We start from the raw sequence: 112611 nt of genomic DNA, 5'->3' as shown, positions 1-112611 counted from the left end.
TCGATGCCTGGCCGCCGGCCACGCTGCCCTGGCTGAACAAACCCGCGGCCGGCAGCACCCTGACCTGGACCATCGAGTTCGTCCAGCCGGTGGCGAGCCTGAGCACCCTGGACTGGTGCAAGTACTGCGCGGTAATCGAGCATTCCCGCGACGGCTACGGACACACCGCCGCCTGCACCTGGAACGCGGCGGGCGAGTTGCTGGCGATCAGTCGCCAGACGGTGACGGTGTTCGCCTGATCCTCAGTGCCGGTGGCGTTCGCACCAGGCGCGCCACCAGGCCCCAGTGAACAGGAACCGCGGGAAGGTGATGAACTGCTCGGTGAGCAGGCGCTTCACCGCGTCCTGGCGGTTGCTGAACGGTTCCGGTTGTTCGGCTTCCAGGCGATGGCCATGCCGTTGCAGGCCGAGCCCGGCCACCAGGCTGATGAGGCCGACGATGATCTGGCCGAGGTCCAGGCTGAACACCCCCGATAACACCAGCAGCGCGCCGACGATGAACAGCGGCACGGCGATCAGGTGCAGCACCAGGTTGGTGGGGTTGCGGTGATTGTGGTGATAGCCGCGCCATTGCCAGGCGGGCAGGTTGGGCAGGCGTTTGCTCATGGGGGACGTCCTCGGACATTTCGATGGTGCGTGCCTGAAGACTAGTGCGGGCCTGCAGCAGAGGCCAATTGAGGGGATTGATCGGGGGCATTGAGGCGATACGCTTGCCCGGCTGCTGCGGTGCCGACTCTGCCTGCGGACGACCACGGCACGCTGGCTGGCCGTGGTTTGTCATGGGGCTGAGCCCGCACCGGGGCTGCGCGTGCGTTCGTTATTCGAGGCGTGCCAGGCGTTCCTCGAGGGCCGCAATCCGCGCCTCCAGGGCCTCGATCCGCTCGGCGGACACAGCGCTCGCGCCACGCTCGGCCGGCCCCTGCTGACGTGCGGCCAGGATCGCTTCGATATCATCCGGATCGCCCAATGCGTGGGTGTAGCGGTCTTCCCGCTGGCCGGCCTGTTTCGGCAGGTGCAGCGCAAAGCCCCGGGCGATCAATCGCTCCAGTTGGTGTTGCACCTGTTCGGTGTCGTCGAAATCATGCATGCGCTGGCTGCGGGTCAGCAGTTCGTTGAGGGTCTGCGGGCCGCGCAGGAACATCAGGCCCATCAGGATCAGTTGCGCCGGCACCAGTTCCAGCGCCTTGTCCACGCGCTGTTCCCAGCGGTCGGCACGGCTGCCCATCTGCAGGCGGGTCAGGCCCTGGCCTTCGAGGGCGCGCAGGCTCTGGCCGACCTGACCCTGGGTCAGGTTCATCACGGGCTCGCGGCTGGTCTTCTGGTTGCAGGCCAGCATCAGGGCATTGAGGGTCAGCGGGTAGGTTTCCGGATTGCTCGCCTGTTTTTCGATCAGCGAGCCGAGGATGCGGATTTCGGTGGCGTTGAAGCGGGCAGTGGCGGGCGTTTCGTGCTCTTCGGACATGACCCTGTCTCTGTGCATGGAAAAGCCCCTAGCCTAGGGCGGCGACCGGGTTAACACAAGCGACCGGTGGCAGGCTGCCACCGGTCGGCAGGCGTCAGGCGCGGCGTTGCTCCGCCAGGCATGCGGCGGCGGTGAACAGCACGTCGGTGGAGGAGTTCAGCGCGGTTTCCGCCGAGTCCTGCAGCACGCCGATGATGAAGCCGACCGCCACCACCTGCATGGCGATCTCGCTAGGGATGCCGAACAGGCTGCAGGCCAGCGGAATCAGCAGCAGGGAGCCGCCGGCCACGCCCGAGGCGCCGCAGGCGCAGACCGCCGCGACCACGCTGAGCAGCACGGCGGTCGGCAGGTCCACCGCGATACCAAGTGTGTGCACGGCGGCCAGGGTCAGGACGGTGATGGTGATCGCCGCGCCGGCCATGTTGATGGTGGCGCCCAGCGGGATGGACACCGAATAGGTGTCCTCGTGCAGGCCGAGCTTTTCGCTCAGGGCCAGGTTGACCGGGATATTCGCCGCCGAACTGCGGGTGAAGAACGCGGTGATACCGCTTTCGCGCAGGCACATCAGGGTCAGCGGGAAGGGATTGCGGCGGATCTTCCACCAGACGATCAGCGGGTTCATCACCAGGGCCACGAACAGCATGCAGCCGATCAGCACCGCCAGCAGGTGCAGGTAGCCGAGCAGGGCGCCGAGACCCGACTGCGCCAGGGTGGCGGCCACCAGGCCGAAGATGCCCAGCGGAGCGAAGCGGATCACCACGCGCACGATCAGGGTCACGCCGTTGGACAGGTCGTCCAGCACGGTGCGGGTGGTCGGGCCGGCATTTCGTACGGCGATGCCCAGGCCGATGGCCCAGGCCAGAATGCCGATGAAGTTGCCGGTGACCAGGGCGTTGACCGGGTTGTCCACGGCACTGAGCAGCAGGCCCTGGAGCACCTCGGCGATGCCGCCGGGGGCGCTCATCTGCGCGCCGTCAGTGCTCAGCACGAGGCTGGAGGGGAACGCCATGCTGGCGACCACCGCAACCACCGCTGCCGCGAAAGTGCCGAGCAGGTACAGCACCAGGATCGGCCGGATGTGGGTCTGCTGACCGTGCTTGTGGTTGGCGATCGAGGCCATCACCAGGATGAATACCAGGATCGGGGCCACGGCTTTCAGGGCGCTGACGAACACTTTGCCGACGAACGACAGGTTGCGCGCGACCTCGGGGGCGAGCAGCGCCAGGGCGATACCGGCCACCAGGCCGATGAGGATCTGCACCACGAGGCTGGTGCGGTTGAGCAGTTTCAGGGCAGCAAGCATGGAACGTCACTCGGTCTTGTTCAGGGCCCGGGGATCGGCCCGGGTTCGAAAGGCATCGACGCGGCGGATGGCGCTGGTCGAAAAAAGGGCGGCACTCTAGCACAGAGTGCGCGGTGCCATCCGGGCCGCCGGCCCGGCGGTGTTACCATGCGCGGCCGTTTCGAGCCGTCGCGCTCATTGTTGGAGTCTGGATGTTCCTGCCCATTCTGTTGCTGGCTGCGGCCGGCTTCACCGTGTTGACCACCGAATTCCTGATCGTCGGCCTGCTGCCGGGGATCGCCCGTGATCTGCAGGTCAGCGTACCTCAGGCCGGGTTGCTGGTGACGCTGTTCGCTTTCACCGTAGCGGCCTTCGGGCCGTTTCTCACCGCCTGGTGCGCGCGCCTGGAGCGCAAGCGGTTGTTCGTCGGCGTGCTGCTGCTGTTCGCCGCCTCCAACGGGCTGGCGGCGCTGGCCACCGACTATTACGTGATGGCCGTGGCGCGCCTGGCACCGGCCCTCGGCTTGCCGGTGTTCTGGGCGCTGGCCAGCGAGACGGCGGTAGATATCGTCGGTCCGGCCTATGCGGGGCGGGCCATCAGCAAGATCAGCTTCGGTGTGGTCTGTGCCACGGTGTTCGGCATTCCCCTCGGCACCTTGCTGGGCGATGCGCTGGGCTGGCGGGTGGCCTTCGCCGTGCTGGCGCTGTTGTCCCTGGCCAAGGCGCTGTTGCTGTGGCGTTACTTGCCGCATACCCCGCGCAAAACCGGAATCACCTCGCTGCGCGGCCAGTTCCGGGTGCTGCGCAGCCCGCTGCTGCAAGGTCACGTGCTGCTGTCGGTCCTGGTGTTCAGCGGCATGTTCACCGCCTACACCTACCTGGCCGATCTGCTGGAGCGCCTGGCCGGCTTCGACGGCGAGCGGGTCGGCTGGTACCTGATGGGCTTTGGCGCGGTCGGGTTGATCGGCAACAGCCTTGGCGGCCGGGCGGTGGATCGCCATTCGCTGTTGGCTTCGGCGGGGTTCTGCGCCTTGCTGATCGTGGGGCTGGTGGCTGTGGTGCCAGCGATCCACTCGCCGGCTGGGCTGGTGATTGCCCTGGGGATCTGGGGACTGGCCCAGGCGGCCTTGTTCCTCGTCAGCCATGTCCGGGTGATCAAGGCCGCTCCCCAGGCGCCGGCCTTCGGAGCGTCGCTGAACATCGCCGGTGGCAACCTCGGTATCGGCCTGGGCGCGATGAGCGGTGGCTGGGTCATCGACCACCTCGGGTTGCCCAGCGTCGGGTATGTCGCCGCGCTGCTGATCGGCTTGGCCGTGCTGCTGGCTCTGTGGCTGGCTCGCTTCAGGCCAGCGGCCAGTTGAACAGCTCGCGGCGGGCGCCTTCGGTGATGGCGACGATGCCAGGATGCTTGACCTTGCGCTCCACCGAGATGGCATAGAACGACTCGGTGACCGCATCGGTCTGGCCGATCAGTTCGACGTCGTACTGGCGGCAGACTTCTTCGGCAATCACGCTCGGGGCGATGAAGATGCCGCTGCCGGATTTGCCGAAGGCCTGCATCAGTGCGCTGTCGTCGAATTCGCCGACGATCCGTGGCTGCAACTGCTGTTCGGCGAACCAGCGCAGCAAGCGGTTGCGCACCATGGTTTCCTGGCCGGGGATCAACAGCGGCGCATGCTGAAGGCAGGCGGGGAAGGGCAGCGGCTGGCGTGCTGCGAGTTCCGGGGTGGCGAGGAAACTGATGCCGCACTCGCCGAGCTTCTGGCTGTAGCCCTTGATGTCCAGATGGCCGGGCATGGGGCTGTCGGAAATCACCAGATCCAGGCGCTGGATCGCCAGGTCTGCCAGCAGCCGCTCCAGTTTGTCTTCGCGGCAACTGATGCGCAGCGGCTCGGCCAGCTCCATGGTCGGTGCGATCAGCCGGTAGACGATGGACTTGGGCACTACATCCGCCACGCCGACCCGAAACAGCACCTGCTGTTCGTTGGGCTGCGCCCGCAGCATGGCCTCCAGCTCGCCGCCGATCTGGAACATCTGCTCGGCGTAGGACAGCGCCTGGCGCCCGGTTTCGGTCAGTTCCAGCTGGCGGCCGACCCGCTGGAACAGCTCGATGCCGTAGGTCTGCTCCAGCAGGGTGATCTGCCCGCTGATGGTTTGTGGCGTGAGGTTCAGTTGCTCCCCTGCACGCGCCACGCTGCCGGTCTTGGCCACGGCCCAGAAGTAGTGGAGTTGGCGGTAATTGAGCATGGCAATCCCCGATTCGAAAAAACCGAAGTATAACCGCTGAAAATACGAATTTTTCTGATGTATTCAGGTCTTTAGAATCCCCTGCCATTGCGGTGCCATCTGTCGTGGCAGCGAAAACAGTTTGGAGACGACCCCATGCTTCATCTCAAATCCATCGGTACCCCTCTGGTTCTGGCCCTCGCCCTGTTCGCCATGAGCGGCTGCGACCAGGCCGAGAAGTCCGCCCAGCAGATGCTCAACCAGGCCGCCGAGTCGGCCAAGCAGGCCATCGACGACACCAACAAGGCCGCCCAGCAGGCACTGAGCGAAGCCACCGGTTCGCCGTCGGCGAAGAAAGACGACGACGGCAAAGACACCGACGGTCAGGAAATCTGATCTAACTTTTCCCATAACCCCCGATTCAGGATCTGATCCATGGAATACCTGCTGGAACTCGCTGCAAGCCCGACCGCCTGGGTCGCCCTGGCCACGTTGGTGGCCATGGAGATCGTCCTTGGCATCGACAACCTGATCTTCATCTCGATCCTGACCAACAAACTGCCCATGGAGTACCGCTCCAAGGCCCGTCGCATCGGTATCAGCATGGCGCTGGTGATGCGCCTGGCGTTGCTCAGCACTGTCGCCTGGATTGTCCAGTTGACGGAGCCGGTGATCGACATCCTCGGCAAGAGCTTCTCGTGGAAGGACATGATCCTGATCGCCGGTGGTCTGTTCCTGCTCTGGAAAGCCACCAAGGAAATTCATGAAAGCGTGGATCCACGGGCACAGGAAGAATCCAAGGCGTCGTCTACCATTACCCTGGGCTTCGCGGCGGCCATTGGCCAGATCCTGATGCTGGACATCGTGTTCTCCATCGACAGCATCATCACCGCCGTGGGCATGACCGAACACTTGCCGATCATGATCATTGCCGTGATCAGTGCCGTGATCGTGATGCTGGTGGCGGCTGATCCGCTGGCCAAGTTCATCAACGACAACCCGACTGTGGTGATGCTGGCCCTGGGCTTCCTCATCATGATCGGCATGACCCTGATCGCCGAAGGCTTCGGCGCCCACGTACCGAAAGGCTACGTGTACGCGGCGATGGCGTTCTCCACCGCGATCGAGGTGCTGAACATCATGTCGCGCAAGGCTCGCCAGCGCCGTGATGCCAGCGAGGGCTGATTTTTCCGGAATCTGTTGCGTGCTGTAGTTGGGGGCTCCTTGATGGGGCCCCTTTTTTTTAGCTGCAAGTTGCAAGCTATAAGCGGCAAGAGAAAGCGTTGGTGTTGCTGGCCGCTCTTTCTTGCAGCTCGAAACTTGCCGCTTGCAGCTGCTTCAGGCGTTGGCGTGACGACGAGGTGCGCGTGTGCGGTGAGGTGCGGGCGCGGTTGGTTGCACGTGCGGCCGGGGATCCTGATGGTGCACGTGGTGACGGCGGGCGATGCGCAGCACGCCCCACAGCATGGCAGCGGCCACACTCAGCCAGGCTGCGATCATCATGAAGATTGCCATGGTCAGGCTCATGAGTGCCTCCTTCTTCAGTACAGGCGGGACCTGTAACTCAGACACCCTCTAAGTCTAGACGCTCACTTATTTCAGGCTATTGACCGATGGTCCAATCCCTTGGGCCGCTTTGTTCTAAGCCGCGGGCGGGCTATACCGATGCTGTCCGTCGGCCTATGATCGCCGCTCAGGACCGGGCGTTGTCTGCCTGGCAACAGTTCAAGCGAGGACCCATGCCGCTCCTTTCCGTGCCCCCCCGCCGCCTGCTGGCGGCGTGTCTGCTGGCCGCCACCCTCGGCGGATGCGCCAGCCAGCCGTCATCCGAACTCAAGCAATTGCCGCAGCGGGTCGAGCTCAGCGCGGTGCCGTTCTTCCGCGGCAATGCCGACCAGAGCGCGCCGATGGCGCTGGCTGCCGCCCTTTCGCAACAGGGTGTGCGCATCACGCCTGGTTTGCTCGGTTTGCCGAAAGCGCCGGAAAAGCTGCAGAGCGGGGTGCAGACCACGGCGCAGCAGTACGGGATGGTGGTGTATCCGCTCGAGGCCAGCCTGCCGGCCTTGCTGATGCAGGTCGCGGCGGGCTATCCGGTGCTGTTGCGCTATCAGGAAGGCTCGGCGTTCTGGAGCGAGCCGCGCTACGCCCTGCTGGTGGGCTACGACCGTTACAAGCAGCGGGTCCTGCTGCGCGCGGGCAACAGCCGGCGGATGCCGATGGACTTCGACACCTTCGAGTCGGCCTGGAAAAAAGAAGGGAGTTGGGCGGTGCTGGTGCAGCAACCGGGGCAGTTGCCGGCCCAGGTGGACCGGCAGCGCTGGCTCAAGGCGGCCAATGACCTGGCCCAGGCGGGCCAGGAGCAGGCGGCGCGACAGGCCGTCAGTGCGCTTGGGCGCTGACGGCAACGGGCATTACACGCCCAGGCGGTCGCGCAGGGTGTAGTACCAGGCGCCGATGGCGCTGAACGGTACGCGGAACAGGTGACCGCCCGGGAACGGGTAGTGCGGCAGTTCGGCGAAGGCGTCGAAACGCTCGGCCTGGCCGCGCAGGGCTTCGGCCAGCACCTTGCCGGCGAGGTGGGTGTAGGTCACGCCGTGGCCGCTGCAGCCCTGGGAGTAGTAGATGTTGTCGCCGATGCGGCCCACTTGCGGCAGGCGCGACAGGGTCAGCAGGAAGTTGCCGGTCCAGGCGAAGTCGATCTTCACGTCTTTGAGCTGCGGGAAGGCCTTGAGCATCTTCGGACGGATGATCGCCTCGATGTTCGCCGGGTCGCGGGCACCGTAGACCACGCCGCCGCCGAAGATCAGGCGCTTGTCGCTGGTCAGGCGGTAGTAGTCGAGCAGGTAGTTGCAGTCTTCGACGCAGTAGTCCTGCGGCAGCAGGGTACGGGCGAGCTCGTCGCTCAGGGGCTCGGTGGTGATCACCTGGGTCCCGCAAGGCATCGACTTGGCGGCCAGCTCCGGCACCAGGCCGCCGAGGTAGGCGTTGCCGGCGACGATGACGAACTTGGCGCGTACGCGGCCGTTCGGGGTGTGGATTACCGGATTGGCACCGCGGTCGATGCGCACGGCGGGGGACTGTTCATAAATCTTTCCACCCAGGGATTCCACGGCAGCGGCTTCGCCCAGCGCCAGGTTCAGGGGATGGATGTGGCCGCCGCTCATGTCCAGCATGCCGCCGACGTAGTTGTCGCAGGCGACCACTTCGCGGATGCGGTTCTTGTCCATCAGTTCCAGCTGGGTGTGGCCGAAGCGTTCCCACAGGCGTTTCTGCGATTCCAGGTGGCCCATCTGCTTGGTGGTCAGGGCGGCGAACACGCCACCGTCCTTCAAGTCGCACTGGATGTTGTACTTGGCCACGCGCTCGCGAATGATGCGACCGCCTTCGAAGGCCATCTGGCCCAGCAACTGCGCCTGGCGCGGGCCGACGGTGCGTTCGATGACGTCGATGTCGCGGCTGTAGCTGTTGACGATCTGGCCGCCGTTACGACCCGAGGCGCCGAAGCCGACCTTGGCCGCTTCCAGCACGGTGACCTTGAAGCCGTTTTCCAGCAGGAACAGAGCGCTGGAAAGACCGGTGTAGCCGGCGCCGATCACGCAGACGTCGGTTTCGATTTCTTCCTGCAGGGCAGGGCGCTGTGGCACTGGGTTGGCCGACGCGGCGTAATACGATTGTGGGTAAGGAGTGGCGGCCATTGGGGCGGTACCTCTAATGTGGGACTTTGTAGTTGTGTGTTTTGTATTTTTTACGAATGTGCAGATCCTATCAATAATAATAAACACCCGCCAGCCGGGCGGTCGAAAACAGCAAAAACCGGGCAATCACGCAAAAAATTTTATTATTCAGTGGTTTAGCTTGAAAAAGCGGTTGACACCCTTCGTCGGAAGCGTAGAATGCCGCCCCACAGCAGGCACATAGCTCAGTTGGTTAGAGCACCACCTTGACATGGTGGGGGTCGTTGGTTCGAGTCCAATTGTGCCTACCAGATAAAAGCCCCGGTTTCCGGGCACTTGAAGGGCGATCCGAGAGGGTCGCCCTTTTTGTTTTTGCAAAACTTTTGCAAAACTTTTGCAAAGCCACCCACCGCTATCTGGTCTTTGCTGGCGCTCACCGTTCGTCAGATGGCCAGGTCAGCCTTCACTTCGACGTACTGGATTTCTTTCGGTGCGTGCCCGTCTTGATACCGCTCTGTCATCTCGGCAGTGGCGTGCCCCATCAGCAGCTGGACGTAATCCTTCGAGAACTTCTGCTGCTCATACAGCCATGCGCCCAGGGCGCGGATCTCGTGAAATGTCGGTCGCTCTTCAAAGTCCATATGGTCGTACGCGTTGGCCGCGTCCCGGGCCTTCCGGAAGCTTTTCGATAGGTAGTCGGGTGTCACCGCCGTCCAGTGCTCTTTGGCCTCGATCTGGGCCTTCCGCCGCGCCTTCGGGCGGTAGTGGATCAGGAAGGGCGACACCACGGGCGACCGGATGCACTCGTTCACTGTCTCGCGCAAGGCCTTGCCCATCGTGATCTGCAGGTGGATCGGTGTGTCGTAGTTGTCGGTCTTGCCTGGAGAGACCTTGATCGTGTTTGTAACTAGGTCTCTGCCGACTTCTTCTAGGTCACGATGTCTTCTCGGCGCTTCAGTCAGCCCCCCAAGCATCTTGGTTCGGTGCTTCAGCGTCGGAGGGGGCGGCCCAGGCAGTCGAGGGCGATGCGTCATGCTCAGGGTATCCGCTCTTCTTGCCGCGAGCATGGGTGAAGCCTTGGCAGCATGGAGAAGCGACGTCGATGTCCGAGCGTGGCACCTTTGTCCTGTTCGCTTGCTGCAGGTCCTGACAAGCGTGGTTGGTGTCCTGGTGGATCGCAGAATGCTACTTAACGGCTTTAGGCCAATGATTTGGCGCCCAGAGAGCCTGGGCGCCTGCGGCGCGCGAACCGGTGTTCCATTCGTCGAGGCCGGCGAACAGGCCGATTGCTGTGGTCATAGATTCAGCCGCGAGCCCTTGAGGGCTCGGGGCCAAGGTCGGTTGAGTTAGATCGCGTCGAAGTAGAACAGGCCGACCATCAGGAGCGTTGCTCCGAAGGTTACACCGCTCCAGAAGAAGCTGCTGAGTTGGTTGAGAATGTTTCTCTTGCAGTGATTGCAACGCATTGGGGAAGTCTCGCTAGATAGTCACAGGCGGAATGCCTGTTATCTAAATAGTGGGTCGGTACAGCCCCTTTTTTGGGAGGTGAAGGGCAAAAAGTTGAAAATAATTTTTAGTCTCCGCAGAAGCAGTCGATGTCTTCAGCCAAGTAGTCGAAATCAAAATCCGTCTGCCTGGCCGCTGATCCGCCGACCAAGCCGATGCTTTATAGTTGGGCCGGTCTTGGCGGAACACCTGGCTGAACCGCTCTTCGGTTCCAGACCACCAGATCACCCGGGAAGGCTCTTCCTAAATGGTCCTGATCAGCTTGCCTCGTTCTTCTTCCAGCACAGGTCGCAGTTACCGTAATCCGAGTACATGCCCAGGTCGAATGGCTGCTCTGCCCAGGAGACCGCCACATCCTCCTTGATGATGCCTGCGGCGTAGGGTGGGCAAGCGCTGTCCTAGCGCGCATTGCGATCGGGCGCGTTCACGTTCTGGGACATCTCAACCGTGATCGTGGCGGCGGAGAACTTCAAGTCGGCCTTCAGGCCTACCTTGCTGCACAGGCGCTGGTTACGGCTGAAGCATCTCCGCGATGCCGTACTGGTCGCGCTTGTCACGTTCATCCGGTCCGGGCATAGCGCAACTCTAGCCCAGGCGATTGGGTGTTTGCACGATGCGCTTCAGTACCTGGTTGCGGTACTCGCGCTTCCAGGCTTTCTTCTGGGCCCACGGCTGGCAGCTCGGGTGAGGTTCGCGGATGATGATACTAGCGCCGTCGAAGACGATGCTGGCGCTGCGGTTGATCGGGGGCATTGGGCTTCTCCGTTCACGCAGCATCCTCACCGAAGTAGCGTGATCAGGTGAGGTGGGTTATTTGTTTCTCGTGGGTATGAGGCCCAGAGGATCGAGAGGTGACAGAAGACGAATTCGTGGAGCGGGTATTTGCCATCGCTGCAACAATGGCAATAGAGCCCGGATGGAGGTGTCACATCTCTGGAGTCGATGAGTGCTTTGTCCGTTTCAAGAACGGCAAGAACGTCAATCGAACTCGTCTTAGGCAGATGTACCCGCTTTTGATTCAGGTTGAGCTGGTCGCCAAATCCGCCAATCATGTCAGCCACCAAGGGGCAGACATGCGTCAACGTTCCTATGCGTGAGATTACTCGACGGATGCGCGATGAATTGGCGTGAACGATAAAGCTGGGCTATTCGTTTCTGACCGGCATGGAGCCGAGCCAGGAGTAGCCAATGATTGATTTGAATGCAATTCAAGCCTACCACCAAGCATACAAGAAGGCGCTGGAGCTCCATCGCCTATGGGAAGACTTGGACGAGACTGAGTTATTGGCCCGATATGAAAAATTTCGCCCGCTTGCAGATGCTGTTCTTGTGACTGCTGGTGACAATTGGAGTCGTCGCGCCGACCTGAGGCGCCACCTCGGGTACATCGATACCAATTTGAAAGCAGGGCGAAAAGGCAATTCGACCTCAGATATAAACGACTTAATCTACGCAGACTTCCCGGCGATGTTTGATCATCTGCTGAAGAATTGCTCGGTGCTTCGAGCAGAAAGTGCCCCTTCTGGATAGTCCGCTTGCGGCGCTCTTAAGCTGACCTATTAAATGCGTCGGAGGGTTCTGTCAGGCCGGCGTTCTCTGCATCGAATTCCACCCGCGTGCCCAGCAGGTGTGCTTCGCAACTGATCGACGCCTCCTCAGCCTGTCCGGTATAGCGCCGGTATTGGCTGAGGGGGGCTTGTCCGGAGCAAAGGTGTCGGAGACTCCGTAGTCGTCGCCCCGAATAAAATCCGAAAAAGTCTTGAGGCGGTCCTCGCCCAGTAGGTTCGACAGCTCGTCCAGTTTGATCGGTTCGCCCGCCTTGCCTTGCGCCTGGGCCCACTAAGTCGCGGCTCTTCTCGCTGGAAGTGTCGTCGGGCAAATCTTCCGCCTTCACAAAATCGCTGAAGGCCTTGAGCAGCATGCGCGTCTCGCCCGGTGAGCTACGCCTTCGGCAGCGCCAAGAACAACACCGCCAGCGGTAATCTCGTCCCAATCTGCATTGGCAGGCGCCGCTGGGGAGGAGCGGTTATTTCAGCGTCGGTTTACGCCGAGGACAAGGTCTAAAGCTTTCATAGACCAGAAAGACAGCTGCCGCGAGCAACCCTGCACAATCTCCGCTTCAGCCGGGAATAATTGAAAACCCGATCGTTGAAACGTCCTGGGGCCCTGAGTCTGCCCCTGTTTGATTAAGGAGCGGAATGCCGTTGGATATCAGCAAGATTGTTCGAGAGGTGAGAAAGATTGTGACGAGACTACCGGCCTGGCGGTTCCTCTTAGTGATGTTCACGTCCTTGGTATTTGCTTTCGGATATCTGTCAGAGCGGCTCCCTTGGGACAAGCTCCTGTAACCGTCCAATGACGACACCGCAAACCGCTTCCGTACGGTTTTCAATGTCAGGAGAAAGCATGGGCGTAGCACTTTCCATTGATGTCGCCGGCTCCAAAGGCGGCGAGAGCAGGCCGAAGTTAGCTGCCGCTGAGTGATCGCTAGTTGCAGACCAGTTCAGCGGTCTGTCAGAACCCGCTGATTTTTTTGCAGATTTTCCACGGTGAGGGTGTTGACACCAACAGCCAAGTGCGTAGAATGCCGCCCCACAGCAGGCACATAGCTCAGTTGGTTAGAGCACCACCTTGACATGGTGGGGGTCGTTGGTTCGAGTCCAATTGTGCCTACCAAACATTACCGCTCCTGTTGGCGGTACAGCAAAAAGGGCGATCCGCAAGGGTCGCCCTTTTTGCTTTTGCGAGTTTCTGGCCGGAAACGACGCAAGCTGTCGTCGGCCGCTTCGACAATGGCTTCTCGACTATCGCAGAAGGCTGTGCAGAATGACTCCAGATTCCACCCTGGTTCCGTTTCCGGGAGATCGCCTCCATGTCCGTTGAGCACTGGATGTTTCTCGTGCTCCAGGCGGTGATCCTGGTGCTGCTCACGGCCCAGTACCTGCAAAGTGCCAGGCTCTGGCGATCCCTGGATCACTGGCAGTCCACGCTGCGCGAGCGCCAGCGCCGCGCCTACTGGCACACCGAGGAGAACCGCGAGCTGCGTTCGGCCTTGCTGGCGGAGAAAGCCGAGGTTCAGCAGCTGCGCAGCAAGCTCGAACTCATGCAGGCCACGGCCTCGGCAGACTGAATCAGTGACACAGGAGCAGACGATGAGCGAATTCCAGGGCCGCTGGCTGCGTGACGCCCGGCATGTGGTGGTGTTCACCGGGGCGGGTGTCTCCGCCGAAAGCGGCATTCCGACCTTTCGTGATGCCCTGACCGGTCTCTGGAGTCGTTTCGATCCCGCGGCCCTGGCGACCGCCGACGCCTTCCGCCGCGATCCCGCGCTGGTCTGGGGCTGGTACGAGTGGCGGCGCAGCAAAGTGCTCGCCGCGGTGCCGAACCCCGCGCACCTGGCCATCGCCGAGCTCGCTCGTCGAGTGCCCCGGCTGACCGTCATTACCCAGAACGTCGATGACCTCCACGAACGTGCCGGCAGTCAGGACGTGATTCACCTGCACGGCAGCCTGCATGCGCCGCGCTGCTTTGCCTGCACGCGGCCCTATGGCGAACTCGACGCGGCCATCGATGAGCCCGAGGAGGGTCGCTCGGTCGAGCCGCCGCGTTGCCGACGTTGCAACGGCAAGGTCCGGCCCGGGGTGGTGTGGTTCGGGGAATCGCTGCCGGCGCAGCCGTGGCGCGAGGCACTGGCGGCCGCCGAGGATTGCGATCTGCTGTTGTCGATCGGCACCTCGGGACTGGTCCAGCCAGCAGCGGAGATTCCGCGTATCGCTCGGCGTCGTGGCGCCGTGGTCGTGCACGTCAATCTGCAGCCGGAGCCGGTGGAGGGCGAAGGACAATTCAGTCTGGTCGGTAAGGCGGCAGAAGTCCTGCCGCGCTTGCTGGAGCAGATGGATCAGGCCGGCGCGTAGGCCGCTGCCGCACGCCGCAGGGTGTCGCCGATCTGCTCGCGCAGAATCGGTGGTTCCTGCACCACGAAGGCATCCCCCAGCGACAGGATCCACCAGCGCAGTTGCCAGCTGTCGGTCACCGTCGCTTCAAGGCTGAAGCCGTCATCCACGGGTGCCAGCACCATGTCTGCACTCAACGGCGTCTCGCGGATCAGCCGCGCCTGATGCTCGCTGACCCAGGCCTGCAGGCGGATTTTCTCCGGCTTGCCGAACTGCAGGGCGTCGCTGTCGAGATAGGCCTGCAATTCGAAGGTCTCCAGCCCCTCGCATGGCGTCTTCAGCACCGATGTGGCGCGGAAGCGATGTACCGCGAACTGGCGGATATCGGTATAGGGCGCCGCAGTGGCGATCAGGTAGGTGATTAGCCCGCGCTGAACGATGGCCAGCGGGTTGAGGGTCAGGTCGCGGACTTTGTCGTGGTGCGCCGAGTAGTACTGGCACTGGATCTGTCGCTCGCTGATCAGCGCGTGTTGCAAGGCTTCCAGGGTGTCGGCCTGAATCTCCGGCGCTTGCAGGTTGAAGTCCGGCCGCACGCTGGCGACTTTGTCGGGCCAGCGCGCGGCGGGGTTGCCGTCGCCGAGCCCCTTGAGTTTCTGCCGGGCGTGTTCGAAGCGGGCATCCAGCACGCTGAGCATACTGCCGGGCAGCAGCGGGCGAACGGCGTCTTCGACCAGGGCGAGGCTGACCGCTTCGGTCAGGGTGACGCCCTGCAATTCGACGCTGACGCCCGGCTTCCAGTACCAGCCGAACGGCGTGCCGTTGTCGTTGCACTGCAACGGGAACACCAGGGACAGGTCGCGCAGGTCGCGCTCGATGCTGCGACGACTGATGGTGTAACCGGAGCCTTTGAGGCGGTTCAGCAGCTCGGTCACGGTGATGCCGGGCGCGCGTTTTGGCAGCTGTTGCAACAGCTCCCATTGGCGATTGAGCGCGCTATGGGTCTTGGCGGATGGCAAGAGAGTCTTCCTTGTGTAGTAGCTGGCCTATGGCCATGAACCGCGGGAGTGTCGGTCTTTCGGTGACCCTCCCGCAAGATTTAATGTGTCCACTGCCCGAAACCGATGGGTCGCGTCGGTCCGTTGGGTTTCAGGCGGCATTCGGCGAGCAGCGCAGTGGCCAGGTCGTTGGCGTTGGCGAAGGGGCGGAAGCGTCCGCGCCGGGCCACCGCGGCGAAGTCGCCCGGGGTCAGGCTGGCTTCGCCGCGCAGGCGGATGGCGGCGCCGTTCTGCGGGTCCTTGAGCGACAGCGCCTTGAGGTGCGCGCTGAACAGCGCCTGCACCTGTGCCGGAGCCAGGTAGCCGAAATGCACCTTGAGGTCGAAGCGGCGCAGCGAGGCTTCGTCCAGGTCAAGGATCAGGTTGGTCGAGGCGATGAACAGCCCGCGGTAGCTTTCCATCTGCGTCAGCATCTCGTTGACCGCCGTCACCTCCCAGCTTTGCCGCGCCTTGCGGCGGTCCTGGAGGAAACTGTCCACTTCGTCGAGCAGCAGTACCGCGTCTTCCTGCTGGGCTCGCTCGAAGGCATCCGCCAGGTTCTTCTCGGTACTGCCCACGTACGGCGAGACCAGATCGGACACCCGCTTGACCATCAGTGGCTTGCCCAGCTCCCGCGCCAGCCAGTGGCCGAATGCGGTCTTGCCGGTGCCCGGCGGGCCGTAGAAGCACAGCCGCGCCTGAGGATGCGCACGCAAGCCGTCCACCAGGCCGGCCAGCGGCAGGTCGGCGTTGATCCATTCCGGCGAGTAGAACTTCGGCAGGGCGCTGTCGTTGGGTTGCAGCTTGTCGAAACCCTGGGCCTTCAAGGTGGCGTCGACGATGCAGCGCACGGTGTTGTCGAGTACCTTGCTGGCGCGCTGCGAGACGCTGCGGCCCACCCGCACGGCGCGTTCCAGTACCGCTGGCGTCATCTGCTCATGGGCGCAGAGATGCTCCACCAGTTCCTCGCCCAGCTTGCCGCCGCCACAGTCGCGCAGGATCTGCTTGCGCTGGGCCAGGGGCGGGTTGGGCACCTCGATCACCAGGTCGAAGCGGCGCACATGAGCGGCGTCGATGGCCTCGATGCTGTTGCTCAGCCAGAAGCAGGGCAGGGCGTTCTCTTCCAGCATGCGGTTGATCCAGCCTTTCTGCGAACGGTTGCCGCTCTCGTGGCTGGCGGACTGGAAAATATCCTCGATCTCGTCGAGCACCAGCAGCGCCCGCTGCGACTGCAGTACGCTGTTGGCTGCGCGCAGGGAGCACAGGCGCTGCTTGGCCGACACGGGATCGCCGTGTTTATCGGTGCAGGCCACCTCATACAGCGCATGGTCCAGGTTTCTGGCGAGCAGCCGGCTCAATTGCGTCTTGCCGGTGCCCGGCGGGCCATAAAGCAGGATGTTCACGCCCTTGCGGCCTTCGGCGAGGGACTTGCCCAGGTAGCGTTCGGCGATCGTCAGCGTCTGGCGTACATGGTTGTAGTGCTCGGCGTTCAAGGTGCCGGGCGGGCTGGGGCGGAAAGCGTAGGCGAACAGATCCAGCGGCGTGCCTTTGCTGAAGCGCAGCAGGCCCGGCAGATCAGTGTTGCTCACCGACAGCAGCGTGCTCAGGGCCATGGCGGCGCGGTGGCTGTTGCACAGCTCCAGCATGCCGCTGCGCATCAGCGGGCTGTTGCGGCCGAGGCAGTTTTCCACGGTCGGCAGCGGCAGGCCCAGCACCACCGACAGTACTTTCATGGCCCGGTTCAGGCCCAGCATGCCCAACTGGTCGGTGGCGTCGCTGAGGGTCGGATCGCAGTGCATCAAGGTGCAGAAACCGAGAATACGCAACTCCGCCTCGGTCAGGCCGAGCAGTTCGCCCAGCGCTTCGAGGTTGCTGGCCAGGTTGTCGGGGTAGCCGGCGTCGGGGAAGTCACTGTCGAAAGTGCGGGCGCTCTTGCGCAGTGCGGCCAGCGCCAGGGGAGCGGTGTAGTCGTCGCTGTCCACCCATTTGCCCAGGCCGAGTTCCTGGGCCAGGTCATCATCGTTGAAGCCGTGGCGGCAGATAAAGTTGCGGTGTCCCCCCAGTTCCAGCAGCAACTGGTAGCTCCACTTCAGAGAAAGCGGACAAGTGTCCACGGCGCGGCGGCTGTCGTGGCCGAAAGGGGTAAGGCGGTGCCCCATACAGTGTCTCCTGATGCTGTGTTGGCGACAGGATGAGGGCAGGGGTGGTCATTTTGTGTCGTGGTGGTGGCAACAGTTGGCAGTATTCAGGTTCGACACAATCTGACGTCCCTGCACGCTACTGTTGCCTCACCAACCGCAATCAAGAGGAATCGGTGATGGTGAAGAATGTGCTGGCCGCTGTCGGCCTGGTGGTGGTGATCCAGAAAGGCTACGCGCTGTACCAGAAGTACCGGGAGATGGAGCAGGAGAACGAAGACCTGCGCAAGGCGGCTGCGGACACTGAACCTTCGTGATCTGGTGTGTGGGATGAGGATGTTGAGGGGCGGCGACTGGGCTCGCGCCCCCTTGTTCGTGCTCTTTCGATCGGTCAGGCCTCGGGTTGTGTCGGGCGTTCAGCCTTTTCTCGAGCCTGTCGTGAAAGGACTTCACGCAGTTGTTCGATAGCGGTGGACATTGTTGCCCAGTCAAGAAAGCCGCGTTTCTCGTAATAAAGCGGGCCTTGATGTGGGCGTTGCGCCAGGCGCTTTCTGTTTACCGGCTGCAGGGGTTGTGTGCCGGAAAACAGATAGTGTCCGCCCACGAAGGGCAGCAGACCCACCCAACTGCGCCATTGCGAGGGATAGCCAAGGCAGAGCTTCAGGTAGCGCAGCCGGTTCGGCCAGGCAATCGGCTGTCGTGCGACCGGGCCGTTTTCCGCGAGTGGCGACATGGTACGGAACAGCGGGCCCGGGCAGTGCAGGCCATTGTAAAGTGGGAATTGCCAGATTTTGCCCGGGATGGCGAGTGCCGCTGCCAGTTCGATGACCATGGCATGGATAAGGTCGTGATCCGGATGGCCGCCTTCCCATGCAGGTACGAAGCAGGCGTGAATGTCGGGGTGGGCGGTGAAGAAGGCGTCGAGCCAGTCTACGAAAGCGCTGACATGCTGGTGCATCTGGCCATCTTTGATTGCCAGTTGTCGACCGATGAACAGCATGTCTTCATCGGCCACGCCCAGTTGCTGGAGGACTGCTCGCGACTCCCGATCCCGGCAGTTCGGGTCGGCTGTCGCGGAGCCATCGGTCACGAACACGCAGCGGACCCAGCGCCCGGCCTTCAGTTCATGTTCGATCTGGTGGAACACGCCAAACTCATCGTCTTGATGAGGCATGAAAAACAGGGAAATCGGTCGCACTTGGCTGTTTATCCGTGAATCAGGGAATGTCGATGGTGTCGAGATCAAGCAGCTTGATCTTTTTTAGGAAGTTGCTGTCCTTGCGGTCTTCGCTCAGGTAGCGGTAGCCGAACGTGCGGGGTTCGAACAAGAAGCCCGGGACCCGGATGAAAAAGGCGCCTGGACGATAAGCCGACAGCGTGATTACGCTGCCCGGGGTCGATGAATGCAGTCCGTCGCGGCCCAGCAGGTTGACAAGGAGCGGTTTTGATCGGGTGTACCAGCCGCCTTCAGGGCGTGCGGCTTTCCACAGGCCGGGTTCGGTGATTTTCTTCCTGAAGAGTCGCCAGAGAAGAGGGATGCCTACGTAGAGGTGCAAGTTGCCTTGCAGGGTCCAGCCCAAGCCTTTCTCGCGAATTCTTCGGATGTTGTTGTTGGGGTAGCCGCAGACAATCGAGACATTCTCTTCGGCGAGAGATTTGTACAGGCGCTTGCCGAGGGTGATCGATGAGCCTTTCTGGGTGCCGTCGGACATGGTGTCGGTGGACAGAAAGATAGTGTTGTTATCCTGGCTAAGTTTCAAGCCGCAATAGGCAGCGACCATAGTGCCATCTTTTATTGAATAACAGATTCTCGAGTCGTTCAGTTGGTACTTCTGGAATACACGTCTTGCATTCTCTGGTGATCCACCGAAGCATCGTTGGAATAGACCGATCCATTGGGTGACGAAGTTTTCGCTGAAGTCGCTACGCTTGATTATATGAACGCCGTCATCCATTAAGTTGCTCACGAACAAGATTGCTCCTTTGGGAACTTCGGTTTTTATCGGGCCTGGCTGGTCAGGCTGTAGGCTGCCATTAAATGGTCGGCGCCCTGATTAAGCGGCGAGGCGCAGGCCGGAAGAGGCGCAGGCCGGAAATTGTAGAGGGTTTGCCTGGGGCCTTCAATTAGTTTGATCAGACAGGTTGAGGCAATTGCACGTCGATTATTCGAGTTGCCAGGTGCGCTATTGCAGGTCATGGGCGGTGCGCTCATCGGGTTTTATGTGCATCTCGCATTGTCGCTCACCGAGGTGGCGTGGGCGCTGGCAATACACCTGTAGAGCCGTCGCCATGCGTCCCGGCAGATTATTTCCAGCGTGGCGCGGACTTGAAAATGCATTGAGGGCCGGCGAGGCATCGGCCCAGCGCGTTGGCAGTACGCTAAACGGGATGTTTCATCGTGAAGCGGGCCCATTTCGGGCAAGACTGAGGCGCTTGGCCGCCGCTCGGCGGCTATGTGCCAAGGATCCCGATGAAGACTCTGGGTATCTGGGGCGGGAGCGAAATGGCATGCTGGAGGGTGACGTCCTACCCTGTTGCAGTTTAGTATCCCACAGATTTTTTCACTAATTCCTACAGAGCATTACAGATCAGGGACTATCAGCGTGCCAGATACAGCTATGCAGACTGTCAGTTTGCAGAAAATCGCGGTCGTAATTCCAACTTACAAGGCGCGCAATCACATTTTGGCGGTGATCGAAGCAATCGGACCCGAAGTTGCTCGCATTTACGTCGTTGACGATTGCTGCCCCGATGGCTCGGGCGATTTTGTTTCTGCCCATTGTGAAGATGGCCGTGTCCGCGTGATCAAACATGCCGAGAACCAGGGCGTGGGTGGTGCCGTCATGACCGGGTACAAGGCTGCAATCGCGGATGACATGGGCATTCTGGTCAAGATTGACAGCGACGGGCAAATGGACCCGGCCTTGATCATGGACTTCGTGGCTCCGATCATCAGTGGCGAGGCGGACTACACCAAGGGCAACCGTTTCTTCGACCTCGAAAAAGTTCGCTCGATGCCGAAGATCCGGCTGTTCGGCAATGCCATGTTGTCGCTGATGTGCAAATTGTCATCGGGCTACTGGAACCTGTTCGACCCAACCAACGGGTTCACGGCCATCCATGCTGACGTGGCCAGTCACTTGCCGTTTGGCAAGATTAGTCGCCGGTATTTCTTCGAAACGGATATCCTGTTCAGGCTCAATACGCTGCGTGCCGTAGTCGTCGATGTGCCCATGTATGCGTCTTATGGGGATGAAGTCAGCAACTTGAAGATTTCTAAAATTGTCGGGGAGTTCTTCGCGAAGCACGTGCGGAACTTCGCCAAGCGGGTCTTTTACAACTACTACCTTCGCGACATGTCGCTGGCGTCGATCGAGTTGCCGATCGGGTTGGCGTTGCTTGGCTTTGGCACTGCCTATGGCGGCTACCACTGGATGGAGTCCGCGCAGAGTGGTGTTTCCACTGCAGCGGGTACCGTCATGCTTTCTGCCATGCCGGTGCTGATTGGCTTGCAGTTGATCCTGGCATTTTTGTCCTATGACATATCGTCACTTCCGCGCCGGCCGCTGCATGGGCGTGGCATTGCCAGTCAGCGGGATTACTGAAAGTCATGCGTCAATTCGCTATCTACGTTGTGATTGGTGTGGTCAGTGCGGTCGTCGATATAGGCCTGATGCAGCTTTTGATCTTTTTGGGTGTGCACTACCTGGGGGCCGCAACCTTTGGCTTCGTGCTTGGTCTGCTCGTCAACTTCTTGTTGCACTCGCTGATCACGTTCAAGCAGGCCTATTCGCTGGGTGCATTCCTGCGTTTCCTGGTCGGGGTGGTGGTCAACTACCTGCTTACCGTGCTGGTCATTCAGACATTTTATTATCTTGGGGTGGTGCCTCTTGTCGGCAAGATCATTTCTCTACCCATAGTTGCTGTTAGTGGATTCATCATGAGTAAGTACTGGATCTACAGGTCGACGAAAACGGCAGTTATCCAGTCTTGAAGTCAAGAGTCGCAAGGAGCTGTATGTATATGTTTCGCTGGCTGGACAGGTTCAAAGAAGACAGATTGTTTGCCCTCAGTTTGTGCCTGGCGGTTCTGGCCATTCCCCTGTTGTTGCCAACGCAGCCGTCGGTGGCCGTTGACGCATTGTCCTGGGCGTTTTCGGTTGCGCTGGCGGGCACTGCCCTAGGCATCTTGGTTCCCCGGTCGGCTCATGTGTATCTGGCAGCCGGTGTGTTCAGCTGGCTTATTCTCGCTGTTGGGATTGCCCAGTCCGGAGCGGTCCTGTTGTGGCTGGCCAGTGCCTGGAGTCTGGGGATCCTGGTGCTTGGACGGCTGCAAGGGACTCGCGACCTCTCGCTGATCAGCACGACCGAGGCGATCGTCGTGGGTGCCACCCTCTGGCTCGCCATATGGGGGGCAATGCTGCACTTCCCGGTCAACTACAGGGCGCTGCATATTGTCCTGTGCGCGTTGCCCTGCATTGTTCTCGCCCGGCGTGCAGCCGTGGTCAGGGAGCATTTGTGTTCCAGGGCTTGTGCGGCAAACGACTGGATGCGCTCTATCCCGCTTTGGGCCTGGGTTGCGGGAGTCGCGGTGGTGGGTTGGGTGCTACGCTGGACGAGCTTCCCGTCCATAGCCGTCGATGACAACGCATTGCATCTGCGGATGTGGACCGAGCTTGTGATGCAGCAGCGCTACGGTTTCGATGTTGGCATGCAAATCTGGTCCGCAGCGCCATTTGTCGTGGACGTAGTGCATTCCGTGGTGTCGCTGATGGCGGGTGATGATGCCCGGGGCGCCATGAACCTGGCGGTGGCAACCCTGCTGCTGACGCTGATGGTGCGGATTTTCCAGCTCTGGAAGCTCTCCGTGCGATCGCAATGGCTGTTGGCGTTGCTCATGGCCAGCACCCCGATGCTGGGCAATCTGCTGATGTCCCTGCAGACCGAGCTCGGCCTGGCGCTGGTGGCGATTGCAGGTCTGCGCCTGGTTATCGACGCCGAGGGCGGCTGGCGCGGCCGGCATGTAATGGGAGTGCTTGCGTGCGCGGCCTTGAGCGCGGGTATCAAGTTGCCGGGCGCGGTGCTGGGCGTGACGCTGCTGGTCGCCCTTGCAGTTCAGTGGTGGATGCAGCGTGGGAAGCCGGCATCGGCACCTACGGGCCAACCGCTGCGCTGGCCCGCATTGTTGCTTCTGATCCCGATGGGCTTTGTCGCGCTGCACTCTTATGTAGTGGCGTGGGTGGTGGCGGGGAACCCGGTGTTCCCGCTCTACAACGGAATTTTCCAGTCCCTTTACTACCGCCCCGAGAACTTCACGGACATGACGTGGGTAAAAGGGTTCGGTATCTCAAGCTATGTTCGTGCCTTCTTCCATACGTCTGAGTTCTTCGAGTCCGGTGATTACGTTGCCGGTTGGCAGTACCTGTTCCTGCTTCCCGTCGCGCTCGCTGCACTGCTTCTGCGTGGGGTGCCTATCGGGCTGCGTATTGCCGTGATTCCCTTGCTGGGGTTCGGCCTGGCGATGTTCTCGGCGACTCAATACTGGCGCTACCTGTTCCCGGTGATGCCTGTTGCCGGGGTCGTCATGGCTGCGTTGTTCACGGAGACGGGTCGAAAGTACCGTGCGCCGATGGTGGGGTTGGTCATGACGTGCATTGCGCTCAACCTCGTGTTCTTCCCGCGAGTCTCCTGGGTGGCAAGGCATACGCCTCCTTCTGCGGTATTCACGGAAGAAGGCAGGAAAAGCGTCATCAGCAGTTATCTGCCGATCATCAATGTCACCGAGAAAGCCGGTCAGCTTGCCCCGGGAGCCAGGGTGTTCTACGCGGCCAACGTATGCCTGGGGGCAACCCTGCGTGGCACACCGCTGTATGCCTGCTGGGTGTCGTATGAACGGCTGATGCGCTATTCCGTCTTGAAGACCATGGACGACATGCGTGGTTTCTTGGCACAGGAGCGGCCGGACTTCGTGGTGAATTACATGAATGTCGGCAAAGCATCCGAATCCGTCGATGCGCTGCTCACTGATTATTTGTCGAAGTACGGAACAGTCGTGGGACAAGACGGCACCATGCTGCTGTACAAAGTCAGCGATATCCCGGTGCCCTATCAAAAGGTGTTCGACCTGAAAGAGGCGGCAGCAAAGGTGGCCGGCCAACCCCAGTTGTTGTTGCCGTTTTCCAAAGAGGGTGTGCAAGTGCCTGGCGAGGCCACACATGTGGTGACAGTCCCCACGCATCACGCTGGTCAAGTGCGCTACAATGTCGACCTGCAGTGCACCACCGGCAATGAAACCTTCGTTTTGCAGATCTACTGGGACAAGGGGCGGCCCAATTCCCGTCCGGTAGCCTGTGATCCAAAGGTCCCGGTGTTTACCGAGGTTGTTTCGATTCCGCTTGGAGCCAGCTCGGGGGCGGTATTCATCTCCGCCTATGAAAAAGACGCTATTCGCCTCAGGAATCTCTCGGTAGAGGTTCACTAACCCCAGGGCGCCTGCCGCAGGCTACTGCGGCAACGGTGGTGCCGACTGAGCCTCCAGGCTCAGGCCGGCACCACTGGATAACACGCATCCCCCCACAAGGTATCGGGATTTTCCAGCATCAGGTGGATGATCAGCGGCACCAGCTTGCCCAGCAGTTTGCCGCAGTCGCGCAGTTGCGGGCGGTTGACGCTGCTGTCCCAGGTCGCGCCACCGTGCATGATCTGGTTGCGCAGGGTGTAGATCCGGTTGAACAGCACCGCCAGCACGTCGGCGGTGTCGCGCTGCGCCAGGGCGTTCTGGGCGTGGCGGCGGCCGCTGGCGAAGCGCTCGCTCCACTGCTGTTCGGTGATCTTGCCGTTCTGGTGATCCCAGAAACTCTGGAACACGTAGGGGTTGTCCAGCAGTACGCGGATGCTGCCGGAGAACTCCGACCACACCAGTTTCTCGATTTCACGCTCGTGGTCCAGGTCGCAGAGCTTGCGCAGGAATGCGCGGAAGGTTTCCTGTTCGGAAAGCCGGTAGTTCTCGTCGATGTCGGTGGCATAGGCGGCGTTGAACGCGATCCACAGGAACACGAAGCGCCCGTCAGCGTCTTCCGCCTGTTCGGCGCGCTGCAGCCAGCTCAGCGCGCGGTGTACGCGCAACTTCAGGTTGATGTGTTGATTGTCGCGTTCAAGGCGGTGGCGCGTCTTGAGAGTCTGATAATCCATCAGGGCTCGCTTTTCGGAGGGTGGAAAGTCGTGGGTTGGCAATTTATGGCTTTTTGAGACTGCTTGTCCACGGCCCCGCGAACGACGCGATTGCTCTGTCCTGCACGTTCTCTCTGAACCAGGCGCCTTCGGGCGCCGTTTTCGTTCCAACCTTCCTTCGTGGCCTTCATGCATTTATATGAAGTGGCCTGTTCCGGCGCGGGGTTTGTCGAATGGCTGGCTACCGGACATCGCCAACCCGGCCCAGGGCCAGCAACTGGCCCTTTTCATCGAGCAGCAGCGGGCCAGCATCCCGGGTCGTGTGAGGAGGCGTGTTCAGGGCACCCGAATCAGTTCGACGCCGCTCTGCACCAGTTCGAAGCGGTCCTCGCCCAGATGATTCACCCGGTCGCCGATGGCGAGGCGGTAGGTGGTGATCGGTAATGAGGCGGCATTTCCATCGGCCTGCAGGGTGGCTTCCTGAAACTCATGCACGGGGTAGATGCGTCCTTCAGCATCCCGTGCATGAAATTGCCCGACCAGTACTGCTGTCATTTCGCGTGTGACCTCTGAAATAAATGATCTCTGTGAGCCATAGACCATGGCCCCGGCGGGGAAGTTTTGCCCGGCCGGAAAAAAACCTCACAGCTGGCGTCGGTCATCTATAACTACCAATTCCCTTTATTCGTACAGGTGGAAGTGGTCATGAGCCAGGTTTATACGGTTGCAGTGCTGGTCGGCAGCTTGCGCAAGGCATCGCTCAATCGCAAGGTGGCCCAGGCCCTTGGCGAACTGGCGCCCTCGAACCTCAAGTTGAAGATCATCGAGATCGGCGACCTGCCGCTCTACAACGAAGACATCGACACCGACCCGCCGGCGGCCTACAAGCAGTTCCGCGAGCAGATCAAGGGCACCCAGGCGCTGTTGTTCGTGACCCCGGAGTACAACCGTTCGGTGCCGGGCGCCTTGAAGAACGCCATCGACGTGGGGTCGCGGCCTTATGGCCAGAGCGTGTTCAGCGGCAAGCCGGGGGCGGTGATCAGCGTGTCGCCGGGGGCGGTGGGGGGCTTTGGTGCCAACCATCACCTGCGTCAGTCGCTGGTGTTCCTCGACGTGCCGTGCATGCAGCAGCCGGAGGCGTATGTGGGTGGGGCGGCGAGCCTGTTCGATGAACAGGGCAAGCTGTCGGAGAAGGCGCGGCCGTTCCTGCAGGGGTTCATCGACAGCTTTGGCAAGTGGGTGGCCAGGCACCAGGGTTGACTGCAAGGGCCCCATCGCCGGCAAGGCCGGCTCCCGCAGGGTCTGGTGCAAACCGTCCGTGGGAGCCGGCGTTGCCGGCGATGGGGTCCGAACGGTTACATCGCTTGCGGCATTTCCCCCGCCGCCAGACGGCGATTGATATCCGCCACCACCGCCGGCAGTTCGTTGATGGTGTCGATCAGGTAGTGCGGGCGCGAGCCTTCGAACAGGGCATCGATGCGCTTGCGCTCGCTGGCCAGGGTCTCGGCGTCCAGCGCCTTGTAGCCTTCGTAGGTCAGGCCCAGGGCGTTGCCCGAGCACACCAGTGCCACGGTCCACATGCCAGCACGACGGCCTTCGAGAATGCCCGGCACGGTATCGTCCACTTTCACGCAGGCCGCTACGTCGTCAATGCCCAGGGCAATCACGTTGGCCAGGGCCTGGGCCGGCCACGGGCGACCGTTCGGGGTTTCGTCGGTGGCCACCACGTGATCGGCGACATAGCCGTTCTGCGCCGCCAGCTCCACCACCTTGTCCATCACCACTTTCGGATAGCCCGAGCAGGAGCCGATCTTCAGCCCGTCGGCGCGCAGCCGGCCAATGGTGTCGAGGGCGCCGGGGATCAGCGCCGAGTGCACGCCGATCTTCTCGATCTGCAGCGGCATGAAGCGGTTGTAGATCGCGGTGACGTCATCGTCGCTCGGCGCCCGGCCGAACACCTTGCGGTAGCGCTCGGCGATCTGCGGCTGGTCGCACAGGGTGCGGATGTGGTCCCACTTGCCCATGCCCATCGGGCCGCGGGCTTCGTCGATGGAGACCTCGACGTCGAATTCGGCGAAGGCCTCGACGAAGATCTGGGTCGGTGCGAAGGAGCCGAAGTCCACCACGGTGCCAGCCCAGTCGAGAATCGCGGCCTGCAATTGTTTCGGGTTGCTGTAGTTCATTGAAAGCGTTCCTTGATCGTTTTCGAGCGACGGATTGGGTAGGGGTGATGACTCAGATATCCACGACTTCCATTTCCCGCAGCACCTCGGCCACGGCATTCACGGCGGCGCGCATGCCGTCCGGTCCGACGCAGCCAATGCAGCCGACGCGGAAGGTCTCGACCTCGGTCAGCTTGCCGGGGTAGAGGATGAAACCCTTGGCCTTGACCCGCTCGTAGAAGTCCTTGAACTGGTAGCGACTGTCCCGCGGGGCGTGGAAGGTGACGATGATCGGCGCCTGGATGTCCGCCGGCAGGAAGCTGCGCAGGCCCAGGGCGGCCATGCCGTCGAGCAGGGCCTTGCAGTTGTCGGCATAGCGCTGGTGCCGCGCCGGCAGGCCGCCTTCTTCGTTGTACTGCAGCAGTGCCTCGTGCAGCGCCGCCACCACGTGGGTCGGTGGAGTGAAGCGCCATTGGCCGGTCCGGGCCATGTAGGTGTGCTGGTCGTGCAGGTCCATTGCCAGGGAGTGGCTGTTGCCTTCGGCGGCGGCCAGGGCGCCTTTTTCGGCGAAGACGAAGCCCATGCCCGGCACGCCTTCCAGGCATTTGCCGGAGGCGGCGATCAGCGCCGTGAAGGGCACCTGGGCGGCGTCGATCGGCAGCGCGCCGAAGGAGCTCATGGCGTCGATGATCAGACGCTTGCCGTGGCCGGCGATCACCTGGGCGATCTCGGCCAGCGGGTTGAGGATGCCGGTGCTGGTTTCGCAGTGGATCAGCGCGACGTGGGTCAGGCTCGGGTCTTCGCGCAGCAGGCGATCGACGTCGGCGGCGGTGGTCGGTTCGTCCTCGGCGGTCTGGAAGGTGCTGTACGTGCGGCCCAGCACCTTGCAGATCTTCGCCAGGCGCTGGCCGTAGGCGCCGTTGATCAGCACCAGGACCTTGCCGTCCCGTGGCACCAGGGTGCCGATCGCCGCTTCCACGGCGAAGGTGCCGCTGCCCTGCAGGGGCACGCAGTGGTGAGTGGCGCTGCCGTTGACGATGGCCAGCAGCTGCTCGCAGAGGCTGGCGGTCAGTTGGTTGAAGTCACGGTCCCAGGAACCCCAGTCCAGCAGCATCGCCTGGCGGGTGCGCGCCGAGGTGGTCAGGGGGCCGGGGGTCAGCAGGATAGGGGCGTTGGTCATCGTGGTTCTCGCTGGCGGTGGGCAGAATCTATGGGCCCTACGTTGCAATCCGGCGCATCATCAATCAAATTGTTTGTTGTTATGCCAGCCATAAGTCAGGCCGATAAATATGAACCTGTTCCAGCTCCGCGCCTTCGATGCCGTTGCCCGCGAAGGCAGCTTTACCCGCGCCGCCAGCCGCCTGTTCATCAGCCAGCCGGCGGTCACCGGCCACGTCAAGGCGCTGGAGGAGCACTACCAGATCACCCTGCTGCGTCGCACCGCCCGTCGGGTCGAGCTGACCGAGGAGGGCACCCGCCTGGCGGCGATCACCCGCGCCTTGTTTGGCCTTGCCGAGGAAGCCCAGGCGATGCTCGAAGCCAACCGCCAGTTGCTCACCGGGCGCCTGGAGGTGGCGGCGGACGGACCGCACCGGGTCATGCCGATGCTCGCACAACTGCGCGAGCGCTATCCCGGCATCACCGTCAACCTGCGTCTGGGCAACGCGCAGGAAACCCTCGCCGCGCTGCTGTCCGAACACGCCGATGTGGCGGTGCTGACCGAGGTCGAGCCGCGCAAGGGCGTGCACCTGCAAAGCCTTGGCGACTCGCGCATCTGTGCGCTGCTGCCGGCGGCCCACCCGAGGGCCGATAGCGTTGATGAGCTGGCCCTGGCCGCGCTGGACCGGCAGATCATGGTGCTGCGTGAGCCCAGTTCGATAACCCGCCGCACCTTCGACCAGGCCTGCGCCGACACCGGCGTGCAGCCGCGGGTGCTGCTGGAGCTGGACAGCCGCGAAGCGGTGAGCGAGGCGGTGGCGGCGCAACTGGGCATCGGTATCGTTTCGTCGGCGGAACTGAGCCACGACCCGCGAGTGGTGGCGCGGCCCATCGCCGGCGCGGGGTTGGTCAACCGGCATATGCTTGGCTGTCTGGAACGTCGCCGTGAACTGCGCCTGATCCGCGCGTTCATGGACCTGGCGGGGACCGCCTGAACACTGGTTTTTTCCCGGTACCGGCCTAAGATGCCGGTCATCACGCAATCCAAGGCGAATGACTGTTTTGAAAACGGAGAAAGACACCATCTCCATGCAACTGGTGCGCGAAGCGCTGTTGCAGAGCTGCCCGTCGGGCACGGCGACCCTTGAGGTGCTGACCCGGGTCGGCATCGATCCGGCGCAACTGGAGCAAGCCGAGGCCCGGGTGCCCGCCACGGCCTATGCGCGGCTGTGGCGATTGCTGGCGCGGCGCTGCAATGACGAGTTCTTCTGCATGGATCCGCGCGGCCTGCGCAGTGGCAGCCTGGCCTTCCTTTGCCGTTCGTCCATGGCCCAGCCCACCGTGGGTACGGCCCTGGCCTCGGTGCTGGAGTTTCTCTCGCTGATGTTCGAGCACCTGCACCCCGTGCTGGTGCGCCAGCAGAGCCTCGCCGAAGTCGTTATCGGCGAGCCGCACCAGGATCCGCGCCGGCCCTTCACCTACTTCACCTTCTGGATGATCGTCCACGGTGTGGCGTGCTGGCTGGCCGGGCGGCGCATTCCGATCCTGGCCATCGAACTGCGCTGCGAGCAGCCGGCGTTCTGCGACGACTACCGGGTGATGTTCTCGCAGAACCTGCGCTTCGCCCGGCCGCGCACGCGGATGATCTTCGCTGCCGACTGCCTGGACCTGCCGGTACGCCGCAGCGACGAGGAGTTGCAGCGTTTCCTGGCCCAGGCACCGGGCAATATCCTGGTCAAGTACCGCGACCCCGACAGCCTGGCGCGGCGGATCAAGGACGACCTGCGCCAGTGCCCCGCGCAGCAGTGGCCGGAAACCGAGGCGCTGGCCCAGCGCCTGTGCATCTCCGCTTCGACCCTGCGCCGGCGCCTGGCCGACGAAGGGCAGACCTACCAGGCACTGAAGGACAGCGTGCGCAAGGACCTGGCCATCGGCTGGCTGGCCCACGCCGAGATCAGCTTCGCCGAGATTGCCGAACGCCTGGGGTTTGCCGATACCAGTTCGTTCTACAAGGCCTTCCGCAAGTGGTGCGGCTGCAACCCCGGACACTATCGCAGCCTGGTGCTGGCCAGCGCCTGAGGCTGGCCCGGCGCAGTTGCCGCAGGCGGCCAGCCTTCCCGCTGACGGCGGTCGCCCGGGCTTTCTAGGCTGCCGGCTCTTTTCCCCAGGAGCCGCCCCATGTCCCTCTCAACGCCCTTGTCCGTGCTGGACGACCGCACGGCCCTCGACCGTTTCACCGCCACCCGCCTGCCGTTCTGGCTCAAGTCCGCATCACCGGAGCATATCGAGAAACTGCAGGGCAGCCTTGAGCTGCACCAGGTGCAGCAGACCCGGGTGGCCGAGCTGCTGCAGAGCCTGCAGCCGATCGAGGCCTTTGCCAGGGAGCGTCTGGACCACGCATTGCGGGCGGCTCCCGGCGGGGCGGTGGAAAGCGGACGTGTCCACTGGCGGGATGTTCGTCTGCGCGTCGAACAACCGCCTTTTCGCGTGACCGAGAGCGATCTGCCGGTGTTCCGGCTGATGCCGCGCGACAGCGACCTGCTTCAGCGTGTGCTGCTGAATTTCACCCAGGGGCAGGCCAACGCTTCGTACTACTATCCGGGGGCCGGTATGGTTGAGGATGGCCGCGTACTGAACATTCCGCCCGAGTGGCTGGCCGCGACCTGTCGCCAGCTCGACCTGGGCAGCGCCTATCAGAGTCATCTGGATTCGGTGCTGCAACCCGCCGATGAAACGGCCCGTCAGCAGGTTCTTCATTTGCTGGCCGAAGACCGGCGCTGCACGCTGCGTGCCCAGGTCTACCGCAGCCACCTGCTGGGGCACATCGATGCCGATGCCCTGGCCATGTTCGAGGAGATGCTCGAAGGCACCGGGCAGACCGCCTACACGCAACGGCCACTGCGCTGTCGTTCGCTGGAGGTGCTCGGCTTCCCGGTTCCAGAGGCTCTGGTCTTCGAGACCCGGAGCGAGTCGTTGCCGGGTGCGATCCGTTGGTATGACGCGAGTCTGACGCGGCAGGTGATTCTGTACATCCCCAACGATCCTCGCTGTGCCTTGCGCCAGCAGCCGTCCTGGCACCAGTTGGGCAGCGAACTGGCCGAGGACCTGAAAGATCCCGAGTACCAGGCGTTCTTCATGGGGCAATTGCGTCACGACGACCGTCTGGGCTTTCTCCAGCGCCTGCTCCCGCGGCTCGAGGATCTGCGGCCGGAACTGGAGATGGTCGGCTTGCCATCCGAGCGCGTGACCTTCGGCAGCCTGGTCTTGCGGCAGATTCAACGTATCAAGTCCGACGCGGCGTCGTTGATCGTCTCCACGGCCGACACCGACCAGTCCGCGCACCAGCAGCGCGTGCGAGCGCTGGAGGACGCCGGTCTGTCGGTGATCGGCCTGGCCGCGTCGTTCCTGCCCGGCGTTGGTCAGTTGATGCTGGCGAACCTCGCCTGGGACACGCTCAAGGACCTCTATGAGGGCGTTCAGGACTGGACCCATGGCCAGCGCGCGGAGGCGCTGGAGCACTTTCTGGGGGTTGCGCGAAACCTGGCGGTCAGTACCGCAGTGGCAGGTACCACGGCCCTGGGCATACGCGCCTTGCGGCGCAGTGCCTTCGTGGACGGGTTGAGGCCGGTCGTGCGGGCAGATGGTGGCGAGCGTCTCTGGAGCACCGACCTGCAGCCGTATCGCTCACCGCTTCCCGGCGTGGGCGAAGTCGCCGGTGATGGACTGATCCACGCGCGGGGACGGCGGTGGTGGCGCCGGGAAGGGCAGGTCTATGAAGTGGGTCGGCTGACGCCGGTCAGTGTACTGAGGCTCGTCCATTCGGTACGGCGCTGGGCCTATGCGCCGCCGTTGCTCGGGAACAATGGTGGCGCCTGGTGGATACAGGGAGACCACCCCCTTGAGTGGCGGGACCTGATCCCCTTGCTGCGCCGTTTTGGTCCCCCGGCGCACCAACTGTCGGATGAGGCGCGCAACCTGGCGGTTGGCATTGCCGGTTACGACGAAGCGACCATGCGCGGGCTGTTGGTCGAGCAACGACCGGCGCCTCCGGCGCTGGCGCTGGCGCTGCAGCATTCGGTGCTGGACGCGGCCATTGATCGTTTCTTCGAGCAGTTGCCCAGCGCCAGCTCCGCGGAAGCGCTGGACCCGGTATTGTGCAGTTATCTGCGCCGTCTGCCCGACGGGCAGGCCCGTCCGCGCTCGGCCGAACTGGCGCTATGGAAGGCCCGTTCCACTGCGCTGCGCTATGCGTTGTTCGACCATGCGGCCATTGTCCGTGAGCCGGTGCTCGATCATGCGGCGGCGGTGCTGCGCCGGGGTTTTCCAGCGCTTCCCGCGGTGGCTGCGCAGACCCTGGTCGATGAAGCGCGTGCCAGCCACCAATTGACGCTCACCCGCGATGGCCGCATCCCCCTGGCGTTGAACGAGCGAGCCCTGATGCACGTGCGTGAGGCCCGCGTAGCGGCGGCGGTCGAAGGCCTGTGCCTGAACAATGTCTACCGGACCGACACCGTAAGGCTGGTATTCGCCTTGCTGCGCCGCATGCCTGCCTGGCCAGCCGGATTGAACATCGAGCTGCGAGAAGGCGGACTGTCCAGCGCACCGCAGGAGCGTTTGCTGGGGCCGTCGCAAACCCTGGAAACACGCGTGCTGACGCGTGAGGACGGCCTGTTCGAAGTCTTCGACAGCGCCACTGCCGACCGCAGCCAGAGCCTCGCACCCGCCGGCAGCCTGTACCAGGCCATCCTGACGGCTCTCGGCCAGGAGCATTGCCGCACACTGGGTTGGGACGACGCGGACGCTGCCGGGCGGTTGCATGGCACCTTGCGTGACGCCGCCTTGAGCGAGCGCCAGCGCCTGGCAGGTCTGCTCGGCCTTTCCGGGCCCCAGCCGTCGTTCCGCGACCTGCAGGAGGGGGGGCGGGGACAGCGTGGCTATCTGCTCAGCGGGCGCGGCCGCCTGGGGCAAAGCACCCTGAGCAATCTGGTACGTACCTTGTATCCGGGGTTCGACGATGCGCAGGTCGATGCATTCCTGTTGCGACTCCAGGCCGATCACGCCGATCCCATGGGGGAACTGCTGCGCTGCGAATCATCGCTGTTGAGCCTTGAACAGACCCTGAACCGCTGGCAGCAGCAGGCGACACCCTTTTCCCTGAACTCACGCCGGCGGGTTGCCGATGAAATCTGTCGTTGCTGGCGCCGCCAGACCTCCCAGGTTTTCGCCGTCGATGGGAGCGTAATGGGCTATCGCCTGAACCTGGGGCATGTCGCCATCGGCGATCTGCCGGAGCTGCCGGGCGACGTGGACTTTTCCCATGTGGTCGATCTGAACATGCCCGAGGCGGGCCAGACGCAGCAGGTCGATGGTTTTCTGCAGCGCTTCGTCAACCTGCGCTGGCTGGACCTGAGCGGCAACGGCCTGACCGACATGCCGGCGGCGCTGAGCGGCATGCCCGAGCTGCGCGAGCTGGTGATGGACGGCAACCTCATCCGTTTGAGCGACAGCGGAGCGCAGGTGCTGTCTTCCCTCGGACGGCTGGAGGTGCTGTACCTGGATCGCAACCCGTTGGGCCGTTCGCCGGACCTGCGTCCGCTCAACCACCTGCGCCGGCTGAGCATGCGCCGCACCGGCCTGCTGGAATTGCCGGCGGGCCTGCTCACGCGGGGCTTTCTGGAGATGGCCGACTTGCGCGGCAACGCCATGGAGACGCTGCCCGACGGCTTCTTCACCTCGTCGGCCAGGATGCGCGATGCGACGCTGCTGCAAGGCAACCCTTTCCTGCAGGCGGTTCGCTCACGGCTGTGGGAGGTGCTCGAGCAAGCCGAGGGGACGCCGGCCGAGCCGGCTTCGGCAGTGACCCGTCAGCGGTGGCTGGAAAGCGCGGAGGGGGATCAACTGGAAGGGTTGCGTACCCAGTGGGACAACCTGGTGGCCGAGGAAGGCTCCACGCCGTTCTTCAACCTGCTCAACAGCCTGCTCGCCAGCGCCGAGTTCCGCCACGCGGCTGACGACCTGCGCGTGCGTGTGTGGCGCATGGTGCAGGCCATGGCGGAGAACACCGAGCTGCGGGAAAACCTGTTCGACCTTGCGGCCAGTCCGGCGACCTGTGTGGACAGCGTCTCGAGCAATTTCAGCGTGCTGGAAGTGCGCTTCCTGTTGTTCCAGGCCAGTGCCCGTTCGCGACCCGGCCAGAAGGGCGCCGCGCTGTTGCACTTCGCCCGCCGTCTGTTCAGGCTGGACCGGCTCGAGCGAATCGCCCGTGAAGACATCGAAACCCGTGAATCGATGGGGCGAGGTGTCGACGACGTCGAGGTCAGCCTGGCGTACCGCGTCGGTCTCGCACGCGAGCTGGACCTGCCCGGCCAGCCCGGGCACATGCAGTTCTCCGAGGTCGCCGGGGTGTCTCAACGCAACCTGCGCGAGGCCGCGCCACCGTGCGCGCCGCCGAAGCCGGCGAGGAACTGACAGCATTCATTGCCACCCGCGACTTCTGGCTGGCCTGGCTGCGAGAGCAGCGTGGCGATGCGTTCAGTGAGCTGGAAGCCGATTTCTGGACGCGGCTGGACGGTCTGGCGGCACGGGAGGCCAGCATGCCGGAAGGCGACTACCTGAATGCCATGAACCGTCTTGCCAGCGAGCGCGATGCTGCGCTCGAAGGGCTGGCGCGGCGCCTCACGGAGGATGCCCTGCGCGACACTGCAGTGCCCTGACGGACGCGCTTTGCGGCAGTGGCCAAACCAGTCAATCAGATTGACAGCTTTGACCATTGCCGGACCCCGTCTGCGGCGCGACTATTTCCGGACCTTTCGTTATTCCAACAATAAAAAACGAGGAGTCTGGCGATGCGTGATTACCGCGCGGCGGCAAGTACCTTCAATTACCAGCAGGCCGTCCGTGACGCGTTGGCTGGCAACCTCGACGGGCTCAATGCCTGCGTCGAATGCTGCGACCGGCATGTTGCGGGCGATGGCCTGGCGCTGCGCTGGGAAGGCCGCGATGGCCAGAGCGCCAGCTACCGTTTCAGTGAGCTACAGGACAGCGCCGCGCGCCTGGCCAATGTGCTCCGGGCGCAAGGCGTCGGCACGGGTGACCGGGTCGCTGGCCTGTTGCCACGCACTGTCGAATTGCTGGTTACCGTGCTTGCCACCTGGCGTCTCGGTGCGGTCTATCAACCGCTGTTCACCGCCTTCGGTCCCACCGCCATCGCGCACCGGGTGCACGCCTCCGGGGCCCGCGTCGTGGTCACCGAACCGAACAACCGGGCCAAGCTCGATGACGTCGAACAGTGCCCGACCATCGTCTGCGTCAACGCCCGCGAAGGCAGCGGCGACATCGATTTCCACACGGCACTGGCCGCCGCCAGTCCGGACTGCGAGCCGGTGCTGCTGCCGGGTGATGCGCCGTTCCTGATGATGTTCACCTCCGGCACCACCGGGCCTGCCAAGCCGCTGCAGGTACCGCTGCGGGCGATCGTCGCCTTCCAGGGCTACATGCGCGATGCCATCGACCTGCGTCCGGACGACGTTTTCTGGAACCTCGCCGATCCGGGCTGGGCCTACGGTCTCTACTACGCAGTCACCGGCCCGCTGTCGCTGGGCTGCGCCACCACGTTCTTCGACGGGCCGTTCAGTGTCGAAAGCACCTGCCGGGTGATCGACCGGCACGGCATCACCAACCTGGCCGGGTCGCCCACCGCCTACCGCATGCTGATCGCCGCCGGCGCGGAGTTCTCGGCACCGATCAAGGGTCGCCTGCGGGTGGTCAGCAGCGCCGGCGAACCGTTGAATCCGGAAGTGATCCGCTGGTTCCGCGAGGAGCTGGACGTGACCATCCACGACCATTACGGCCAGACCGAACTGGGCATGGTCCTGTGCAACCACCATGCCCTGGAGCATCCGGTAACCCTGGGCTCGGCCGGCTATGCCATTCCCGGCCATCGCATCGTCGTGCTCGACGAGCAGTACAACGAACTGCCGGCCGGCCAGCCGGGCATTCTTGCGGTGGATCGCGAGCAATCGCCTTTGTGCTGGTTCCCCGGCTACCACGGCCAGCCGACCAAAGCCTTCGTCGGCAAGTACTACCTGAGCGGTGACACCGTCGAGTTGAACACCGACGGCAGCATCAGCTTCGTCGGTCGCAGTGACGACGTCATCACCACCTCCGGCTACCGGGTCGGGCCGTTCGACGTGGAAAGCGCGCTGATCGAGCACCCGGCGGTGATCGAGGCGGCGGTGATCGGCAAGCCCGACCCCGAGCGAACCGAGCTGATCAAGGCCTTCGTCGTGCTCGGTGCCGGTGTGGCAGCCAGCGACGAGCTGGCCGAAGCATTGCGTCAGCATGTACGCCAGCGCCTGTATGCCCACGCCTACCCGCGTGAAATCGAATTCGTCAGCGAGCTGCCCAAGACCCCGAGCGGCAAGCTGCAGCGTTTCATCCTGCGCAACCAGGAAATCGCCCTTCAACAAGCCGCGCACGCCCACAAGGCCAGCGCCTGAGGACCACACCATGCAAATCGCCAACAAGAACTTCATCGTCAGCGGCGGGGCCTCGGGCCTCGGTGCCGCCACCGCGCAGATGCTCATCGAGGCCGGTGCCCGGGTGATGCTGGTTGACCTGAACGCCGAAGCGGTCGCGGCCAAGGCCGCCGAACTCGGTGACAACGCCCGCTACAGCGTGGCCGATATCAGCCGCGAAGACGCGGCCAAGGCCGCCGTCGATGCCGCCGTGGCCGCCTTCGGCAGCCTGCACGGACTGGTCAACTGCGCTGGCATCGTCGGTGCCGAGAAGGTCCTGGGCAAGAACGGCCCCCATGGCCTGGACAGTTTCAGCCGGGTGATCAACGTCAACCTGGTCGGCAGTTTCAACCTGCTGCGCCTGGCCGCCGCGGCCATGGCCGAGGGCGAGCCCAACGACCAGGGCGAGCGCGGGGTGATCATCAACACCGCCTCCATCGCCGCCTATGACGGCCAGATCGGCCAGGCCGCGTACGCCGCCTCCAAAGGTGCGATCGCCAGCCTGACCTTGCCCGCCGCCCGCGAACTGGCGCGCTTCGGCATCCGCGTGATGACCATCGCGCCGGGCATTTTCGAAACCCCGATGATGGCCGGCATGACCCAGGAAGTGCGCGACTCGCTGTCTGCCGGAGTGCCATTCCCGCCACGTTTGGGCCGTCCTGCCGAGTACGCCGCGCTGGCCCGCCACATCATTGAAAACAGCATGCTCAACGGCGAAGTGATCCGTCTCGACGGTGCGCTGCGCATGGCTGCGAAGTAAGGAGAAGATCATGAGCCTCGCCAACGACCCGATCGTCATCGTCAGCGCCGTGCGCACCCCCATGGGTGGCTTGCAGGGCGACCTCAGGAGCCTGACCGCGCCGCAACTGGGCGCTGCTGCCATCCGCGCCGCCGTCGAGCGCGCCGGCATCGACGCCGGCAGTGTCGAGCAGGTGCTGTTCGGCTGCGTGCTGCCGGCCGGCCTCGGCCAGGCGCCGGCACGCCAGGCGGCGCTCGGTGCCGGCCTGGACAAGGGCACCACCTGCACCACCCTGAACAAGATGTGCGGTTCCGGCATGCAGGCGGCGATCATGGGCCATGACCTGCTGCTGGCCGGCAGCGCCGAGGTGGTGGTGGCCGGTGGCATGGAGAGCATGTCCAACGCCCCGTACCTGCTGGACAAGGCCCGCAGCGGCTATCGCATGGGCCACGGAAAGATCATCGACCACATGTTCTTCGACGGTCTTGAAGACGCCTACGACAAAGGGCGCCTGATGGGCACCTTCGCCGAGGACTGCGCCGGCGCCAACGGCTTCAGTCGCCAGGCCCAGGACGATTTCGCCATCGCCTCGCTGACCCGCGCCCAGCAGGCGATCAAGGACGGCAGCTTCGCCGCCGAGATCGTTCCGGTCGAAGTCACGGTGGGCAAGGAAAAGGTGCTGGTCAGCGATGACGAGCAACCGCCGAAAGCGCGCCTGGACAAGATCCCGCAACTCAAGCCGGCCTTCCGCGAAGGCGGCACGGTGACCGCTGCCAACGCCAGCTCGATTTCCGACGGTGCTGCTGCGCTGGTGCTGATGCGCCAGTCCCGCGCCGCGCAACTGGGCCTCAAGCCGCTGGCGGTGATCCACGGTCACGCCGCCTTCGCCGACACCCCGGCGCTGTTCCCCACCGCGCCCATCGGTGCCATCGAGAAGCTGATGCAGCGCACGGGATGGAACCTGGGCGACGTCGATCTGTTCGAGATCAACGAAGCCTTCGCCGTGGTCACCCTGGCGGCCATGCACGCGCTGGACCTGCCTCACGACAAGGTCAACGTGCATGGCGGCGCCTGCGCCCTGGGCCATCCGATCGGTGCCTCCGGTGCGCGGATTCTGGTGACCCTGCTGTCGGCCCTGCGCCAGAAAGGCTTGCGCCGCGGCGTGGCGGCAATCTGCATCGGCGGCGGCGAAGCCACGGCCATGGCCGTCGAGATTCTGGACTGAGGTGCACCATGCTGGTTAACGACGAGCAACAACAGATCGCCGATGCCGCCCGCCAGTTCGCCCAGGAGCGCCTGCGGCCGTTCGCCGAACAGTGGAGCCGCGAGCATCGCTTCCCGAAAGAGGCGATGGCGGAAATGGCGGACATGGGCTTCTTCGGCATGCTGGTGCCGGAGCAGTGGGGCGGTTGCGACACCGGCTACCTGGCCTACGCCATGGCCCTGGAAGAAGTGGCTGCCGGCGACGGTGCCTGCTCCACCATCATGAGCGTGCACAACTCGGTGGGTTGCGTGCCGATCCTCAAGTTCGGCAACGACGAGCAGAAAGCGCGCTTCCTCACCCCGCTGGCCAGCGGCGCCATGCTCGGTGCCTTTGCCCTGACCGAGCCGCAGGCCGGCTCCGATGCCAGCAGCCTGAAAACCCGTGCCCGCCGCGACGGCGATCACTATGTGATCAACGGCTGCAAGCAGTTCATCACCTCCGGCAGCAATGCCGGGGTGGTGATCGTCTTTGCGGTGACCGATCCTGCCGCCGGCAAGCGCGGTATCACCGCATTCATCGTGCCCACCGACAGCCCCGGTTACCAGGTGGCGCGGGTCGAGGACAAGCTCGGCCAGCACGCCTCCGACACCTGCCAGATCGTCTTCGACGACGTGCGCGTGCCGGTGGCCAACCGCCTGGGCGAGGAGGGCGAGGGCTACCGGATCGCCCTGGCCAACCTTGAAGGTGGCCGCATCGGCATCGCCGCGCAATCGGTGGGCATGGCCCGCGCTGCCTTCGAGGTGGCCCGGGACTACGCCCGCGAGCGCGAGAGCTTCGGCAAGCCGCTGATCGAGCACCAGGCCGTGGCCTTCCGTCTGGCCGACATGGCCACCCGTGTCGCCGTTGCTCGGCAGATGGTGCATCACGCCGCCGCCCTGCGTGACGCCGGGCGCCCGGCGCTGGTGGAAGCGTCGATGGCCAAGCTTTTCGCCTCGGAAATGGCCGAAAAGGTCTGTTCGGATGCCTTGCAGACCCTCGGCGGTTATGGCTATCTGAGCGACTTCCCGCTGGAGCGGATCTACCGCGACGTGCGGGTCTGCCAGATCTACGAAGGCACCAGCGACATTCAGCGCATGGTCATTGCGCGCAATCTTTGAAGGGAGCAGCTCATGACATTCGAAACCATCCTCGTCGAAACCCGCGGCAAGGTCGGCCTGATCACCCTCAACCGGCGCCAGGCGCTCAATGCCCTGAACCGCCAGATCATCGGCGAGCTGAACCAGGCGCTGGATGCCTATGAGGCCGACGCCAACATCGGTTGCATCGTCCTCACCGGTTCCGCCAAGGCCTTTGCGGCCGGCGCCGACATCAAGGAAATGGCTGAGCTGACCTACCCGCAGATCTACGTCGACGACCTGTTCAGCGACTGCGACCGCGTCGCCAACCGGCGCAAGCCGATCATCGCCGCGGTCTCCGGTTTCGCCCTGGGCGGCGGCTGCGAGCTGGCGCTGATGTGCGACTTCATTCTCGCCGCCGACAATGCCAAGTTCGGCCAGCCGGAAATCAACCTCGGCGTGCTGCCGGGCATGGGCGGCACCCAGCGCCTGACCCGCGCCGTGGGCAAGGCCAAGGCCATGGAACTGTGCCTGACCGGTCGCCTGATGGGCGCCGAAGAAGCCGAGCGCGCCGGCGTGGTGGCGCGTATCGTGCCCCAGGCCGAACTGCTCGACGAGGCGCTGAAGGTAGCGGCGGTGATCGCCAGCAAGTCGATCCCGATCTCGATGATGGTCAAGGAGTCGGTCAACCGCGCCTTCGAAGTCACCCTCACCGAGGGCGTGCGTTTCGAGCGCCGGGTGTTCCACGCGGCGTTCGCCACCGAAGACCAGAAAGAAGGCATGGCGGCGTTCATCGCCAAGCGCGAGGCGCAGTTCAAGGACCGCTGAGTTTTATCCCGCACCCAGCAAGATGTACCGCCCGGGGCGGGCGGGGCAAGGATTGAATGCGGCTTCATTCAGCAATGAGGAAGCCTGCCATGAACCCTGTTTCCCAGCCCCGGACGGGCCTTGCCGAGCCCCTGTGCGGACCGCTTTCCAGCCGCTTCGCGGCGCGGCCCACGCTGCATGATGTCGCCGGGCGCATCATCGACGAACAATGGCGCTCCCGGGCCATCGACGGCCCGCCGCCCTCCAGCCTCACCCTGCACCGTCTGCAGCCTGCCGGCGATTTTCGCATCGACGACCTGGCCGATGTCCTGATCGAGCGCTACTGCGCTGGCGTCACCCTCAACCTCGATGCGTCCCGCGACTTTCTCAGCCTGGGGCGGGGCGCCGAGTTTCCTCGCAGTGCCGGCGTGGACGTGCAGGCGGTGGAAACCCTGATCAATGACTGCGCGCCCTTCCTGCTGGCGACCTACCAGCAGGCCTTGCTGGATTTCTGGACCGGCGACGGCATGCAGCCCACGCCCGGCCAGTGGCTGGCCGACTACCTGCAGCGCCGCTGCCTGGATGCGGTCGAACTGCAGACCCAGGCCGGTAGCCTGGACCCGCTCGAAGCGGCCACGGTGCAACTGGTGGCGCGCTTTCCCGAGGCGCAGCAGCGCGCCCGGTTCGACAATCTGAAGGATGTCAGTGTCTGGTTGCTGGGCCTGGACGGCGAGAGCGCCCTTGACCCGGAACTGGCCAGCGCGGTTCTCATCGAGCGCGTCATCGCGCAACCGGCGCGCACGCTGGTGATCCTCTACACCCTCAGTGGCCGTCTCTACCGTTTCGACTCCCGCGAAGCCTTCGAGCAGGCGCTGGTGGCCGCGCATGGGGCTCCCGAACGTCGTCCGTTCACGCTGAACCTGCACCCGAGCGGGCATTCGCTGTTCGCGGCACAGGCCGAGTTGCTCTGCGAACAGTTGCTGGCCCTGGTGGAGCGGCTGGCCCGGCTGACGTCCGGGCCGGAAAACGTCGAGAGGCTCGAATGGGAACTGGACCAGGCCAGCGCCTTCGTCGAGCTTTGTGCCGCCCAGCGTCGCCAGGCCCTGGCGCTGTACCGCGACCTGTTGCCAGGCTGGCTGCGTCAGGCCAGGCCCGAGGACCAGCGCAACTACGCGGCCCGCTTGCTGCGTTTGGCCGACGTGCAGCGACGGGACGCCGGGATGTCGTTTCTCGACGGGATTACCGCGGCCGCCGATTATGCCCGGCACGCCATTGCCGAGGCGCTGAAGGACGAGCACGCCGATGCGGCCGGATTGGACCTGGACGATATCGAGCTGGTCAATCGCCAGGTCACGGCAGTGGCGGGAGGCAGTGGCGGGGTCGTCGAAACGGGCGGTGAAGTGCGCACGGTGGTACTCAACCCGATGCAGTTCGCCCTGGCCAATCTCGCCGCCCTGCGGCCTGGCTCGGTGACCCTGCGACGCCGCAGCGGTGCGGCGCTGCCGCCATGGCTGACGGTGGATTACCTCAAGGCGCTGGTGACGCGCCTGGACATTGGCCAGCGTTATCCCGAGTTTCTGCGCCAGTACCTGCTGGACGATGCCGGGCAACGCACGGCGCGTCTGTTGCGGTTCAGCGCGCAAGTGCGTGAACAGTTGCCGCTGCTGGCGCTGGAAACCCATCTGCGCCAACCGCAAGCGATGAGCGCCGCCAGCGTGGCGCGGCTGGACAACGTCCTTCGCGGCCGACCTGGCCAGCAGCCCCTGGGCTGCGTGCGGCCGCTGTCGTTTCTCAGCCGCAGTGGCGCCGCGCCTGACGTGGCCTGTAATGCCTATTTGATCGAGTCAGTCGCGATGCAGGGCAGTTGCCTGCTGTATCGCCCGTTGCACCGACAGTCGCTGCTGGAGTTCGCCGATCGCGAGGCGTTTTTCGACGCGCTCTGCGAGGACGGGCCGTTGCAGGAGGACATTCTCGGGCGCCTGGAGCAGAACCGCCGGGCCGTCTATGCCCGCGGCGGCTTCGCCCAGCCCCATGTCGTGCGCTTTACGGCGGGGGACGAGTTCGGTCCGCTGAGTTTTCCTGCGCAGGCCAGGCTGGGAACGGCGGTGCTGGGGGGCGATGTGCCGGAGCACTTCTACCGGAGCAGCGTCCAGGAGTTGATCGCCCGTGCCGAAGCGCAGTCGGTCTCCAGCGATGAAAGCCGTTGGTTGGGTTACGAAGAGTTGGGCTGGTTGATGCTCAATACCTTGCTGCCGTTCTTCAACGGCCCGCTGGCCGTAGCGGCCTGGATGCTGCCATTGTTCGCCAGCCTGCGTGCGTTGTTGGCGTCGCCTTCGGCTGAGGACGAAGCCGCCCGCCTGCCCGATTTGCTGTTCAACCTTGCGTTTCTGCTGCTGGCGGAGCGCTCTGCCAGCAGACCGCTGGACACGCGACCGGTGACCCCAGGGGTGTCGGTCGAGGTGGAGCGGGGGAGCGAGATGATGCTGGGTTCGCCGTCCGGAACCCGCCTCGATCGGCTGGACTTCAGTTGGGCGACGATGGACCGGCGCCTGAGCCCGGCGCAGCGCGAACGGCTGAACGGGTTCAAGCACGAGCTCGAGCCGCGACAATTGGGGCTGCCCAGGAGCGAAGGGCCCGATCGAGGACTGTTCTGGCACGAGCAACGCTGGTGGGTGGTGATCGAGGGAGCGGTCTATGAGGTGACGGTGAGCCCTGAAGGGGTGCGGTTGATCGATGCCCAGGGCCATCGCGGGCCCTGGCTGCTGGAGGCCGCGCCCGGCCAGTGGCGCCTCGATCTGCGCCTTCGGCTGCGTGGCGGCATGCCGCTGAACCGGCGCATTCAGCAGATGCGCGAAGCCAAGCGCGAGCGGCTGGCGCAACTGGACCTCGAACGCATCGCGGTGCTGTCCCGGCGGCTTCAGGAAAGCCTGCAGTTGCGGCAGGATCTGGACGGTGTCGCGGAGATGCCCGTGCCTTCGCCGGCGCTGCTCGAACGGTACGGCGGACACTTGCGTGATCACGAGTCGGTACTGAGCAGGAACGACGAGCTGTACCAGGAGTTGAACCAGCTCGAACCGCAGCCCGGTTTCAATCGCAAGCACGCGCGCAACCTGCGGGATCTGGCCGCCAATCATGTCCAGTCGCTGTATGTGTTGCGGCACAAGTTCGCCGAAAACCACAAGACCATGCGTGAGGCCCGGTTGATCGATGACTGGCAGCTCGATGACGATCTGGCGGATCTCTACAACGACGAGTACGACAGAATGATGGTGGCCTGTCGCAGTGCCCGGGAGAACGTGCGGGAGTTGTTGCGCTACCACGGCCTGATCGATGACATCTGCCAGCGCCTGGGGCAGATTCCCGGGGGCAGCGAAACCATTGCCGAGATCAAGACGTTGCTGGCCGATTCGCCCACCGCCAGAAGCTGGGTGGCCAGCGAGCTGTCGTTGCAGGGCGCCCTGGTTCTGGACGCTGACCGAGGCGCCGATTCGCGGGTGCTGTTCTCGTCGCTGTTATCGGCGCGACTGGGCCTGCAGATGTATGACAGCCTGTCCGGCCCCGAACCCTTCAGCGACCAGGAGACCCTGGAGGTACTCGACAGCATCGTCGGGCATTTCCTCGATGCGCTGGAGCTGGCGCGGGGTTACGGCGATGGCGAACGGGCCAGCGCATCACGGCCTTTTTTCGATGCCTACATGGCGACCCTCAATCGCGTTCACACCGAGGCGGAGACCGCGCTGGCCGAGCGTATCCGCAGCCTGCCCGAGCGCCTGGAACCGCTCACCGCGACGCTGCCGGCGACACAGCGCAAGCAAGTGGTCATTCACACGCGCAACCGGGGTGTGATCGTTGGCGCGCGACGCAAGACCGAAGACAACCGACCCGATGCGGTGGTGGTGATCGACCCGATCGACAACAGCGAGCTGGCGCGTTATCAGGAGTCGTCCGAACCCGGTGTCTGGGAACCGGTACCGGCGCCCGTCGTCGAGCGCCCCGGTCCCTCGTTGCCGACCCTGGCTACCTTGCTCAAGCGCGCGACAGCGGCTCTGGGCAATGCCGACCGGCAGATGATCCGGATCCGTGGCCAGGCGCGCACGGCAACCATCGCCGGAGAAATGGAAGAAATCATGGCCATGCAGGCGCGGCCGCTCGATGCCCTGGTCCAGCAGATCGAAACGGCGCTGACCCGGGAAAACGCAGTGGATGACAGCGTCGCCGGTCTCGATGCCGCTCGCCTTGGCGCGCAATTGACCGCCAAGGCTGGTCAGGTGCGGGAGGAGGGCCGGCGGTTGCGCATCGGTATCGTCAAGGCACAACCGCCCACTGTCGGGCATGTGGACTACCTGCTCAGGCAAGGCGAGGCCACGGTGTCGCGGGTCGGCGAGCGGGTGGCGCTGGCGCGGCGCAAGGGCTTTGCCCAGGATTACCTGCAGGAATACCTGGTCAGCGATGCCCAGGGCAGCCCGCTGTGGTATGCGCATTTTCATTACGCCAGCCTGGATGCCGCCGCCGCCGACTTCACGGCCGGTCACCTGAAGACCCGCGAGCAGCGTTTCGACCGTGCCCCGCAACGGGTAGCAGGGCGCAACAGCCAGAGCATCATCCAGGTGTACCGTAGCCGTATCGACCGCAAGAGCGCCCAGGCGCTGTTCCTCAACGTCTGAGCCTGACCGCCGGGGTCCGCGACCCCGGCTTTTCCCCTACTACCAAATGAGTAGCGCATCCCTGCCAAGGACCGATTCGTCGCTCCCGCGTGGCTGACTAACATCCAGTCACTGCCTGTCATCAGCGACGGGCGCCGTTCAGCAGAGGCCCTACACCATGATCTACGCAGCTCCCGGCACTCCGGATTCCATCGTTTCGTTCAAACCCCGCTACGGCAACTACATCGGTGGTGAATTCGTCCAGCCGCTGAGCGGCCAGTACTTCAGCAACACCTCGCCGGTGAACGGCCAACTGATCGCCGAATTCCCGCGCTCCGGTGCCGACGACATCGAAAAGGCCCTGGATGCCGCCCATGCCGCCGCCGATGCCTGGGGCCGTACATCGGTCCAGGACCGCTCCAACATCCTGCTGAAAATCGCCGACCGCATCGAGCAGAACCTCGAAGTGCTGGCCCTGGCCGAAACCTGGGACAACGGCAAGGCCATCCGCGAAACCCTCAACGCCGACGTACCGCTGGCCGCCGACCATTTCCGCTATTTCGCCGGCTGCATCCGCGCCCAGGAAGGCAGCGCCGCCGAGATCAACGACACCACCGCCGCCTATCACTTCCACGAGCCGCTGGGCGTGGTCGGGCAGATCATCCCGTGGAACTTCCCGCTGCTGATGGCCGCCTGGAAACTCGCCCCGGCCCTGGCCGCCGGCAACTGCATCGTGCTCAAGCCGGCCGAGCAGACGCCGCTGTCGATCACCGTCTTCATCGAGCTGGTCGGCGACCTGCTGCCGCCGGGCGTGCTGAACATCGTCCAGGGCTTCGGCCGCGAAGCCGGCGAGGCGCTGGCCACCAACAAACGCATCGCCAAGATCGCCTTCACCGGCTCCACCCCGGTGGGCTCGCACATCATGAAGTGCGCCGCCGAGAACATCATTCCGTCCACCGTCGAGCTGGGCGGCAAGTCGCCGAACATCTTCTTCGAAGACATCATGCAGGCCGAACCCTCTTTCATCGAGAAGGCTGCCGAGGGCCTGGTGCTCGCGTTCTTCAACCAGGGCGAAGTCTGCACCTGCCCGTCCCGCGCCCTGGTGCAGGAGTCGATCTACCCGCAGTTCATGCAGGAGGTGCTGAAGAAGGTCAAGCAGATCAAGCGCGGCAACCCGCTGGACACCGAGACCATGGTCGGCGCCCAGGCTTCCGAGCAGCAGTACGACAAGATCCTTTCCTACCTGCAGATCGCCCGCGAAGAAGGTGCCGAGATCCTCACCGGCGGCGACAGCGAGCAACTGGCCGGCGACCTGTCCAGCGGCTACTACATCCAGCCGACCCTGCTCAAGGGCCACAACGGCATGCGCGTGTTCCAGGAAGAGATCTTCGGCCCGGTAGTGGGCGTGACCACCTTCAAGGACGAAGCCGAGGCCCTGGCGATCGCCAACGACACCGAATTCGGCCTCGGCGCCGGCGTCTGGACCCGCGACATCAACCGGGCCTACCGCATGGGCCGCGGCATCAAGGCCGGTCGTGTATGGACCAACTGCTACCATCTGTACCCGGCACATGCCGCGTTCGGTGGCTACAAGAAATCCGGTGTCGGTCGCGAGACCCACAAGATGATGCTCGACCACTACCAGCAGACCAAGAACCTGCTGGTCAGCTACGACATCAACCCGCTGGGCTTCTTCTGATCGCCCGGAGTTGCAGCAAAACGCTTCCAAAGTAGCATTCGACACACGCCGGAAACGGTGTATCACTAGAAGCACCACGAACCCGTGGTGCCAGACGAGGATGGGCCTATGTGGAAAAAACCTGCGTTCACTGATCTGCGTATCGGTTTCGAAGTGACCATGTACTTCGCCAACCGTTGATCCCTCTGGCGCCGGCCGCTGATGTCAGTGGCCGGCGCTGCCGTTTCGAAGGTCGCATTGCATTCCCCTCCCGTTGCTTTAGGCTGGCGCTATCCCAAAAAGAACAAGAAGGCGTTGCATGAGCCCGAACCTGAGCCAGTTGCGTAAGTTCGTCTCCCCCGAAATCATCTTTGGCGCCGGCTGCCGTCACCATGTCGCCAATTACGCCCGGACCTTCGGTGCGCGCAAGGTGCTGCTGGTCAGCGACCCCGGCGTGATCAAGGCCGGCTGGGTCGCCGATATCGAAGCCAGCCTGCAGGGCCAGGGTATCGAATACACCCTCTACAGCGAGGTCTCGCCCAACCCGCGCATCGAAGAAGTGATGAACGGCGCCGAGCGCTACCGCAGCGAACAGTGCGACGTGATCGTCGCGGTTGGCGGTGGCAGCCCGATGGATTGCGCCAAGGGCATCGGCATCGTGGTCGCCCACGGCCGGCACATTCTCGAGTTCGAAGGGGTCGACACCATCCGCGTGCCGAGCCCGCCACTGATCCTGATTCCCACCACCGCCGGCACCTCGGCGGATGTCTCGCAGTTCGTGATCATCTCCAACCAGCAGGAGCGGATGAAGTTCTCCATCGTCAGCAAGGCGGTGGTGCCCGACGTGTCGCTGATCGACCCGGAAACCACCCTGAGCATGGACCCGTTCCTGTCCGCCTGTACCGGCATCGATGCACTGGTGCACGCCATCGAAGCCTTCGTCTCCACCGGCCACGGGCCGCTGACCGACACCCACGCCCTGGAAGCCATGCGCCTGATCAATGGCAACCTGGTGCAGATGATCGCCAACCCCGGCGACATCGCCCTGCGTGAATCGATCATGCTCGGCAGCATGCAGGCCGGGCTGGCGTTCTCCAATGCCATCCTCGGTGCGGTACACGCCATGTCCCATAGCCTGGGCGGCTTCCTCGACCTGCCCCACGGGCTGTGCAATGCGGTGCTGGTGGAGCATGTGGTGGCATTCAACTACAGCGCTGCGCCGGACCGTTTCAAAATCATCGCCGAAACCCTCGGCATCGACTGTCGCGGGCTCAACCACAATCAGATCCGCAAGCGCCTGGTGGAGCACCTGATCGCCCTCAAGCATGCCGTCGGCTTCCATGAGACGCTCGGCCTGCACGGGGTGAGCGGCAGCGATATCCCGTTCCTGTCGCAGCATGCGATGGATGACCCGTGCATCCTCACCAACCCGCGGGCGTCGAGCCTGCGCGACGTCGAGGTGGTGTATGGCGAGGCCCTCTGAACCTCGCGACGCCGCGTTGGCCGGGCTGCTGGGGCTGAGCAACCACACCGTCCGCAAGAGTCACTACCCGGAGCTGGCGGCGCGCCTCGACGAGCTGGAAACCGAGCGCAACCGCTACACCTGGCTGTTCGAGCACGCGGTGCACGGTATCTTCCAGGCCAGCCTCGAGGACGGCCTGCGCGCCGCCAACCCGGCCATGGCGCGCATGCTTGGCTACGCCGACCCGCAGCAACTGCTGCTGGCCCGTACCGACCTTGCCGGGCACCTGTTCGTCGGTGGCGAGGCCGAGTTGCTGGCGATCGTCCAGGAATTGCAGCGCGAGCGTGCCTTGCTTGGTTACGAGACCCAGTTGCAGCGCAAGGACGGCACCAGCATCGATGTACTGATGAACCTGCTGCTGCGGCCGGACGAGGAGGGCGTGGTGGAGGGCTTCGTCGCCGATATCACCGAGCGCAAGCAACATCACGCCCGCCTGCAGCAACTCAATGACGAGCTGGAACAGCGCGTCGCCGAGCGCACCAACCAGTTGATCGAGGCCCGGGATGCCGCCCAGGCCGCCAACCGCAGCAAGGACAAATACCTCGCTGCGGCCAGTCACGACCTGCTGCAGCCGCTCAACGCCGCCCGGCTGCTGATCTCGACGCTGCGCGAGCGCCGCCTGCCGGACGCCGAGCAGGTACTGGTGGAACGCGCGCACCAGGCGCTGGAAGGCGCCGAGGATCTGCTGACCGACCTGCTGGACATCTCCCGTCTCGACCAGGCGGCGATCAAGCCGGACCTCGACCTCTACCACCTGGACGAGTTGCTCGGGCCGCTGGCGTCGGAGTTCCAGCCGGTGGCCGAAGCGGCCGGGCTGAGCCTGAGGATGCGCAGCGGCTCGTTGATGATTCGCAGCGATATCCGCCTGTTGACCCGGATCCTGCGCAACTTCCTCAGCAATGCCTGCCGCTATACCGAGCAGGGCCGCATCCTGCTCGGTGCGCGGCGACACGGCGCGGTGGTGCGCCTGGAGGTGTGGGACAGCGGCCGGGGTATCGCCGCCGACCGCCTGGAGTCGATCTTTCTGGAGTTCAACCAGTTGGATGTCGGCCGCGCCGCCGACCGCAAGGGCGTCGGCCTGGGTCTGGCGATCGTCGAGCGCATCGCGCGGATTCTCGACTGCCAGGTGCGGGTGCGGTCCTGGCCAGGGCGGGGTTCGGTGTTCAGCATCGACGTGCCCTTGTCGCAGGAAGCCCCGCGTCCGGTGGTCGCACCCAGTGTGCCGCAGCCGGCTCTGGGCGATCCGCTGCCAGGACGCCGTCTGCTGGTGCTGGACAACGAAACCAGCATCCTGCAGAGCATGGCCGCCTTACTGGGCCAGTGGGGCTGCGACGTGCTGACCGCGACCGATCGCGAAGCCGCCCTGCACGTCTTGCAAGGCCAGCCGCCGGAGCTGGTGCTGGCGGATTTCCACCTCGACCATGGTGTAACCGGATGTGAGGTAGTGCGTGACCTGCGCAAGCATTTCGGCACTGCGATTCCCGCCGTGATGATCACCGCCGATCGCAGCGACCAGAGCCGCCGCGCCATGCAGCGCCTGGGCGCGCCGTTGCTCAACAAACCGGTCAAGCCCGGCAAGTTGCGTGCGGTACTCAGCCAGTTGCTCGGATAAGCGGGCATGGCCGAGCTTCACGAGGCGAGACCTTTTTTGCTATAAACGCTGCCCTTGGCGCCAGAGTCGCCAGGGCACAGGGGCTTTTCGGACAAAACCACTGTCTTTTCTGTTGCCCGTCACGAGGCTCGGCCTTAGACTGCCGCCCCCTGTAAATTGAGTGCCTGTCGGTGCTTGAAGAATTCCGCTGTCGGTGGCCTTGCCGCCACGGCACCCGATTCGCCTAAATGCACGTATTTTTATTAGAGAAATCAATGACAAAGGAAAAGTTGCTGGCCATGCCGGCCGATGACTACATGAACGCCGAGCAACAGGCTTTCTTCGCCGATCTGCTGAAGCAGATGAAGGTGGAAACCCAGGAGCGCATCGAGCAGAGCCGTGTAACCATCGAAAGCCTGGACTCGCCTGCCGATCCTGCCGATGCCGCCTCGGTTGAAGAAGAGCGCCACTGGCTGGTCAACGCCATCGAGCGTGACCAGCGTCTGCTGCCGCAACTGGAGATGGCTCTGGATCGTATCGCCGACGACAGCTTTGGCTGGTGCGATGACAGCGGCGAGCCGATCGGGCTCAAGCGTCTGCTGATCAGTCCGACCACCAAATACTGTATCGAAGCGCAAGAGCGCCATGAGCAGCTGGACAAGCACCAGCGTCAGGTCTGATTGACGCGGTGGTTGGCGAGAACCCCGGGCCTCAGGTCCGGGGTTTTTGGTTTTTTGGGTAGTGGTTTTGCTGCCCTGCACTCCGTCACACCCCCATCACCGCAGCGTCCACGACGAAAAGGATATTGTCCTGAATCAAGACCCGACAGGCTTACGCCAAAGGAAGCATGGCTAATGGCGTTGTAGTGGCGTTTAATGGCCCGACAATAACAAGCGGAGCCATAGTCATGATGCGAGAAGGATCTCTGCCAGCCAGCCTGGCAAAACCAGACCCGTCACCGAAGGCAGCGCGCGGCTGGTCGGGCACGCTGTTGCAGAGCCTGGTCGTGGTGGTGTTGCTGGCGGCCATGGCCTTTGCCGATATCTCGTTCTGGTTCTGCCTGCCCCTGGCCCTGCTGGCGCTCTGGCTGCCTCATCTGCGCAGCCGCCCACGCGTCGAAGCGGTGGCGACCGGCGACCCTCTCGCCGAACTGACCCGCGACCTGGCACAGAGCACCAGCCACAATGCGCTGTCGGCCGCCGGTGTCGCCTATTCGGTCAAGCAACTGGCCGAGAAGCTGCAATCGCAACTGGCCTCGGCAGCGCGGATTGTCAGCAGCGCCGAGGTGATGATCGGCACCGAGAAGGTCACCTCCCAGCTCAGCCGCGACGCACTGGTTGCCGCCCAGCAGGCTCACGAAAGCAGCGCTGCCGGGCGTACCGTGCTGGCGCAGTCGATCCAGTTGATGCATGTGCTCAGTTCCCGCGCCAACGAAAGCCGCGAGCTCATCGAGGCCCTGCACCAGCGTAGCGAGGACATCGCCCGCGTGACCCTGGTGATTCAGGCGATCGCCAGCCAGACCAACCTGTTGGCCCTTAACGCTGCCATCGAGGCGGCCCGCGCCGGCGAACATGGCCGTGGTTTCGCGGTGGTGGCCGACGAAGTGCGAGGGCTGGCCGGGCGTACCGCCAGCGCCACCGAGGAAGTCGGCCTGATGGTCGCCGAAATCCAGCAGCGTACCGCCCAGGTGGTGGAGCAGATCCGCCAGCTCTCGGACGACCTGCACAGCGGCGTCGGCCAGGTGGAGCACACCGGCGAGCAACTGGACAGCATCGCCGGCCTGGCGGCGGGCGTCGAAGACCAGATCACCGAGATCGCCGAAGGCACCGAGTCTACCCGCACCCAGCTCGACAGCCTGTTCCAGGCAGTGGAGCAGATGCGCAGCGACCTGGCGGCCAGTGACCAGCAGACCCAGCGCCTGGCTCAAGCCGCGGTGCAGATGGAAGGGCAGGCCGAGAGCATCAGCGAGCGCCTGGCGGAGGTCGGGCTGGATGAGTATCACCAGCGGGTATTCGATCTGGCCCGACGCGGCGCCCAGCAGATCGCCGAGCGCTTCGAGGCGGATATCCGCGAGGGGCGCGTCAGCCTCGATGACCTGTTCGACCGCCAGTATCAGTTGCTGCCCGGCACTCGACCAGCACGCTACCGGACCCGCTTCGACCACTACACCGATCAGGTCCTGCCGGGTATCCAGGAGCCGCTGCTCAAGGAGCACGAAGGGCTGATCTATGTGATCGCCTGCACCCAGCAGGGGTATGTGCCGACCCACAACAATGCCTTCAACCAGCCGCTCACCGGTGACGAGGCCACCGATACCGCCCATAACCGCAGCAAGCGCAAGTTCGATGACCGCACCGGCATCCGCTGCGGCAGCCATCAGCAGAAGGTCCTGCTGCAGACCTATACCCGCGATACCGGCGAGCTGATGCACGATCTGTCCGTGCCGATCAAGGTCGATGGCCGGCACTGGGGCGGGCTGCGGCTAGGCTATCGTCCGGAAAGGATGCCTTAGCCACCGGAAGCTTCAAGCGGCAAGCGGCAAGAGGGCGCATCGACGCAGGATGTGTTTCTTGCAGCTTGCAGCTTGCAGCTTGCAGCTTGCAGCTTATTGCTTATTACTTAAAAACCCTCGACGGGTTTCCGTGTTTTCGGGCATATTCCATTTCCTGTTCCTGCAGCGACTGCATTTCTTCGCTCGTTAGCTGTCAGAGACTGTGTACCGGCCCAGCGAAACTCTCCCTGGAACGTTCATCGCCGGACAAAAGCTGGCAAGGAAAAGTGCGTTTTCCCACAGTGCGAGACGCCAATTAGCCGCTACTTTTTAGTTCCATATCATTAGTCTTTCGGACTTCGCATTTGAAGAACGGCGTTCCCGTGGATCCTTTTCGCCCGTGCGCCGCTGTGACATCGGTTTGAGGAATTTTCATTGGCAGTCAGCAATCTGGATATGCATACCCTGTTCGTGCTGGGCGATCTTCGCAGCAAACTGGTCAAACAGTTTCAGTCGCAGTACGTCTACGTGACCGAGCAGAGTCCCGAAGGCCTGTACATGGCCGAAATCGACACCGCCGAGGCGCTGGTGGTCGACGACAAGCAAGGTCTCGAACTGAAAGTCGGCGACCATTTCCGCGCCGCCGTGCTGCCAAGCCGCGAGGGTGGCAAGCTCGAGATCCGTTTCCGCGACATCAAGCAGACCGTCTACGGGGACCGCGACTATGCCTTTGTCACGGTGCCGGAAGGCGAGGGCATCGTGTTCCGTGAAGGCAGCGGCGTGGTCACGGTGTTCGCGGCGCGTGAACGCCTGACCGAGGGCCTCTCGAAGATCCTGAAGGCCGCCACCGCCAAGGCCGCCAAGTGGCGCAAGGGCGAGCTGACCTTCAAGGCCAGCGAGTGAGCGGACGCCGCGAGTTTCACACTGCCCATCAGTCGCGCGCCGAGGAGCAGGCGCGCCAGTGGCTGGCGCGTCGCGATGAATTGCAAGGGCAGTGGCTGACCTGGGTGGCTGGTCAGTTGTATCAGCTCGAGCCGGCCGAATATGCCGCGATGGTCAGGCGCGAGTTGCAGCGCCTGACCGGAGCCCAGGATTAGCGGGCCTGGTCGGGCCCGCTGCTGACTTCGCCGGGTACATCCTCGCCGGCCATGCGCTTGCGAAACAGCGCGGTACGGGCCAGCAGCAGGGTGGTCACCGGTACGGTGATCGACAGCAGGATGGGAATCAGCCAGGCGTGCAGTACCGGGGTTTCCTTCAGTCCGGAAAAGTACAGGATCGAGGCCAGCGACACGCACCACGCTCCGAAGGTCGAGGCCAGGGCCGGTGGATGCATGCGCTGGAAGAAGTCCTTCAGGCGCAGCAGGCCCAGGGCGCCGGTCAGGGCGAACAGGCTGCTGGCCAGAATCAGTGCTGCGGTCAGCAGCTCCAGCCAGAACGGCAATACCGGAGCGGTCATTCGATCACCTCGCCACGCAGCAGGAACTTGGCCAGGGCGAACGAGCCCACGAAGCCGAACAGCGCGATCAGCAGCGCCCCCTCGAAGTAGGTATCGCTGGCATAGCGGATACCCAGCACCAGCATGGTCAGCATCCCCAGCATGTACAGATAGTCCAGCGCCAGCACCCGGTCCTGGGCCGATGGCCCGCGGAATACGCGGACCAGGGTCAGGGCCATGGCGATGGCGAAGATGAACAGGCTGGCGATGATGGCGTTGGCGAGCAGCCCCGTCATTCGAAGATCTCCATCAGCGGACGTTCATAAGTGGTCTTGAAGTGGTCGATGAAGGCGGCCTCATCGTCCAGATCGAAGACGTGCAGCAGCAGCACGCTGCGGTTCAGTGCCAGCTCCGACCAGACCGTGCCGGGAACCACCGTGGTGATCATCGACAGGGCCGCCAGGCCGTGGGCGTCGCGCAGGTCCAGGGGAATGTGCACGAACTGCGAGCGTGGCGGCTTGCGGTCCAGGGTCCAGACGCTGCGGAACACCTGCAGGTTGGACACCAGCACATCCAGGCCGACCCGCAGAATCAGGCGAACGATGGTGCCGGGACGACGGATGCGCGCCTGCAGCGGCCGCAAGGGCGCCATCAGCAATGGCGCGAGAATCCCCAGCAGGATCGCCAGCAGGATGTTGCCCGGGCTCACCGACAGGTTGAGGACCAGCCACAGCACGGCCAGGGACAGGGACAGCAACGGCGCGGGAAAGAGTCGGTTCATGGCTGCACCTGCCTGAGGCTGTCGAGGGTGGTCGGACCCGGGATGGAGCGAGTGCCGAGCACCGCCTCGATATAGACGGCCGGGTCCTTGAGACTGGCGGCGGTGTCCTGGGCGTAGCGCATCAGGGGTTCGGCCCACAGGCTGAGCACGACGCACAGACCGAGCAGGGCGACGATAGGCACGCACTCATACATCCGCAGCAACGGCGACGGGCGCTCCTGGGGCGTCCAGAAGCGTTGGATGCCGACCCGTACCAGAGCGATCAGCGATGCCAGGCCGGACAGCACCAGCAGGGCTACCAGCCCCCAGGTGGCGGGCGCGACCGGCTGCTCGGCCGTGGCGCCCAGGCCTTGCGGGTTGAACAGCGCAGTGATCAGGCTGAACTTGCCGACGAAACCCGACAGTGGTGGCATGCCGATCACCAGCAGGGCGCAGGCGATGAAGCTGAAGCCGAGGAAGGCCATCGTCCAGGGAATGACCTGGCCGACCACGGCTTTCTGCTCGTCATCAAGGTTGATGCCCTTGGGCGGCTGCAGCGATTCCAGCGGTGAAGGCATCAGGTCTTCTTCTTCCTCGTCAGGCACCTGGTTGGCCGAGCGCGAGCGTTCGATCAGCTCGGCGAGCATGAACAATGCGCACAACGCCAGGGTCGAGCTGACCAGGTAGAACAGCGCTGCGGAGGTGATCGCGGCCTGGCCGAAGCCAATGGCCGCCAGCAGCGTGCCGGCCGAAACCAGGATGCTCAGGCTGGCCATGCGTTCCAGGCGCTGGGCGGCGAGGATCGAGACCGCCGCACAGGCCAGGGTCGCCAGGCCGCCGTAGACCAGCCACTGCCCGCCAAAAAACGCCGAAGCGCCGGCCTCCCCGGAAAACAGCAGGGTCCAGAGGCGCAGCAAGGTGTAGATGCCGACCTTGGTCATGATCGCGAACAACGCCGCCACAGGCGCGCTGGCCGAGGAATAGGCCGGCACCAGCCAGAAGTTCAGTGGCCAGATACCGGCCTTGGCGAGGAAGGCGATGGCGAGGATTGCCGCGCCGGCGTGCAACAGGCCACGATCGGCCTCCGACACCAGCGGGATCTTCACCGCCAGGTCGGCCATGTTCAGGGTACCGGTGACGCCGTAGAGCATGGCCGCGCCGATCAGGAACAGCGACGAGGCGAACAGGTTGATGGCGATATAGTGCAGGCCGGCCTTGACCCGCGAGCGTCCCGACCCGTGCAGCAGCAAGCCGTAGGACGCCGCCAGCAGCACTTCGAAGAACACGAACAGGTTGAACAGGTCACCCGTGAGGAATGCGCCGTACAGCCCCATCAACTGGATCTGGAACAGCGCGTGGAAACTGGCGCCAGCACGGTCCCAGCGGGCGAGGGCAAAGAGCAGGGCGCTGCTGCCGACCACACCGGTCAGCACCAGCATCAGCGCCGACAGCCGATCGAGCACCAGCACGATGCCGAACGGGGCAGCCCAGTTGCCCGGCAGGTAGACCCCGATGGAGGTGGCCTGGCCTTGGTCCTTCACCCACAGCAGCAGGCTGATGGCGACCCCGAGGCCGGCGAGGGTCGACAGCAGGTTGATCCGGGCCTTCAGCGGTCGGCGTTTCTCGCCGAGCAGCAGCAACAGAGACGCGGTCAGCAGCGGCAGCAGGATGGGCGCGACGATCAGTTGTTGCATGACACTCATTCGTTCGGCTCCCGTCCATCGACATGGTCAGTGCCGGTCAAGCCCCGGGATGCCAGCAGCACCACAAGGAACAGTGCGGTCATGGCGAAGCTGATGACGATGGCCGTCAGAACCAGCGCCTGGGGCAGCGGATCGGTGTAGTTGAGCAGGTCCTGCGGCACGCCGTCCTTGATGATGGGTTCCTTGCCGATGAACAGGCTGCCCATGCTGAAGATGAACAGATTGACCCCGTAGGACAGCAGGCACAGGCCCATGATTACCTGGTAGGTCCTCGGGCGCAGGATCAGCCAGACGCCCGAGGCGGCGAGCACGCCGATGGCGATTGCGATGACTTCTTCCATCAGCTGGCTCCTTGAACGGTGGTTTTCGGTGGACGATGCGCACGTACCGACTGGTGCGCCAGGGCGGTGAGGATCAGCAGCGTCGAGCCGACGACCACGGTGAACACGCCGACATCGAAGAACAGCGCGCTGGCTACGTGCAGATCACCCAGCACCGGCAGGTGCAGGTGGGCGGTGTGGGTGGTGAGGAACGGGTAGCCGAAGAACAGCGCGCCGACGCCGGTGAGCGTGGCGCAGAGCAGCCCGGTACCCATCCAGCGCAGCGGCCGCAGGCTCATCTGCGCCTCGACCCACTGGGTGCCGGCGACCATGTACTGGAGGATGAAGGCCACCGACATCACCAGGCCGGCGACGAAGCCGCCGCCCGGCTGGTTGTGGCCGCGCATGAACAGGTACATCGACACCAGCAGCGCCATCGGCAGCAGCAGGCGCACCAGCACCGCCGGCACCATCATGAAGCCCAGGGCAGTGTCGGCAGCGTGCCGCGGGTTGACCAGGTCGGTGACCATGTCCGGTGCCAGCGAACGCTGCTGGGCCGGGAGCTGGATGCTTTCCTTCGGCGGACGGAAGCGGCGCAGGAGGGCGAATACGGTCAGGGCCACGGCCACCAGCACGGTGATCTCGCCGAGGGTATCGAAGCCACGGAAGTCCACCAGCATCACATTGACCACGTTGGTGCCCCCGCCCTCCGGCAAGGCGCGACTGAGGTAGAAGGACGAGATGACGTTCGGCGTCGGCCGGGTAAGCATCGCGTACGACAACGCCGCCATGCCACCGCCCACCAGTACCGCCAGCACCAGGTCGCGCAGACGGCGCAGGCGTGCCCGCTCCTGGGAGCCGGCCAGCGGCGAGACGCCTTCGATACGTCGTGGCAGCCAGCGCAGGCCGAGCAGGATCAGCACGGTCGTGACCACTTCTACCACCAGTTGGGTCAGGGCCAGGTCTGGCGCGGAGAACCAGACGAAGGTGATGCAGGTCATCAGGCCGCAGACGCTGACCATGATCAGCGCCGCGAGACGGTGGTACTTGGCCTGCCAGGCGGCGCCGATGGCGCAGGCGATGGCGATCAGCCAGAGCATGACGAACACCCCGGAGCCCGGGATCTTCGGCCGGTCGCCCCAGCTCATGCCGTGGTAGAGCAGCGGCGTCATGCCGGCCAGCAGTGCCGCCAGCACCAGCATGAACAGCTGCTTCTGCAGGCGCCGGGTGGTGAGCACCCGCTCGATCCGCCGCGCGGTGCGCATCAGCAACACCTGGGCGTGTTCGAACAGGCGCTTGCCGTTGAACCGCTCGATCACTGGCGGATAGCGGAAGCGGCCCTGGCGCAACTGCGCACGCAATACCAGATAGAGCAGGATGCCGCCGCACATGGCGATCAGGCTCATCATCAGCGGGGCGTTCCAGCCGTGCCAGACTGCCAGGCTGTATTCCGGCAGAGTGCCGCCGACCACGGGCAGTGCTGCGGCAGCCAATAGTGGGCCGACCGACTGGGCGGGGAAAATGCCCACCACCAGGCAGGTCAGCACCAGCAGCTCGACCGGTGCGCGCATCCAGCGCGGCGGTTCGTGCGGGGTGTGGGGCAGGTCGGTGGCGGTCGGGCCGAAGAACACGTCCACGGTGAAACGCAAGGCGTAGGCCACGCTGAAGGTACCGGCCAGCGTAGCGATGATCGGCAGGGTGGTTTCGACCCAGGCCGTGGAGGTAATGAACACCGTCTCGGCGAAGAACATCTCTTTCGACAGGAAACCGTTCATCAACGGCACCCCGGCCATCGACGCACTGGCGACCATGGCCAGGGTGGCGGTAAAGGGAATCAGGCGGAACAGGCCGCTGAGCTTGCGGATGTCGCGGGTGCCGCTTTCGTGGTCAATGATCCCCGCGGCCATGAACAGCGAGGCTTTGAAGGTGGCGTGGTTGAGGATATGGAACACCGCCGCCACGGCCGCCAGCGGGCTGTTGAGACCCAGCAGCAGGGTGATCAGGCCGAGGTGGCTGATGGTGGAATAGGCCAGCAGGCCCTTGAGGTCGTTCTGGAACATGGCCGCGTAGGCGCCCAGCAACAGGGTGCAGGCCCCGGCGCCGCCGACGATCCAGAACCATTCCTCGCTGCCGGAAAGTACCGGCCAGAGCCGCGCCAGAAGAAAGACCCCGGCCTTGACCATGGTTGCCGAGTGCAGGTACGCCGACACCGGGGTGGGGGCCGCCATCGCGTGGGGCAGCCAGAAGTGGAAGGGGAATTGCGCGCTCTTGCTCAGGGCACCCAGCAGGATAAGTGGCAGCAGGACCGGGTACAGGGCGTGGTTGCGGATGGCGTCGCCGGACGCCAGCACGCGGTCCAGGTCATAGCTGCCGACCACATGGCCGAGCAGGATCACCCCTGCCAGCAGGCACAGGCCGCCGGCTCCGGTGACCATCAGCGCCATGTAGGCGCCACGGCGGGCGTCGGCGCGGTGGTGCCAGTAGCCGATCAGCAGGAAGGAAAACAGGCTGGTGAGTTCCCAGAAGAACACGATCTGGATCAGGTTGCCGGAGATCACCAGGCCCAGCATGGCGCCCATGAAGGCGAGGAAGAAGGCGAAAAAGCGTGGTACCGGGTCTTGCGGTGACATGTAGTAGCGCGCGTACAGCGACACCAGCGTGCCGATGCCCAGCACCAGCAAGGAGAACAGCCAGGCGAAACCATCCATGCGCAGGATGACGTTGAGCCCCATGCTCGGCAGCCAGAGGATTTCCTCGCGGATCACGCCGCCATCGGCGATCTGCGGATACAGCATGGCGACCTGCACGGTGCCGACCAGGGCCACGAGGCCGGCCAGCAGCGACTCCGAGTTACGCGCGTTGTGCGGCAGGACACCTGCCAGACAGCTCCCAACAAACGGCAGAAGCAGTAGAACTATCAAGGACATAGATATCTAATCTGCGGAAATTTGCAGGAGATCATACGGAACGGCTCGGGGATCACCAACCTCGAAGCTGTCGCAGAATCCTACAAGAATTGTAAGAAAAATCTTTTTTCTTATAACAGTTTCCGCATGACGAGAACCCGGTTTCCTTCAAACGCCCGGGTCGGCCTCCTTCTCGTCGGCGGTGGACATCGCCGGTTTTTCTTCCTGACGTCTGATCTTCAACTCACTCACCACCACGGCGATGACGATCAGTGCGCCACCGATCAGGGCCAGGCCCGGAAGACGGTCACCGGCGATACGTCCGACAATTCCCGCCCAGACCGGTTCACCGGCGTAGATCAGCGTAGCGCGTGTGGGTGAAACCGACTTCTGTGCCCAGTTCATTGCAACCTGGATCACCGCACTCATGGCGCCGAGGCCGATCGCGGAAGTCAGCAGCAGCCACGAGAAATCCGGCAGGCGTTCCTGGGTCGGGACCACCATCATGAACGACAGCGCCGACGCGGTGGCCAGTTGCACCACGGTGACCCGGCGTACATCGACTTTTCCGGCGTAGTTGCCGATCAGAATGATTTCGGCGGCAATTGCCACGGCGCTCACCAGGGTGGCGATTTCGCCAGCGCTGAAGTGCACCGAACCCCCGGTCGGGCCGGCCAGCAGCATCAGGCCGGAGAACGCGAGGGCAATACCGAGGCTGGGCATCAGTCCGGGACGACGGCCCAGTACCAGCCATTGCAGCAGCGGCACGAAGGGCACGTAGAGCGCGGTGATGAACGCCGACTGGCTGCTGCTGATGGTCTGCAACCCCACGGTCTGCAAGCCATAGCCGAGCATGATCGACACCCCGATCAACACTCCGGCCTTCAGTTCCAGCAGGGTCAGCCCCGGCAGCGAGCGGAAACAGATGGCGCCGACGAACAGCGCGGCGGCGGCGAAACGCAGGCCGACGAAGAACATCGGACCGCTGACGGTCATGACGTTGTGCACGATCAGGAAGGTGCCGCCCCACAGCATGGTGATGAACACCAGGACCAGTTCTGCCTTGCTCAGGCGGAACGTGAAAGCGGGACGCGCGGGATTGGGAGTGGTCATGAGCTTGCACACGAAAGAAGAGGCGACGCACAATGCGCGGCAAAGTTGGGCAGTATACTGCGCAAATCCCTTCGAGTGAGCATCTACGTGGACAAAGATTCCAATTCGCGCGCGTCTGTCTTGCAACACGTCAGTCAGAATGTGCGCCGCCTGCGGCACGATGCCGGGCTGAGCCAGAGCGCCCTGGCCGAGCGTTCGGGCGTGAGCCGGCGCATGCTGGTGGCGATCGAGGCCGGGGAGAAGAATGTCAGCCTGTCGACGCTCGACCTGATCGCCGAAGCCCTCGGCGTAGCGTTCAGCGATCTGATCAAGGCGCCGGACAACCGTGATTCCAGTCGCATCAACGAGCTGGCCTGGGCTGGCGAGTATGCCGGCAGCAAGGCGGTACTGCTGGCCAGCACGCCGGCGCGCCGCGAAGTGGAGCTGTGGGAGTGGCGCCTGGAGCCGGGCGAGCACTACGTCACCCACTGCGACCCCGAGGGCTTCAGCGAGCAGATCTTCGTCTTCGAGGGTTGCCTGACCCTGTTGATCGACGGCCAGGAGCAGCGGCTGGTTGCCGGCGAGTTCATCAGCTACGCCAGCAACCGTGCCCATGGTTATCGCAACGACGGCGAGGTGGCCGTGCGTTTTGTACGCAATGTGGTGATCTGACTCAGGCAGCCAGCCATTGCTCGGTGGAGATCACCTTGGCGTAGCCGAACGCCAATGCGGCCATGTAGGCCGCATGTACTTGGGCTGCCGGCACGTTCACGCCGTTGAATTCAAGGTCGCGGCTGGCGCAGGCGTCGTGCAGTACGGTGACGTTGTAGCCGAGGTCTGATGCGGCGCGGGTGGCGCCGTCGACACAGACGTGGCTCATGTTGCCGACGATGGTCAGGTCGGTGATCCGCTGTTCTTCGAGCAGGCCCGGCAGTGGTGTGTCGAGGAAGGCGTTGACCTTGTGCTTGAGCACGACCGCTTCGCCTTCGGCCACCGCCACCTTCGAATGAATCCGCGCGCCTTCCGAACCCGGCACGAAGAAGGGCGCGTCGGCGGATTCGAACTCATGCCGCACGTGCACCACCAGGTCGCCTCTGGCGCGGGCCGCGGCCAGAGCCTTGGCGGCATTGTCAGCGGCAGCTTCGACACCGGCCAGCGTCCACTTGCCGCCGGGGAAATAGTCGTTCTGGATGTCGATGATGATCAGGGCGTGCTTGCTCATGTTGCTTCCTCAGAAGGATGGTGACGTTGTGGTGGATAGTTATAGGCTTGCCCGGCGCTTCTGAAGATTGGCGCGACCGACAATTTGACGGGAAAAACTGACAATGACCTGTACGGGCGAGCCGACCGAGATCGGCATCCTGGTGTACCCGGGGGCGCAGCAAGCGGCGGTGCATGGCCTGACCGACCTGTTCGCAGTGGCCAATCGCGTGGCCATCGACATGGGCGCCCGGCAGCTTGCGCCATTGCGGGTGTGTCACTGGCAGGAAGTGGAGGGCCGTCTGGCGACGACCTTCGACAGCCACCCGCGGGCAAGTCATAAACCGCGCGCGATGATCGTGCCGCCCAGCCTCGGTTCGGAATTGAGCACGCAGACACTCGAGCGCCATCGCCAGCAATTGCGCGACTGGCACGCCGACGGCGCATTGCTTGCCTCGGTCTGTGTCGGCGTGTTCTTCATCGCCGCCAGTGGCCTGATCGATGGCCGTTCGGCGTCGACCCACTGGACCTTTGCCCAATCGCTGGCCGAGCGTTTCCCGCAGGTGAAAGTGGAGGCCAATGTTCCGCTGCTGGACGACGGCGATGTGATCACCAGTGCCGGGCTCATGGCCTGGACCGACGTGGGACTGAACCTGGTGGAGCGCTTCCTGGGGCAGACCCTCGCAGCGGAAACCGCGCGTTTTCTGGCGGTGGAGCGAATTCAGCTGAAACCGGCCGGCAGCACTTTCAGCCCGCGTCTGGATCACGGCGACGAAGCGGTGTTGAAGGTCCAGCACTGGCTGCAGAGCACCGGGGCGCGGGAGGTCAGTGTTGCGGTGATGGCCGAATGTGCCGGGCTGGAGGAGCGTACTTTTCTGCGGCGCTTTCGCAGCGCCACAGGGTTGAAACCGACCGAATACTGTCAGCAAGTCCGGGTCGGCCGGGCCTGCCGCATGCTGGAATTCACCCGCCGCAGCATCGATCAGATCGCCTGGGGCGTCGGCTATCAGGACCCGGGTGCTTTTCGCAAGGTGTTTCACAAGGTCACCGGGCTGGCGCCAAGCGACTACCGACGCCAGGTCACGGGTCAGGCTTGAGTCACTGATTCTGCGTGGACGCTGGCGGGTGCGGGCCGGGACCCTGCTCGGCCAACTGGTCCTGGTAATTGCGCAGCGGACAGCTCTGCATCGACATGCAGCCGCAGCCGATGCAGCCGTCGAGCTGGTCGCGCAGCATCATCAGGTTTTCGATCCGTTCGGTCAGGTCGTCACGCCATTGCGCTGACAGCCGCCGCCAGTCCGCAGCGCTCGGCGCGCGATGGCTCGGCAGGCTGCTCAGGGCGTCATGAATGCTCGACAGCGGCAGGCCGAGGCGTTGCGCCATCTTGATCACCGCCACCCGGCGCAGGGTCTCCCGCGGAAAGCGCCGCTGATTGCCAGCGCTGCGGGTACTGAAGATCAGCCCTTTGCTTTCGTAGAAATGCAACGCGGTCACCGCCACGCCGCTGCGTGCGGCGAGCTGACCGACGCTGAGGCTTTTGTCTTCCATGAAAGATTCTCTTGACCTTGAGTTAACTGGAGGTTTTACCGTGCCGGACCAGGTATCACAAGTGGGCAGGCTACTGCCCTGGCAGATGTTTCCGGCATGAAAAGGGGAAAGGTTGATGACGCCGACAGGCAACACCCTGTGTTTCACCCAACTGATCGAATTCGAAGTGGTGCCGCGGCACCAGCAGGCGCTGGCTGAGGCGCTCTCCGTCCGCAGCGAACGCCTGGCCTTCGAGCATGCGGGCCTGGTGGGCGTCAGCGTGCAGGCCAGCGACGACGGGAGTCGCGTGCTGCACTATCTGCAATGGCAATCGCGTTCCGATTGGGAGGCGGCTATCGGCAGCTTCGACCGGGAACCGTTTCTCGATCTGTTGCGCGAGCACCAGGCGCGAGGGGTGAATTTCTCGGCTTTCCAGACGCTGAGCAGCCTGGCGCGCACGGCCGAAGGCGGCCTGCACTGCCAGGTCACGGCGCTGCCGGGGTCATGAGTACCAGGGCGAGTGGTGCGGGTAGCGATCCAGTCGCGCGCCAATGACCATCTCGCTGATCCAGGCTGACAGCAGCGCGCTGTAGGCCTTCTGGCTGCGGTCGCTGGACAGCGCGTGATCGGCGCCGTCGACGATGCGGTGGGTCAGCGAATGGGCGCATACGAAGGCCGAGCGGTAACTCATCAATGTACTGTGGGGCACATAGTCATCGGTCTCCGACTCCACCAGCAGCACGTCACCGCTGAATTCCGCGCAGGCCGCCAGCGCGCGGTTGTCGCCGGGGCCGAGGGTCATCAGCCGGTATTGTGACAGGCGCTGGCGATCGAGGGCCTGCTTGGGCTGGCTCCACTCGTCGTCCCAATACAGCGCCGGTACTCGCAGTGCCAGCCATTTCACCGGGCGCTGGCGGGTGAGCAGGGTGGCCAGGTAGCCGCCGTAGCTGCTGCCAATCACCGCGATGGAGCTGGTATCCACCGCCGGGTGGCTGACCAGCTTGTCGTAGGCCGCCAGCAGATCGGCGAAGTTCTGTTCGCGGGTGACGCTGCGTCGCTGGCTTTCGGTCTTCTCATGGCCGCGCAGGTCGAAGGTCATGCACACGCAACCCAGGCCGGTGATCTGCTTGGCCCTTGCCAGGTCGCGCTGCTGACTGCCGCCCCAGCCGTGGACGAAGAGAATGCCCGGTACTTTCGGGCTCGGGCTGAGCAGGGTGCCGGCGATGGTTTCGCCGTCGACCAGGATGTCGAGGCTTTCGCTATGGATGGTCATAGTCGCGGATCCTCGCGTATTTGCAGATTCGTCCGACTTCACGGTCGTCCCCCTGATAGAAAAGCGTGGCGTCGGCGGGTAGTTGCCCCTCGCCGAACACCTCGTGGGTTGAGGCGCGAATGCGTTGCAGCGCCGGATCGTCGGCGAAGGCGCGCAGGGCCAGCAATTCGGCGCTGCTGGCTCCGCCGATACGCCAGGACTGCTCCAGTACGCCGCTGCGGGTGCTGCCCTGGGCTGTCAGGCCGCGAGCCACGTCGTAATTGCGCCGGGAAGCGAGAAAGCCGGGAAATGACTGCATCGCGGCATGCTCGTAGGTATGTGCCTGGGTGATCGCCAGGCGCAGCGGGTCTTCAAGCTCCAACTGCAGCAGCGCGTCATAGCCGCCGCGTACCAGCACCAGGTCGGAGCCGCCATAGACCGACTCGCCCTGATGGTCGCGGGTAAGGCTCTGCACGCCGTAATAGCTGCAGACAATCCCGGCCACCAGTGCCTGGCCGACACTGAAGGTCTCGACCTGGCCAAGGTTTTCTTCCAGCACCAGGCCCCACAGTGCCAGTTCGTCTGGGTCCATGTCCTGCAACAGCGCATCGAGCGCGGCGATGTCGTCGATGACAACCTGGCCGCGCCCGGCGGTGGCACGCACAGGTTTCACCCGCAGCGGTCCGTCCTGCAGCAGTAGCGGCGCGGCGCGCAAGGCGTCTGCGGTACTGAAGACCGTGTAGCCCTTGAGCAACGCATCGCTGGCGTGGCGCGCGAAGTCGTTGGTCCAGCCGGGCGGAAAACTGGCATTGGCGGGCAATGGGTGAGAAATGGCCTTGGTGGCCATGTAGGGGTGGTCAACCATGCCGCCGAAGAAATCGGTGATCGAGGTGATGCCCAGCGGGCGTTGGAGTGCCGGGTCGATCAGTGTCGTCGTGGGCAGGTAGTAGAGGTTACCGCTGTCATCGGGTGCGGCGTCCACTACGTCGGTGTGCAGCAGCGCGGCAAGGTGTTGGGCCAGCTTGCAGTGAACCGCGTGCTCGTGGTCAGGGGTACTTTCCCGGTTGTCGAGCAACAGCACGCCGTGCTTGCGATGTGTCGGGCGGGGCATGGGCAATGCTCCAGCAGCTAGGGATATCTGTTGTGAAACGCGAGAGATGGAGGAAGTTCAGCGGCAATGCACGCATCGATATTCAGGTTATATAAATATGAAAATTGATAATTATTGGTTCTATGATCGATTGAGGCACACTGGCTTCAGGATTCGGGAAGCGCACCGCTTTCCTGGGCGACAACTGCCAGAGAGCCTTGAACCATGGAAAATCTACCGCTGTATTTCGACTACGCCGCCACGACACCTGTCGACGAGCGAGTGATCGATGTGATGGTCAAGTGCCTGGGCGCTTCGGGTACTTTCGGCAATCCGGCGTCCAGTTCGCACCGATACGGGCAGCAGGCGCGCCGGGCCGTGGAGCTGGCGCGAGCGCAGGTGGCCGGGCTGGTCGGGGCGCGTGCCGAGCAACTGGTGTGGACCTCCGGCGCCACCGAATCGAACAACCTCGCCCTCAAGGGGCTGGCCCAGGGACGTCAGGGTGGCCACATCATCACCAGTCGCATCGAACACAAGGCGGTGCTCGACACTGCCAGGCAATTGCAGGATGCCGGCTTTGAGGTCACCTACCTCACGCCCGATGCCAACGGTCTTGTCACGCCTCGCGCGGTACTGGCGGCGTTGCGTGCGGACACCTTTCTCGTGTCGCTGATGCTGGTCAACAACGAGCTCGGTACGCTCACTGATGTGGAAGCGATCGGCGACATTGTTCGTCGCCATGGTGCGTTATTCCATGTGGACGCCGCCCAGGCAGCCGGCAAGGTGTCGATCGACCTGGGTCAGTGGCCAGTGGATGTGGTGTCGTTCTCTGCGCACAAGGTGTACGGGCCGAAGGGCATTGGCGCACTGTACGTGGGTGATCGGGCCAGGCCGCTGCTGCAGGCGCAGATTCATGGTGGCGGTCACGAAGGCGGGCTGCGTTCCGGAACCCTGGCGACCCATCAGATTGCTGCCATGGGCGCAGCGTTTGCACTGGCTGGAGAAGTGCAAGAGGAAGAGCTTTCACGCATACGATGTTTGCGTAAGCAACTTCTCGAAAGCTTGAAGGATATTTCCGGTCTCGTGATAAACGGTGATCCTCGGCAAAGCATTCCCCACACCCTCAGCCTGACGTTCGGCGGCGATTCGCTGGACCTTCCTGCCCTCGGTGCCACCTTGGCATTTTCCTCCACTTCGGCCTGCAATTCCGGCAGCAGTGCACCCTCCCATGTGTTGCTGGCGCTAGGACATGACGACTACCTGGCAGGCCAGACCATCCGCCTGAGCCTGGGGCGTTTCACGTCTGACACGGATATCGAGCGGGCGTCCCTAGCCATCAGGTCTGCGCTGCGTCCGGCGCCGTTCTGGGGTGTTGCCCGGGGCTGAGGCCTGCTCCATTATCACTGGCCAGATCTAACGGCCGTGGACAGGAGTGAGCATGAACAGTCAGCCGACAACGCAGGATGCGATCAGTAACCGTGTGGCGCGGGTGCGCCAGGTGATGCGCAGCGAGGGGGTCGATGCGTTGCTGGTGCCATCCGCCGACCCCCATCTTTCCGAATATCTGCCGGGCTACTGGCAGGGTCGACAATGGCTCTCGGGCTTTCACGGGTCGGTCGGCACCCTGGTGCTGACCGCTGACTTCGCCGGGCTGTGGGCCGACAGTCGTTACTGGGAGCAGGCCGAGCGAGAACTGGCCGGCAGTGGTATCGAACTGGTCAGGTTGCAGCCGGGGCGCCCGGGGCCGCTGGACTGGCTGGCTGATAACGTAGCCCGCGATGGCGCGGTGGCCGTGGACGGAGCAGTGATGTCCCTGGCGTCGGCGCGGCAACTGGGGGAGCGCTTGAAGGCGCGCAATGTTCGCTTGCTGATGCAGCGGGATCTGCTCGCCGAGGTCTGGAGCGATCGTCCGGCGCTGCCGAACGAGCCGGTTTACGCACACCTGCCGCCCCACGCAACGGTGAGTCGGGGAGAGAAACTGGCGGATCTGCGCAAGGTACTCTCCGAGCGTGGCGCCGACTGGCATTTCATCGCGACTCTTGACGATATCGCCTGGCTGTTCAATCTTCGCGGTAGCGACGTTTCCTATAATCCGGTCTTCGTCTCCTTTGCCCTCGTCAGCCAGAGCGCGGCGATTCTTTTCGTCGCACAGGACAAGGTCAACCCCGATCTGCGCAGGACGCTGGCGGCCGATGGCATCGACGTGCGGGATTACCCTCAGGTCGCTGAAGAGCTGGCGACGATCCCGGCAGGCAGCACGCTTTTGATCGATCCTGCCAAGGTCACCAGTGGACTGCTGGCGCATGTCGATGAGGGTGTCCGGTTGCTCGAAGGGATCAACCCGACCACCCTCGCCAAATCGCGCAAGAGCGATGCGGATCTGCAGCATATCCGTCAGGTCATGGAGCAGGATGGCGCTGCGCTTTGTGAGTTCTTCGCCTGGTTCGAGACGGCGCAAGGGCGTGAAGTCATCAGCGAAGTCACTGTCGACGAACATCTCAGTGCCGCCAGGGCCCGGCGCCCGGGGTTCGTTTCGCTGAGTTTCGCGACCATCGCAGCCTTCAACGCCAACGGTGCGATGCCGCACTACCGTGCCACCGAGGCGTCCCACGCGCTGATCGAGGGTGATGGCTTGCTGCTGATCGACTCTGGCGGGCAGTACCTGGGGGGAACCACCGATATCACGCGGATGGTGCCGATCGGAACCCCGACGCAGGAGCAGAAAGCGGATTGCACGCGGGTGCTCAAAGGTGTCATCGCCCTGTCGAGAGCGAGGTTCCCGCGAGGCATCCTGTCGCCGCTGCTTGATGCCATCGCTCGTGCGCCGTTATGGGCAGAGCAGGTCGACTACGGCCACGGGACCGGCCACGGCGTTGGCTATTTCATGAACGTTCACGAGGGGCCGCAGGTCATTGCCTACCAAGCCGCGACCTTGCCGCAGACAGCCATGCAGCCGGGGATGATCACCTCCATCGAACCGGGAACCTACCGGCCGGGGCACTGGGGTGTGCGGATCGAGAACCTGGTATTCAACCGCGAGTCGGGCAACAGCGCCTTCGGTGACTTCCTTGAATTCGAAACCCTGACCTTGTGCCCGATCGATACACGCTGTCTGTTGGTCGAACACCTTACTCAAGAGGAAACAGCCTGGCTCGACGGTTACCACGCCGAAGTGCGGCGTCGTCTTGAGCCATTGCTGGAAGGGCCCGCGCTGGAGTGGCTGAAGACGCGAACGGCCGCCGTCAGTCGATAGCGATACTGGAAAGGGCAACCCGAGGGTTGCCCTTTCTTATTTACAGATGACGATCATGCTGCGGCTGGTGTAGCCGGCAGGATTGAGTCCGAAAGGATAGTCGCCGGGTTCTTCATCACCGTCTCCCGACTTGGCGATGACCTTGTAGCCTTTGCTGCCACAGGAGGTTTCTGCCTTGCTGTAGCACTTGTTCCAGGAGGAGGACAGGCCGGAGCAGTTTATGTGCAGCCCTTTCTTGCCGCGCTTGACTTCGTCTTTCGCGGTGGCGGCGCAACCAGCGATCGCGAGAATGGCGAGGAGGAGCAAAATTCGTTTCATTCCTGTCCTTAAGGCTTCCGCGGGTCTGCGCCCGTGTTTGCTTGCGTCGCATCTCCCTGATGCTGATTCGTCCCTGGCCCGATCTAAAAGGTTCAATTTTGAGACACGGGCCACAGCTTAAACAGGGTTGCGTGGACGGCACAATCACTTGTGTGATTTTAAATGAAAATATTTCTCAATCAGTCCGCTGCAACCAGAGGCGGGCTTTCCTTGCGCATCGACAGGGTGGCACCTACCGAGGCCGCAATGATCGCTGCGATGGCCAGCCACTGGGCCACTGTCAGTACTTCATTCAGGAAAAGCAGGCCGGAAAGCGCACCGAACGCTGGCTCAATGCTCATCAGCGTACCGAATGTCCGCGCCGGGAGGCGGGTGAGGGCGACCATTTCCAGGCTGTACGGTAGCGCGGTGGAAAGAATGGCTACACCGAGGGCGACAGGGATGAGTGCGGGGTTCAACAAGGCGGTGCCTGCCTGGGCGATGCCGATGGGGGCCACCACTATGGCTGCGATCACCACGCCCAGGGCAGCGGTTTGAATGCCGTTCTCGGCACCGGCTTTCTGGCCGTAAAGGATATACAGTGCCCAGCACACGCCGGCGCCCAGCGCGAAGCAGGCGCCAAGTGGGTCGATGCCGCTGCCGGTGTCGCCGATCGGAATCAACAGCAGCAGGCCGGCGACGGCCAGCCCTATCCAGAAGAAGTCCAGCGGGCGGCGCGATGCGTACAGCGCCACTGCCAGCGGGCCGGTGAATTCGAGAGCGACGGCGATGCCCAGCGGCACGGTCTGCAGTGACATATAGAAGAGAAGGTTCATGCCGCCCAGCGCCGCACCGTAGATCACTACGGTTTTAAGAGTGCTGGCTGTGAGGCGCGCGCGCCACGGGCGCAACAGAAGCAGCATGATGACGCTGGCGAACAGCAGGCGCAGGGTTGTGGTGCCCTCGGGGCCGATCAATGGAAATAGCGTCTTGGCCAGTGAGGCGCCCGACTGGATCGAGGCCATGGCAATCAGCAGCACGCCGACGGGAAACAGCGTAGCGGCGAGGCTGCGGGGTTGGGTGTTCATTGCGAAGGGGCATTCCTGTGGGACAAAGATTGGATGGCCCTATGATGCGCAACAGTGGGGCGCGTGAGCAATATAGTGCGCAAATTTCTTTGTCGAGCTTATTTTCCAATAAGTGCTTGACGCCCCGTTTTATCTCTCTATAATTCGCCCCACTTCCGGCGCAGTCGGAACGAAAAACTCCTTGAAAATCAACGAGTTAAACGTTCCGGGTAGTATCGGAAGTGCTCCGGTCTTCATCGGAAGCGGTGAAAAAAGGCAGTTGACAGCAGGTTGTAACGCTGTAGAATTCGCCTCCCGCTGAGAGAGATCGCAGCGAGTCAAGTGTTTGAAGTTGAACGAGAAATTCTGAAAGACTTCAAAATAAACGCTTGACAGACTTAGAGGAAGGCGTAGAATGCGCGCCTCGGTTGAGACGAAACGCTCTTAACCAAACGCTCTTTAACAATCGAATCAAGCAATTCGTGTGGGTGCTTGTGATAATGGACTGATAGTCAAAAAGATTATCAGCATCACAAGTGACTATACGAGAAATCGAAATAGTTCATTTTGAGATTGCTGAGCCAAGTTTAGGGTTTTCTCAAAACCCAAGCAGTATTGAACTGAAGAGTTTGATCATGGCTCAGATTGAACGCTGGCGGCAGGCCTAACACATGCAAGTCGAGCGGATGAGAAGAGCTTGCTCTTCGATTCAGCGGCGGACGGGTGAGTAATACCTAGGAATCTGCCTGGTAGTGGGGGACAACGTTTCGAAAGGAACGCTAATACCGCATACGTCCTACGGGAGAAAGCAGGGGACCTTCGGGCCTTGCGCTATCAGATGAGCCTAGGTCGGATTAGCTAGTTGGTGAGGTAATGGCTCACCAAGGCGACGATCCGTAACTGGTCTGAGAGGATGATCAGTCACACTGGAACTGAGACACGGTCCAGACTCCTACGGGAGGCAGCAGTGGGGAATATTGGACAATGGGCGAAAGCCTGATCCAGCCATGCCGCGTGTGTGAAGAAGGTCTTCGGATTGTAAAGCACTTTAAGTTGGGAGGAAGGGCAGTAAGCTAATACCTTGCTGTTTTGACGTTACCGACAGAATAAGCACCGGCTAACTCTGTGCCAGCAGCCGCGGTAATACAGAGGGTGCAAGCGTTAATCGGAATTACTGGGCGTAAAGCGCGCGTAGGTGGTTCGTTAAGTTGGATGTGAAATCCCCGGGCTCAACCTGGGAACTGCATCCAAAACTGGCGAGCTAGAGTATGGTAGAGGGTGGTGGAATTTCCTGTGTAGCGGTGAAATGCGTAGATATAGGAAGGAACACCAGTGGCGAAGGCGACCACCTGGACTGATACTGACACTGAGGTGCGAAAGCGTGGGGAGCAAACAGGATTAGATACCCTGGTAGTCCACGCCGTAAACGATGTCAACTAGCCGTTGGGGTCCTTGAGACTTTAGTGGCGCAGCTAACGCATTAAGTTGACCGCCTGGGGAGTACGGCCGCAAGGTTAAAACTCAAATGAATTGACGGGGGCCCGCACAAGCGGTGGAGCATGTGGTTTAATTCGAAGCAACGCGAAGAACCTTACCAGGCCTTGACATGCAGAGAACTTTCCAGAGATGGATTGGTGCCTTCGGGAACTCTGACACAGGTGCTGCATGGCTGTCGTCAGCTCGTGTCGTGAGATGTTGGGTTAAGTCCCGTAACGAGCGCAACCCTTGTCCTTAGTTACCAGCACGTAATGGTGGGCACTCTAAGGAGACTGCCGGTGACAAACCGGAGGAAGGTGGGGATGACGTCAAGTCATCATGGCCCTTACGGCCTGGGCTACACACGTGCTACAATGGTCGGTACAGAGGGTTGCCAAGCCGCGAGGTGGAGCTAATCTCACAAAACCGATCGTAGTCCGGATCGCAGTCTGCAACTCGACTGCGTGAAGTCGGAATCGCTAGTAATCGCGAATCAGAATGTCGCGGTGAATACGTTCCCGGGCCTTGTACACACCGCCCGTCACACCATGGGAGTGGGTTGCACCAGAAGTAGCTAGTCTAACCTTCGGGAGGACGGTTACCACGGTGTGATTCATGACTGGGGTGAAGTCGTAACAAGGTAGCCGTAGGGGAACCTGCGGCTGGATCACCTCCTTAATCGACGACATCAGCCGTATCATGAGCTCCCACACGAATTGCTTGATTCCTTGAAGAAGACGATTACGGTAACAGCTCTTAACTGGGTCTGTAGCTCAGTTGGTTAGAGCGCACCCCTGATAAGGGTGAGGTCGGCAGTTCGAATCTGCCCAGACCCACCAGTTTCTTGTTGGGGCCATAGCTCAGCTGGGAGAGCGCCTGCCTTGCACGCAGGAGGTCAGCGGTTCGATCCCGCTTGGCTCCACCATCCACTGTTTCCTGTCAAAGCTTAGAAATGAATATTCGGCTCGAATATTGATTTCTGATCTTTATCAGAATCGTTCTTTAAAAATTTGGGTATGTGATAGAAAGACTGATGAAGCACTTTCACTGGTGTTTTGTCAGGCTAAGGTAAAATTTGTGAGTTTTCATGAATTTTCGGCGAATGTCGTCTTCACAGTATAACCAGATTGCTTGGGGTTATATGGTCAAGTGAAGAAGCGCATACGGTGGATGCCTTGGCAGTCAGAGGCGATGAAAGACGTGGTAGCCTGCGATAAGCTTCGGGGAGTCGGCAAACAGACTTTGATCCGGAGATCTCTGAATGGGGGAACCCAGCCATCACAAGATGGTTATCTTGCACTGAATACATAGGTGCAAGAGGCGAACCAGGGGAACTGAAACATCTAAGTACCCTGAGGAAAAGAAATCAACCGAGATTCCCTTAGTAGTGGCGAGCGAACGGGGACTAGCCCTTAAGTTGATTTGAGATTAGTGGAAGGCTCTGGAAAGTGCCGCCATAGTGGGTGATAGCCCCGTACACGAAAATCTCTTGTCAATGAAATCGAGTAGGACGGAGCACGAGAAACTTTGTCTGAATATGGGGGGACCATCCTCCAAGGCTAAATACTACTGACTGACCGATAGTGAACCAGTACCGTGAGGGAAAGGCGAAAAGAACCCCGGAGAGGGGAGTGAAATAGAACCTGAAACCGTATGCGTACAAGCAGTGGGAGCCTACTTTGTTAGGTGACTGCGTACCTTTTGTATAATGGGTCAGCGACTTATATTCAGTGGCGAGCTTAACCGAATAGGGGAGGCGTAGCGAAAGCGAGTCTTAATAGGGCGTTTAGTCGCTGGGTATAGACCCGAAACCGGGCGATCTATCCATGGGCAGGTTGAAGGTTAGGTAACACTGACTGGAGGACCGAACCGACTACCGTTGAAAAGTTAGCGGATGACCTGTGGATCGGAGTGAAAGGCTAATCAAGCTCGGAGATAGCTGGTTCTCCTCGAAAGCTATTTAGGTAGCGCCTCATGTATCACTCCAGGGGGTAGAGCACTGTTTCGGCTAGGGGGTCATCCCGACTTACCAAACCGATGCAAACTCCGAATACCTGGAAGTGCCGAGCATGGGAGACACACGGCGGGTGCTAACGTCCGTCGTGAAAAGGGAAACAACCCAGACCGTCAGCTAAGGTCCCAAAGTTATGGTTAAGTGGGAAACGATGTGGGAAGGCTTAGACAGCTAGGAGGTTGGCTTAGAAGCAGCCACCCTTTAAAGAAAGCGTAATAGCTCACTAGTCGAGTCGGCCTGCGCGGAAGATGTAACGGGGCTCAAACCATACACCGAAGCTACGGGTATCACTTAGGTGATGCGGTAGAGGAGCGTTCTGTAAGCCTGTGAAGGTGAGTTGAGAAGCTTGCTGGAGGTATCAGAAGTGCGAATGCTGACATGAGTAACGACAATGGGTGTGAAAAACACCCACGCCGAAAGACCAAGGTTTCCTGCGCAACGTTAATCGACGCAGGGTTAGTCGGTCCCTAAGGCGAGGCTGAAAAGCGTAGTCGATGGAAAACAGGTTAATATTCCTGTACTTCCGGTTATTGCGATGGAGGGACGGAGAAGGCTAGGCCAGCTTGGCGTTGGTTGTCCAAGTTTAAGGTGGTAGGCTGAGATCTTAGGTAAATCCGGGATCTCAAGGCCGAGAGCTGATGACGAGCGCTCCTAGAGCGCGAAGTGGTTGATGCCATGCTTCCAAGAAAAGCTTCTAAGCTTCAGATAACCGGGAACCGTACCCCAAACCGACACAGGTGGTTGGGTAGAGAATACCAAGGCGCTTGAGAGAACTCGGGTGAAGGAACTAGGCAAAATGGCACCGTAACTTCGGGAGAAGGTGCGCCGGCGAGGGTGAAGGACTTGCTCCGTAAGCCCATGTCGGTCGAAGATACCAGGCCGCTGCGACTGTTTATTAAAAACACAGCACTCTGCAAACACGAAAGTGGACGTATAGGGTGTGACGCCTGCCCGGTGCCGGAAGGTTAATTGATGGGGTTAGCTAACGCGAAGCTCTTGATCGAAGCCCCGGTAAACGGCGGCCGTAACTATAACGGTCCTAAGGTAGCGAAATTCCTTGTCGGGTAAGTTCCGACCTGCACGAATGGCGTAACGATGGCGGCGCTGTCTCCACCCGAGACTCAGTGAAATTGAAATCGCTGTGAAGATGCAGTGTATCCGCGGCTAGACGGAAAGACCCCGTGAACCTTTACTATAGCTTTGCACTGGACTTTGAATTTGCTTGTGTAGGATAGGTGGGAGGCTTTGAAGCGTGGACGCCAGTTCGCGTGGAGCCATCCTTGAAATACCACCCTGGCAACTTTGAGGTTCTAACTCAGGTCCGTTATCCGGATCGAGGACAGTGTATGGTGGGTAGTTTGACTGGGGCGGTCTCCTCCTAAAGAGTAACGGAGGAGTACGAAGGTGCGCTCAGACCGGTCGGAAATCGGTCGTAGAGTATAAAGGCAAAAGCGCGCTTGACTGCGAGACAGACACGTCGAGCAGGTACGAAAGTAGGTCTTAGTGATCCGGTGGTTCTGTATGGAAGGGCCATCGCTCAACGGATAAAAGGTACTCCGGGGATAACAGGCTGATACCGCCCAAGAGTTCATATCGACGGCGGTGTTTGGCACCTCGATGTCGGCTCATCACATCCTGGGGCTGAAGCCGGTCCCAAGGGTATGGCTGTTCGCCATTTAAAGTGGTACGCGAGCTGGGTTTAGAACGTCGTGAGACAGTTCGGTCCCTATCTGCCGTGGACGTTTGAGATTTGAGAGGGGCTGCTCCTAGTACGAGAGGACCGGAGTGGACGAACCTCTGGTGTTCCGGTTGTCACGCCAGTGGCATTGCCGGGTAGCTATGTTCGGAAGAGATAACCGCTGAAAGCATCTAAGCGGGAAACTTGCCTCAAGATGAGATCTCACTGGAGCCTTGAGCTCCCTGAAGGGCCGTCGAAGACTACGACGTTGATAGGTTGGGTGTGTAAGCGCTGTGAGGCGTTGAGCTAACCAATACTAATTGCCCGTGAGGCTTGACCATATAACACCCAAGCAATCTGCGCGGAAGCCGGATTGTGGTGGTGAAGACGAATGAACCGAAGATTCGTGAACCCACAAAGATCACATACCCGACTTGCCGAAGCGTCGAAAGACGAGTTGGCACACAGAATTTCTTGACGACCATAGAGCATTGGAACCACCTGATCCCATCCCGAACTCAGCAGTGAAACGATGCATCGCCGATGGTAGTGTGGAGCTTCTCCATGTGAGAGTAGGTCATCGTCAAGATTAAATTCCGAAACCCCTATCTGCGTACGCAGGTAGGGGTTTTGTCTTTCATGGCGTAACACAATGCACACAACGAAAAAGGGCTTGCCTCGATTACGTGGCAAGCCCTCTTTCGTAGCAAACAGCGATCAGTCGCCTGTGTACTCGCAGCCGCTGGTGCAGGTCTCATGAATCCGCACTTTGCTCAGTTCCGGCAGCAATGGTTTCATCTGATCCCAGATCCATTTGGCGATGACCTCACTGGTCGGATTTTCAAGACCGGGGATGTCATTCAGATAATTGTGGTCCAGTTGCTCGTACAGCGGCTTGAAGATGGCTTTGATCTCGGCGAAGTCGCGGATCCAGCCGGTATGTGGATCCAGCGGCCCGGTCAGGTGCAGCGCGACCTTGAAGGAGTGGCCATGCAGTCGGCCACACTTGTGGCCGGCGGGTACGTGCGGCAGTCGATGTGCCGATTCGAAAGTAAACTCTTTGAAGATTTCCAAGGCGTCTTTAACTCTGAGAACCAATGCTGGAGCGCAGTTTACCAGCAAGGTCACTTCAGTGGTTGCAGATGGTCACCCAAGGTGCCGCGCTCAAGCATCTCCAGGAACGTGTCCCCCAACCTTCGGCTTTCGCTCATCGCAGTACGCCAATAGCGTTGGCGGCTGTCCGCATCGCCCATGAAACGCTTGAAATCGCTACGATCAGGCAGTTTGCCGTAGGGAAGCTTCGCGAGATACTGCGCCGAAGGGGCCAGCAGCAGCACATCCTGCAGGCGTTCGGCGTTGCCGCGTCGCCATGGCAAGGCCTTGTCAAACCAGCCGGGGATCACTTTATCGGTGAAGTGGGGGTACAAGACGATGTCCTCGCCGCTGTAAGGCAAATCGAGGTGATAGTCGAGCAGACCTCCGTCCCTGTAAGTCCCGGCACCAGCACCGGGGATGTCGCGTACACCCTCCATGACCATCGGGATCGACCCCGAGGCAAGCAGAGCGTGGCGCAGGTTGTCGCTGGCGAGCGGCAGGCAGCGTGACGGAAAATCCTTCAGGGCCAGCAGCGGGGGAGTGCTGCGGGCGTCGTGGAGGATGACGCGCTCGAAGTGGCGCGCTAGCCTCGCTCGTCCGATCAGGTTGTCGGCGATCACTGAAGACAGGCCGATACCCAGGCGGCCACGATGATCTTCGGCCAGCAGGCCATGGCTTTTCACTACGACAATGTTCAGCCGGTAAAGTGGGTTGCAAAGGATGGCGGCATCACGTCCCTCCAGTAGTTCGTCGAGCATGCGCTGGCAACTGAGGCTGACCTCGGACGGAGTTACGCCTTTGGCGAAGTCTTGGGCGGTATACAGCTCGCCCAGGCGGCGGATGGCTTGGGCCGGTTCTGGCAGGCAGGCGCTGGCAAAGCGCCAGGAGCCGATCGATGCGCCGATCAGTGCCCGCTCTCGTGGGGCAGCAGGTAGCCAGTCACCGAACAGCGCCAGATCCAGTCCCTGGATACCGAGGGCTTTGGGGCCGCCGGCCGCACCCGGCAACACACCGACATCCGCAGCCTGCAAGCCATGCTGGCGAATCCGGGCGAAGGCCCGTGTTCCCGCTTTGAGGGTCAATGCGGGGAATTTGATCTGGATGGCGGTCATGCGGGCCTCGCGTTGTCGAGGTGGCGAGTATAGAGAATCGCTGCGATCTTGCCTGGCGCGACGTTGACAGCGAGCGACGGTATCATGTCGCCAGCCTGCTTCAGGTTCAATTAAGTTCGGCCGGGTAATCTTTCTCCCGTACCCAACTGAATCCCAAGGGAGAAACACGATGAAGACTCTGACCGCTCTGTTCGCCACCGCCGCACTGGCCCTCGGCGCCAACGTTGCCATGGCCAAGGACGTTCCCCTCGACGAAGCCGTGAAGCTGGTCCAGACCAACCAGATCAAAAGCCTGGAAGCGCTCAAAGGCGCGGCCGTCGCCAAGCATCCCGGCGCTACCGTGACCGATACTGAACTGGAAGATGTCTATGGCCGCTACGTCTACAAGGTAGAACTGCGTGATGCGCAGAACATCGAGTGGGACGTCGATCTGGACGCCAAGACCGGTGAAGTGCTCAAGGACGTCCAGGACCGCTGATGAATCGGCTCTCCCAAGCGGCGCGCTGGACGCTTCTGGCGCTCCTGGCCTGCTGTTCGCTGGCCATGGCCCGTGACCTCGATCAGGACGAGGCCCTCGACTTGCGTCGCGAGGGCGTCATCCTGCCGCTGGAGCAACTGCTGCAATCGGCCATGGGCCGTTATCCCGGCGCCCGCTTGCTGGAGGCTGAGCTGGAGGAGGACGACGATGTCTACGCTTACGAGGTCGAACTGCTGACCGCCGACGGAGTGGTACGGGAAATCAAGCTCGACGCCGCCACGGGCAGACTGCTCAAAGATGAGGAAGATGACTGATGCGTTTGCTACTGGTCGAGGACAACGTCTCGCTGGCGGACGAACTGACCGCGGGCCTGCAGCGTCTGGGTTACGCGGTGGACTGGCTGGCCGATGGCCGTGACGCGGTTTACCAGGGCAGCAGCGAGCCCTATGACCTGATCGTGCTCGACCTCGGCCTGCCCGGCATTCCCGGCCTCGACGTACTCAAGCAATGGCGTGACGGCGGGCTGGCGACGCCGGTGCTGATCCTAACCGCACGCGGATCGTGGGCCGATCGCATCGAAGGGCTCAAGGCCGGTGCCGACGATTACCTGAGCAAACCCTTCCATCCCGAAGAGTTGCAGTTGCGCATCCAGTCGTTGTTGCGCCGTGCCCGCGGCCTGGCCAACCAGCAGACCCTGGAAGCGGCCGGCCTGCATCTGGACGAAGGCCGCCAGTGTGTGACGCGGGCGGGCGAAGATGTGCAACTGACCGCCGCAGAGTTTCGCCTGCTGCGCTACTTCATGCTGCACCCGCAGCAGATCCTTTCGAAAAGTCATCTTGCCGAACACCTGTACAACGGTGAAACCGAGCGCGACTCCAACGTACTCGAAGTCCACGTCAATCACCTGCGGCGCAAGCTTGGCCGCGGCGTGGTGGAAACCCATCGTGGCCAAGGCTATCGCTTCGGTGGGGCGGTGGAGTGAAGTCGATCCAGTCACGCCTGAGCCTCGGCCTGATCGGGGTGCTCATTGTGGTCGGCCTGGCGCTGGCCCAGGTCAGTCTCTGGCTGTTCGAGGTGGGATTGCAACGCTATCTGGAAGCAGGGCTTCGCAAGGAAAGCGAGAACCTGCTGCTGGCGCTGGTGCACGGCCATGACGGCCTGGAACTGGACCAGCAGCGCATTTCCTCTGCCTATAACCGGCAGTTCTCCGGCTACTACTTCCGCATCGACTTCGACGGCAAGAGCTGGCGCTCGCGATCCTTGTGGGATACCGAGTTGCCCAAGCCGGACGCGCCGGGGCTGCACACCGGCCTGGAGCTGGGCCCTGATGGGCAACAGCTGCTGGTACTGCGTTCCGACTACCGGCGTCAGGGCCAGGCCATGTCCATCAGCGTCGCCCAGGACTACACGCCGATGCGCGACAGCTTCCGCCGCATGCAGCAGATAGGCCTGGGGCTGGGTCTTCTGGCGCTGATTCTGGTGCTGGTGCTGCAACGGGTCATCGTCAAGCGGTCGCTGCGCCCGCTGGAGCGGTCCCGCGAACAGATCGCCCAGCTTCAGCAAGGCCAGCGCTCGCAACTGGACGCCGAGGTGCCCAGCGAGCTGGAGCCGCTGGTGGCACAGATCAACCACCTGCTGGCCCACACCGAAGACAGTCTGCGCCGCTCTCGCAATGCCTTGGGCAACCTCGGCCATGCCCTGAAGACACCCCTGGCGGTACTGCTCAGCCTGGCCAGCAGTGAGCGGGTGCGCGAAGTGCCGGGGCTGGCCGGGCAGTTGCGTGAGCAACTGGAGCAGATCCAGCAACGCCTCAGCCGCGAACTCAACCGTGCGCGCCTGGCCGGTGACGCCTTGCCCGGCGCCCACTTCGATTGCGACGTGGAATTGCCCGGCTTGCTGTCGACACTGAACATGATCCACGGTGACGGTCTGTCCATCCGCCACGAGGTACCCGCCGGCCTGTCGCTGCCCTGGGACCGGGAGGACCTGCTGGAACTGCTCGGCAATCTGCTGGACAACGCCTGCAAATGGGCGGACAGCGAGGTGTGCCTGAGCATTGCGGTAACGCCGGAACATTATCGGGTGTGGATCGACGATGACGGCCCGGGCATTCCCGAGCAGGCGCGCCAGGGCGTACTGGAGCGCGGTGCGCGGCTGGATGAGCAGGTCGATGGCCATGGCCTGGGCCTGGGCATCGTGCGCGATATCGTCGACGCCTGGAACGGCCGCATGACGCTGGAAGAAAGCCTGCTGGGAGGCCTGCGGGTGAGCATCGAGCTGCCACGCAAGGCCGGGCGCTGATCCCGGCCCTGCTGAGGCGCGCTCACACCTGGAAGTGGTCCATCAGGCTCTGCTGCTGGTTGGCAAGGTTGTTCAGCGACTGGCTGACCCGCGCCGATTCACCGGCCTGGTGCGACAGCGACTCGGTCACGTCACGAATGGCGGCGACGTTGCTGCTGATCTCCTCGGCCACTGCGCTCTGTTCCTCGGCGGCACTGGCGATCTGCAGGTTCATGTCGGTGATCACTGTGACTGCGTCGCCGATCTGGCGCAGGGCGCTGACGGCCTGGCCGACCTGATCGACACTGCCCTGAGCCTGGCGATGGCTGTTGTCCATCGCGCCCACTACCTCGCGGGTACCGGTCTGCAGTTGCTCGATGACATGGCGGGTTTCCTCCACCGACTCCTGGGTCCGCTGTGCCAGGTTGCGGACTTCGTCTGCGACCACCGCGAAGCCACGCCCGGCTTCGCCAGCGCGCGCCGCTTCGATGGCCGCGTTGAGTGCCAGCAGGTTGGTCTGCTCGGCGATGGAGCGAATGACTTCCAGTACCGAACCGATCTTTTCGCTGTTGCCCGCCAGTCCCTCGACCTGATTCATGGCGGTGCTCATGTTGGCGGCCAGGGCATCGATGCTGCGGGTGGTCTGGTCGATCACCGCCAGGCCCTGGCGCGTGGCCTGGTCCACCTCGCGCGCCGCCTGTGCCGCCTGCGCCGCGCTGCGGGCCACGTCATGGGCGGTGGCACTCATTTCGTGAGAGGCGGTCGCCACCTGGTCCACCTGGCGATACTGCTGCTCCATGCCAGCGCTGGTCTGGCTGGCGATGGCCGAGGACTGGTCGGCGGTTGCCCGTGCCGACTGCACCGAGCGTTTCACCTCGGCGATGGTGGGCTGCAGCTTGTCGAGGAAGCGGTTGAACCAGCCGGCCAGTTCGCCGAGCTCGTCCTGCTTGTCATAGGACAGGCGGCTGGTCAGGTCGCCGTCGCCGCTGGCGATTTCCCGCAGGCGATGGGCGACGTGCAGGATCGGGCGAGTCACGCCGCGGGCCATCAGCCAGATCAGCAGCAGGCCGATGATCGCGGCCGCCAGTCCCAGACCCAGTTCGATCAGGGTTCCGCTGGTGTTGCGGGCATCAAGTTCCTGCTTGAGGGCTTCCGCCGGCCCGATCAGGGCGCTTTCCGGTACATCCAGCAATACTCCCCACGGCTTGGCGCCAGGTGTCGGGGCGAAGGACGCGAGGATTTTCAGGCGGCCGTCATGCTGAACGCTGTGCAATGTGCGGCCATCGGCGATCAGGCGCACCAGTTCTGCGCCATTGTCGGTGTCGACCTGTTCGAAGCGCTGGGCCAGCTTGCTGGCATCCGGGCTATAGCCGGCCAGCAGGCCCGCCGGGCTGAGGATACCGATACGGGTCTGGCCGCCGTAGAGGTTGGCGCTGGCCTGCTTGCTCATGGCCTGCAGGCTGTTCAGGTTGATGTCGATGGACAGGGTGGCAATCACCTTGTCGGCGACGATCAGCGGAAACACGATGCTGGTCATCAGCACGTTCTGGCCGGCGATCTCATAGAAATACGGCTCGGTGACGCAGGTCTTGCGGGTGGTGCGCGGGCAGACCGACCAGGTGTTGGCCGGCTCGCCGCTCGGGCCGATCGTGGTGTCGGCCATGTCTTTTTCCGGCAGCGCCATGGAGGTCAACTGGCCCGGCGTCGGCTGCGACCAGTACAGGGCGAAGCGGCCGGTTTCGTTGCTGCCAATGGCTTCCTGGTTGGCGAAGAGCTCATCCTTGCCGTCCAGCGCGTTGGGCTCGAACACCAGCGACAACCCCAGCAGCTCGGGGTTGGCCTGCAGGGCCGAGCGCACCTGGCGGGTCATGTCCTCGCGCAGGTCGAAGGCGTCGAGGAAGCGCTTTTCCGCCTGTTCGCGCAGGAACAGTACCTGGCGCGAGAAGCCCGCACCGTACTGGTAGGCGTCCATGAACTGACGCCGGATATTCAGTGCCTGGACTTCGCCCTGGGATTCGATGCGTCCCTGAGCCGCCTCGGTGAGCATCTGCATGCTGCTGGCCTTGACCAGCCCGGTGGTGTGCTCCATGCGGTATAGCGACAGCCCCACCAGCAGAGTGACGATGCCCGCCAGGCAAAGCCCGGCCAGCAGAGTGATCTTCCATTGAATGGAAAGTTGTCTGAGTGACATCGGCGAAATCCTTTGAACCCAAGAAATAGACACTGCCGAGAGTATCGGCGCAGAGCGGTCTTTCTTTATTCAAACGATCAATTGAATTGCGCCGTTTTCGTTCATTCAGGCGACCCTTGCCCTTTCATGGGGCGCTGCGCTTTGACATACGCGGGGGGCTGCTTCAGAGTGTGCGCCTTCCTAAAACATACCGTCATTCGGCCAGTGCCTCAGGGCAAAACTGTCGCCGACGCCGGTGTTTTTTCGTCTGGTTTCAAGAGGTCCACACACAATGAATGCAGTCATTGCCGCGGTCGGCATCATGCTGATACTGAGCCTGTCCAGGGTTCACGTGGTCATTGCCCTGATCATCGGTGCGCTGGTGGGCGGCCTGGTCGGCGGGCTGAGCATGGAAGAGACCCTCAAGGCGTTCAACGCCGGGCTCGGTGGCGGTGCGACCGTGGCGCTGTCCTACGCCATGCTGGGTGCTTTTGCCGTGGTGATCGCCAAGTCCGGCCTGGCCCACGCGCTGGCTGACCGCATTCTTGCCATGTTCCATGGCCGCGACGAGGCGCAGGGCGGGCGGGTCAAATGGTTGCTCATCGGCCTGCTGCTGGTGGCGGCGGTGTCTTCGCAGAACATCCTGCCGATCCATATCGCCTTCATTCCGTTGCTGGTGCCGCCGCTGCTCTATGTGCTGACCCGGCTGCAGATTGACCGCCGCTTGATCGCCTGCGTCATCACCTTTGGTCTGATCACCCCGTACATGTTCCTGCCTGTGGGCTTTGGCACCATCTTTCTCAACGAGATCCTGCTGGCCAACGTCGCCCGCAGCGGTGTGGACGTCAGCGGCGTGAATGTCACGCAGGCCATGGCCATACCGGCAGCAGGCATGCTCGCCGGGCTGCTGCTGGCGGTGTTCTTCAGCTACCGCAAGAAGCGTGTGTACGACCTGGCGAAGATCGAGCAGGTCGAGCAGATCAGCGTCAGTTACAACCCGCGCACCCTGTGGGTGGCCGTTGCAGCGCTGGTGGTGGCGTTTGTCATCCAGCTGTGGCTGGACTCGATGATCATCGGCGCCCTGGCCGGGTTTCTGATCTTCTCGCTGTCGGGCATCGTGCGCTGGAAGGACACCGATGATCTGTTCACCGAAGGCATGAAAATGATGGCGATGTTCGGCTTCATCATGATCGCCGCCGCGGGCTTCGCCGAGGTCATGAAGGTCACCGGCCACGTCAAGTCGCTGGTGGAGACCTCGGCGGGATGGATCGGCCACAGCAAAGGCATCGGCGCCCTGATGATGCTGCTGGTGGGGCTGCTGGTGACCATGGGTATCGGCTCGTCGTTTTCCACGGTGCCGATCCTGGCCACCATCTTTGTGCCGCTGTGTGTGCAACTGGGCTTCGATCCGATTGCCACCGTGTGCATCGTCGGTACCGCCGGGGCTCTCGGCGATGCCGGGTCACCTGCGTCGGATTCGACCCTGGGGCCAACCTCCGGCCTCAATGTCGACGGGCAGCATCACCATATCTGGGACACGGTGGTGCCGACCTTCATCCACTACAACCTGCCACTGCTGGCGGCGGGATGGCTGGCGGCGATGGTGCTGTAGAAAAAACGGAACAGGCTGAACGCGAGGTTCAGCCTTTTTTCGGCGGTGGGGAGATGCGGTTCAGGACGGTGTTGCCGTCCTTGTCCTGGGTCAGGTAGACCGGCAGCACTTTGGGCAGGCTGCGCACCAGGCGCTTGACGTCGTTGGTGTTGTAGATGCCACTGATGCGCACGCTGCCGGTGCTGGCGTCGGCCAGGCGCAGCGGGCTTTCCAGATAACGGTTGATCAGCGGCAGGGCCTGGTCGAGGGTCAGGTTGTCGATCATCAGCTTGCCGTTGCGCCAGGCCAGGCTGGAATCATTGCCGTAGGTCTGGCTCAGGCTGGGTTCCAGGTCGCCGGTGTTGTAGCTGGCCTGCATGCCGGGCCCGAGGCGGTAGCCGCTGCCGAGCTTGTAGCTGTCGCTGCTGACCAGTACCGAACCTTCCACCAGCGTCACTTTGACCTGGTCTTGATACTTCCAGACGTTGAACTGGGTCCCGGTGACCTGGGTCTGGCCGCGGCCGGCGCGGACCACGAAGGGGTGACGGGTGTCGTGGGAGACCTTGAAGAACGCCTCGCCCTTGACCAGGGTCACCCGCCGCTCGTCTTTGTAATGGGTGTAGCGCAGGGAGGTCCCCAGGTTCAGCTCGACTTCGCTGCCGTCGCCCAAGGTCACGGTCCGGCGGGTTTCACCGCTTTCCTCGAACTGGTAGTCATTGGGCAGCCAGCCCTGTTCCCAGCCAACCCAGGCACCAAGGGGCAGGGCGAGCAGGGTGATGACCGCCGCCGAGGCGTAGTGGCGAAGGCGTTGCGGCCGGGCTTTGGGTTTGACCGGCAATTGCAGGATCTGTGCGGGTGGCGTACGCGGCAGATGGTCGGCGGTGACCCAGATCTCTTGCATCGCCTGGTATTCCTGAGCGTGCAACGGATTGGCGGCCAGCCACTGTTCGAACTCGGCGAGCTCCTGCTCGGTGCAGTCGTCAGCGTGCAAGCGCATGCACCAGTGCGCGGCGGCATCGGTGATGGCATTCAATTCGGCGTCGCTGGGGCTGGCTTGATTCATTGATACTCCCGGTTTTGCGCAATTCTAACCTTGCGGGGCTGGTGCCGAGAACCGAGATCATGGCGAATCACTATCAGTTGTGTGATTTATTTGCGGGAATTCACCTACAAAAACGATTTTTCCTGCACAAACCGACCAATGGTCGATGATCGCCAGCAAGTGCGCTCCTGCCGGGGCAGGAGCGGCAGCGCCTCAGAACTGTTCCGCATCCAGCAGATACAGGCTCTGGCTTCCGGCGACGACGCTGGCCTGCAGCGACAGCACCCGCGGCAGCAAGCGTTCGAAGTAGAAGGTCGCGGTCGCCAGCTTGGCGTCGTAGAACGCCGGCTCCCGGTCGCGGTTGGCCCGGGCAGTGGCGGCCATGCGTGACCACATCCAGGCGTAGGCCACGTAACCGAACAGGTGCAGGTGTTCCACCGATGCCGCGCCGACCGCGTTGGCATCCCGGCTGGCCTGCTCGCGCAGCCACTGGCTGGTGTATTCCAGGCGTTCCAGCGCGTCCAGCAGTTGTGGCGCGAAGGGAGGTGCGCTTTCGCAGAAGGCGCGGATCTGCGCCGCCAGCAGGGCCAGCGACTGGCCGCCGTCGGCCACGACCTTGCGTCCCAGCAGGTCCAGGGCCTGGATGCCATTGGTGCCTTCGTAGATCTGCGCGATGCGCACGTCGCGCACCAGCTGTTCCTGGCCCCATTCGCGGATGTAGCCGTGACCACCGAACACCTGCTGGCCCAGGACGCAGCTCTCGAGCCCGGTGTCGGTGAAGAACGCCTTGGCCACCGGCGTGAGCAGGGCCACCAGGCGCTGGGCGGTGTCACGCTCGTCGGCATCTTCGGCGAACTTGGCGATATCCAGCTGCTGCCCGACATAAGTGGCAAAGGCGCGCCCGCCTTCAGTGAGGGCGCGCATGCTCAGCAGCATCCGGCGTACGTCGGGATGGACGATGATCGGGTCGGCGATGCGGTCTCTGGCCTGTGGCCCGGTGGCGGCGCGACTTTGCAGGCGATCGCGGGCGTAGCGGGCGGCGTTCTGGTAAGACGCCTCGGCGCAGCCGATGCCCTGGATGCCGATGGACAACCGTTCGTAGTTCATCATGGTGAACATCGCCGCCAGGCCGCGATTCGGCTCTCCCACCAGGTAGCCGACGGCGCCGTCGAAGTTCATCACGCAAGTGGCCGAGGCCTTGATGCCCATCTTGTGCTCGACCGAGCCGCAGCTCACCGCGTTGTCCACGCCAAGGCTGCCGTCGTCGCCCACCACGCGCCTGGGCACCAGGAACAGCGAGATGCCTTTCGGGCCGGCCGGTGCGTCGGGCAGTTTGGCCAGTACCAGGTGAATGATGTTCTCGGTCAGGTCCTGCTCGCCGCCGGTGATGAAGATCTTGGTGCCGCTGATGGCGTAGCTGCCGTCGATCAGTGGCTCGGCCTTGCTGCGGATGATGCCCAGGTCGGTGCCGGCGTGGGGTTCGGTCAGGCACATGGTGCCGGCCCATTCGCCGCTGTACAGCTTCGGCAGGTACAGGGCGCGCAGGGCGTCACTGGCGTGGGCGTCGATGGCCAGGCAGCAGCCGGCGCTCAGCGCCGAGTACAGGCTGAAGCTGCAGTTGGCGGCATAGAGCATTTCCTCGAACTGCACCGCGAGCATCTTCGGCATGCCCATGCCGCCGTGCTCGGGATTGCCCGACAGGCCGACCCAACCGCCTTCGCGGTAGGTGCGCCAGGCCTCCTTGAAGCCGTCGGGCGTGGTGACCCGGCCGGCCTCGAAGCCCACACCTTGCTCGTCGCCGGAGCGGTTCAGCGGGGCGATCAACTGGCCGGTGATCTTCGCTGCTTCTTCAAGGATGGCATCGGCGGTTTCGGCATCGACGCTGGCGGCCAGGGCCGGCAGTCGCGCCCACAGGTCGGGGCCCTGGAACACTTCATGGAGGACGAAGCGCATGTCGCGCAGCGGGGCATTGAATTCAGGCATCGTGGTTCTCGTAGCGGATAAGGAGGAAAATCAGAGCGCCTTGGCCCAGTCACGCAGCAGGTACTTCTGGATCTTGCCGGTGGAGGTCTTGGGCAACTCGCGGAACACCACGGTCTTGGGCAGCTTGAACCCGGCCAGGTGCTCGCGGCAGAAGGCGATGATGTCGGCCTCGCGGGTGTCTTCGAAACCGGCCTTGAGGGTGATCCAGGCGCAGGGCGTCTCGCCCCATTTCTCGTCCGGACGGGCCACCACCGCAGCTTCCAGCACGGCCGGGTGACGGTAGAGGGTGTCTTCCACTTCGATGGTGGAGATGTTCTCGCCGCCGGAAATGATGATGTCCTTCAGGCGGTCCTTGATCTCGACATAGCCGTCGGGGTGCCAGACCGCCAGGTCGCCGGTGTGGAACCAGCCGCCGCGGAACGCTTCGGCGGTCGCCTCGGGATTTTTCAGGTAGCCCTTCATCACCGTGTTGCCGCGCATGAAGATCTCGCCCAGGGTATTGCCATCGCGGGCCACCGGTTCGAGGGTCTGCGGATCGGCGACCATCAGACCTTCCAGGGTGGCGTAGCGCACGCCCTGGCGCGACTTGATCCGCGCCCGCTCCTGCAGCGGTTTCTCATCCCATTCGGCATGCCAGGCGCAGACGGTCACCGGGCCGTAGACCTCGGTCAGGCCATAGACGTGGGTGACCTTGATGCCCATTTCTTCCACCGCACCGATCACCTTGGCCGGTGGCGCGGCGCCGGCGACCATGGCATTGACCGGATGGTCGATGGCCGCCTTGGCCGAATCGGGCATGTTGATCAGGGCGTTGAGCACGATGGGGGCGCCGCACAGGTGGCTGACCTGGTGCTCGCGGATCAGGGTGAGGATCTTCTGCGGATCGACCCGGCGCAGGAAGACGTGGGTGCCGGCCAGGGCAGTGACGGTCCAGGGGTAGCACCAGCCATTGCAGTGGAACATCGGCAGGGTCCACAGGTACACCGGGTGGTTGCCCATGGCCCAGGTCATCTGGTTGCCCAGCGAGTTGAGGTAGGCGCCGCGGTGATGGTAGACCACGCCCTTGGGGTTGCCGGTGGTGCCGGAGGTGTAGTTGAGGGAGATCGCCTGCCACTCGTCCTCGGGCCAGCTCCAGGCGAACTCCGGGTCGCCTTCGGCGAGAAACGCTTCGTAGTCCAGTTCGCTGACAGCGGCGCCTTCGCCGTATTCCGGGTCATCGACGTCGATGACCAGTGGCGGATGCGCCATGAGTTTCAGGGCGGCGGCGATGACCTTGTGGAACTCGCGGTCGGTGATCAGCACCTTCGCTTCGCCGTGTTCGAGCATGAAGGCGATGGCCTCGGCGTCGAGGCGCACGTTCAGGGCGTTGAGTACCGCACCGATCATCGGCACGCCGAAGTGGGCTTCGAGCATCGCCGGGATGTTCGGCAGCATGACCGCCACGGTGTCGCCCTGGCCGATGCCGCGTCCGGCCAGGGCGCTGGCCAGGCGCCGGGAGCGCTGGTAGGTTTCCCGCCAGTTGCGGCGGATCGAACCGTGGATCACGGCGGGGTAGTCACCGTAGACCGCTGCAGTGCGTTCGATGAAGCTCAAGGGGGTGAGGGCGACGTGGTTGACCGCGGCGGGCTGCAGGCCCTGGGAGAAGATCGACATGAAAGCGGAGTCCTGTGCAGGAGGCAGCCGCGCCGGACATGACCGTCCCAGGCACAGGCTGAAACCTCCGATGGCTGATTGTTAGCTCTGATCAGGTTTCTGGGAGCGGTCTCACGGGGGACTGCTCCGGTGCTGCATTTTTACGCTGTTCGCCATGGTACATGGAAGATAGACTATAGCAATATGGTACAAATACTATAAAAACACCGGAGCCATCGCTGTGATCGACATCCCCCTGGCCTTGCTCGACAAGGACCCGCAGCCCAGTCTGCTGCTCGATGCCGGTGCCACCCTGCGCGCCGCCAATCCGGCCATGCTCAGGCAACTCAACGGCTGGCCGCCGCAAAGTCTGGCGGTGCTGCTGCCGGCCAATCATGCTGCGCTGGTCAATGCCTGCCTCAGCCAGCAGCGGGCGATCAGCGATGTCGAAGCCCTGGCTGGCGAGCGGATTCTGCTCTGGACTTTCATTCCTGCCGGTGACGATCGGGTGCTCGCCCGTTGCCGCGACGCTACCAGCGAACGCCGTGCCGAGCGCGAGGCCAGCCAGGCCCGGCGCCTGTACCGGCTGATCACCGAAAACACCACCGACCTGATCTCCCGGCACACCCCCGATGGCTGTTTTCTCGATGCCTCGCCGGCCTCCTACCGCTTGCTGGGCTACTGGCCGGAAGAGCTGCGCGGGGTGGCGGTGCAGTCGCTGTTCCATCCCCAGGACCGCCGGCAATACCTGCAGCAAGCCTCGCATGCCCTGGAGAAGGACGGCTACCAGACCATGACCTGCCGGGTCCGCCATCGGGATGGCCGCGACCTGTGGTTCGAGATCTCCAGCCGGGCCATTCGCGAGACCTACACCGGTGCCGTGGTGGAAATCGTCAGTGTGTCGCGAGACATCAGCGTGCGCATCGAGGCCCAGGAAAACCGCCGGCGCCTGGCCGAAGTGGTGGAGGCCAACACCGATCTGGTGCTGTTCACCGACCCGGACGGCAGCCTCACCTACCTCAACGGCTCGGCCCGCCGCGCATTGGGGTTGGTGGATGTCGAGGCCGTGCCGCCGCTGCGCCAGCTGCTCGATGAAGACGCCCAGCAACGCCTGGATGACGAAGGCTGGCTGCGCGCCGAGCGCGACGGTGTCTGGCAGTGCGAAGCACGGTTGGCGCCCTATGACGGCGGGGCGGCGTTTCCGGTGTCGCTGGTATTGCTGGCGCACACCGCTGCCGGTGGCGAGCGCTACTACTCGCTGGTAGCCCGGGACATGACCGAGCGCGAGCTGCGGGAAACCCAGCAGCGCCGGCACCAGGATGAGCTGGCCCATACGGCGCGGCTGGTTACCCTGGGCGAACTGGCCTCCGGCATCGCCCATGAAATCAACCAGCCGCTGGCGTCGGTGCTCAACTACGCCGCCGCCAGCCAGCGTTACCTGCACGCCCTGGACCGTGACCCGCAGGCGGCGGGGCGGGTTGCGCAGGGGTTGCAACGGATCAGCGAGCAGGCCACCCATGCCGCCGAAGTGATCAAGCGCCTGCGGGCCTTCCTGCGCAAGGAGCCGCGTCGCCTGCAGGCGCTGTCGGTGGCCGAGGTGGCGCGGGAGGCGGTGCGCCTGTGTGCCTGGGAAGCCCGCCATGCGCAGGTGACGATCGAGCCGCGAATGGCGGACAATCTGCCGCCGGTCTACGCCGACCGGGTGCTGCTCGAGCAAGTGCTGCTCAACCTGCTGCGCAACGCCATCGACGCCAACCGCGAGAAACAGCCCGGCCAGCCGTCGCGTATCGTGCTCAGTGGCGAGCAGGAGGGCGGCTGGCTACTGATCCAGGTGATCGACCAGGGGCCGGGCGTGGCACTGGAGCGGCTGGACGGGATCTTCACCCCGTTCACCACCAGCAAGCCGGAGGGCCTGGGGCTTGGCCTGAGCATGAGCCGCAGCATTGTCGAAGGCTTCGGCGGCACCTTGCAGGCCAGCCCGGACGAGGGTGGCGGATTGATTCTGAGCTGTCGGCTGGCGCCGGCGGCAAGTGTTTGAACAAGGGGATTTTGATGCAGGATCCGAAGGTCTATGTGGTCGACGACGACCAGGGCATGCTCGACTCCACCGTCTGGCTGCTCGAATCGGTCGGCCTCAAGGCGTTGCCATTCACCAGCGGCCAGGCGTTTCTCGATGCCTGCGAGGGCGACCTGCCGGCCTGCGTGCTGCTCGACGTGCGTATGCCCGGCATGGGCGGCCTGAGTGTGCAGGAGGCCCTGCGCGCTCGCGGGATCGACCTGCCGGTGATTTTCGTCAGTGGCCACGCCGATGTCCCCATCGTTGTACGGGCGTTCAAGGCCGGTGCCTGCGACTTCATCGAAAAGCCCTACAACGATCAGTTGCTGCTGGACAGCGTGCAGGAAGCCTTGGGGCGCTCGTCGAAAATCCAGGTCGGCAGCCGCCAGCGTGATGCGGTGCAGGCGCGGATCGACAGCCTCACGCCACGGGAGAAGGATGTGTTCCTGCCGCTGGTGCAGGGTTACACCAACCGCGAGATCGCCGAGCAACTGGATGTCAGCGTCAAGACCGTGGATCTGTACCGGTCGCGGGTGATGAAGCGGATGCAGGCCGAGCACCTGCCGGAGCTGGTGGGAATGGCGATTGCCTGTTCGGTGGTGGATCCGTTGCAGTTGCGTTGAAGCTCAGGGCCTCATCGCCGGCAAGGCCGGCTCCCACAGGTTCTCCGAATCACATGGAACCTGTGGGAGCTGGCCTTGCCAGCGATGAGGCCCTGGCCGTCAACTCAGGAGCGGCGCCCCAGCAACAGCCCCACCACCAGCCCGAACCCCGCCGAAATCGCCACCGTCTGCCACGGATGCCCGCCAATGTAGGTCTCGGTCGCTTCCACCATCGGCTTGGCCTTGTCCCGCACGCTACCCACGGCATGGCTGGCCTGGCGCAGCTTGAGTTGCAACTGGGCGCGCAGGGTCTCGGCGTCTTCTCCCACCAGCGACGCGCTGTCGTTGAGCAGCTTTTCCGACTCTTCGATCAGGGCCTGCAGTTCGCTGAAGGCCTGGTCCTTGATTTGATCGGTGTCGAGGGAATGGGTGCTTTTCCTGGCCATGAATACTTCCTCTGGTAAGTGATGAACCTACTGAATGGAGTCTCCGTCTGTACGGAAAGTTGCAGCGGTTTGCCGGGCATCGGCGGCTAGAGTGTAAGATAGCGCCTATTTTCAAGCGGCAGGAATTACCCCATGAGTTTCAATCTGGCCAACAGGAGCTTCGCCGAGCGGGCGGAGATCGAGGATGAGAAAGCGCGACTGTTCGAGCTGTGGCAGACCAACCTGGCCAAGGCCAAGGGCGAGGCGGCCCGGCTGATCGGTGAGAAGCCGCGGCGCAAGGGCAAGTGGGCCGAGTGGGTGCGCGCCGAACTGGACGGCATGTCGCCGCCGGAGTACGCCAACATGGTGCGGGGCGAGGTCAACAAGCTGATGGCTGCGGCCACCGCCGGCAAACCCTAACGCGGCAGTTCGAAGGTGCCGCGGTCACTGAAGCGCTGGGTGCCGAACACGCCACCTGCCAGCTTGCCGCGCACTTCGTAGGGCATCCCGTCGAGGCTGCTCATCCGGCTCAGGCCCAGCGCCTGGCGCAACACCGAAAACGCCGTGATGCTCACTGGCACCACCAGCACCTGCTCGCTGAATCGTCCGATGCTGCCGTGCTGGTCGCTGACCCCGGCGGCCAGCGGCTGGCCGTTCACCTCGAGATTCAAGGCGACGCCGTTGTACTCGATCGGCGTCTCGTTCGGGTTCTGTACCCGCAGTTTCACCGCCATGCGCAGCTCCAGTTCCTGGCCGGGCAGAGGCTCGATGCCGATCACGCTGATATTCACCGGATCGCGGCCCTGGAGCAGGGCGCACGCGGGCAGGGTCAGGATCAGCAATACGGCGAGGGCACTGCGCAAGGTGCGGACGATCATGGGTCGCGGTCTCCGGAAAACATGCCCGGAGTGTGGCAAATGCATCGCAACGTTGAAAGTCGGATGCGACTTGAAAGATACTGTTTCTCATTAACGTACGACAATTCCTCCCACCGGCGATCCTTCTTCCCATGCTGACGTCTCCCGTGTCCGGGCTGCTGGCCAGTTTCCAGGAACACTATGATGAGCTGTTGCAGTTCCTGACCCGGCGCATGAACGATCGACAGCGGGCGGCCGATGTCGCCCAGGAAACCTGGCTCAAGCTGGTCAGGATCGACCAGGACGCGCTGCCGGTGGAGCATCCGCGCAGTTTCATTTTCCGTGTGGCCGGCAACCTGGCCATCGACACCCTGCGCCGCGAACAGCGCCAGGAAAGCAACCTCGGCGACAGCGATGCGGCGGAGCAGGTGGCCTGTCCCGCGCCGGCGCCGGAGGCGGCGCTGCTGGCCCGCGAGCGGCTGCAGATGCTTGATGAGGCGTTGCTGCAACTGTCCGACAATGCCCGCCAGGCCCTGCTGCTCAACCGTGTCGAGGGCCTGACCCAGGCGCAGATAGCACAACGGCTGGGCGTTTCCGAGAGCATGGTGGCAAAATACATCGGCCAGGCCCTGCGCCATTGCCGCGACTGGCTCAAGCACAACCATGACTGACGCCGCCATGTCCGAACCGCAGCCCATTGCCGATCTGTCCGACGATGCCCTCGACTGGCAGGTACTGTTGCATTCGGGCAACGCCAGCGCCGCCGACCGCGATCGCTACCAACGCTGGCGCGGGTTGAGCGCCGAGCACCGCCTGGCTGCCGAAGACGCCGAAGCACTGTGGGGCGACCTCGGCCACACCCAGGCCGCTGCTGTGTTGCCCAAAGCGCCCGTGCGGCGTCCCGCCTGGGGCCGGGCGATCGCTGCCTCGCTGCTGCTGGCGCTGGTGGGCTACGGTGGCTGGCAGCAGGCACCAGCACTGTTGGCCGACTATCACACCAGCACCGGCGAGCGCCGCACCGTCACGCTGGAAGATGGCTCGAAAGTCACCCTCAATAGCGCAAGCGCCTTGTCGGTGAATTTCACCGGCGAGCGCCGCAACGTTTCGCTCAAAGCCGGCGAAGCGCTGTTCGAGCCCGCCGCCGATCCGCGGCCCTTCGTGGTCGAGAGCGGCGCCGATGCGGTGCAGGGGCGCGACGCGGTGTTCAGCGTGCGCCGCCAGGGCGAGACCAGCACCGTGGTGGTGAGCCGCGGCCAAGCGCAGGTCGGCGGTCGCCTGCTGCAGGTCAGCCCCGACGCTCAGGCCCAGACCGCCTGGCAGCGCGGCAAGCTGATCTTCAACGGTCGGCCGCTGCGGGAGGTGATCGCCGAGCTCGAACGTTACCAGCATGGGCGCATCCTGATTTCCGACAGCCAGTTGGGCGCGCTGCAGGTCAGCGGCGTGTTCGACCTCAACGACCCCCATGGCCTGCTGCGCACCCTCGAACAGCGCTATGCGCTGAAGGTCACCTATCTGCCTTGGCTGGCCGTGCTCTACTGACCTCGGTTCGGCGCCGCGCAGAAATTTTCAAAAAAATTCAAAACGCCGCTGCAAGTTCTTCATTGCCAGATCGTCGTAGTGGGACTGATCAGAAACTCATTCTCATTTACGACCCTCTGTCTGGAAGAAAACCGTGAAAGGTCCGTTCACCCCAACCGACTGTTTCAAGCCCGCCCTGCTGGCGTGTGCCATTACCGCCAGCCTGTTTGGCGCCGTTGCCGTGCAGGCTGGCGATGCCCAGGCTCCGGCCGGCGTGGCCCAGGCCCGCCAGATCACGCTCGACTTGCCCGCGCAGAGCCTCGACCAGACCCTGACCCGGTTCGCCGACCAGGCCGACCTGCATCTGCTGTACACCACCAGCGACGTCGCCGGTCTGTCCAGCGCCGGTCTGCACGGCGCCTTCAGCGTCGAAGAGGCGCTGAACCAACTGCTTGCCGGTAGCGGCATGAGCTGGCAGTTCAGTGACGCGCGTACGGTGATCCTGCGCAAGGCCGAACCCCAGGCCAGCGTCAATCTCAAGCCCATCGAGGTCAGTGTCGCCTCGCGCACCAGCACGGCCATCAGCGAAATTCCCGGCACTGTCTGGGTGGTGGACCAGGAGCAGCTCAAAGAGCAGATCAGCAACGGCGTGAGCCTCAAGGAGGCCATCGGCAAACTGGTACCGGGCCTTGACCTTGCGCCGGAGGGGCGGACCAACTACGGCCAGAACATGCGCGGGCGCAACGTGCTGGTGATGATCGATGGCGTCAGCCAGAACAGCTCCCGCGGGCTGTCCCGCCAGTTCGACAGCATCTCGCCGTTCAACGTCCAGCGCATCGAAGTGCTCTCCGGCGCCAGCGCCATCTACGGCGGCGGAGCCACCGGCGGCATCATCAACATCGTCACCAAGAAGGGCGAACCGGGCGCGGCGCGCTTCGAAACCCAGGTCGGCGCCAGCAGCGGCTTCAACAACAGCGATGACCTGTCGACCCGCATCGCCCAGTCCGTCAGCGGCGGCAACGAGCGCATCAATGGCCGCCTCGGTGTTTCCGCCGAGCAGAACGAAGCTTTCTACGACGGCGCCGGCAACCAGATCTTCATCGACAACACCCAGACCGACCTGCAGTACAACCGCACTCTCGACCTGATGGGCAGCCTGGGAATGCAGTTCAACGATCAGCAGAGCCTCGACCTGCTGGCCCAGTACTACGACTCGGGCAACCACGGCAGCACGGGCATCTACTTTCCCCACCTGAACTACAACGCCCCGTCGGACCTGGAAGACGCCGAACTGCGCAGCGGCTACTCCACCGACCTCGAGCCGCGCACCAAGCGCCTGCTGCTCAACGCCAACTACCACCACACCGACGTCCTCGGCCAGGACTTCTACCTGCAGGCGTCGTACCGCAAGGAAGACGACAACTTCTACCCGTTCCCGTACTACAACGCCGGCACGCCCCGGGGTTCGAAAGGCGTGTATTTCGCCGCCTCGCAACAGAACTTCGAGGTCAGCAGCCTCAAGGCGCTGTTCGCCAAGCAGTGGGACAGCCTCAAGCTGACCTACGGCGTGGACATCGATCGCGAACGCTTCAACGCCGAGCAAACCACGTTCGAAGCACGTACCTCGTCCAGCAGCGGCGGTCTCGACCTGAACGAGGCGAGCAAGGCGGCGCGCTACCCCAGCTACCGTGTCGACGGCCTTTCCGCCTACGCGCAACTGGACTGGCACCTGACCGACAACCTGACCCTGTCCGGCGGCGCCCGTCGCCAGCAGATGGACGTGGATGTCAGCGACTTCAAGGGCGTGCCCGGCGGCAGCAACGACTACCAGGTCAACCTGTTCAACATCGGCGCCATCTACGACTTCAAGAACGGTCACCAGGTCTGGGCCAACTATGGCGAAGGCTTCGACCTGCCGGACCCTGCCAAGTACTACGGCAAGGCCGGCCTGAGCGTCGACGACAACCCGCTGGCCGGGATCAAGAGCCGCCAGGTGGAAACCGGCTGGCGCTATTCCGACCTCGACTGGGACGCCCAGGCAGCGGTGTACTACATCTGGTCGGACAAGATCATCACCACCGACTCGGCGACCCTGACCATCAACGTCGAAGACCAGAAGAGCCGCGACTTCGGCTTCGAGGGCGCGCTGACCCGCCACTTCGAAAACGGTTGGGAAGCCGGTACCACGCTGCACCTGGTGCGCTCGGAAGAAGAAGACGCCCGCGGCGACTGGATCAAGCGCGATGCCCGCTACGCCTCGCTGTCCAAGTCCACCGCCTTCGTCGGCTGGAAGGGCGACGGTCGCAGCGCCCGCCTGCAGGCGAACAAGGCGTTCAGCCTGAAGGATGACGCCGACCACACCATCGATGGCTACACCACCCTCGACCTGCTGGGCAGCCAGGACACCGGCTTCGGCACCTTCAGCGCCGGCATCCAGAACCTGCTGGACAAGCAGTACAGCACCGTCTGGGGCCAGCGCGCGACCCTGTTCTACTCGCCGACCTACGGTCCGGCGTACCTGTATGACTATCAGGGGCGTGGCCGCACCTACACCTTGACCTGGTCGATGGCGTACTGACCCGGGCAGGGCTTCCCCTGTAACAAAATGAATCACCTCCGCGGCCCGGGCGGGTTTTATCTCGAACCTCTCGGGCCGTAGGCTATCCAACGCTGGGTAATGCCCATGTGCGGAGGTGCTTGTGTCCAGACGATTCCTGCCGGTGCTGACCGGTGCAGTACTGCTGTTGTTGCTGGGTGGCCCCACCTGGGCGGCCGATGCCGACAATCCGCAGAACAGTCCCATCCGCCGGGCCAATCCCAACAGCCAGCAGGGCACGGTCCCGGCCACGCCGCCGACGCCCGGTCCTTCTACCGCGCCCAACCCGCGCCCGCCGACCCTCGACAACCGCGGTATCGGCAACGGCGACAACCTGCGGCGCGAACAACAGACGCCGCGTCTGGAACCCATCCGTCCGCCTCGCGACTCACAGCGTGCGCCGTGATCGCCCTTCGAAAGGAATCCTGCATGACATCACGCTCCCGGCTCTTCGCCCTCGCCGCTGCCGTCCTCTTGCCGATGGCCGCCCAGGCCGTTCCTGAACGCACCTTCCCCAGTGAAGACGGCACCCTCAAGGTCAACACCCTGGCCGAAGGGCTCAAGCACCCCTGGGCCCTGGCGTTTCTGCCGGGCACCCAGGGCATCCTGGTAACCGAGCGCCAGGGCAACCTGCGGGTGATCGGTGCCGAGGGGCGGGTCGGTGCGCCGCTCTCCGGCGTGCCGGAAGTCTGGGCCAACGGCCAGGGCGGGCTGCTGGACGTGGTCCTGTCGCCCGGCTTCGACAGGGACCGGCTGGTCTACCTGTCGTATGCCGAAGGCGGCGGCGAGGGCGGCACCGCCGGTACCGCAGTGGGGCGCGGGCGGTTGTCCGCCGACCTGACCCGGCTGGAGGACTTCAGCGTGATTTTCCGCCAGGAACCGAAACTGTCTGTGGGCAACCACTTCGGCTCGCGGCTGGTGTTCGACCGCAACGGCTACCTGTTCATCGCCCTTGGCGAAAACAACCAGCGCCCCACCTCGCAGGACCTGGACAAGCTGCAGGGCAAAGTGGTGCGCATCCTGCCCGATGGCGAGATCCCCAAGGACAACCCCTTCGTCGGGCAGAAAAACGTGCAGCCGGCGATCTGGTCCTACGGCCATCGCAACCAGCAGGGCGCCGCGCTCAACCCCTGGACCGGCCAGCTCTGGACCCATGAGCACGGCCCGCGGGGAGGGGACGAAATCAACATTCCCAAACCCGGCAAGAACTACGGCTGGCCACTGGCGACCCATGGCATCAACTATTCCCTGTTGCCGATCCCCGAGGCCAAGGGCAAGGAGGTGCAGGGCACGGTGTCGCCCCACCATGTCTGGGAAAAGTCACCGGCGATCAGCGGCATGGCCTTCTACGACAACGAACGCTTCAAGGCCTGGGATCACAGCCTGTTCATTGGCGCCCTGGTAGCGCAGGAACTGATCCGGCTGCAGCTCGATGGCGACAGGATCGTTCATGAAGAGCGCATGCTCGGCCAGTTGAATGCACGGATTCGCGATGTTCGGGTGGGACCGGACGGGTTCCTCTACGTGCTGACGGATGAGGAAGATGGCGAGCTGTTGAAGGTGGGGCTGGCGGAGTGAGTGCAGGCGCGCCGCGCGTCTTGTGAGCGCAACTGTGTGTGCGAGCTTGTCGGGGCGCCGAACCGTCGCAGACCCTGAGTCCCCGATCAGTCTGACACACCCGGGACACAGGCTTTATGGCCGCTGCGCGCCCAATCGCGGCTGAAAGCCGCTCCCACGAGGTTTGTGCCAGGCAATGAACTCGGGTGTGACGCGGCGCCCCGTAAATCCCCACGCAAACCAGGTCATCCCTGTTATACCCTGTGCCCCTTTTCCCACGGAGGGGCCCTATGCCCGGCGTCATCACTCCCCTGGCGCTTTACCGCCAGGCCATCGGCGAGCAGGGCTTCGTCGCCGACCCCGCCCAGCAAAGGGCCGCCGAGGCCCTGCAAGCCTGCTTCGATGCCGTGCAGCGTGGCGAACCTGCGCAGGGCGTCTATCTCTGGGGCCCGGTCGGGCGTGGCAAGACCTGGCTGATGGACCAGTTCCATCGCTGCCTGACCGTTCCCGCCCGGCGCCAGCACTTCCATCACTTCATGCGCTGGCTTCACCAGCGCCTGTTCCAGCTCAATGGCACTGCCGATCCGTTGCAGGCTCTGGCCCGCTCCCTGGCCGAAGAAATCCGTGTGCTGTGTTTCGACGAGCTGTTCGTCAACGATATCGGCGATGCGATCATCCTGGGCCGTTTCTTCCAGGTGCTGTTCGATGCCGGCGTGGTGGTGGTCGCCACCTCCAACCAGCCGCCGGACCAGCTCTATGCCGATGGCTTCAACCGTGAGCGCTTCCTGCCGGCGATTGCCGCGATCCAGGCGGCGATGACCGTGGTGCCGGTCCACGGCGAACAGGACCACCGCCTGCACCCCGGCAGGCAACGCCAACGCTACTGGGTGGGCGAACCCGGTGCCCTGGCCCGTGTGTTTGCCGAATTGAGCGGCGACGCACCGTCCACCGACGCCGATCTGGAGGTCGGCTACCGCACGCTCAACGTGGTGCGGCGCAGCGACAAGGTGCTGTGGTGCGACTACCAGCAGCTGTGCGAACAGCCCCTGGCAGCGATGGAGTTCATGGCCCTGTGCGAGCGCTTCGACGCCATTCTGCTGGGCGGCGTGCCGGCCCTCGGTGCGCCACGGCGCGAAGGCAGGATCGCCCGTGGCACCGAAGACGGCGCCGAGCGGGTGGCGGCGGGAGATCGCGAGCTGCCGCAACTCTCGGTACACGACGATGGCGTTCGGCGTTTCATTGCCCTCGTGGACGAATGCTACGACCAGCGCGTGGCCCTTTATCTGGAAGCCCAGGTGCCGCTGGAAGCGCTCTACACTCAAGGGTATCTGGAGTTCCCGTTTCGGCGGACACTCAGCCGGCTGCGGGAGATGCAACTGCAACGCTTTTGCTGAGGATCCCCACATGGCCGAGCCACTGTCGCACCACTTGCTGACCATGGCCTACAACAACGCCTGGGCCAATCACCGCCTGTACAAAGCCTGCCTGCAGCTGTGCCGCGACGATTTCGTCGCGCCGCGCTGCAGTTTCTTCCCCTCGATCAAAGCCACCCTCAACCACCTGCTCACCGTGGACTGGTTCTACCTCCAGGCCCTGGAGTGCGAATTGCGCGGCGAGCCCCCGCAGGCAGATGCCGGGCGCTTCTTCGAACCCGAGGAGCCGTTCGACAACGCCGAGCAACTGCAACGGGAACAGGCGCAGACCGATCGCCGCCTGATCGCCTACTGCCGGCAATTACGTGACGACCAGTTACAGCGCTACGTGCCCATCGTGCGTCCGGAGCGGGTCCAGCGCGACACGCGCCTGCGTCTGCTGGCGCATTTGTTCGAACACCAGATCCACCACCGTGGGCAGGTTCACGCCATGCTTGCGGAGACCGACGTGCGGCCGCCGCAACTGGACGAGTTTTTCTGCGAGGGAGAGGCGGATCTGCGGGCACAGGATTTCGCCGAACTGGGCTGGACCGAGGAGCTGATCTGGCCGCGTCAGTAGTGCACCCAGCCCAGGGTGATCATCGCCAGCACCAGGTAGCGTGCGCCCTTGGCCAGGGTCACCAGCAACACGAAGCGCCAGAATGGCTCGCGCATGATGCCGGCAATCAGCGTCAGGGGGTCGCCGATCACTGGCATCCAGCTCAGCAGCAATGACCATTGGCCCCAGCGCTGGTAGCGCTGTTGGGCCTTTGCCAGTTGCGCGGCGGAAAAGGGGAACCAGCGCTTGTCGCGCCAGCGCTCGAGCGCCCGTCCCAGCAGCCAGTTGACGATCGAGCCCAGCACATTGCCCAGGGTCGCCACTAGCAGCAACAGCACCAGCGCATCAGGCTCGTGCAGCAGCAACCCCACCAGCACCGCTTCGGACTGCAAGGGCAGCAAGGTAGCGGCGCCAAAGGCCGCCAGGAACAGACCCCAGTAACTCAGCACGCTCGGTCACGACCTTGGTTCGACAGGGCTCGTAGGATATTTCCCGGTTGCCGGGCTTGCCAGCGAGGAAATCTTTGCTGACATCATCGTTCTCAAAATGGAACGCTAAAGCCAGATTTCGCTGTCTACCGCACGAAAGGTCCTGAATTTAAGCTTCTCCCATCAACGCAATCATCCACTTCAAGGACCGCAGCCGATGAACAACGCCCCTCAAGACAACCGCAACGTGGTCACGCTGGTGATCCAGCACAAAGCCCGCGCCGAATCCCTGACGCATTACGAAAACTGGCTCAAGCGTGCGGTGCGCGCCGCGCGTCTGCAGCCGGGCCATCTTGACGTCAACGTGATCCGCCCCGACGAAGGCGGGTGCCATTTCACCACCGTCGTGCGCTTTGCCGAGGCGCGGCAGTTGCAGGCCTGGGTCAACTCCGCCGAACGCCAGGCCATGATCGAAGAGGTGCTGCCGCTGCTGGAAGACGGCGACAACACCCAGGTCCACCAGGACCCCGAATTCTGGTTCACCCCGCCAACCCGTACCGCCGCGCAACCGCCGCGCTGGAAGCAGGCGGTGCTGACCTACCTGGTGATCTGCCCCATGACGCTGGTGATCCCGGCCTTGCTGGCGCCGCTGTTCACCGCCTTCCCGCTGCTGGGCGGCAAGGTCACCGGCAACCTGATCGTCAACCTGTTCGTGATCCTGCCGGTGGTGTTCTTCATCATGCCCTGGCTGACCCGCCGGACTGCCACCTGGCTGCGCGCCTGAACGTTCGTCACACCCTGCACTCAAGATCCAGACCTGCACCTTTTCAGGAGATATCGATATGAGCACCCTCGTTACCCGTGATGGCACCGCGATCTATTACAAGGACTGGGGCAGCGGCAAGCCCGTGCTGTTCAGCCATGGCTGGCCGCTGGACGCGGACATGTGGGACACCCAGATGGAATTCCTCGCCAGCCGCGGCTACCGTGCCGTTGCGTTCGACCGTCGGGGCTTCGGTCGCTCCAGCCAGCCCTGGAGCGGTTATGACTACGACACCTTCGCCGATGACATCGCCCAGCTGATCGAGCATCTGGACCTGAATGACGTAACCCTGGTGGGCTTCTCCATGGGCGGTGGCGATGTCACCCGCTATATCGCTCGCCACGGCAGCGAGCGGGTTGCCGGGCTGGTCCTGCTGGGGGCGGTCACGCCACTGTTCATCAAGACGGCGGACAACCCCGACGGCGTCGACAAATCGGTCTTCGACGACATCAAGGCCGGCCTGCGCGCCGACCGGGCGCAGTTCATCACCGACTTTGCCGCGCCGTTCTATGGCATCAACCACGGTCAGCAGGTGTCGGCCGGTGTGCAGGCGCAGACGCTCAACATCGCCTTGCTGGCGTCGCTCAAAGGCACCCTGGACTGCGTGACAGCGTTCTCCGAGACCGACTTCCGCCCGGACATGGCGAAGATCGATGTGCCGACCCTGGTCATTCACGGCGATGACGACCAGATCGTGCCGTTCGAGACCACCGGCAGGAAGGCCGCTGAGATGATTCGTGGGGCGGAGCTGACGGTGTATGCCGGGGCGCCCCACGGGTTCGCGGTTACGCATGCGCAGCAGTTGAACGAGGATCTGCTGGCGTTTCTTTCGCGGTAGGCCGGGCCGGGCGCCGCGCACGCGGCGCTCGATCCCGAGTGCGCCAAAACCCCTCTGGCTGGCCCCCCGTCAGCCACATCTCCCTTCCTGCCCGTCTCCCATCCTCACCTGCGCGTCACCCGCCTCAGGCCATATCGCTCGCGGCAAACTCCTCCGCCAGATGATCGATCAGCGCCCGTACCGAGGGCAGCAACCCGCGCCGCGACGGAAAGATCGCATGGACGATCCCGCAGCGCGGATGCCAGTCCGGCAACAACTCCACCAGACGCCCCTCCGCCAGATCTTCACGCACCGCCACCCGTGGCAAGTGGGCGATGCCGACCCCTGCGACAACGAAGTGACGCAGGGCGAACAGATCGTCGGTGACCATGCGCGGTGTGTGCGGGATCACCAGGCTGCGGCTCATGTCCTCGCCCTGGAACAGCTCCCACTGGTATTCGCGCTGAGTGCTGCCCCAATGCACGCTGGGCAGTTCACTGAGTTGCTGGGGGTCGAAGTTCTTCGGCAGGCGTTCGAGGAACGCGGGCTGGCCGACCAGGCACTGGGTGCTGTTGCTCAGCACCTTCATCACCATGTCGGTGTTTTCCAGCGGCGGGAAGCGCACCCGCAGCGCAACATCCACGCCTTCATGAAGCAGGTCGACGCGTCGGTTGGTGCTTTCGATGAACAGCTCGACCCGCGGGTACTTGAGCATGTAGCGGGTCAGCATCGGGCCGACCCAGGAGTTGAGCAGGGTAGTGGGGCAACTGATGCGTACCAGGCCGCGTGGCTCACTGAGGTTGCGCTGGATGACCTCCGCCGCGCCTTCGGCCTCGACCCGCATGGCCAGACAGCGACGGTAATACTCCTGGCCGATCTCGGTCAGCGAGCAATGCCGGCTGGTGCGGTGTAGCAAGCGCACACCGAGGCGGTCTTCGAGGTCGGCGATGCGCCGGCTGAGCTTCGACTTGGGCATGTCCAGCGCCCGCCCGGCCGGTGCGAAGCCGCCGTGCTCGACCACCTGGGTGAAGTAATAGAGGGAATTGAGGTCTTCCAAGAATCGTTCTCCGAATGGAACGGTGGTGGAAAACCGGGGAGTCTAGCGCAGCGACGCTGATCTTTGCCGCTTATCTGCCGCGGACGCGAGCGTACGGGCGAAGGCCTGCTAGGCAGGCCCGGGAAGGTATCCCTGTCGGAATCAATCCACATCCGCCTCGAACAGCCGCGCCAGCTCCAGCCGCGCTTCCTTGGCGGTCTGCATCACCTTGGCCTTGTCGTCCCGTACCCGGCCTTGCACGGCGAGCACTTCTTCGTCGTGGCGGGTGAAACGCTGGATGCGGTCTGCTGCCTGGTTTTCGCTCAGGCCCAGGCCCACCAAGGTCAGCCGGGTCATTTCCAGGCTGGAATGGAAGGTCTCGCGGATCGGTTCGGCGCCTACATCAACCAGCTTGTGCACATGCTGGCGGTTGCGCGCGCGGGCGATGACCTTGAGGTGCGGATACAACTGCTTGACCCGTTCGGCAGTGCGGGTGGTCACCTCCGGGTCATCGGTGGTGATGACGAAATACTCCGCTTCGCCGACCTTGGCGGCATGCAGCACCTCGGGGCGCAGCGGGTCGCCATAGAACACCGGGGCCTGTTCGAACGTGCGGGTCATCTCGATGGCATCGACCGAGGTGTCCAGGGCAATGAAGTTGATTTTCTGCGCCCGCAGGATCCGCGCGACGATCTGGCCCATGCGGCCCATGCCGACGATCACAACCCGTGGCGTATCGGCGCTGATGTTCTTGTATTGCTCCGGTACTTCACGGGCAGCCTGGGGACGTTTGCCCAGGCGGGCGCAGCCGAGCAAGAGCAATGGCGTGATGGCCATGGACAGGGTGATGGTCATCAGCAGCAGGTCGAAGGTCTGTGCGTCGAACAGGCCCTGGTCGCGGCCGAGCTTGAAGACCACGAAGGCGAATTCGCCACCGGCCGCCAGGACCACGTCCAGGCGCAGGGCGCTGACGGTGTTCAGACCGCCGGCGGCCCGGCCCACCAGCATCAGCAGCGGCAGCTTCACCCCCACCAGCAACAGGGTCAGGCCGACCACCACCAGCGGCATCTGCGCCAGCAGGCCGAGGTTGGCGCCCATGCCGACGCTGATGAAGAACAGCCCCAGCAGCAGGCCTTTGAACGGTTCGATCTGCGATTCCAGTTCGTGGCGGTATTCGGAGTCGGCCAGCAACAGGCCGGCGAGGAAGGCGCCAAGCGCCATGGAGATCCCGGCCTCTTCCATCAGCCACGCGGTGCCGATCACCACCAGCAGAGCGGTGGCGGTAGACACTTCCGGCAGCCCGGTGCGGGCGACGATACGAAACAGCGGACGCAGCAGGTAACGGCCGCCGACGATGACGATGGCGATGCTGCCCAGCACCTTCAGACCGTGTTGCAGGCTGTCGCCGTGGCTGGTGTCCGGACCGCTGGCGGCCAGCAGTGGCACCAGGGCGATCAGCGGGATCGCGGCGATGTCCTGGAACAGCAGGATGGCGAACGCCAGGCGGCCGTGAGGGGCGTTGAGCTGCTTGCTTTCGGCCAGGCTTTGCAGGCCCAGGGCCGTGGACGACAGCGCCAGGCCCAGGCCGAGGACAACGGCTGCCGGCAGCGACTGGGCGAAGCCGAACAGGGCGATCGCACCGATCACGGCACCGGTCAGCAGCACCTGGGCCAGCCCGACGCCGAACACCGATTTGCGCATCAGCCACAGCCGGCGTGGCGACAGCTCCAGGCCGATGATGAACAGAAGCAGGACCACGCCGAGTTCGGAAATGTGCGCGACGCTGGCGGTGTCGCGAATCAGCCCCAGGGCCTGCGGGCCGATGACCACGCCGGCCAGCAGGTAGCCGAGCACGGCACCCAGTTGCAGACGCTTGGCCAGGGGAACGGTAATGACGGCGGCTAGCAGAAAGATCACCGCGGTTTGCAGAAGGCTGCCTTCGTGTGGCATCGCTCGGACTCCATGAGCTGCGTGAGGCAGCGTTGAAAAAAGAGGGAGCATTCTGGCTGCGGGGTGGTGTGCAGACAATCCAGCTGTCGAGTGACGGATCGTCCACTCTGGCGAGACAGTCGCCTGGGACGCTAGCCGGGGGGGGGCAGGTTGTGTCTTGCAGGTGCTTGCCGTTGGACTTTCAGCGCTCTTGAGATCGAGCGCCGCCTGCCCGGCGCTCGATCTCAAGAGCGCTGAAAATCCAACGGCTGGCAAACCTCAGGGATACTCGGCAATCACTTCATCAGTCCCAGCCTTGGTCAGGCCGATGACCTGATAGGCGTCCTTGTGGTCGCCCATCTCCATGCCTGGCGAGCCCATCGGCATGCCAGGCACGGCGATGCCCTTGAGGTCGGGGCGCTTGCCCAGCACCGCAATCTGCTCAGCCGGCACATGGCCTTCGATGAACTGGCCGTTGATCACGCCGGTATGGCAGGACGCCAGGCGTGGCGCCACGCCGAGTTTCTGCTTGACCGCGCTCATGTTCGGCTCGACATGGTCATTGACGGTGTAGCCGCTGTCGCGCAGGTGGCTGATCCACTCTTTGCAGCAGCCGCAGTTGGGATCGCGGTAGACATCGATGGTCTGGGCGGCCTGGGCCAGGGTGCTCAGGGCCAGCAGGCCGAGGGCGGCGAGATTCTTTTTCAGCATGGTGTTTCTCCTTGGAATTCTGTGTGCTTTCGGGCCTCATCGCCGGCAACGCCGGCTCCCCCAATGGGTTGAAGTGTGCCCCGAACCTGCGGGGGCTGGCCTTGCCAGCGATAAAGGCCACGCGGTCTAGAACCTGAACCTTACCCCGGCCACCCACCGCGTCTGCCCGACGTCACCGTCTGCATCCCGGGCCATCCGCGCGGTATCGCCATACAGCCGGTTGAGCGACACCCCCATATAGGGCGCGAACCACGGCGTGATCTCATAGCGCAGCCGCAGCCCCGCCTCGCTGTCCGAGAGCCCGGAGCCTTGGCCCCGCCCACGGTCATCGCGGCCATGGACATTCACTTCCACGGTCGGCTCCAGCCGCCAGCGCTGGGTCAGGAGGATAGCGTAAGCCGCCTCCAGCCGCAGCGCGGTCTGTTGCCGCTCGCCGGCATACAGTGTGGCTTCCAGCTCCAGGCCATACAGTGGCGTGCCCTGGAGGCCGAGGGCGGCCCAGGTCTGGCCGCTGCCGGGTTTGAAGTCCTGGCGCACGCCGGTCACCACTTCCCACCACGGGCTGATGGCATGGCCCCATAGTGCCTGCAGTTCGGCCTTGTGGGTCGTGCCCTGTTCCCGTTCGCCCTCGCTGCGCAGCCACAGGCGGTCGATATCGCCGCCAACCCAGGCATTGGCGTTCCAGTTCAGCGCGCTGCTGCCCTCGACATCCTGGTACTCCAGTTGCTCGACGATCACCGCCCAGTTGATCTGTCGATCGTGCACCTGATGGCCAGGCAGGGGCGGGAAGGCGGCCTGGCGGTCGGCGTCGGTGACCGGTTTGAGCGGGGTGCGCGGCGGGTCTGAGGGGGACGGCGCACTGCCGTGGTTCATGGCGCTGTGGTCCATACCGACGTGATTCATGGCCGCCGCGCGGATCTCTTCGCTGCCCAGCAGCAACGCCAGGGCCAGGCCACCGAGCAGTGGCCGGTTGAGTCGTTCATTCATCGACGCGCACCTCGCGGAACATGCCCGTCTCCATGTGATAGAGCAGATGGCAGTGATAGGCCCAGCGACCCAGGGCATCGGCACTGACCCGGTAGCTACGGCGGCTGCCGGGCGGCATGTCGAGGGTGTGCTTGCGCACCTGGAAGCGGCCGTGCTCGTCCTCCAGGTCACTCCACAGGCCGTGCAGATGGATCGGGTGGGCCATCATGGTGTCGTTGACCAGGATGATGCGCACGCGCTCGCCGTATTTCAGGCGCAGCGGTTCGGCATCGGAAAAGCGCACGCCGTTGAACGACCAGGCGAAACGCTCCATGTGTCCGGTCAGGTGCAGCTCGATCTCACGACCCGGCTCGCGGCCATCGGGGTCGGCGAAGGTGCTGCGCAGATCGGCGTAGGTCAGTACCCGGCGACCGTTGTCGCGCAGGCCCAGGCCCGGATCGGCGAGATTGGCGCGGGGCATCATCGCCTGCATGTCCACCAGCGGGTTGTCGCTTTCCGAAGCCGGGTGTCGCTGCATTCCCATCATCTGGCCGTGGTCCATGCCGGCCATGCTGCCGTGATTCATGCTGCCCATGGCGCTGTGATCCATGCCCATGTCGGTCATGCTCAGGCGCGGACGCGGATCTGGCGTCGGTACCGCTGCGCTCAGGCCATGGGCGCGGGCCAGGGTGCCGCGGGCATGGCCGCTGCGGTCCATGCTCTGGGCGAACAGGGTGTATGCCGGCTGGTCGCCCACCGTGACCAGCACGTCGTAGGTTTCGGCCACCGCCAGGCGCAGTTCGTCCACGGTCACCGGTTGCACTGGCTGGCCGTCGGCGGCGATCACGGTGAGCTGCAGGCCCGGGATGCGAAAGTCGAAATAGGTCATGGCGGAGCCGTTGATCAGGCGCAGGCGCAGGGTTTCACCGGGCTGGAACAGGCAAGTGAAATTGCTTTCCGGCGGGTGGCCGTTGAGCAGGTAGGTGTAGGTCGCGGCGCTGATGTCGGCGATGTCGGTCGGGGTCATGCGCATCTGCGCCCATTCCATGCGGTTGGCTACCGTGGCGCGCCAGCCGTCGCGGGCGACATCGTCGATGAAGTCGCCCAGGGTGCGTTGCTGTCGGTTGTAGTAGTTGGCCTGTTTCTTCAGCGTCGCCAGCAGGTCGGCGGGCTTTTCGTCGCTCCAGTCGCTCAGCAGCAACACGCAGTCGCGCTGGTAGACGTGGGGCTCGGGCTGTTTCGGCTCGATGACGATGGCACCGTAGACCCCGGCCTGTTCCTGCAGGCCGGAGTGGCTGTGGTACCAGTAGGTGCCGTGCTGCTGCAGGGTGAAGCGGTAGAGATAATCGCCGCCGGGGGCGATGCCGGCGAAGCTCAGGCCGGGGACGCCGTCCATGTTGGCCGGCAGGATGATGCCGTGCCAGTGCAGCGAGGTGTCCTCGGCGAGACGGTTGCGTACCCGCAGGGTCACGGTATCGCCTTGGCGCCAGCGCAATACCGGACCGGGCAGGCTGTCGTTGATGGTCAGGGCGGTGCGCGGTGTGCCGGTGATGTTTACCGCTGTCTGGCCGATGAACAGCTCGAAGTGCTGGCCGCTCAAGTCGCGGGCATTGCGCTCGCTCGCCCACGTGTGCGGGCGCCAGAGGCCCAGGCCAGCGAGGGTGCCGGCGGCGGCGAAGCCCTTGACGAAGGTGCGGCGGGTGGGAAGGTGAGGCATTGGACAGGGCCTTTCCAGCAATGAAGATGGGCCTGACCTTAGTCGCAGGGGGCTGTCAGAAAACTGAGGTTTGAATTACAGATTTGTCAGCGAGAAAATAGCGAGCCTTGCGCAAGCCCGCAGGCTTTACACGGTCGGTTGTACCAGGAGTAGCAATGGACAAAGTCATCATCATCACCGGTGCCAGTCGCGGCATCGGTGCCGCCACGGCGCTGCTGGCTGCACGCCAGGGTTACCGGATCTGCATCAACTACCTCGCTGACGACGAAGCCGCCTACCGCGTGCTCGCCCAGGTCCGCGAGCTGGGCGCAACGGCTATCGCCGTGCGGGCCGACGTCAGCGTCGAGGACGAAGTGGTCGCGCTGTTCCAGCGGGTCGACCACGAACTGGGCCGGGTGACCGCGCTGGTCAACAACGCCGGCACCATCGGCCAGAAGAGCCGGGTCGAGGAAATGTCGGAGTTTCGCCTGCTCAAACTGATGAAAACCAATGTGGTCGGACCGATGCTCTGCGCCAAGCACGCCCTCGCGCGCATGTCGACCCGTCACGGTGGCAGCGGCGGGGCCATCGTCAATGTGTCCTCGGTGGCGGCCCGCCTGGGCTCGCCCAATGAATACGTCGACTACGCCGCCTCCAAGGGCGCCCTCGACACCTTCACCCTGGGCCTGGCCAAGGAAGTGGCGGGCGAGGGTGTGCGGGTCAACGCCGTACGGCCGGGCTACATCTTCACCGACTTCCACGCCCTGAGCGGCGATCCCGAGCGGGTCAGCAAACTGGAGCCGAGCATTCCCATGGGGCGCGGTGGCCAGGCCGCAGAAGTGGCGGAAGCGATCATGTGGCTGGTGTCGGACAAGGCGTCGTATTCGACCGGGAGCTTCATTGATCTGGGGGGCGGGCGCTAAGCGCTCGCTTCCCTTGCCGCAGCGCTTCGCAACGCCGGGGAGCGCTGTCCACTGCAGCGATGGATGAATGCCGCAAGTGCTTCCATCCGCTGCCGGAGATCGAGAACGTCCAGGTTGGCCTCGGCCGCGCACACGTTCTGCGCGATCTTCATCTTGTCCACGGTGCTCTGGATCTCGCCATTCCTGCGGCGGAACGTCAGCGCCTTGCCGAACGGGCCGTCGTCGATCTGCTCCTCGAAGGTGTCCGGGTAACTGCTGTGCAGGGCTGCGCGCAGCGTATCGGCGGCCACGTAGTTCTCGATTTCCCGCCCGGCGGTGATCCAGCAGATCCCCCTGGATTGTTCGATTTCTGCCTGGATCCGCTACTTGGTAGCGTTCACCTGCTCCGACGCTTGCTTTTTGTCGCTGTCGATCAGGAACGCGAGGTTCTGGTTGAGACTGCGCAGCGCGATCAGCGCCTCAATGTCCTGGCGGCTTTCCTCCAGTTCTGCACTCAGGTGCGACAGCAGCCGACCGCCGTAGAACATGATGGCGTAGTCGATGCCTTCGCGAAGGGTGCTGTCCACTGCCTCCAGCCAGTGCTTGATATACAGGCGGTCCGAGGGGCCTTCGACCCAGATGATGCAATTGCTCTGGATCAGGTCCGACTGGCGGTAGCCGAGATCCTGCAGGGTGGTCCAGCGGGTGTCGGATAGGTACGCATTTCGCACCCGGGTGAACCCTTCGCGCTGCTCGACCTGGAAGATGGCGGCCTCCGCGGTATCAATCAGTGAGGCCGAATGAGTAGCAATGAAATACTGGTTCCCGGTGTTGTGGCTCAGGTAATCCATCAGTCGGCGTTGCAAGGTCGGGTGCAGGTGCAACTCGGGCTCTTCGATGCAGATCATCGAGCCGCTTTCCAGCACGCAGTTGATGCCGATGACGATCAGTTGCTGCAGGCCCATGCCCAGGGAGTCGATGGGCAGTTTCTTGCCGTCGATGATGATCGACAGGACATGGGTATGGGAAACCTCGACCTTCAGGCTTTCGGTTTCCGTCACGTAGCGCAGGAAGTGGTTGAGCTTGTCGTATCTGGCGTGAGTGTTGCGGCCATAGGCCGAAGGGTTCTGGATTTCCTCGATGCGGTTGATGAAGCCCCGACCATCGGGGGTGGACTTGCCATCGCTCTCGTGGGTGATGGTCCTGATGGCAGGGACCAGTCGACTCGACTTGCCACGCCAGCTGAGGCCATGGCTCGCGACGACTTCATTGCGGCTGTGGACTGCGGAGTAGGGGTAACGGGTTTTTTTTCCTGTTTCCTTGATCCACTCGCTCAGCAACCCGAGCGCGTCTGGCGACATTGACTTGCGGGCGGCGGAGTCAGGATGGGAAATGACCAGATCGGTTTTGGGGTCATGCCAGATGAGGTCGTGGTCGTCGGCGATGTGGTCGAGCCATTCCAGCCACGCGGCCGTGACCGTACGAGGGCCGTCGAGCGTCGAGAAGGCGGCCAGCAGTTGGTCACGCACGGTCTGTTTCGGAGTGCAGAGGCCGGCCAACATCGGTTCGCTCTGCCTGTCCACGTTGAAGTCCAGCGGCCCCATTTCTCGAGGTCCGAGGCTGAAGGTCGCGCTCGACAGGTAGCCGTCGGTGTGGCTATCGAGGAACTCCAGAATCGAGGACTTGCCCGAGTTGTTGGCGCCGACGAAAAAGTTGATTGCCTTGAAAGGTCCCATGAACTGCACGTCGGGGCCAAAGCCCTTGTAGCTGGCAAGGGCCAGTCCCGGCAGGTAGATACGTTCCGACATGTACTGATGTGTCCTTGCGTGAAGGGTGTCAGCCCGAGGCTGTTTCCTGGCGGGTATCCCCCAGCATTTCCCCGACCTTCTCCACCAGCACTTCCAGTGCGAACGGCTTGGTCAGCACGGCCATCCCCACCGGCAGTTGCCCGTCACTGTGGGCGGCGCTTTCGTCGTAGCCGGTGATGAACAGCACGGGCAGGTCGGGGTAGTGCTGGCGGGCAAGGCCAGCGAGCTGACGGCCGCTGAGCCCGCCGGGCAGGCCGATGTCGGTGACCAGCAGGTCGGGGCGCGAGCCCGTTTCCAGGGCGGACAGGGCGGTAGCGGCGTTTTCGAATACCTCGACCCGGTGACCGTTTTCTTCAAGAATTTCGCCGATCACCATGCGTAGCGCGGTCTGGTCTTCCACCAGCAGGATGTGCCTGCCATCGCCTGCCTGTGGCACAGCGCTGGCGGGTTGTTCGATGGGCCCTGCGAGCGTCTGGCGATGACGCGGCAGGTACAGTTCGACACGGGTCCCGCGGCCCGGCGCCGAGAGGATGCGCAACTGCCCGCCGGACTGGCGCACGAAACCGTAGGCCATGGACAACCCCAGGCCGGTGCCCTGGCCCAGCGGCTTGGTGGTGAAGAAGGGATCGATGGCCCGCTCGGCCACTTCCGGGGACATGCCGCTGCCGTTGTCCTCGACACTCAGGCACAGGTACTGGCCGGCAGCGAGGTCCAGCGGGCGGCTGTGTTCGTCGACCAGTTCGAGGTTTTCGCTGCGGATATCGATGACGCCGCCCGCCGACAAGGCGTCGCGGGCGTTGATGCACAGGTTGAGCAGGGCGCTCTCCAGCTGTGGTGGGTCGATGAAGGTCTGCCACAGGTCGGCGACGAAGCTGCAGCGCACCTCGATGGCCGGGCCGACGCTGCGGCAGATCAGGTCCTGCATGCCGCTGACCAGTTCACCGATATGGGTCGCCTGGGGTTGCAATGTCTGCCGGCGGGAGAACGCCAGTAGCCGGTGCACCAGGGAGGCCGCGCGCTGGGCGGAGCTGTTGATCGCGTCGAGCATCGGCGCGAGTTCCGCGAAGCGCTGTTGATGCAGGCGCTGGCGCATGAGCTCCTGGGCACCGAGGATGCCGCCGAGCAGGTTGTTGAAGTCGTGGGCGATACCGCCAGTCAGCTGGCCTACCGCTTCCATTTTCTGGGACTGGCGCAGGGCTTCCTCGGCCCGCAGCAGGCGTTGCTGTTCTTCGATGCGTTGGGTGATGTCATAGGCGAACAGGTAGGCGCCTTGTTGCAGGCCGTTGTTGTCGTACAGCGGGTTGAACCTCAGTTCGTAATGACGGCGGTGATCGCCGCTGCCGAATGCGCCGTTTTCGATGAAGGCTTCGCCGGCCAGCGCCCGCCGCCACAGGGCCAGGGCCAGGGCGCAGTCGTGCGGGTTGCCGCACAGGGTCTGCTCGATGCTGTCG

At 63.4% G+C, this 112611-nt stretch carries 100 protein-coding genes, 4 tRNA genes, 3 rRNA genes and 4 pseudogenes (2 of these 111 cut by a window edge); 63 read left to right on the top strand and 48 right to left on the bottom strand.

Annotated elements, in window-relative coordinates:
- Nucleotides 1–239, top strand: the end of a protein-coding gene (locus AC05QJ_RS22405) for an acyl-CoA thioesterase (protein ID WP_476743455.1). Its footprint begins 559 nt before the window's first position; only the last 239 of its 798 coding nucleotides appear in the window; its start codon lies beyond the left edge, outside the window; its stop codon occupies nt 237–239.
- Nucleotides 240–242: 3 nt separating this feature from the next.
- On the opposite strand, the gene AC05QJ_RS22400 is transcribed toward AC05QJ_RS22405, so the two are convergent.
- From AC05QJ_RS22400 to sstT, 3 genes are all read right to left on the bottom strand, one after another.
- A complete protein-coding gene (locus AC05QJ_RS22400) occupies nt 243–605 on the bottom strand; it encodes an Mpo1-like protein (protein ID WP_476743454.1) in 363 nt (120 codons plus the stop codon).
- Between the two features lie 211 nt (nt 606–816).
- The gene (locus tag AC05QJ_RS22395) at nt 817–1461 is read right to left on the bottom strand and encodes a YceH family protein (protein ID WP_476743453.1); all 645 of its coding nucleotides are present in this window, start codon (nt 1459–1461) and stop codon (nt 817–819) included.
- Between the two features lie 94 nt (nt 1462–1555).
- On the bottom strand, nt 1556–2764 hold the full coding sequence (sstT, locus tag AC05QJ_RS22390) for a serine/threonine transporter SstT (protein WP_476743452.1): 1209 nt from the start codon (nt 2762–2764) through the stop codon (nt 1556–1558).
- A gap of 191 nt (nt 2765–2955) precedes the next feature.
- On the opposite strand from sstT, the gene AC05QJ_RS22385 reads away from it, so the two are divergent.
- The gene (locus AC05QJ_RS22385) at nt 2956–4104 is read left to right on the top strand and encodes an MFS transporter (protein WP_476743451.1); all 1149 of its coding nucleotides are present in this window, start codon (nt 2956–2958) and stop codon (nt 4102–4104) included.
- On the opposite strand, the gene nhaR is transcribed toward AC05QJ_RS22385, so the two are convergent.
- Nucleotides 4085–4990, bottom strand: coding sequence for a transcriptional activator NhaR (gene nhaR / locus AC05QJ_RS22380; protein WP_476743450.1), 906 nt, complete (start codon nt 4988–4990; stop codon nt 4085–4087). The two genes, AC05QJ_RS22385 and nhaR, sit on opposite strands and share 20 nt — an antisense overlap.
- A gap of 135 nt (nt 4991–5125) precedes the next feature.
- Between nhaR and AC05QJ_RS22375 the strand changes: the two genes are divergently transcribed.
- Nucleotides 5126–5365 (top strand): hypothetical protein, encoded by a 240-nt coding sequence (locus tag AC05QJ_RS22375; protein ID WP_476743449.1) that lies wholly within the window; start codon nt 5126–5128, stop codon nt 5363–5365.
- Nucleotides 5366–5404: 39 nt separating this feature from the next.
- On the top strand, nt 5405–6154 hold the full coding sequence (locus AC05QJ_RS22370; RefSeq protein ID WP_476743448.1) for a TerC family protein: 750 nt from the start codon (nt 5405–5407) through the stop codon (nt 6152–6154).
- A gap of 153 nt (nt 6155–6307) precedes the next feature.
- On the opposite strand, the gene AC05QJ_RS22365 is transcribed toward AC05QJ_RS22370, so the two are convergent.
- Nucleotides 6308–6496 carry a hypothetical protein gene (locus AC05QJ_RS22365; RefSeq protein ID WP_476743447.1) on the bottom strand — a complete coding sequence of 63 codons (189 nt, stop codon included), beginning with the start codon at nt 6494–6496 and terminating at the stop codon, nt 6308–6310.
- Nucleotides 6497–6651: 155 nt separating this feature from the next.
- On the opposite strand from AC05QJ_RS22365, the gene AC05QJ_RS22360 reads away from it, so the two are divergent.
- The gene (locus AC05QJ_RS22360; protein ID WP_476743446.1) at nt 6652–7368 is read left to right on the top strand and encodes a peptidase C39 family protein; all 717 of its coding nucleotides are present in this window, start codon (nt 6652–6654) and stop codon (nt 7366–7368) included.
- 12 nt (nt 7369–7380) lie between these two features.
- Here AC05QJ_RS22360 and AC05QJ_RS22355 read toward each other — a convergent pair whose 3' ends face one another.
- Nucleotides 7381–8664, bottom strand: coding sequence for an NAD(P)/FAD-dependent oxidoreductase (locus AC05QJ_RS22355; protein ID WP_476743445.1), 1284 nt, complete (start codon nt 8662–8664; stop codon nt 7381–7383).
- A 213-nt stretch (nt 8665–8877) separates the two neighbouring features.
- On the opposite strand from AC05QJ_RS22355, the gene AC05QJ_RS22350 reads away from it, so the two are divergent.
- Nucleotides 8878–8954, top strand: a tRNA-Val gene (locus tag AC05QJ_RS22350).
- 132 nt (nt 8955–9086) lie between these two features.
- Here AC05QJ_RS22350 and AC05QJ_RS22345 read toward each other — a convergent pair.
- A complete protein-coding gene (locus AC05QJ_RS22345; RefSeq protein WP_476743444.1) occupies nt 9087–9710 on the bottom strand; it encodes a tyrosine-type recombinase/integrase in 624 nt (207 codons plus the stop codon).
- 1024 nt (nt 9711–10734) lie between these two features.
- On the bottom strand, nt 10735–10902 hold the full coding sequence (locus tag AC05QJ_RS22340; RefSeq protein WP_476743443.1) for a hypothetical protein: 168 nt from the start codon (nt 10900–10902) through the stop codon (nt 10735–10737).
- A 98-nt stretch (nt 10903–11000) separates the two neighbouring features.
- Here AC05QJ_RS22340 and AC05QJ_RS22335 point away from each other — a divergent pair, with 98 nt between their 5' ends.
- Both AC05QJ_RS22335 and AC05QJ_RS22330 read left to right on the top strand, forming a co-directional pair.
- Entirely contained in the window at nt 11001–11246 is a 246-nt protein-coding gene (locus AC05QJ_RS22335) for a hypothetical protein (RefSeq protein WP_476743442.1), read from the top strand.
- Nucleotides 11247–11337: 91 nt separating this feature from the next.
- Nucleotides 11338–11679: a hypothetical protein gene (locus tag AC05QJ_RS22330; RefSeq protein ID WP_476743441.1), complete on the top strand. Its 342-nt coding sequence runs from the start codon at nt 11338–11340 to the stop codon at nt 11677–11679.
- A gap of 51 nt (nt 11680–11730) precedes the next feature.
- Here the strand turns inward: AC05QJ_RS22330 and AC05QJ_RS22325 are convergent.
- Nucleotides 11731–11967 (bottom strand): annotated as a pseudogene (locus tag AC05QJ_RS22325) (hypothetical protein); the annotation flags it as partial.
- Between the two features lie 120 nt (nt 11968–12087).
- Between AC05QJ_RS22325 and AC05QJ_RS22320 the strand changes: the two are divergent.
- From AC05QJ_RS22320 to AC05QJ_RS22305, 4 genes and pseudogenes are all read left to right on the top strand, one after another.
- Nucleotides 12088–12213: pseudogene (locus AC05QJ_RS22320) on the top strand (tail assembly protein); the annotation flags it as partial.
- Between the two features lie 535 nt (nt 12214–12748).
- Nucleotides 12749–12825 (top strand) — tRNA-Val (locus AC05QJ_RS22315).
- A gap of 196 nt (nt 12826–13021) precedes the next feature.
- Complete coding sequence (locus tag AC05QJ_RS22310) at nt 13022–13279, top strand: hypothetical protein (RefSeq protein ID WP_476743440.1); 258 nt, start codon at nt 13022–13024, stop codon at nt 13277–13279.
- Nucleotides 13280–13301: 22 nt separating this feature from the next.
- Nucleotides 13302–14063, top strand: a complete 762-nt coding sequence (locus AC05QJ_RS22305; protein WP_476743439.1) for an SIR2 family NAD-dependent protein deacylase — start codon at nt 13302–13304, stop codon at nt 14061–14063.
- On the opposite strand, the gene AC05QJ_RS22300 is transcribed toward AC05QJ_RS22305, so the two are convergent.
- Together AC05QJ_RS22300 and AC05QJ_RS22295 are read right to left on the bottom strand one after the other, a co-directional pair.
- Nucleotides 14048–15058, bottom strand: a complete 1011-nt coding sequence (locus AC05QJ_RS22300) for a helix-turn-helix transcriptional regulator (RefSeq protein ID WP_476743438.1) — start codon at nt 15056–15058, stop codon at nt 14048–14050. The genes AC05QJ_RS22305 and AC05QJ_RS22300 overlap by 16 nt on opposite strands.
- Before the next feature lie 80 nt (nt 15059–15138).
- Nucleotides 15139–17235 carry an AAA family ATPase gene (locus tag AC05QJ_RS22295; RefSeq protein WP_476743437.1) on the bottom strand — a complete coding sequence of 699 codons (2097 nt, stop codon included), beginning with the start codon at nt 17233–17235 and terminating at the stop codon, nt 15139–15141.
- Nucleotides 17236–17390: 155 nt separating this feature from the next.
- Between AC05QJ_RS22295 and AC05QJ_RS22290 the strand changes: the two genes are divergently transcribed.
- Nucleotides 17391–17531 carry a hypothetical protein gene (locus AC05QJ_RS22290; protein WP_476743436.1) on the top strand — a complete coding sequence of 47 codons (141 nt, stop codon included), beginning with the start codon at nt 17391–17393 and terminating at the stop codon, nt 17529–17531.
- 74 nt (nt 17532–17605) lie between these two features.
- Here AC05QJ_RS22290 and AC05QJ_RS22285 read toward each other — a convergent pair whose 3' ends face one another.
- Together AC05QJ_RS22285 and AC05QJ_RS22280 are read right to left on the bottom strand one after the other, a co-directional pair.
- Entirely contained in the window at nt 17606–18388 is a 783-nt protein-coding gene (locus AC05QJ_RS22285; protein WP_476747990.1) for a PIG-L deacetylase family protein, read from the bottom strand.
- Between the two features lie 43 nt (nt 18389–18431).
- Nucleotides 18432–19187: a hypothetical protein gene (locus tag AC05QJ_RS22280; protein WP_476743435.1), complete on the bottom strand. Its 756-nt coding sequence runs from the start codon at nt 19185–19187 to the stop codon at nt 18432–18434.
- Nucleotides 19188–19832: 645 nt separating this feature from the next.
- Between AC05QJ_RS22280 and AC05QJ_RS22275 the strand changes: the two genes are divergently transcribed.
- The 3 genes from AC05QJ_RS22275 to AC05QJ_RS22265 are packed head-to-tail and all read left to right on the top strand — an operon-like array spanning nt 19833 to nt 23694.
- The gene (locus AC05QJ_RS22275) at nt 19833–20819 is read left to right on the top strand and encodes a glycosyltransferase family 2 protein (protein WP_476743434.1); all 987 of its coding nucleotides are present in this window, start codon (nt 19833–19835) and stop codon (nt 20817–20819) included.
- 5 nt (nt 20820–20824) lie between these two features.
- Nucleotides 20825–21208: a GtrA family protein gene (locus tag AC05QJ_RS22270; RefSeq protein WP_476743433.1), complete on the top strand. Its 384-nt coding sequence runs from the start codon at nt 20825–20827 to the stop codon at nt 21206–21208.
- Between the two features lie 29 nt (nt 21209–21237).
- Nucleotides 21238–23694 (top strand): hypothetical protein, encoded by a 2457-nt coding sequence (locus AC05QJ_RS22265; RefSeq protein WP_476743432.1) that lies wholly within the window; start codon nt 21238–21240, stop codon nt 23692–23694.
- Between the two features lie 59 nt (nt 23695–23753).
- Here AC05QJ_RS22265 and AC05QJ_RS22260 read toward each other — a convergent pair whose 3' ends face one another.
- Both AC05QJ_RS22260 and AC05QJ_RS22255 read right to left on the bottom strand, forming a co-directional pair.
- Complete coding sequence (locus tag AC05QJ_RS22260) at nt 23754–24404, bottom strand: hypothetical protein (RefSeq protein WP_476743431.1); 651 nt, start codon at nt 24402–24404, stop codon at nt 23754–23756.
- Between the two features lie 315 nt (nt 24405–24719).
- On the bottom strand, nt 24720–24938 hold the full coding sequence (locus AC05QJ_RS22255) for a hypothetical protein (protein ID WP_476743430.1): 219 nt from the start codon (nt 24936–24938) through the stop codon (nt 24720–24722).
- 150 nt (nt 24939–25088) lie between these two features.
- Between AC05QJ_RS22255 and AC05QJ_RS22250 the strand changes: the two genes are divergently transcribed.
- Nucleotides 25089–25643 carry an NADPH-dependent FMN reductase gene (locus AC05QJ_RS22250; protein ID WP_476743429.1) on the top strand — a complete coding sequence of 185 codons (555 nt, stop codon included), beginning with the start codon at nt 25089–25091 and terminating at the stop codon, nt 25641–25643.
- Between the two features lie 95 nt (nt 25644–25738).
- Here the strand turns inward: AC05QJ_RS22250 and phnX are convergent, their stop codons facing one another.
- Together phnX and AC05QJ_RS22240 are read right to left on the bottom strand one after the other, a co-directional pair.
- Entirely contained in the window at nt 25739–26566 is an 828-nt protein-coding gene (phnX, locus tag AC05QJ_RS22245) for a phosphonoacetaldehyde hydrolase (RefSeq protein ID WP_476743428.1), read from the bottom strand.
- A 52-nt stretch (nt 26567–26618) separates the two neighbouring features.
- A complete protein-coding gene (locus AC05QJ_RS22240) occupies nt 26619–27725 on the bottom strand; it encodes a 2-aminoethylphosphonate--pyruvate transaminase (RefSeq protein WP_476743427.1) in 1107 nt (368 codons plus the stop codon).
- A gap of 109 nt (nt 27726–27834) precedes the next feature.
- On the opposite strand from AC05QJ_RS22240, the gene AC05QJ_RS22235 reads away from it, so the two are divergent.
- From AC05QJ_RS22235 to AC05QJ_RS22150, 18 genes are all read left to right on the top strand, one after another.
- Complete coding sequence (locus tag AC05QJ_RS22235) at nt 27835–28698, top strand: LysR substrate-binding domain-containing protein (protein WP_476743426.1); 864 nt, start codon at nt 27835–27837, stop codon at nt 28696–28698.
- A 58-nt stretch (nt 28699–28756) separates the two neighbouring features.
- Entirely contained in the window at nt 28757–29782 is a 1026-nt protein-coding gene (locus tag AC05QJ_RS22230) for an AraC family transcriptional regulator (protein ID WP_476743425.1), read from the top strand.
- 99 nt (nt 29783–29881) lie between these two features.
- Entirely contained in the window at nt 29882–34171 is a 4290-nt protein-coding gene (locus AC05QJ_RS22225) for an NEL-type E3 ubiquitin ligase domain-containing protein (protein ID WP_476743424.1), read from the top strand.
- Complete coding sequence (locus tag AC05QJ_RS22220; RefSeq protein ID WP_476743423.1) at nt 34141–34416, top strand: hypothetical protein; 276 nt, start codon at nt 34141–34143, stop codon at nt 34414–34416. Before AC05QJ_RS22225 ends, AC05QJ_RS22220 begins: the two co-directional genes overlap by 31 nt.
- Before the next feature lie 132 nt (nt 34417–34548).
- A complete protein-coding gene (locus tag AC05QJ_RS22215; RefSeq protein ID WP_476743422.1) occupies nt 34549–36201 on the top strand; it encodes an AMP-binding protein in 1653 nt (550 codons plus the stop codon).
- Nucleotides 36202–36211: 10 nt separating this feature from the next.
- Nucleotides 36212–36979 (top strand): SDR family NAD(P)-dependent oxidoreductase, encoded by a 768-nt coding sequence (locus AC05QJ_RS22210; protein WP_476743421.1) that lies wholly within the window; start codon nt 36212–36214, stop codon nt 36977–36979.
- 10 nt (nt 36980–36989) lie between these two features.
- Nucleotides 36990–38183, top strand: a complete 1194-nt coding sequence (locus AC05QJ_RS22205) for an acetyl-CoA C-acyltransferase (protein ID WP_476743420.1) — start codon at nt 36990–36992, stop codon at nt 38181–38183.
- 8 nt (nt 38184–38191) lie between these two features.
- Complete coding sequence (locus tag AC05QJ_RS22200; protein WP_476743419.1) at nt 38192–39319, top strand: acyl-CoA dehydrogenase; 1128 nt, start codon at nt 38192–38194, stop codon at nt 39317–39319.
- Between the two features lie 12 nt (nt 39320–39331).
- Nucleotides 39332–40105, top strand: a complete 774-nt coding sequence (locus AC05QJ_RS22195; protein ID WP_476743418.1) for an enoyl-CoA hydratase — start codon at nt 39332–39334, stop codon at nt 40103–40105.
- Nucleotides 40106–40194: 89 nt separating this feature from the next.
- Nucleotides 40195–44748: a dermonecrotic toxin domain-containing protein gene (locus AC05QJ_RS22190; protein ID WP_476743417.1), complete on the top strand. Its 4554-nt coding sequence runs from the start codon at nt 40195–40197 to the stop codon at nt 44746–44748.
- A gap of 157 nt (nt 44749–44905) precedes the next feature.
- A complete protein-coding gene (exaC, locus tag AC05QJ_RS22185) occupies nt 44906–46426 on the top strand; it encodes an acetaldehyde dehydrogenase ExaC (RefSeq protein ID WP_476743416.1) in 1521 nt (506 codons plus the stop codon).
- 108 nt (nt 46427–46534) lie between these two features.
- Complete coding sequence (gene pqqA, locus AC05QJ_RS22180; protein ID WP_009394664.1) at nt 46535–46606, top strand: pyrroloquinoline quinone precursor peptide PqqA; 72 nt, start codon at nt 46535–46537, stop codon at nt 46604–46606.
- 118 nt (nt 46607–46724) lie between these two features.
- Nucleotides 46725–47888, top strand: coding sequence for an alcohol dehydrogenase-like regulatory protein ErcA (ercA, locus tag AC05QJ_RS22175; protein WP_476743415.1), 1164 nt, complete (start codon nt 46725–46727; stop codon nt 47886–47888).
- Nucleotides 47872–49539, top strand: coding sequence for a PAS domain-containing hybrid sensor histidine kinase/response regulator (locus AC05QJ_RS22170; protein ID WP_476743414.1), 1668 nt, complete (start codon nt 47872–47874; stop codon nt 49537–49539). The genes ercA and AC05QJ_RS22170 overlap by 17 nt, the downstream gene beginning before the upstream one ends.
- Before the next feature lie 254 nt (nt 49540–49793).
- Nucleotides 49794–50198 carry a TraR/DksA family transcriptional regulator gene (locus AC05QJ_RS22165; protein ID WP_476743413.1) on the top strand — a complete coding sequence of 135 codons (405 nt, stop codon included), beginning with the start codon at nt 49794–49796 and terminating at the stop codon, nt 50196–50198.
- A gap of 167 nt (nt 50199–50365) precedes the next feature.
- Nucleotides 50366–52030 (top strand): methyl-accepting chemotaxis protein, encoded by a 1665-nt coding sequence (locus tag AC05QJ_RS22160; protein ID WP_476743412.1) that lies wholly within the window; start codon nt 50366–50368, stop codon nt 52028–52030.
- Nucleotides 52031–52444: 414 nt separating this feature from the next.
- Nucleotides 52445–52912, top strand: a complete 468-nt coding sequence (locus AC05QJ_RS22155; RefSeq protein ID WP_476743411.1) for a hypothetical protein — start codon at nt 52445–52447, stop codon at nt 52910–52912.
- Nucleotides 52909–53106 carry a hypothetical protein gene (locus AC05QJ_RS22150; RefSeq protein WP_476743410.1) on the top strand — a complete coding sequence of 66 codons (198 nt, stop codon included), beginning with the start codon at nt 52909–52911 and terminating at the stop codon, nt 53104–53106. Before AC05QJ_RS22155 ends, AC05QJ_RS22150 begins: the two co-directional genes overlap by 4 nt.
- On the opposite strand, the gene AC05QJ_RS22145 is transcribed toward AC05QJ_RS22150, so the two are convergent.
- From AC05QJ_RS22145 to AC05QJ_RS22115, 7 genes are all read right to left on the bottom strand, one after another.
- The gene (locus AC05QJ_RS22145; protein ID WP_476743409.1) at nt 53103–53465 is read right to left on the bottom strand and encodes a Na+/H+ antiporter subunit G; all 363 of its coding nucleotides are present in this window, start codon (nt 53463–53465) and stop codon (nt 53103–53105) included. The two genes, AC05QJ_RS22150 and AC05QJ_RS22145, sit on opposite strands and share 4 nt — an antisense overlap.
- Nucleotides 53462–53740 carry a K+/H+ antiporter subunit F gene (locus AC05QJ_RS22140; RefSeq protein ID WP_428579895.1) on the bottom strand — a complete coding sequence of 93 codons (279 nt, stop codon included), beginning with the start codon at nt 53738–53740 and terminating at the stop codon, nt 53462–53464. The genes AC05QJ_RS22145 and AC05QJ_RS22140 overlap by 4 nt, the downstream gene beginning before the upstream one ends.
- Entirely contained in the window at nt 53737–54225 is a 489-nt protein-coding gene (locus tag AC05QJ_RS22135) for a Na+/H+ antiporter subunit E (protein ID WP_476743408.1), read from the bottom strand. Before AC05QJ_RS22135 ends, AC05QJ_RS22140 begins: the two co-directional genes overlap by 4 nt.
- Nucleotides 54222–55907, bottom strand: a complete 1686-nt coding sequence (locus AC05QJ_RS22130; RefSeq protein WP_476743407.1) for a monovalent cation/H+ antiporter subunit D — start codon at nt 55905–55907, stop codon at nt 54222–54224. Before AC05QJ_RS22130 ends, AC05QJ_RS22135 begins: the two co-directional genes overlap by 4 nt.
- A complete protein-coding gene (locus AC05QJ_RS22125; RefSeq protein WP_476743406.1) occupies nt 55904–56248 on the bottom strand; it encodes a Na+/H+ antiporter subunit C in 345 nt (114 codons plus the stop codon). Before AC05QJ_RS22125 ends, AC05QJ_RS22130 begins: the two co-directional genes overlap by 4 nt.
- Nucleotides 56248–59154 carry a monovalent cation/H+ antiporter subunit A gene (locus AC05QJ_RS22120; protein WP_476743405.1) on the bottom strand — a complete coding sequence of 969 codons (2907 nt, stop codon included), beginning with the start codon at nt 59152–59154 and terminating at the stop codon, nt 56248–56250. The genes AC05QJ_RS22125 and AC05QJ_RS22120 overlap by 1 nt, the downstream gene beginning before the upstream one ends.
- A gap of 147 nt (nt 59155–59301) precedes the next feature.
- Complete coding sequence (locus AC05QJ_RS22115; protein ID WP_476743404.1) at nt 59302–60246, bottom strand: DMT family transporter; 945 nt, start codon at nt 60244–60246, stop codon at nt 59302–59304.
- A gap of 87 nt (nt 60247–60333) precedes the next feature.
- On the opposite strand from AC05QJ_RS22115, the gene AC05QJ_RS22110 reads away from it, so the two are divergent.
- Nucleotides 60334–60897, top strand: coding sequence for a helix-turn-helix domain-containing protein (locus AC05QJ_RS22110; protein ID WP_476743403.1), 564 nt, complete (start codon nt 60334–60336; stop codon nt 60895–60897).
- A gap of 1 nt (nt 60898) precedes the next feature.
- Here AC05QJ_RS22110 and AC05QJ_RS22105 read toward each other — a convergent pair whose 3' ends face one another.
- Complete coding sequence (locus AC05QJ_RS22105) at nt 60899–61447, bottom strand: cysteine hydrolase family protein (RefSeq protein ID WP_476743402.1); 549 nt, start codon at nt 61445–61447, stop codon at nt 60899–60901.
- Nucleotides 61448–61550: 103 nt separating this feature from the next.
- Here AC05QJ_RS22105 and AC05QJ_RS22100 point away from each other — a divergent pair, with 103 nt between their 5' ends.
- A complete protein-coding gene (locus tag AC05QJ_RS22100; RefSeq protein ID WP_476743401.1) occupies nt 61551–62522 on the top strand; it encodes a GlxA family transcriptional regulator in 972 nt (323 codons plus the stop codon).
- 1 nt (nt 62523) lies between these two features.
- Here AC05QJ_RS22100 and soxR read toward each other — a convergent pair whose 3' ends face one another.
- Complete coding sequence (gene soxR, locus AC05QJ_RS22095) at nt 62524–62973, bottom strand: redox-sensitive transcriptional activator SoxR (RefSeq protein WP_476743400.1); 450 nt, start codon at nt 62971–62973, stop codon at nt 62524–62526.
- Between the two features lie 115 nt (nt 62974–63088).
- On the opposite strand from soxR, the gene AC05QJ_RS22090 reads away from it, so the two are divergent.
- On the top strand, nt 63089–63460 hold the full coding sequence (locus AC05QJ_RS22090; RefSeq protein ID WP_476743399.1) for an antibiotic biosynthesis monooxygenase: 372 nt from the start codon (nt 63089–63091) through the stop codon (nt 63458–63460).
- Here AC05QJ_RS22090 and AC05QJ_RS22085 read toward each other — a convergent pair.
- Both AC05QJ_RS22085 and AC05QJ_RS22080 read right to left on the bottom strand, forming a co-directional pair.
- Complete coding sequence (locus AC05QJ_RS22085; protein ID WP_476743398.1) at nt 63455–64225, bottom strand: alpha/beta hydrolase family protein; 771 nt, start codon at nt 64223–64225, stop codon at nt 63455–63457. The genes AC05QJ_RS22090 and AC05QJ_RS22085 overlap by 6 nt on opposite strands.
- On the bottom strand, nt 64212–65321 hold the full coding sequence (locus tag AC05QJ_RS22080) for a DUF3182 family protein (RefSeq protein WP_476743397.1): 1110 nt from the start codon (nt 65319–65321) through the stop codon (nt 64212–64214). Before AC05QJ_RS22080 ends, AC05QJ_RS22085 begins: the two co-directional genes overlap by 14 nt.
- 198 nt (nt 65322–65519) lie before the next feature.
- Between AC05QJ_RS22080 and AC05QJ_RS22075 the strand changes: the two genes are divergently transcribed.
- Nucleotides 65520–66680: a cysteine desulfurase family protein gene (locus AC05QJ_RS22075; RefSeq protein ID WP_476743396.1), complete on the top strand. Its 1161-nt coding sequence runs from the start codon at nt 65520–65522 to the stop codon at nt 66678–66680.
- A 52-nt stretch (nt 66681–66732) separates the two neighbouring features.
- Nucleotides 66733–68547, top strand: a complete 1815-nt coding sequence (locus tag AC05QJ_RS22070; protein ID WP_476743395.1) for an aminopeptidase P family protein — start codon at nt 66733–66735, stop codon at nt 68545–68547.
- A gap of 36 nt (nt 68548–68583) precedes the next feature.
- On the opposite strand, the gene AC05QJ_RS22065 is transcribed toward AC05QJ_RS22070, so the two are convergent.
- On the bottom strand, nt 68584–68865 hold the full coding sequence (locus tag AC05QJ_RS22065) for a hypothetical protein (RefSeq protein WP_476743394.1): 282 nt from the start codon (nt 68863–68865) through the stop codon (nt 68584–68586).
- Between the two features lie 179 nt (nt 68866–69044).
- Nucleotides 69045–69932 (bottom strand): threonine/homoserine exporter RhtA, encoded by an 888-nt coding sequence (gene rhtA, locus AC05QJ_RS22060; protein WP_476743393.1) that lies wholly within the window; start codon nt 69930–69932, stop codon nt 69045–69047.
- A gap of 596 nt (nt 69933–70528) precedes the next feature.
- Here rhtA and AC05QJ_RS22055 point away from each other — a divergent pair.
- The 5 genes from AC05QJ_RS22055 to rrf all read left to right on the top strand — a co-directional run bounded on the left by AC05QJ_RS22055 (nt 70529) and on the right by rrf (nt 75668).
- Nucleotides 70529–72065: ribosomal RNA gene (locus tag AC05QJ_RS22055) — 16S ribosomal RNA — on the top strand.
- 84 nt (nt 72066–72149) lie between these two features.
- A tRNA-Ile gene (locus tag AC05QJ_RS22050) sits at nt 72150–72226 on the top strand.
- 10 nt (nt 72227–72236) lie between these two features.
- Nucleotides 72237–72312, top strand: a tRNA-Ala gene (locus AC05QJ_RS22045).
- 218 nt (nt 72313–72530) lie between these two features.
- A 23S ribosomal RNA gene (locus tag AC05QJ_RS22040) occupies nt 72531–75420 on the top strand.
- A 132-nt stretch (nt 75421–75552) separates the two neighbouring features.
- Nucleotides 75553–75668: ribosomal RNA gene (gene rrf, locus AC05QJ_RS22035) — 5S ribosomal RNA — on the top strand.
- The 16S, 23S and 5S rRNA genes sit together here with 2 tRNA genes alongside, the layout of an rRNA operon.
- 128 nt (nt 75669–75796) lie before the next feature.
- Here rrf and queD read toward each other — a convergent pair.
- Both queD and AC05QJ_RS22025 read right to left on the bottom strand, forming a co-directional pair.
- Nucleotides 75797–76153 carry a 6-carboxytetrahydropterin synthase QueD gene (queD, locus tag AC05QJ_RS22030; protein ID WP_476747989.1) on the bottom strand — a complete coding sequence of 119 codons (357 nt, stop codon included), beginning with the start codon at nt 76151–76153 and terminating at the stop codon, nt 75797–75799.
- A 50-nt stretch (nt 76154–76203) separates the two neighbouring features.
- A complete protein-coding gene (locus AC05QJ_RS22025; RefSeq protein WP_476743392.1) occupies nt 76204–77286 on the bottom strand; it encodes a patatin-like phospholipase family protein in 1083 nt (360 codons plus the stop codon).
- Between the two features lie 169 nt (nt 77287–77455).
- On the opposite strand from AC05QJ_RS22025, the gene AC05QJ_RS22020 reads away from it, so the two are divergent.
- The 4 genes from AC05QJ_RS22020 to AC05QJ_RS22005 are packed head-to-tail and all read left to right on the top strand — an operon-like array spanning nt 77456 to nt 80065.
- Nucleotides 77456–77764, top strand: a complete 309-nt coding sequence (locus tag AC05QJ_RS22020) for a PepSY domain-containing protein (protein ID WP_476743391.1) — start codon at nt 77456–77458, stop codon at nt 77762–77764.
- A complete protein-coding gene (locus AC05QJ_RS22015) occupies nt 77764–78078 on the top strand; it encodes a PepSY domain-containing protein (RefSeq protein WP_476743390.1) in 315 nt (104 codons plus the stop codon). The genes AC05QJ_RS22020 and AC05QJ_RS22015 overlap by 1 nt, the downstream gene beginning before the upstream one ends.
- Nucleotides 78078–78746 (top strand): response regulator transcription factor, encoded by a 669-nt coding sequence (locus AC05QJ_RS22010; protein ID WP_476743389.1) that lies wholly within the window; start codon nt 78078–78080, stop codon nt 78744–78746. Before AC05QJ_RS22015 ends, AC05QJ_RS22010 begins: the two co-directional genes overlap by 1 nt.
- Nucleotides 78743–80065 (top strand): sensor histidine kinase, encoded by a 1323-nt coding sequence (locus AC05QJ_RS22005; RefSeq protein ID WP_476743388.1) that lies wholly within the window; start codon nt 78743–78745, stop codon nt 80063–80065. Before AC05QJ_RS22010 ends, AC05QJ_RS22005 begins: the two co-directional genes overlap by 4 nt.
- A gap of 22 nt (nt 80066–80087) precedes the next feature.
- On the opposite strand, the gene AC05QJ_RS22000 is transcribed toward AC05QJ_RS22005, so the two are convergent.
- Both AC05QJ_RS22000 and AC05QJ_RS21995 read right to left on the bottom strand, forming a co-directional pair.
- Nucleotides 80088–80843, bottom strand: a complete 756-nt coding sequence (locus tag AC05QJ_RS22000) for a methyl-accepting chemotaxis protein (RefSeq protein WP_476747988.1) — start codon at nt 80841–80843, stop codon at nt 80088–80090.
- A 102-nt stretch (nt 80844–80945) separates the two neighbouring features.
- A pseudogene (locus AC05QJ_RS21995) lies at nt 80946–81914 on the bottom strand (methyl-accepting chemotaxis protein); the annotation flags it as partial.
- Between the two features lie 592 nt (nt 81915–82506).
- On the opposite strand from AC05QJ_RS21995, the gene AC05QJ_RS21990 reads away from it, so the two are divergent.
- Nucleotides 82507–83826, top strand: coding sequence for a Na+/H+ antiporter family protein (locus AC05QJ_RS21990; RefSeq protein ID WP_476743387.1), 1320 nt, complete (start codon nt 82507–82509; stop codon nt 83824–83826).
- 28 nt (nt 83827–83854) lie between these two features.
- Here AC05QJ_RS21990 and AC05QJ_RS21985 read toward each other — a convergent pair whose 3' ends face one another.
- From AC05QJ_RS21985 to AC05QJ_RS21975, 3 genes are all read right to left on the bottom strand, one after another.
- A complete protein-coding gene (locus AC05QJ_RS21985; RefSeq protein WP_476743386.1) occupies nt 83855–84868 on the bottom strand; it encodes a FecR family protein in 1014 nt (337 codons plus the stop codon).
- Nucleotides 84869–85060: 192 nt separating this feature from the next.
- Entirely contained in the window at nt 85061–86830 is a 1770-nt protein-coding gene (locus tag AC05QJ_RS21980) for an acyl-CoA dehydrogenase C-terminal domain-containing protein (RefSeq protein WP_476743385.1), read from the bottom strand.
- A gap of 30 nt (nt 86831–86860) precedes the next feature.
- Nucleotides 86861–88483, bottom strand: coding sequence for an acyl-CoA synthetase (locus tag AC05QJ_RS21975; RefSeq protein WP_476743384.1), 1623 nt, complete (start codon nt 88481–88483; stop codon nt 86861–86863).
- A 220-nt stretch (nt 88484–88703) separates the two neighbouring features.
- Here AC05QJ_RS21975 and AC05QJ_RS21970 point away from each other — a divergent pair, with 220 nt between their 5' ends.
- On the top strand, nt 88704–90500 hold the full coding sequence (locus AC05QJ_RS21970; protein ID WP_476743383.1) for a PAS domain-containing sensor histidine kinase: 1797 nt from the start codon (nt 88704–88706) through the stop codon (nt 90498–90500).
- Nucleotides 90501–90514: 14 nt separating this feature from the next.
- On the top strand, nt 90515–91141 hold the full coding sequence (locus AC05QJ_RS21965) for a response regulator transcription factor (RefSeq protein ID WP_476743382.1): 627 nt from the start codon (nt 90515–90517) through the stop codon (nt 91139–91141).
- A gap of 104 nt (nt 91142–91245) precedes the next feature.
- On the opposite strand, the gene AC05QJ_RS21960 is transcribed toward AC05QJ_RS21965, so the two are convergent.
- Entirely contained in the window at nt 91246–91566 is a 321-nt protein-coding gene (locus AC05QJ_RS21960) for an ElaB/YgaM/YqjD family protein (RefSeq protein ID WP_476743381.1), read from the bottom strand.
- 132 nt (nt 91567–91698) lie between these two features.
- On the opposite strand from AC05QJ_RS21960, the gene AC05QJ_RS21955 reads away from it, so the two are divergent.
- Nucleotides 91699–91965 carry a hypothetical protein gene (locus tag AC05QJ_RS21955; RefSeq protein WP_476743380.1) on the top strand — a complete coding sequence of 89 codons (267 nt, stop codon included), beginning with the start codon at nt 91699–91701 and terminating at the stop codon, nt 91963–91965.
- On the opposite strand, the gene AC05QJ_RS21950 is transcribed toward AC05QJ_RS21955, so the two are convergent.
- Nucleotides 91962–92423, bottom strand: a complete 462-nt coding sequence (locus tag AC05QJ_RS21950) for an LEA/WHy family protein (protein WP_476743379.1) — start codon at nt 92421–92423, stop codon at nt 91962–91964. The two genes, AC05QJ_RS21955 and AC05QJ_RS21950, sit on opposite strands and share 4 nt — an antisense overlap.
- Before the next feature lie 131 nt (nt 92424–92554).
- Between AC05QJ_RS21950 and AC05QJ_RS21945 the strand changes: the two are divergent.
- The 7 genes and pseudogenes from AC05QJ_RS21945 to AC05QJ_RS21915 form a co-directional block, all read left to right on the top strand.
- A pseudogene (locus AC05QJ_RS21945) lies at nt 92555–93065 on the top strand (RNA polymerase sigma factor); the annotation flags it as partial.
- On the top strand, nt 93066–93941 hold the full coding sequence (locus AC05QJ_RS21940) for a FecR family protein (protein WP_476747987.1): 876 nt from the start codon (nt 93066–93068) through the stop codon (nt 93939–93941). It abuts the pseudogene before it with no gap.
- 133 nt (nt 93942–94074) lie between these two features.
- The gene (locus AC05QJ_RS21935) at nt 94075–96498 is read left to right on the top strand and encodes a TonB-dependent receptor (protein WP_476743378.1); all 2424 of its coding nucleotides are present in this window, start codon (nt 94075–94077) and stop codon (nt 96496–96498) included.
- Between the two features lie 136 nt (nt 96499–96634).
- On the top strand, nt 96635–96922 hold the full coding sequence (locus AC05QJ_RS21930) for a hypothetical protein (protein WP_476747986.1): 288 nt from the start codon (nt 96635–96637) through the stop codon (nt 96920–96922).
- Nucleotides 96923–96945: 23 nt separating this feature from the next.
- Nucleotides 96946–98094 (top strand): PQQ-dependent sugar dehydrogenase, encoded by a 1149-nt coding sequence (locus AC05QJ_RS21925; RefSeq protein WP_476743377.1) that lies wholly within the window; start codon nt 96946–96948, stop codon nt 98092–98094.
- A gap of 269 nt (nt 98095–98363) precedes the next feature.
- Nucleotides 98364–99467: a cell division protein ZapE gene (zapE, locus tag AC05QJ_RS21920; RefSeq protein ID WP_476743376.1), complete on the top strand. Its 1104-nt coding sequence runs from the start codon at nt 98364–98366 to the stop codon at nt 99465–99467.
- A gap of 10 nt (nt 99468–99477) precedes the next feature.
- Entirely contained in the window at nt 99478–100065 is a 588-nt protein-coding gene (locus tag AC05QJ_RS21915; RefSeq protein WP_476743375.1) for a DinB family protein, read from the top strand.
- On the opposite strand, the gene AC05QJ_RS21910 is transcribed toward AC05QJ_RS21915, so the two are convergent.
- Complete coding sequence (locus AC05QJ_RS21910; RefSeq protein ID WP_476743374.1) at nt 100059–100493, bottom strand: YqaA family protein; 435 nt, start codon at nt 100491–100493, stop codon at nt 100059–100061. The genes AC05QJ_RS21915 and AC05QJ_RS21910 overlap by 7 nt on opposite strands.
- A 196-nt stretch (nt 100494–100689) precedes the next feature.
- Here AC05QJ_RS21910 and AC05QJ_RS21905 point away from each other — a divergent pair, with 196 nt between their 5' ends.
- Both AC05QJ_RS21905 and AC05QJ_RS21900 read left to right on the top strand, forming a co-directional pair.
- Nucleotides 100690–101256 carry an antibiotic biosynthesis monooxygenase gene (locus AC05QJ_RS21905; RefSeq protein WP_476743373.1) on the top strand — a complete coding sequence of 189 codons (567 nt, stop codon included), beginning with the start codon at nt 100690–100692 and terminating at the stop codon, nt 101254–101256.
- A 58-nt stretch (nt 101257–101314) separates the two neighbouring features.
- On the top strand, nt 101315–102133 hold the full coding sequence (locus AC05QJ_RS21900; protein ID WP_476743372.1) for an alpha/beta fold hydrolase: 819 nt from the start codon (nt 101315–101317) through the stop codon (nt 102131–102133).
- A gap of 124 nt (nt 102134–102257) precedes the next feature.
- On the opposite strand, the gene AC05QJ_RS21895 is transcribed toward AC05QJ_RS21900, so the two are convergent.
- The 5 genes from AC05QJ_RS21895 to AC05QJ_RS21875 form a co-directional block, all read right to left on the bottom strand.
- Complete coding sequence (locus AC05QJ_RS21895; RefSeq protein ID WP_476743371.1) at nt 102258–103169, bottom strand: LysR substrate-binding domain-containing protein; 912 nt, start codon at nt 103167–103169, stop codon at nt 102258–102260.
- Between the two features lie 141 nt (nt 103170–103310).
- Complete coding sequence (locus tag AC05QJ_RS21890) at nt 103311–105098, bottom strand: monovalent cation:proton antiporter-2 (CPA2) family protein (RefSeq protein ID WP_476743370.1); 1788 nt, start codon at nt 105096–105098, stop codon at nt 103311–103313.
- Between the two features lie 258 nt (nt 105099–105356).
- Nucleotides 105357–105788 carry a DUF411 domain-containing protein gene (locus AC05QJ_RS21885; protein WP_476743369.1) on the bottom strand — a complete coding sequence of 144 codons (432 nt, stop codon included), beginning with the start codon at nt 105786–105788 and terminating at the stop codon, nt 105357–105359.
- 126 nt (nt 105789–105914) lie between these two features.
- A complete protein-coding gene (locus AC05QJ_RS21880) occupies nt 105915–106775 on the bottom strand; it encodes a copper resistance protein B (RefSeq protein ID WP_476743368.1) in 861 nt (286 codons plus the stop codon).
- Nucleotides 106768–108471: a copper resistance system multicopper oxidase gene (locus AC05QJ_RS21875; protein WP_476743367.1), complete on the bottom strand. Its 1704-nt coding sequence runs from the start codon at nt 108469–108471 to the stop codon at nt 106768–106770. The genes AC05QJ_RS21880 and AC05QJ_RS21875 overlap by 8 nt, the downstream gene beginning before the upstream one ends.
- A 155-nt stretch (nt 108472–108626) precedes the next feature.
- Here AC05QJ_RS21875 and AC05QJ_RS21870 point away from each other — a divergent pair, with 155 nt between their 5' ends.
- On the top strand, nt 108627–109373 hold the full coding sequence (locus tag AC05QJ_RS21870) for an SDR family oxidoreductase (protein ID WP_476743366.1): 747 nt from the start codon (nt 108627–108629) through the stop codon (nt 109371–109373).
- Here the strand turns inward: AC05QJ_RS21870 and AC05QJ_RS21865 are convergent.
- From AC05QJ_RS21865 to AC05QJ_RS21855, 3 genes are all read right to left on the bottom strand, one after another.
- The gene (locus AC05QJ_RS21865; protein ID WP_476743365.1) at nt 109370–109663 is read right to left on the bottom strand and encodes a hypothetical protein; all 294 of its coding nucleotides are present in this window, start codon (nt 109661–109663) and stop codon (nt 109370–109372) included. The genes AC05QJ_RS21870 and AC05QJ_RS21865 overlap by 4 nt on opposite strands.
- 72 nt (nt 109664–109735) lie before the next feature.
- Nucleotides 109736–111160 (bottom strand): AAA family ATPase, encoded by a 1425-nt coding sequence (locus tag AC05QJ_RS21860; RefSeq protein WP_476743364.1) that lies wholly within the window; start codon nt 111158–111160, stop codon nt 109736–109738.
- Nucleotides 111161–111188: 28 nt separating this feature from the next.
- Nucleotides 111189–112611, bottom strand: partial view of a PAS domain-containing protein gene (locus AC05QJ_RS21855; RefSeq protein WP_476743363.1) — the 3' portion only. The gene runs 662 nt beyond the window's last position; the window shows 1423 of its 2085 coding nt (coding positions 663–2085); its start codon lies beyond the right edge, outside the window; its stop codon occupies nt 111189–111191.

It is taken from the genome of Pseudomonas sp. TUM25319 (assembly GCF_056388475.1).
The sequence above is the reverse complement of the archived record's forward strand: the minus strand, read 5'-3'. Positions and strand labels throughout refer to the sequence as shown.

Bases quoted from the DNA above. Each gene is read 5' to 3' on its own strand.
- AC05QJ_RS21925 (WP_476743377.1), top strand. From the start codon at position 96,946: ATGACATCACGCTCCCGGCTCTTCGCCCTCGCCGCTGCCGTCCTCTTG.
- AC05QJ_RS22345 (WP_476743444.1), bottom strand. From the start codon at position 9,710: ATGCTCGCGGCAAGAAGAGCGGATACCCTGAGCATGACGCATCGCCCT.
- AC05QJ_RS22250 (WP_476743429.1), top strand. From the start codon at position 25,089: ATGAGCCAGGTTTATACGGTTGCAGTGCTGGTCGGCAGCTTGCGCAAG.
- AC05QJ_RS21980 (WP_476743385.1), bottom strand. From the start codon at position 86,830: ATGCCTGAATTCAATGCCCCGCTGCGCGACATGCGCTTCGTCCTCCAT.
- phnX (WP_476743428.1), bottom strand. From the start codon at position 26,566: ATGAACTACAGCAACCCGAAACAATTGCAGGCCGCGATTCTCGACTGG.
- nhaR (WP_476743450.1), bottom strand. From the start codon at position 4,990: ATGCTCAATTACCGCCAACTCCACTACTTCTGGGCCGTGGCCAAGACC.
- AC05QJ_RS22365 (WP_476743447.1), bottom strand. From the start codon at position 6,496: ATGAGCCTGACCATGGCAATCTTCATGATGATCGCAGCCTGGCTGAGT.
- AC05QJ_RS22360 (WP_476743446.1), top strand. From the start codon at position 6,652: ATGATCGCCGCTCAGGACCGGGCGTTGTCTGCCTGGCAACAGTTCAAG.
- AC05QJ_RS22370 (WP_476743448.1), top strand. From the start codon at position 5,405: ATGGAATACCTGCTGGAACTCGCTGCAAGCCCGACCGCCTGGGTCGCC.
- AC05QJ_RS22275 (WP_476743434.1), top strand. From the start codon at position 19,833: ATGCAGACTGTCAGTTTGCAGAAAATCGCGGTCGTAATTCCAACTTAC.
- AC05QJ_RS22385 (WP_476743451.1), top strand. From the start codon at position 2,956: ATGTTCCTGCCCATTCTGTTGCTGGCTGCGGCCGGCTTCACCGTGTTG.
- AC05QJ_RS22375 (WP_476743449.1), top strand. From the start codon at position 5,126: ATGCTTCATCTCAAATCCATCGGTACCCCTCTGGTTCTGGCCCTCGCC.
- AC05QJ_RS22400 (WP_476743454.1), bottom strand. From the start codon at position 605: ATGAGCAAACGCCTGCCCAACCTGCCCGCCTGGCAATGGCGCGGCTAT.
- AC05QJ_RS22265 (WP_476743432.1), top strand. From the start codon at position 21,238: ATGTTTCGCTGGCTGGACAGGTTCAAAGAAGACAGATTGTTTGCCCTC.
- AC05QJ_RS22340 (WP_476743443.1), bottom strand. From the start codon at position 10,902: ATGCCCCCGATCAACCGCAGCGCCAGCATCGTCTTCGACGGCGCTAGT.
- AC05QJ_RS21955 (WP_476743380.1), top strand. From the start codon at position 91,699: ATGAGTTTCAATCTGGCCAACAGGAGCTTCGCCGAGCGGGCGGAGATC.
- AC05QJ_RS21885 (WP_476743369.1), bottom strand. From the start codon at position 105,788: ATGCTGAAAAAGAATCTCGCCGCCCTCGGCCTGCTGGCCCTGAGCACC.
- AC05QJ_RS22085 (WP_476743398.1), bottom strand. From the start codon at position 64,225: ATGACCATCCATAGCGAAAGCCTCGACATCCTGGTCGACGGCGAAACC.
- AC05QJ_RS22105 (WP_476743402.1), bottom strand. From the start codon at position 61,447: ATGAGCAAGCACGCCCTGATCATCATCGACATCCAGAACGACTATTTC.
- AC05QJ_RS22165 (WP_476743413.1), top strand. From the start codon at position 49,794: ATGACAAAGGAAAAGTTGCTGGCCATGCCGGCCGATGACTACATGAAC.
- AC05QJ_RS21880 (WP_476743368.1), bottom strand. From the start codon at position 106,775: ATGAATGAACGACTCAACCGGCCACTGCTCGGTGGCCTGGCCCTGGCG.
- AC05QJ_RS22395 (WP_476743453.1), bottom strand. From the start codon at position 1,461: ATGTCCGAAGAGCACGAAACGCCCGCCACTGCCCGCTTCAACGCCACC.
- AC05QJ_RS22140 (WP_428579895.1), bottom strand. From the start codon at position 53,740: ATGACGGGGCTGCTCGCCAACGCCATCATCGCCAGCCTGTTCATCTTC.
- AC05QJ_RS21915 (WP_476743375.1), top strand. From the start codon at position 99,478: ATGGCCGAGCCACTGTCGCACCACTTGCTGACCATGGCCTACAACAAC.
- AC05QJ_RS21905 (WP_476743373.1), top strand. From the start codon at position 100,690: ATGAACAACGCCCCTCAAGACAACCGCAACGTGGTCACGCTGGTGATC.
- rhtA (WP_476743393.1), bottom strand. From the start codon at position 69,932: ATGAACACCCAACCCCGCAGCCTCGCCGCTACGCTGTTTCCCGTCGGC.
- AC05QJ_RS22125 (WP_476743406.1), bottom strand. From the start codon at position 56,248: ATGGAAGAAGTCATCGCAATCGCCATCGGCGTGCTCGCCGCCTCGGGC.
- AC05QJ_RS22100 (WP_476743401.1), top strand. From the start codon at position 61,551: ATGACCTGTACGGGCGAGCCGACCGAGATCGGCATCCTGGTGTACCCG.
- AC05QJ_RS22010 (WP_476743389.1), top strand. From the start codon at position 78,078: ATGCGTTTGCTACTGGTCGAGGACAACGTCTCGCTGGCGGACGAACTG.
- AC05QJ_RS22025 (WP_476743392.1), bottom strand. From the start codon at position 77,286: ATGACCGCCATCCAGATCAAATTCCCCGCATTGACCCTCAAAGCGGGA.
- AC05QJ_RS22305 (WP_476743439.1), top strand. From the start codon at position 13,302: ATGAGCGAATTCCAGGGCCGCTGGCTGCGTGACGCCCGGCATGTGGTG.
- AC05QJ_RS21990 (WP_476743387.1), top strand. From the start codon at position 82,507: ATGAATGCAGTCATTGCCGCGGTCGGCATCATGCTGATACTGAGCCTG.
- AC05QJ_RS22065 (WP_476743394.1), bottom strand. From the start codon at position 68,865: ATGAAACGAATTTTGCTCCTCCTCGCCATTCTCGCGATCGCTGGTTGC.
- AC05QJ_RS22115 (WP_476743404.1), bottom strand. From the start codon at position 60,246: ATGACCACTCCCAATCCCGCGCGTCCCGCTTTCACGTTCCGCCTGAGC.
- AC05QJ_RS22295 (WP_476743437.1), bottom strand. From the start codon at position 17,235: ATGGGGCACCGCCTTACCCCTTTCGGCCACGACAGCCGCCGCGCCGTG.
- zapE (WP_476743376.1), top strand. From the start codon at position 98,364: ATGCCCGGCGTCATCACTCCCCTGGCGCTTTACCGCCAGGCCATCGGC.
- AC05QJ_RS21985 (WP_476743386.1), bottom strand. From the start codon at position 84,868: ATGAATCAAGCCAGCCCCAGCGACGCCGAATTGAATGCCATCACCGAT.
- AC05QJ_RS22330 (WP_476743441.1), top strand. From the start codon at position 11,338: ATGATTGATTTGAATGCAATTCAAGCCTACCACCAAGCATACAAGAAG.
- AC05QJ_RS22020 (WP_476743391.1), top strand. From the start codon at position 77,456: ATGAAGACTCTGACCGCTCTGTTCGCCACCGCCGCACTGGCCCTCGGC.
- AC05QJ_RS22240 (WP_476743427.1), bottom strand. From the start codon at position 27,725: ATGACCAACGCCCCTATCCTGCTGACCCCCGGCCCCCTGACCACCTCG.
- AC05QJ_RS22135 (WP_476743408.1), bottom strand. From the start codon at position 54,225: ATGAACCGACTCTTTCCCGCGCCGTTGCTGTCCCTGTCCCTGGCCGTG.
- ercA (WP_476743415.1), top strand. From the start codon at position 46,725: ATGAGCCCGAACCTGAGCCAGTTGCGTAAGTTCGTCTCCCCCGAAATC.
- AC05QJ_RS21940 (WP_476747987.1), top strand. From the start codon at position 93,066: ATGACTGACGCCGCCATGTCCGAACCGCAGCCCATTGCCGATCTGTCC.
- soxR (WP_476743400.1), bottom strand. From the start codon at position 62,973: ATGGAAGACAAAAGCCTCAGCGTCGGTCAGCTCGCCGCACGCAGCGGC.
- AC05QJ_RS22195 (WP_476743418.1), top strand. From the start codon at position 39,332: ATGACATTCGAAACCATCCTCGTCGAAACCCGCGGCAAGGTCGGCCTG.
- sstT (WP_476743452.1), bottom strand. From the start codon at position 2,764: ATGCTTGCTGCCCTGAAACTGCTCAACCGCACCAGCCTCGTGGTGCAG.
- AC05QJ_RS22015 (WP_476743390.1), top strand. From the start codon at position 77,764: ATGAATCGGCTCTCCCAAGCGGCGCGCTGGACGCTTCTGGCGCTCCTG.
- AC05QJ_RS21900 (WP_476743372.1), top strand. From the start codon at position 101,315: ATGAGCACCCTCGTTACCCGTGATGGCACCGCGATCTATTACAAGGAC.
- AC05QJ_RS22120 (WP_476743405.1), bottom strand. From the start codon at position 59,154: ATGTCCTTGATAGTTCTACTGCTTCTGCCGTTTGTTGGGAGCTGTCTG.
- AC05QJ_RS22000 (WP_476747988.1), bottom strand. From the start codon at position 80,843: ATGGAGCAGCAGTATCGCCAGGTGGACCAGGTGGCGACCGCCTCTCAC.
- AC05QJ_RS22355 (WP_476743445.1), bottom strand. From the start codon at position 8,664: ATGGCCGCCACTCCTTACCCACAATCGTATTACGCCGCGTCGGCCAAC.
- AC05QJ_RS22285 (WP_476747990.1), bottom strand. From the start codon at position 18,388: ATGCCTCATCAAGACGATGAGTTTGGCGTGTTCCACCAGATCGAACAT.
- AC05QJ_RS22210 (WP_476743421.1), top strand. From the start codon at position 36,212: ATGCAAATCGCCAACAAGAACTTCATCGTCAGCGGCGGGGCCTCGGGC.
- AC05QJ_RS21950 (WP_476743379.1), bottom strand. From the start codon at position 92,423: ATGATCGTCCGCACCTTGCGCAGTGCCCTCGCCGTATTGCTGATCCTG.
- AC05QJ_RS22190 (WP_476743417.1), top strand. From the start codon at position 40,195: ATGAACCCTGTTTCCCAGCCCCGGACGGGCCTTGCCGAGCCCCTGTGC.
- AC05QJ_RS22160 (WP_476743412.1), top strand. From the start codon at position 50,366: ATGGCTAATGGCGTTGTAGTGGCGTTTAATGGCCCGACAATAACAAGC.
- AC05QJ_RS22170 (WP_476743414.1), top strand. From the start codon at position 47,872: ATGGCGAGGCCCTCTGAACCTCGCGACGCCGCGTTGGCCGGGCTGCTG.
- AC05QJ_RS21860 (WP_476743364.1), bottom strand. From the start codon at position 111,160: ATGTCGGAACGTATCTACCTGCCGGGACTGGCCCTTGCCAGCTACAAG.
- AC05QJ_RS21965 (WP_476743382.1), top strand. From the start codon at position 90,515: ATGCAGGATCCGAAGGTCTATGTGGTCGACGACGACCAGGGCATGCTC.
- AC05QJ_RS22255 (WP_476743430.1), bottom strand. From the start codon at position 24,938: ATGACAGCAGTACTGGTCGGGCAATTTCATGCACGGGATGCTGAAGGA.
- AC05QJ_RS22270 (WP_476743433.1), top strand. From the start codon at position 20,825: ATGCGTCAATTCGCTATCTACGTTGTGATTGGTGTGGTCAGTGCGGTC.
- AC05QJ_RS21870 (WP_476743366.1), top strand. From the start codon at position 108,627: ATGGACAAAGTCATCATCATCACCGGTGCCAGTCGCGGCATCGGTGCC.
- AC05QJ_RS22145 (WP_476743409.1), bottom strand. From the start codon at position 53,465: ATGACCGCTCCGGTATTGCCGTTCTGGCTGGAGCTGCTGACCGCAGCA.
- AC05QJ_RS21975 (WP_476743384.1), bottom strand. From the start codon at position 88,483: ATGTCGATCTTCTCCCAGGGCCTGCAGCCCGCCGCGGTCAACCACGTC.
- AC05QJ_RS22260 (WP_476743431.1), bottom strand. From the start codon at position 24,404: ATGGATTATCAGACTCTCAAGACGCGCCACCGCCTTGAACGCGACAAT.
- AC05QJ_RS22070 (WP_476743395.1), top strand. From the start codon at position 66,733: ATGAACAGTCAGCCGACAACGCAGGATGCGATCAGTAACCGTGTGGCG.
- AC05QJ_RS22200 (WP_476743419.1), top strand. From the start codon at position 38,192: ATGCTGGTTAACGACGAGCAACAACAGATCGCCGATGCCGCCCGCCAG.
- AC05QJ_RS22225 (WP_476743424.1), top strand. From the start codon at position 29,882: ATGTCCCTCTCAACGCCCTTGTCCGTGCTGGACGACCGCACGGCCCTC.
- AC05QJ_RS22235 (WP_476743426.1), top strand. From the start codon at position 27,835: ATGAACCTGTTCCAGCTCCGCGCCTTCGATGCCGTTGCCCGCGAAGGC.
- AC05QJ_RS22130 (WP_476743407.1), bottom strand. From the start codon at position 55,907: ATGAGTGTCATGCAACAACTGATCGTCGCGCCCATCCTGCTGCCGCTG.
- AC05QJ_RS21875 (WP_476743367.1), bottom strand. From the start codon at position 108,471: ATGCCTCACCTTCCCACCCGCCGCACCTTCGTCAAGGGCTTCGCCGCC.
- AC05QJ_RS22090 (WP_476743399.1), top strand. From the start codon at position 63,089: ATGACGCCGACAGGCAACACCCTGTGTTTCACCCAACTGATCGAATTC.
- AC05QJ_RS22205 (WP_476743420.1), top strand. From the start codon at position 36,990: ATGAGCCTCGCCAACGACCCGATCGTCATCGTCAGCGCCGTGCGCACC.
- AC05QJ_RS22215 (WP_476743422.1), top strand. From the start codon at position 34,549: ATGCGTGATTACCGCGCGGCGGCAAGTACCTTCAATTACCAGCAGGCC.
- exaC (WP_476743416.1), top strand. From the start codon at position 44,906: ATGATCTACGCAGCTCCCGGCACTCCGGATTCCATCGTTTCGTTCAAA.
- AC05QJ_RS22310 (WP_476743440.1), top strand. From the start codon at position 13,022: ATGTCCGTTGAGCACTGGATGTTTCTCGTGCTCCAGGCGGTGATCCTG.
- AC05QJ_RS22075 (WP_476743396.1), top strand. From the start codon at position 65,520: ATGGAAAATCTACCGCTGTATTTCGACTACGCCGCCACGACACCTGTC.
- AC05QJ_RS22230 (WP_476743425.1), top strand. From the start codon at position 28,757: ATGACTGTTTTGAAAACGGAGAAAGACACCATCTCCATGCAACTGGTG.
- AC05QJ_RS21890 (WP_476743370.1), bottom strand. From the start codon at position 105,098: ATGCCACACGAAGGCAGCCTTCTGCAAACCGCGGTGATCTTTCTGCTA.
- AC05QJ_RS21960 (WP_476743381.1), bottom strand. From the start codon at position 91,566: ATGGCCAGGAAAAGCACCCATTCCCTCGACACCGATCAAATCAAGGAC.